Raw genomic sequence first — 112,938 nt, forward strand, 5'->3', positions numbered from 1 at the left:
CGCGGAAGAGGGGGGCGTACTCGCGCAGCAGGTCGTCCACCAGGCGTGCCGAGCGCGGGTCGGAGATGTCGATCGCGCCGGGCGCCGGGTCGCCGTCGGCGTCGCGCAGCCGGAGGCCGGGGTGGGCGTCGAGCACCGCGCCGAGGTGGCCGGGCGAGTCGATCTCGGGGATGACGGTGATGTGCCGGGAGTTGGCCAGCTCGACGATCCGGCGCAGTTCGTCCTTGGTCAGGTGGGGGTCGGAGACGACCTCGGGGTGGGAGTCGCTCTCGACGCGGAAGGCCTGGTCGTCGGAGAGGTGGAGCTGGAGCTGGTTGAGCTTGAGGTCGCCCATCTCGCGGATGCGGTCCTCGATCCACTCCGCGCTGAAGTGCTTGCGGGCGATGTCGAGCATGAGGCCGCGCTGCGGGCGGTCGGGCCAGTCGCGGACGGTCCCGCGGGGGATCGAGCCGCCCTCGCGGAGGGCCTGGAGGAGGGTGCGGGTGCCGTGGAAGACGCCGGCGTCGGTGCGGCCGGTGACGGTGACCCGGCCGGTGTCGGCCCTGAGCACATAGCCCTCGCGGCCTCCGTACCCCTTGTCGGAGGCGGTGGAGTCCAGTCTGAGCTCGATGTCGCCGGGCCCGGCCGGTCCGCCGGAGTGCTCCACGTCCAGCTCCCCGGCGAGCAGCTCGGCCTCGTCGGCGAGCGGTCCGCCGGGGTCGGCCACGACGCGGGTGCCGGGGGCGGGCTGCCAGCCGATGCCGGGCTCGGGCGTCCACCGGCGTACGGCGGGGACGGCGGCGGGGGCGGCGGGCAGGGTGACGGCCGGTACGCCGGGGGTCCTGCGGGGGCCCTCGCCCGGCTCCCCGCCGCCGTCCCCCGCGCCGTCCGGCAGCACGAGGAGGGTGACGGCCGTGACGGCGGCGGCCACTCCGGCCACGGCCGCGACGGCGGCGGTCTTCCTGCGGGGATTGCGTCTGCGCCTGCGTCCCATGGGGTGACCGTATTGCCCCTTTCCAGTCCTCGTCCGTCAACCATGCGCCCGGAACTCGTCTCGTCCGGGTGAAAAGAATCTGCCCACCAACCACCCTCTCCCACTTATCGTTACCGTGACGTCATCCTCCGTCACACGATCACTCCGGTCACCCTGGTCACTCCGGTCACCCGGACCACCCCGGCCACCACCGTCAACCGCACTCCCGTGTCCCGCGACGTCCCTGACGTCTCCCCGCGCCCGAGGAGCCCATGCGCCTGCCCCCTCAGCGAAGCGAGGCAACGCCGCTCCACCGCCTCAACACCGCCTCCCCCGCCGACCTCCGGGGCGCCCTGCTGGCCTGCTGCGGCAGCCGGCGGTGGGCGGAGAGCATCGCCGCCCACCGCCCCTACCCGGACGTGGAGGCGCTGCTCGCCGCCGCCGACGAGGCCAGCTACGACCTCACCGACGAGGACCTGTCCGAGGCCCTGACCGGGGAGTCCGCCGCCGGCGCCGGGTACGGCGGCCCGCTGTACGGCGGGCGGCACATCGCCATCACCGGCCCCGGCGCGCTCGCCGCGCACACCGCCCTGCGCGCCGCCCACGCCGCGTACGAGAGCCGCTTCGGCTACGCCTTCGTGCTGTGCGTGGACGGGGTGCGCGAGGAGGAGGCGCTCGACCACGTCCTCGCCGCGATCCGCACCCGGCTGGGCAACGAGGCCGAGCGGGAGCGCGCCGTGGCCGCCGAGGAGCTGCGCCGCATCGCGCGCGGCCGGCTGCTGCGGCTGGCCCGGGAGGGGACGCCCCCGTGGCGGACGCGGCGGCCGGGCCACCCCGCCGGGCCGGACGCCTCCGCGCAGGCCCCGGCCGCCACCACGGCCCCCGGCCGGGCTCCTAGCCCGTCCGTGCCTGATTGATCACATCTGGACCCCCGGGGGAACCGCGCCGACGGGACATCGTTACCATGGCCATCGGCCGGTGGACCGTACCCGGCCGGGCCAGACCGACACCGAAGCCGGCCGGCCCCGTAACCGCTCCCGGAGGGTATTTCCGTGCCGGCTGGAACGCTGTACCGCGGCCGGGAAGGCATGTGGTCCTGGGTGGCTCACCGAGTCACCGGCGTCCTCATCTTCTTCTTCCTGTTCGTGCACGTCCTGGACACGTCGCTCGTCCGCGTCTCCCCGGAGGCCTACGACGACACCGTGGCGGTCTACAAGACCCCCATCGTCGCGCTGCTGGAGTACGGCCTCGTGGCCGCCATCCTCTTCCACGCGCTCAACGGCCTTCGGGTCGTCGCCGTCGACTTCTGGTCGAAGGGCACCAAGTACCAGCGCCAGATGCTGTGGACCGTCATGGGCATCTGGATCGTGCTGATGATCGGGGCGCTGTACCCGGTCCTCGGGCACGCCGTGAGCGAGCTGTTCGGGAGCTGACGACATGGCCTACGACGTAGACAACCCCGCCCCCGTCATCGAGCCGCCCCGCGCCCGGACCAGCCGGACCCCCAGGAAGTTCACGCCCGGCAACTTCGAGATGCACGCCTGGCTGTTCATGCGGCTGTCCGGCATCGTGCTCGTCCTGCTGGTGATCGGCCACCTGCTGATCCAGCTCGTCCTGGACGGCGGCGTCAGCAAGATCAACTTCGCCTTCGTGGCCGGTCGCTGGGCCTCGCCCTTCTGGATGACCTGGGACCTGCTGATGCTGTGGCTGGCGATGCTCCACGGCGCCAACGGGCTGCGGACCGTCATCAACGACTACGCCGAGCGGGACGGCACCCGCTTCTGGCTGAAGATGCTGCTGTACACCGCCACGGTGTTCACCGTCCTGCTGGGCACGCTGGTGATCTTCACCTTCGACCCGAACATCCGCTAGAGCCGGGGCTGAGGCGCTTTCATCATGAAGATCCACAAGTACGACACCGTCATCGTCGGCGCCGGCGGCGCCGGGATGCGCGCCGCCATCGAGGCGACCAAGCGCAGCCGCACCGCGGTGCTGACCAAGCTCTACCCCACCCGCTCCCACACCGGCGCGGCCCAGGGCGGCATGGCCGCGGCCCTCGCGAACGTCGAGGAGGACAACTGGGAGTGGCACACCTTCGACACGGTCAAGGGCGGTGACTACCTGGTCGACCAGGACGCCGCCGAGATCCTGGCGAAGGAGGCCATCGACGCCGTCCTCGACCTGGAGAAGATGGGCCTGCCGTTCAACCGGACCCCGGACGGCACCATCGACCAGCGCCGCTTCGGCGGCCACTCCCGCAACCACGGCGAGGCCCCGGTGCGCCGGTCCTGCTACGCCGCGGACCGCACCGGCCACATGATCCTCCAGACGCTGTACCAGAACTGCGTCAAGGAGGGCGTGGAGTTCTACAACGAGTTCTACGTCCTGGACCTGCTGCTCAGCGAGGTCGACGGGGTCAAGCGCACCGCGGGCGTCGTCGCCTACGAGCTGGCCACCGGTGAGATCCACGTCTTCCAGGCCAAGGCCGTCGTCTTCGCCTCGGGCGGCAACGGCAAGTTCTTCAAGGTCTCCTCCAACGCGCACACCCTGACCGGCGACGGCCAGGCCGCCGCGTTCCGCCGGGGTCTGCCGCTGGAGGACATGGAGTTCTTCCAGTTCCACCCGACCGGCATCTGGCGCATGGGCATCCTGCTCACCGAGGGCGCCCGCGGCGAGGGCGGCATCCTGCGCAACAAGGACGGCGAGCGCTTCATGGAGAAGTACGCGCCCGTCATGAAGGATCTGGCCTCGCGAGACGTCGTCTCCCGCTCGATCTACACCGAGATCCGCGAGGGCCGCGGCTGCGGCCCCGAGGGCGACCACGTCTACCTGGACCTCACCCACCTGCCGCCGGAGCAGCTCGACGCCAAGCTGCCGGACATCACCGAGTTCGCGCGCACCTACCTGGGCATCGAGCCGTACACCGACCCGATCCCGATCCAGCCGACCGCGCACTACGCGATGGGCGGCATTCCGACCAACGTCATGGGCGAGGTGCTGGCCGACAACACCACGGTGGTGCCGGGCCTGTACGCGGCCGGCGAGGTCGCCTGCGTGTCCGTGCACGGCGCCAACCGCCTGGGCACCAACTCGCTGCTGGACATCAACGTCTTCGGCCGCCGGGCGGGCATCGCCGCCGCCGAGTACGCGGCGACCGCCGACTACGTGGACCTGCCGGAGGACCCGGCCGCGTTCGTCGTGAACCGGGTCGAGGCGCTGCGCTCCTCGGAGGGCAGCGAGCGGGTCACCGAGATCCGCAAGGCGCTCCAGGAGACCATGGACAAGAACGTCATGGTCTTCCGCACCGAGCAGACGCTCAAGGAGGCCGTCGAGGAGATCGCCTCCCTGCGCAAGCGCTACCTGAACGTGTCGGTCCAGGACAAGGGCAAGCGGTTCAACACCGACCTGCTGGAGGCCATCGAGCTGGGCAACCTGCTCGACCTGGCCGAGGTGACGGCCGTCTCCGCGCTGGCCCGCAAGGAGTCCCGCGGCGGCCACTACCGCGAGGACTACCCCAACCGCGACGACGTCAACTTCATGCGCCACACCATGGCGTACCGTGAGGTGGGCGACGACGGCACCGAGTCGATCCGGCTGGACTACAAGCCGGTCGTGCAGACCCGCTACCAGCCGATGGAGCGTAAGTACTGATGGCCACTCCCGTCATGGAGAAGTCCGGGGCCGGTGCCGACGGCACGGCGACGGACTCCCCCTACATCACCGCGACCTTCCGCATCCGCCGGTTCAACCCGGAGGTCTCCGACGAGGTCACCTGGCAGGACTTCCAGCTCGAGATCGACCCCAAGGAGCGCGTCCTGGACGCCCTCCACAAGATCAAGTGGGAGATCGACGGCACGCTGACCTTCCGGCGCTCCTGCGCGCACGGCATCTGCGGCTCCGACGCGATGCGCATCAACGGCCGCAACCGGCTGGCGTGCAAGACGCTGATCAAGGACATCAGCCCGGAGAAGCCGATCACGATCGAGCCGATAAAGGGGCTCACGGTCCAGAAGGACCTGGTGGTCGACATGGAGCCGTTCTTCCAGGCCTACCGGGACGTCATGCCCTTCCTGATCACCAAGGGCAACGAGCCGACCCGCGAGCGCCTGCAGTCCGCCGAGGACCGCGAGCGCTTCGACGACACCACCAAGTGCATCCTGTGCGCCGCGTGCACCTCCTCGTGCCCGGTGTTCTGGAACGACGGCCAGTACTTCGGCCCGGCGGCGATCGTCAACGCGCACCGCTTCATCTTCGACTCCCGCGACGAGGGCGGTGAGCAGCGTCTGGAGATCCTCAACGACCGCGAGGGCGTCTGGCGCTGCCGCACCACCTTCAACTGCACGGAGGCCTGCCCGCGCGGCATCGAGATCACCAAGGCCATCCAGGAGGTCAAGCGCGCGCTGATCACGCGCCGCTACTGAGACCCGGCTCCCGTCCCGCCCACCGCGGGCGGGCCGGGGCACGGATCGCGGTGAGGGCCCGCACCCTTGGGGTGCGGGCCCTCACGCATGCGTCGCTCCGGGGCCGGGAGGCGGGGTACGTCCGCGGCGCACCGGCGTGAACCGCCGGCGGGTCCGGGCTCCGCCGTGCCGCCGCCGGAGCCCGGCGGCGGCACCACTTCACGGGAACGCCGGTACTTCACGGGAACGCCGGTGACCACGTCGGCGGCCACGTCGGCGACCTCGTGCGCGGGGGTGTCAGGCCTGCTTGGAGACGAGTTCGACGACGGTGATGTCCGACTCCGCGCCCACCCGCACCGGCGGGCCCCAGGCGCCCGCGCCGCGGCTGACGTAGAGCTGGGTGTCGCCGTAGCGCTCCAGGCCGGCGAGGGTGGGGTTGACCAGGCCGGCGAGGTGGTTGCCGGGCCACATCTGGCCGCCGTGGGTGTGGCCGGAGAGCTGGAGGTCCACGCCGTGGTCCACGGCGTCGTGGATCATGACCGGCTGGTGGGCCATGAGGACCACCGCGCGGGAGGTGTCGCGGTCGCCGAGCGCCCGCTCGAAGTCCGGCCCCTGCCCCTCCTCCTCGCCCGCGAGGTCGTTGACTCCGGCCAGGTCGAAGTGGCGCAGCTCGCGGCGGGCGTTCTCCAGCGGCTCCAGGCCCAGCTCGCGGACGTGGTCGATCCACTCGGCCGCGTCGCCGAAGTACTCGTGGTTGCCGGTGACGAAGTAGGAGCCGTCGCGCGAGCGGAGCCGGGCCAGCGGCTCGGCGGCGCTGCCGAGCTCGGCGACGGTGCCGTCCACCAGGTCGCCGACGACGGCGACCATGTCGGCGTCGGCCCGGTTGATGGTGTCCACGATCCGCTGGGTGTGGGCGCGGCCCAGGACGGGGCCCAGGTGGACGTCGCTGACGACGGCGATGCGGTAGCCGTGGGCGGCCCGGGGCAGCTTGGCCAGGGGGACGGTGACGCGCTTGAGCTTCGGGCCGCGCAGCACGCCGTACGTGCCGTAGCCGACCGTCCCGGCCGCCGCGACGCCCGCGGCGGCGGCCACGGTGCGGGCCACGAACAGCCGCCGTGACGGACCGGCCGGCGGCTGCTCCCCGGGGGCGGATCCGGCCGCGGCCGCGGTCCCGGCACCGGAGCCGGGGCCGGAGCCGGGGCCGGAGCCGGGGCCGGAGCCGGGGCCCGCGCCGTCGCGGACGGCGACGGCCGTACGCGCCGTCCCGGCCCGCGTACCGCCGTCCGCGCCCTCCTCGGCGGATGCGGAAGCGGGCGCGGAGGCGGGGGCGCGGTGCGCACCGCGCCCCCGGCGGCCTCACCGCCGTTCTCTCCGGCGCCCTCCGCGACGCCCTCCCCGGCGGCGTTCCCGTGCGCCGCCCGCCTCGCGTCCCGCCGCTCCAGGAAGCGGCGCAGCAGCGGCCGCACCGCCTCCCCGGCGAGCAGGGCCAGCGTCAGGTACAGCACCATGGCGAGCCAGAGGAAGCCCGGCCAGGCGAGGGTCTGCTTCAGGACGAAGGGCACGTCCGCCCGTCCGGCGGTCTGCGCCGCGACGGCGGTCAGCGGCAGCAGGACGAGCAGGGGCGTGCCCACCCGTCTGTACCAGGTACCGCGCGCCGCCACGTCGCGCACCAGACGCCGCCACAGGTACCAGTGCACCGCCGCCAGGACGGCGACCACCAGCACCAGGACGCCCACGAACACCACGGCCATGCCCCGCTCCACTCCCCTGCCCGATTGCCTGTCCTCAGCCGAACGTACCGGCGGCCGTCATGTGTTCCTTCAGCCGTCGCGCGGGGCGCGCAGGGCCCGCAGACCGCGCAGCCCGATGATCCCGATGGCCGTGCCCAGCGCCAGCGAGACCACGGCCAGCACCAGATGGATCCAGAAGTACGCGGTCGGGTCGCCGGCGTCGTCGAACGCCAGGCCGCCGCTGTCCTTCCACAGGTTCCTGGTGAAGTTGGTCCACACGAACCAGCTCCACACCCCGAAGCCGAGCAGGAACCACGAGACGGGGCGAGAGAGTTTCACACCTACAAGTATGTCTATCGGCCCAATGGAATCACTGGCAGGGGCGTCTCCCGCCACCGCGATGGTCCTCTCGGAGGTTCCGTACGGGCGCGGAGCCGATACGTTCGCTCCGTGTCGAAGACCCACTGCGTAATCGCCCGCGCGCGCCGAGTGCGCAGCGCCCGCGGCCTCGCCGCCGCCACAGCCCTGCTCCTGCCGTGCTTCCTGCCCGGCCTGTCCGGCACTCCGGCCGCGGCGCGCGCCGTGGCGGACAAGCCCCGGGAGCCGTCCCCGCCCGCGCGGATGTCCGCCGTCGGCGGGGAACGCCTCGGCCTGCCCGGCGTCCAGATAGAACCGCGGGCCGGGGCCGGCACCCCCGAACTGCCCGACTCGATCACCTCGCGCGCTTGGATCGTCGCGGACGCCGAGACCGGTGACGTGCTGGCGGCCAAGAACGCGCACTGGCCGCTCGCCCCGGCCAGCACCATCAAGATGCTGTTCGCCGACACCCTGCTGCCGAAGTTCGACAAGGAGCGGGTCCACCGGGTCTCCCGGGAGGAACTGCTCCGGGTCGGTCCGGGCAGCAGCATGGTCGGCCTCAAGGAGGGCCTCACCTACACGGTCGACGACCTGTGGAAGGGCGTCTTCCTCCGCTCGGGCAACGACGCGGTGCACGCGCTGGCCGAGCTGAACGGCGGCGTGGACAAGACCGTCCGGGAGATGAACGAGCACGCCAGACGGCTCGGCGCGACGGACACCCACGTCGTCAGCCCCGACGGCTACGACGCCGAGGGGCACGTCTCCTCCGCCTACGACCTCACCCTGTTCGCCCGCTCGGGGATGCAGAAGCCGGACTTCCGCGCGTACGCGGCCACCGTCCGCGCGCAGTTCCCCGGGGACGTGGAGAAGGGGAAGGACGGGAAGAAGAAGCGCGGCACCTTCGAGATCCAGAACACCAACCGCCTGCTGACCGGCGCCCCCGGCCTGGAGCCGTACGAGGGCATCGCGGGCGTCAAGAACGGCTACACCACCAACGCCGGGTCCACCTTCACCGGCGTCGCCCAGCGCGGCGACCGGGTGCTGCTGGTGACCGCCATGCACCCCGAGGGGGGCGGCCTGAGCGTCTACGAGGAGACCGCCGACCTCCTGGACTGGGGCTTCGAGGCCGCCGGGAAGACCGAGCCCGTGGGCGAGCTGGTGCCGCCCGAGGGGGCCGCGTACGGGAGCGGCAAGAACGCCGACGACAGGCCCGGCAGCCAGGCGGGCGGGACCGACGCCCAGCCGGCCGGGCCCATCACGCCCAACGCGGCCAGGACGCACGGGCCGTCGGACGGCGCCGGTACGGCCCTGATGATCGTGGCGGCGGTCCTGGTCGCGCTCGGCGCGGGGGCGTACGGGGTACGCCGGCGCTGGCCGCTGCCGGGCGTGACCGGTCTGCCGCACCCGGGGCGCGGCCCGCAGGGCCCGGCGGTCCTGGGCGGCCCGGGGAACCCCGGTGCCCTGGAGAGGATCGTGACGAGGCCTCCGGCCCCCGGGAGGCCGGAGGGCGCCGCCTCCGCGCCCGGAAGCACCGGAAGGGCGGGCGGGGCGGGCGGGGCCGGAGTCCGGGCTCCGAAGGGCCCCGGGACGCCCGGGGCCCCGGAGGACGCGAGGAACCCGGAGGGCTCCGGGGAGGGGCCCGCCACCGGTTCCGGTGGGATCGAGCCCCCGGCGCCCCCGGCTGAGGGCGCCGGGACGCCCTGAGGCACCCGGGGCGCCTGAGGAACCCGAGGAGCCCCGCGGCCCCGAGCGGGCCGCGACCGGCCCCCTGGTCTGCGCGCGGGGGCGCGTCAGAGCGAGGGGGCCGGAGGCCTGGAGAAGTTCGGCTGCGGGGGCAGGGGCAGGTGCGCGGCACCGCCGAAGGAGAACTCCCTCTGGAGCCGCCACACGCAGTCCTCGCCCTGCTCGTACAGCGCGAAGCCCGTCGCCGTCCAGGCGGCCTCGAAGTCGGCCAGTTCCGCGTACGCCCGGTCCATCGCCTCCTCGGCGATGCCGTGGGCGACCGTGACGTGCGGGTGGTACGGGAACTGGAGCTCGCGGGCGAGCGGGCCGTCCTCCGCCCGGACCCACTCCTGGAGCCGTCCGCAGGCCGAGGAGCCCTCGACGACCCGGACGAAGACCACCGGCGACAGCGGGCGGAAGGTGCCCGTGCCCGACAGCCTCATCGGAAAGGCCCGTCCCGCCGCGGCGACCCCGGCGAGGTGCTCCTCGATCTCGGGGCGGCGCGCGGCGTCCACCTCGGTCGGCGGCAGAAGGGTCACGTGGGTGGGGATGCCGTGGGCCGCGCTGTCACCGAAGCCGGCACGCCGCTGCTGGAGCAGGCTGCCGTAGGGCTCCGGGACCGCGATCGATACGCCGAGCGTGACGGTCCCCACGTGCTTCTCCTTCCTCGTCCCTCTCGTTTCCGTTCCCCCTGGTCGTCCGGTGCCCTGTCAGTGCTTGGCGGGCACGAAGCCCACCTTCTCGTACGCGGCGGCCAGGGTCCGCGACGCGACCTCGCGCGCCTTCTCGGCCCCCCTGGCCAGCACCGAGTCCAGCGTCTCGGGGTCGTCCAGATATTCCTGGGTGCGCTCCCGGAACGGTGTCACCCAGGCGGCGACGACCTCGGCCAGGTCGGTCTTGAGGGCACCGTAGCCCTTGCCGGCGTACTGCTGCTCCAGTTCCGGGATTCCGGTGCCGGTGAGGGTGGAGTAGATCACCAGCAGGTTGCTGATGCCGGGCTTCTCCTTCTCGTCGTACCGGATCTCGGTCCCGGTGTCGGTCACCGCGCTCTTGATCTTCTTGGCGGAGGCCTTCGGCTCGTCGAGCAGGCTGACCACGCCCTTGGGGGAGGCCGCCGACTTGCTCATCTTGACCGTCGGGTCCTGGAGGTCGTAGATCTTCGCCGTCTCCTTGAGGATGAAGGCCGAGGGGACGGTGAAGGTGTGGCCGTAGCGGCTGTTGAAGCGTTCGGCGACGTCGCGGGTCAGCTCGATGTGCTGGCGCTGGTCCTCGCCCACGGGGACGCTGTCGGCCTGGTAGAGCAGGATGTCCGCGACCTGGAGGACGGGGTAGGTGAACAGGCCGACCGTCGTGGCCTCGGCGCCCTGCCGCGCACTCTTGTCCTTGAACTGGGTCATCCGGGAGGCCTCGCCGAAGCCGGTGAGGCAGTTCATCACCCAGGCGAGCTGCGTGTGCTCGGGCACATGGCTCTGGAGGAACAGGGTGCAGCGCTCCGGGTCGAGCCCCGCGGCCAGGAGCTGGGCGGCGGCCAGCCGGGTGGAGGCGCGCAGCTCCTTCGGGTCCTGCGGGATCGTGATGGCGTGCAGGTCCACGACGGCGTAGAACGCGTCGTGGGTGTCCTGCAGATCGACCCACTGGCGGACGGCACCGAGGTAGTTGCCGAGGTGGAAGGAGCCCGCGGTGGGCTGGATGCCGGAGAGTACACGGGGACGGTCAGTGGCCATGGCGTCATTCTCGCAGAGGGCCGCCGCCGGGATCACCCGTGTTCCGCCTCCCGTGCGAGGCCGGACACGGCCCCGGACATGGGCCGGACAGGCGTATCGGCGCACCGGAACGCGCCGCGCCGGAGGGTTTCGGTGCGAAGCGGGCGTACGACGATAGAGATAGGCATCACACGCGGCGACCGCCGCACGATCGCCGGTGCACAACGTCCACTCCGCCCACCCGACACGGAGCGTTCCCATGGCCACCTCGGCAGAATCGTCCGCCACCGCCGTTCCGGCAGCCGCCCGTACCGCCTCCGCCGAACTGATCGCCGCCGCCGACGCGCACAGCGCGCACAACTACCACCCGCTGCCGGTCGTCGTCTCCTCGGCCGAGGGTGCGTGGATGACCGACGTGGAGGGCCGGCGCTACCTGGACATGCTCGCCGGCTACTCGGCGCTCAACTTCGGCCACGGCCACCCCCGGCTGCTGGCCGCCGCCCACGCGCAACTGGACCGGCTCACCCTCACCTCCCGCGCCTTCCACCACGACCGCTTCGCCGCCTTCTGCACCGAACTGGCCGAGCTGTGCGGCATGGAGGCGGTGCTCCCGATGAACACCGGCGCGGAGGCGGTGGAGACGGCCGTGAAGACGGCCCGCAAGTGGGGCTACCGGGTCAAGGGCGTCCCCGACGGGCGGGCGCGGATCATCGTGGCGGAGAACAACTTCCACGGCCGCACCACCACGATCGTCAGCTTCTCCACCGACCCCGAGGCCCGCGCCGACTACGGCCCCTACACACCGGGCTTCGAGATCGTCCCCTACGGCGATCTGGAGGCGATGCGGGCCGCGCTCGACGAGGACCCGGACAACACCGTCGCCGTGCTGCTGGAGCCGATCCAGGGCGAGGCGGGCGTGCTGGTGCCGCCGCCGGGCTATCTGGCGGGCGTGCGCGAGCTGACCCGCGAGCGGAACGTGCTGTTCGTCGCGGACGAGATCCAGTCGGGCCTGGGCCGCACGGGCCGGACGTTCGCGTGCGAGCACGAGGGCGTGGTGCCGGACGTGTACGTGCTGGGCAAGGCGCTCGGCGGCGGCATCGTGCCGGTCTCGGCGGTGGTCTCCTCGGCGGACGTGCTGGGCGTCTTCCGGCCCGGCGAGCACGGTTCGACGTTCGGCGGCAACCCGCTGGCCTGCGCGGTCGCGCTGGAGGTGGTCGCGATGCTGCGCACCGGCGAGTTCCAGCAGCGGGCGGCCGAACTGGGCGAGCACCTCCACCACGAGCTGGGCCTGCTGGCGGGCGGCGGCGCGGTCGAGGCGGTGCGCGGGCGCGGGCTGTGGGCGGGCGTGGACGTCGTCCCGTCCCTGGGCACGGGCCGGGAGATCTCCGAGCGGCTGATGGAGCGGGGCGTCCTGGTCAAGGACACCCACGGCTCGACGATCCGCGTCGCCCCGCCGCTGGTGATCTCCAAGGAGGACCTGGACTGGGGGCTGGAGCGGCTGGGCGCGGTGCTGGGCGCCTGAGCGCCGGGCACCCGCCCAGCACCCGGCGCAGCACCGCGCACAGCGCCTCCACGGCGGAGGAGAAGCCGTGTTCGGGCGGGGTGCCGTAGCCGACGACGAGCGCGTCGCGCCCGGGGCCGGGCCGCCCGGCCCCGGGCTCCGGGGCGGCCGGGTGGCGGAAGCGCGCCAGCCCCTCCACGGCCACCCCCGCACGCCCCGCCTCCTCCAGCACCGGCCCCTCGGTGCCCGGCGGCAGTTCCAGCACGGCGTGCAGTCCGGCCGCGATGCCCGTGACGCGTACCGCGGGGACGTGCTCGGCGAGCGCTGCCACCAGCTGGTCGCGGCGGCGCCGGTAGCGCAGCCGCATGGCGCGCACATGCCGGTCGTACGCCCCCGAGTCCACGAAGTCCGCGAGAGTGAGCTGGTCGAGGGCGCCGCAGGTCTCGGCCGTCTCGCGGCGGACGGCCAGGACGGGGCCGAGCAGCGCCTCGGGCACCACCATCCAGCCCAGCCGCAGCCCCGGCGCCAGGCTCTTGCTGGCGGTGCCGAGGTAGACCACCCGCTCCGGGTCGAGGTCCTGGAGCGCGCCGACGGGCTGGCGGTCGTAGCGGAACTCGCCGTCGTAGTCGTCCTCCAGGACCAGTCCGCCGGTGGCCCGCGCCCAGTCGACGGCCGCCGTGCGCCGGTCGGGGTGGAGGGGCGCACCGGTGGGGTACTGGTGGGCGGGGGTGAGGAGGACGGCACGGGCCCCCGAGGTGTACAGGGCGGACACGTCGGCGCCGCGGTCGTCCACCGGCAGCGGTACGGTGCGCACCCCGACGCGGGCCAGCAGGTCGCGGTGGATCCACAGGCCGTACGTCTCCACCGCCACCGTGGTGCCCAGCACCTCCCCCAGCAGCGCCAGCCCGCGCACGAACCCGGCGCAGACCACGATCCGTTCGGGGTCGGCGCGCACGCCCCGCGCGCGGGAGAGGTATCCGGCCAGCGCGCGGCGCAGTTCGGGCCGGCCGCGCGGGTCGTCGTAGCCGAGGGCGGCGCTGGGCGCGGCGGCCAGGGCGCGGCGGGCGGAGGTGAGCCAGGCGGCGCGGGGGAAGGCGGAGACGTCCGGCCGCCCGGAGCGCAGGTCGTGGAGGATCCGCGGAGGCGTACGGGCGGGCGCGGCGGGGTGCGGGGACTGGCGCGGCACGGCGGGGAGAGCGCCCGGCCGGCCGCCCGGCGCGGCCGGTTCGGCGCGCGACGCGACACGGGTGCCCGATCCCTGGCGGGCCGTCAGCCAGCCCTCGGCGACGAGTTCGGCGTACGCGTCGGCCACGGTGTTGCGGGCCACGCCCAGGTCGGCGGCGAGCGAGCGGGAGGAGGGCAGCCGGGTGCCGGGGGCGAGGCGGCCGGTGCGGACGGCGTCGCGCAGGGCGCGCATCAGCGAGGCGCGCAGCCCGCCCGGCCCGCCGAGGTCCAGATGGAGGTCGCCGCCGGCACCGCCGGCCGAACCGCCCCGCGCGCCTCCGTCCGGACCGCCGTCCGGACCGCCGCCTGAACTCCCGTCCGGGCTCCCACCTGAATTGGCCCAGGAATCCCGCATGGAAGTGGACCATACCCCTGGGCTACCGCCTGCCTAGGGTCGTCACCATGACGACAGTGCACGAACACGGTCCGCGCATGAACCTGTGGAAGCTCGTCCCCGAGGTGTACAAGGGGATGGCCGCCTTCGAGGCCGCGGCGTCGAAGGGGCTGGACCCGGTCATCGCCGAACTGGTCAAGATCCGCGCCTCGCAGCTCAACAAGTGCGCCTTCTGCCTCGACATGCACTTCGCCGACGCCCGCAAGCTGGGCATCTCCCAGCTCAGGCTGGACCTGCTCGACGCCTGGGAGGAGGCCCACGGCCTCTACACCGACAAGGAGCAGGCCGCGCTCGCCCTCACCGAGGCGGTCACCAGACTGGACGGCGGCACACCGCAGGGGCACTACGTGCCGGACGAGGTCTACGAGCGGGCGGCGAAGAACTTCGAGGAGACCGAACTGGCCCACCTGATCTCGCAGATCGTCTCCATCAACGCCTGGAACCGCTTCCAGGTGGCCACCCGCGCCGTCCCGGCCTCCCTGAAGGAGAACAAGGAGAGCGGAGCGGGGTGACCGGCCGTGCCGCGGGCGCGGCGGACGCCTTCCGCGCGCTCCACCGCGGCGACGCGCCCCCGGTACTGCCCAGCGTGTGGGACGCGGTGAGCGCCCGCGCCTTCGCCGGCGCGGGCTTCCCCGCGCCGCCCGCGTCACCTTCGGCGGCTCGCTCCACGACCGCGTCGCCGCCGCCGTCGCGGAACCGGCCACCGGACCGCACGGCGGACGGGGGCGTCTTTGAGCCAACCTGACGGCGGCCCCGGCGCGATCGCGGTGAGAGGTTGCGCACAGCCCGGCAGTTGGTGACGATCTCTCAGGAGGCGCCGAAAACCGACACCCGCCGACCGCCCCACGGCGCCGTCCCCTCCAGGACCCCGAAGGCGACGCGGTGCGGAGCCGGAAAGGACACACGGTGGCAGCGTCCCTCCTGCGTTTACCGGGCCGCCGCCGTGCCCGGTTCCGGGAGATGCAGCGCGCCTGCGAAAGACGCCTCGCCGAGATCGGCATCGCCCCCGGGCAGGACGGCGCCGCGGGCGCCGCGGACACCGCTGACCTCACCGGCGCCGCGGGCATCACGGCCGTCTGCGAACAGGTGGGCCGGCGGCGCGGGCGCACCATCCGCCTCGTCCCCATGGAGTTGGACGAGCCACTGCTCCACGGCCTGTGGATCGCCCTGCCGGACACGGACGTCATCGTCTACCGGGCGAACACCAGCAGGCCCCACCAGGAGCACATCATCGCCCACGAGCTCTCCCACATCATCTGCGAACACGACTTCGGCGCGCTCCCCGGGCCGGCCGTCCCGGCGCACCTCTTCCCGGAGGCCGATCCGGACCTCGTCCGCAGGTCGCTGAAGCGCTCCGCCTACGACGACCGGGCCGAGCAGGAGGCCGAGATGATGGCGTCGCTCATCCTGGCGCACGCCCGCCGCAAGGCCGCCCCGGACCCGGAGGACGCCGACGCCCTGCCTCCCGAGGACGCCACCGTGATGGCCCGCGTGGAAAGCGTCGTCGGCCGCGGATGATCTACGACGCCCTGTCCCACCTGTGCGCCCTCGTCGGGCTCGCCGCGTTCTGCTACAAGCTCCCCGAACTCCTGCGGCGCAGAGGCGATCCGGCCCTGTGGGCCCTGGAGACCTACTTCCTGTGCTCCGGGCTCAGCTTCCTCATCGACCTCAACTGGCTGCGCGACGACGTCTCCCGCCTGTTCGGCTATCCGAACCTCACCACGCTCATGACGCAGGCCGCCGTGGTCGTGCTGACGGCCGCCCAGCAGGTCGTACTGGTCCACTGGTCGCGTCCGCCCGAGCGGGCGGCGGTCCTGGCCAGGCGGCGCGTGCTGGCGTTCTCCGCCGCGCTGGCGGTCCTGGTCGTGCTGTTCTTCGTCGTGGAGCCCTACCGGCAGACCGCCTCCGCCGAGGGCACCCTGCTGCGCAACATGCAGGACCCCGGCTACGCGGGATACCTGCTCCTCTACATCACCGTCTGCGCGGTGGGACAGGTCGGAGCCGTACGGCTGTCCTACCGCTACGCGCGCATCGCCCGCCGCACCTGGCTGCGCGCGGGCATGTGGACGGTCACCGCGGGCGCCTCGCTCATCCTGGTCTACTGCGCCATCCGCTACACCCAGATCGCCGGCACCCAGCTCGGCCACGACATGAGCGCCTGGGAGCCCGCGTACTGGCTGGCCGGGAGCGTGGGGGCGCTGCTGCAGGTGTTCGGCTGGACGGTGCCGTCCTGGGGGCCCGCCCTCTCCGGCCGGCTGCGCGGCTACCGCTCCTACCTGCGGCTGCGCCCACTGTGGTGGGCCCTGTACGAGGCGGTGCCGGCGATCGCGCTCGAACCGCCGCCCAGGCGGCCGCTGGACCTGCTCCCGCCGGCCGACCTCGACTACCGGCTCCACCGGCGCGTCATCGAGATCCTCGACGGCTACCACGCCCTGGGCCCGCACCTGCCCCGCGGTGCGGAGCAGGGCTCCCCCGCCGACGAGGCCCGTCTGCTGAGGGCCGCTCTCGACGCGCGGGCCGGGGAACCGGCTGCCGCCCCGCCCTCCTTACCCGCCGCGCCGCCCCCGCCGGCCGAACGCCGTGGCGACTCCGGCGACTTCGCCCAGGAGGTGGCGTGGCTGTCCGAGGTGGCGAGGGCCTTCGCCCGGCTCCCCGCCACCCTCCCGGCCGCCTCGCGGACCGCCGCCGCACAGGCCGCCGCACCGCAGGGAAGCGATCACTCCTGATCCCCTGACTCCCGATCCCTGACTCCGCCAGGACCGATCCCGCCAGGAAACCGATGGAACCCCGCACACCCCCTCCCCCGAACGTCCGCGCCATGACGGCCGAACTCCTCGCGCTCGACCGGACGCTGGGAGCGCGCCACGCGGCCCCCGTGGCGATGCGGTCGGTGCGGGCGGTCGAGGCCGCCGAGGCGCTGGGGGCCGTCGGCACGGCGGGGACGGCCGTCGCGGACCTCGCGGAGTTCTTCGAGGTCGCCGCGTGGATCCTGTTCGACGCCGAACGGCACGGGCTGTCCCGCCGCCTCAACCGGCGGGCGCTCGCCCTGGTCCGCCGCCTGCCCGAGGAGGATCGCTCCATCGAGCTGCTGGTGCTGTCCGTGCTGAGCATGCAGCAGGCCCACCTCATGCGCCCCCGCGCGTCCCTGCTCACCTCCTCCTCCGTCCTGGCCCGCAAGGGCCTGCCGCCGCGGGTGGCCGCACTGTTCCATGTGCGCGAGGCGCGGGCGTACGCCCAGCTCGGCAGGAGGGCGCAGGCGCTGCGCTCCCTGGACGCCGCCCGGGAGATGTCCGCGGACGGCCCCTCGGACCGGGATCCCGCCTGGAGCTGGTGGTTCGACCGCGCGGAACTCGACGGCCACCACGGGCTCGTCCTGGCCGACCTGGGAGACGCGGAGGGGGCCGCGACCCTGCTCCACGCGGCCGTGTCGTCCGACGGCGGCCCCGCCTACCGCGCCCTGTTCGCCGCCGACCTCGCCCGCGTCCTGGCGCGCGCGGGCGCGTGGCGGGACACGGACGCCTGGCTGTCCGCCCTGGCCGAGAGCGCTCCCGGCATGGGCTCCGTACGGGCCCTGAACTCCCTGCGGCAGGCGGTCGCCGCCGTCGGGGAGGGCCGCCGTGTGCCCCGCGCACTGCGCGGCACCACCAGAGACCTGGCCGGGCTGCTCGCGCGGGAACTTCCCGCGCGAGCGGTCCGGTGAAGGAGAAGTCCACCCCCCGCCCGCCCAACCACCGGAGTCCCGATGACACCGCACACCTCCCGTCCCGCCCGCCCCGGCCGCCGCATCCGTCTCGCCGTCCTCCTGACCGCCCTGCTCTGCGCGGCCGGCGCCTCCACCGCCTTCGCCACCACGCTCCAGGAGCGGGACGCCAGACCCGCGGCCGTCCGCGCCGAGGCATCCGGGATGTATCACTCCCCCCACACCAAGCCGTACGTGCGCACCCAGCTCTTCTTCGGCACCGGCCGCCACGGCGGCGAGCCGCCGATCACCGAGGAGCAGTTCATGGACTTCCTGGACGAGTACGTCACCCCGCGCTTCCCCGACGGCCTCACCCTCCAGGAGGGCTACGGCCAGTGGCGTGACAAGACCGGCTCCATCAACGGCGAGCGCTCCTACGAGCTGATCCTGCTCTACCCCCGCGAGAAGGCCGAGGCCCGCGACGCCGACATCGAGTACCTCCGCGACCGGTACACCGAGATGTACGACCTGGAGTCCGTCGGCCGGGTGGACGAGCAGGTGCGCGCCGACTTCTGAGCCTCCTCTGCCTCCCCGCCCGTGTCCCGCCCCCCGCCGGGTCGTTGCCCCGGCGGGGGGCGGGTTCCGGCATCGGCGCCCTTGGCTGACGCATGATGGTGGCGTCCCCCGTGAGGCAGGCAGACCGGCACGAGCGTGCACAGCCGCAGAAGGGGATCAGCCCTGAAAGGCACGGTGACGACGCAGTCACCAACGCACCCGTCCTTATTCGATGTCGGGCGGCGAAATCCCCTGTTACGGTGAGCCGATGGCATCGGTCAGACAGGTCCAGGTCACCTTCGACTGCGCGGCACCGGAGCGCCTCGCCCGCTTCTGGTGCGAGGTGCTGGGGTACGTCGTACCGCCGCCCCCGGAGGGGTTCGCCACCTGGGACGACTACAGCGGCTCGCTGCCGCCCGAGGAGCGGGACTCGTGGTTCGCCTGCGTCGATCCCTCCGGTGTGGGCCCGCGGCTGTTCTTCCAGCGCGTCCCCGAGGGCAAGACCGCCAAGAACCGGGTGCACCTCGACGTGCGGGTCGGCACCGGTCTCGTGGGCGAGGAGCGCCTGGCCGCGCTCGAGGCCGAATGCGCACGGCTGGTCCCGCTCGGCGCGGTACGCGTACAGCTCCTGTACGACGGCCACGACTCGTGCATCGTGATGCAGGACATCGAGGGCAACGAGTTCTGCCTCGACTGACCGTCCCGTCCGGGACGGCGCTCAGGCGCCCTCCGGTTCGAGCCGCGTCAGGCAGACGAACCGCAGGGTGCCGTCGGACAGGGCCTCCGCCGGGAGGACGGTGTCGGAGCCGAACTGCTTCCACCGCAGGCGCACCCGTCCGCCGGAGTCCTCGGTGAGAACGAAATCGCGGAAGAACGGCGCGACGGAACGGACCGTGCGCACGATCTTCCGGTACTCCGCCGAGTGCCCCTCCCTCAATCTCATCAGGAAGGCCGCGAGGTTGCCGGCGTCCGGGCGCAGGGCCTCGGAGTCGGAGGCGTAACCCGCCTGCTTCACCGGTGCGTTGCGGGTCGTGTCGTGGAAGTGGTGGACGCGGCAGCCGCGCAGGCCGACCTCCATCCGCAGGTCCCCGTCGGCAATGCGTCCGAGCAGTTCGACCGCGTCGATGAAGTTGCTCTTGCCCGCGCCGTTGGGGCCGACGAGGACGGTGATCGGTCCCAGGGTCAGCCCGGTCGCCCTGATCGACTTGTGACCGGTGACGGCGATGCTCTCGACCCTGCGTGACATGTGCTCAATCTATCGGCGTACGACTGCTCCGACGGCTCGGACATGCGTCCTCGCCCCCCGCTCCGCACCGGGTGGGGAGGGCATTCCCTCACCACCCGGCGGTCGGCGGTCGGCGGTGCGCCGCGTACCGCCGAACACGTCCTGAGTGGTGGGCGGCGTGCGCTCCGGTGATATTGAACCGGCCGATTCAAAACTGGTACGGTCCCGCCATGGCCCGACCGAGGACCTTCGACGAGGAACGGGCCCTGGACGCGGCGATGCGCACCTTCTGGGAGAAGGGCTACGAGGCCACCTCCACTCAGGACCTGTGCGAAGCCACCGGCCTGGGCCGCAGCAGCGTCTACAACACGTTCAGGAGCAAGCACGACCTGTTCGAACGCGCCCTGGCCCGCTACATCGACACCATGACGAGCGCTCAGGTGGCGATTCTGGAGAACCCCGGGCGGACTGCGGCCGACCGCGTCCGCGACCTGCTCGCCAGGATCGTCGAGAACGAGACGGAGTACCGGACCGAGGGTCGCAGCATGGGGTGCCTGACGGTGAACACCACCGTCGAACTGGCAGCCCGCGACGCCCGGGTGGCCGGGATCCTGGAGCGCCACACCGCCCGGCGACTGGCCGCCCTCCAAGCCGCTATGGAGGCCGGCCGACGCGACGGGAGCATCACCTCCGCACGGACTCCGGAAGCACTGGCCCGCTTCGTCGACGCCGCGATCGGCGGCATGCGGGTCTCCGGTCAGGGCGGGGCCGACCGCGCCGCCCTGGAGTCCGTCGCCGAGGTCGTCATGGACGCCCTGACACCCTGATCCCCGGCAGGGGCGCGATCGCCGCGATCCGGCGCGTTCGCATGTCCGGGTTTTGAACTGACCAATCCATAACGCTCCCCGGAGCGTCTGTCCGAAGGAGTCGGACCGTGCCACGTGCCGTGTACGTACTGGCGCTCGGCATCTTCGCCATGGTGACCAGCGAGTTCGCGGTCGCCGGGCTGATGCCGCAGCTGGCCGAAGGGCTGGACGCCACCGTCCCGCAGGTCGGGTACCTGATCACCGCCTTCGCGGCGGCCATGGCGGTCGGCGGGCCCTTACTGACCGTCGCGGTGCTGAGGGTTCCACCGCGCAGGGCGCTCATGGTGCTGTTCGCCGTCTTCCTGGCCGGCAACGTACTGGCCGCCACCGCGACCGGCTACTCCACCATGCTGGCCGCCCGGATCGTCACCGGCGTCGCCTCCCAGGCCTTCTTCGGTGTCGCCGTCTCGCTGTGCGCGCAGCTCACCCGTCCCGGTATCCGGGGCCGGGCGATCGCGGTGGTCATGAACGGCCTCATGCTCGGAACCCTGCTCGGTCTCCCCCTGTCCACCCTGGTCGGTGAGCGGTTCGGCTGGCGCGCCGCGTTCTGGGCCATCTCCGCGCTCGCCCTCGCCGCCGCCCTGGCCACACTGGCGGGCGTGCCCCGTGTGGGCCGCGCGGAGGGCGAAGGCGACCTCCGCCAGGAGATCCGCGTCTTCGGAAACCCACGGTTGTGGCTGGCCCTGAGCACCAGCACCCTGGTCATCGGCGCCACCTTCTCCGCCTTCAGCTACTTCAACCCCATCCTCACCGAGGTCACCGGCTTCCCCACCGCCGCCGTCCCCTACCTCCTGATCGCGTACGGGGCCGCCACCGTCGTCGGCAACACCGTCGTCGGCCGCCTCGCCGACCGTCACGCACTGCCGGTCCTGGTCTGGGGCCTGCTGCTCAACGCCCTCTTCCTCGCCGGCTTCGCGCTCCTCGCGGGCCTGCCCGTCCCCGCCGTCGCCTGCATGACGGGCATCGGCCTGGTGGGCGTCACCATGAACCCGGCCATGGTCACCCGCGTCCAGCGCACCGGAAACGCCCGTCCGCTGGTCAACACCGTCCACTCCTCCTTCATCACCCTCGGCGTCGTCCTCGGCTCCTCCCTCGGAGCCGTCGCCATCGACACCTGGGGTCTGCGCGCGCCCCTCTGGCTGGGCGCCGCCATGGCACTTACCGGCCTCGCCACCGTCCTGCCCGAACTGCTTCGCCGCCCCGCCCCCGGTCCCGCTCCCGCCCGCACCGGCGAACGGGAGCGGGCGGAACGGGTCTGAGCCGACCCGCTGTCCGAGGGGCCGCCCCGGGCGGGGATGTTGTTCCCACCCGGAGCGGTGTGCGTGGGAGCGTACGGGTCAGCCGCGGTGGGCGGCCTGGACGAGGAGGACCACGGCCACGGTGGAGACGGCCACCAGGAGGGTGGTCCAGGTGCACGACTCCAGGCGCCTGCGGCGCGTGCGGTGGGACATCACGTCCGGCACCCCCTCCGGTCCGGGCAGCCGAACAGAGCCACGCGGTCGGCGGGTCCGGCCGGTTCGGCGATGCGGCGGGCGTGGGCGGTGAGGGCGGCGGTCTCGTACGTCCAGCCGCGCCCGGTGTCCGCCTCGGCCCGGACGCGGGCCGGGTCGTGGAAGGCCGGCGGGGCCAGGCAGCCGCGCATCCCGCGCAGTATCGCGGGCACGTCCTGCCCGAGCAGTACGCCGTGGAGCACACGCGGCAGGAACCGGTGCGGGTCCTGCTCCGGCCGTACGGTCCAGCACAGCCGGTACCAGTGCCCGGCGCCGGGGGACGGCGCGACGGCGGGCTCCCACGCCTCCGGCGCGGGGTGGCACGGGCAGGCGCACACCAGGTGGCGGACGCCGGGGACGCCGCTGTCGCGCGGTTCGCCGTCGGCGCAGTGCCCGTGCCGGCCGATCACACAGGACGGGGAGCGGTACTCCGCCTCGTTCACCACCGGGCACCCCCGGCCGCCGCGTGGATGTTCCGGGTGTCCAGGTCCAGCCCCATCGTCGCCAGCCACAGCACCCGCCTCCGTCGCCGCGCCACCCGCTCATGGGCCGCCCAGTACGGCCGCACCAGCGCCGAGTCCGCCCCGTCCAACGGCCGGGCCTGCTCGCGGCTGTACGGCGAGCGCGGCGCCGGGATCCGGCCGACGGCCCTCGCGCCGGTCGGCGCGGGCCGGGCGGAGCCCGTCCGGCGCAGGCGCGCCGGGGCCGGGACGGGGGTCCTGCGGTGCCGGCCACTGGCCGGAAGCAGCCGGGCGAGCAGTGTTGCGAGGACAGGACGGCGTGCCCGTCCGAGGGCACGCGCGATAAGGTCGCGCACGTCATCAACTCCTGTGTAGTTGGTGGCCACGCCCCCGGGCCGGTTCCAGCGGTCGCGGGGGTCCTTCGTATGGCCGAGCATATCCCTAGCATGCTAGGGATGCCATACAGGTCTATAGCTCGCACTGATGTGCAGTGAGTGTCAATGTGGCTCCGTGATCGACTTCGCCTCCGACGTACCCCGGTGGATGCAGGTGGCCGACGTGATCCGGCAGCGGATCGCCGACGGCACCTACCCGCCGCGCACCCGCGTGCCCTCGGTGATCCAGTTGCAGGCCGAGTTCGGCATCGCACAGGCCACCGCGCAGAAGGTGCTCAGCCGGCTGCGCGCGGAGGGCGCCACGTACACCGTGCCGGGGCTCGGCAGCTTCGTGGCCGAGCCCAAGGAGTAGGTCCGCCGACAGAACGCCGGGCCCGGAACGCGTGTGCGTTCCGGGCCCGTGGCCGTACGGGACCACCCCTTGCGGGGCCGGTCCTTACGGGAGCCACTTCTCCCAGGTGGACTTGTTCTCCTTGGCCCACTTGGCCGCCGCGTCCTCCGCGGACATGCCGTCGCCGGCGATCCACTTGGCGACCTGGTTCTGCTGCTCGGTCGACCAGTTGAAGTTCTTCAGGAACTGCGCGGCGTCACCGCCGTCCTTCGCGAAGTCGGCGTTGAGGTACTTCTGCAGCGGGGTCTCGGGGTAGGCGCAGGCGACCTTCTCGGGGTCGGCGTCGCAGCCCTCGGTGTACTCCGGCAGCTTCACCTCGACGAAGTCGATCTCGGCGTTCAGCCACTGCGGCGTCCACCAGTACGTCAGGAAGGGCTTCTTCTCCTTGACGTACTTCTTGATCTGGGTGATCTGGGCGGCCTCGCTGCCCGCGTAGACCGTCTTCAGGTCCAGGTCGAGGTTCTTGATGATCGCGTCATCGTTGGTGGTGTACGACGGCGAGCCCTCCAGGAGCTGGCCCTTGCCGCCGCTCTCGGTGGTCTTCAGCTCGTCGGCGTACTTGTCGAGGTTCTTCCAGTCGGTGACGTCGGGGTTCTCGTCCGCGAAGTACTTGGGCACGAACCAGCCGATGTGGCCGGTCACTCCGAGGTCGCCGGCCTCCACGACCGTCTTGCGCTCCTCGATGTAGCGCTTCTCCTTCTTGGGGACGCCGCCCCAGTCCTCCAGGATCGCGTCGACCTTGCCGCTGTCGAGCGCGTCCCAGGCGACCGGCTCGTCCATCTGCTGGAGCTTGACCTTGACGTCCAGCTCCTCCTCCAGGATGTGCTTGGCGACGGCCGCGTTGGCCTCGGCCCCGACCCAGGAGGGGACGGCGATGGTGACGGTGTCGCCGCCGCCGGAGGAGGCGGAGGCGGAGGTGTCGGCGGCGCCGCAGGCGCTGAGCGCGGCCATGCCGAGGACGGCCGATCCGGCGGCCAGGGTGGTGCGCACGCGTCTGCTGTTCTTGCCGGTGTTCATGCCTGATCTCTCTTCCTGTGGTGTGTACCTGTGCGTGTGTGGGGGTGGTGGGGTGCCGGGGACCGGGTCAGCGCCGGTCGCGGGAGGCGGCGGGCTGGGTGATGCGGTCCAGGAGCACGCCGAGGCAGACGATCGCCGCGCCGGCGGTCAGGCCGATGCCCAGTTCGCTCTTCTGCAGGCCGTAGACGACGCCGTAACCGAGCGCGCCGCCGCCCACCAGGCCGCCGATGACGACGATGGCCAGGACGAGGACGACCCCCTGGTTGACGGCCAGCAGCAGGGCGGGCCGGGCCAGCGGGAGCTGGACGTGGCGCAGTTGCTGGCCGGTGGACGCGCCCATGGAGCGGGCGGCCTCCAGCGCGCCCGGGTCGGTCTCCCGGATGCCCTGGGCGGTGATGCGGACGACCGCGGGCAGCGCGTAGACCACCGCGGCGATGATCGCGGCGGTGCGGCCGACGTTGAACAGCGCCACCACCGGGATGAGGTAGATGAACTGCGGCATCGTCTGCATCACGTCGAGCACCGGCCGGATGGCCCGGTCCACCCAGGGCACTCGGGCGGCCAGGACGCCGATCGCGACGCCCAGCAGCAGGGTGACCACCAGTGCGGCGAGCACCTGGGAGAGGGTGTTGAGCGAGGTGGGCCACAGTCCCATCGCGCCGATCGCCGCCAGCGCGGCCACGGCGGTCAGGGCGGTGCGCCAGGTGCCCGTCAGCAGGGCGAGGGCGGCGGCGGCCAGGAGCAGCAGCCACCAGGGGGCGCCCTGGAGTCCGTCGCGCAGCGGGTTGAGCACCCAGCGGGCGAAGTTCTCCGACCAGGTGGCGGTGCCGCCGACCAGGGGGATGCCCGAGCCGAGGTTCTCGGTGATCCAGCCGACGGCGGTGTTGACCGGGCCGGAGATGCTCACGGTCCACCGCTCGGGCCACTCCCGGCCCAGGGCGGCCGAGCCGGCCGCGGAGGCCGCGGCGACGAACGCCGCGGCGGCCGCCCGTGCCGACCAGGCGCGCCTGCGGCTCGCGGGGGCGGAGGCGTCGTCCAGGCGCGCGCCGGCGGCGGCGGTGGTGCGGTCCAGCCAGATCGCGATGAGCACGATGGCGATGCCGGGGCCGAGCGCCTGGCCCACGTCCACCCGCGACAGGGCGGTGAAGACCTCGTCGCCCAGGCCGCCCGCGCCGATGACCGAGGCGAGGACGACCATCGACAGGCACATCATGATGGTCTGGTTCAGGCCGAGCAGCATCTGCCTGCGGGCCAGCGGCAGCCGGGCCGTGACCAGCCGCTGCCAGGCGTTCGCGCCCAGCGAGGCGGACGCCTCCAGCGCGGCCGGGTCGGCGCCGCGCAGGCCGAGCGAGGTGAGGCGGGCCATGGGCGGTGCCGCGTAGATGACGGTGGCGATCAGGGCCGAGGGCGTGCCGATGCCGAAGAGGAGCACGAACGGCAGCAGGTAGGCGAACGCCGGCATCACCTGCATGGTGTCGAACACCGGGCGCAGCAGCCGCTCGCAGCGGTCGGAGAGCCCGGCGGCCAGGCCGAGCGTCGCGCCGATCAGCGCGGCGGCGGCGACGGCCACGACCATCAGCGCCAGGGTCTCCATGGCGGGCGCCCACAGGTCCAGCAGGCCGATCACGGCGAAGGTGCCCAGGGCGGTCGCGGCGGTGCGCAGGGCGCGGCGGCCGAGGTCCGCGCCGCCCGCCAGCCAGGCGAGGACGGTGGCGGCGGCCGTCACGCCCGTCCAGCCGAGCCCCTGGAGGAGGGCGAGGACGCCGTCGACGGCGGAGACGGCGTTGTTGCTGATGTGCAGCAGGAAGTACAGGAACAGCCAGTGCGACTCGCGGTTGTCGACCAGCCAGGCGTCCAGTTCGTCCAGCGGCGCGCGGACGTCGTGGGTCAGGGCGTCCGGCCAGCTTCCGCTGCCCCACGCCGACGCCGCGGCGGGGACCGCCACGAGGGCGAGGAGGGCGAGGACGAGCAGTCTGCGGGCGGCCGGCCGGCCGGAGGCTCCGCCGGCCAGGCGGCGCAGGGCGCCGGGGCGGCCCGGGGGTCCCTCGTGTTCCGGGCCGGATCCGGGGGCGGTGGAGGCCGTCTTCCCGGGCTCCCCGGGCTCCTTCTGCCTGCCGATCTTCCCGGCCTTCCCGGTCTTGCCGGCCTTGTGCTGGTTCTCCGGCTTCTCCGGTTCCGGGGTCGGAGCGGAGGGGGCGGGGGTGGCGGTCGTCATACGGCGGCCACCTCCCCGCCGGTGGTATGGGAGTCGGCGGCGCCGGGGGCCGGTCCGGCGGCGTCCGGGTCCAGTCCGGCGACGACGGCCAGCAGCCGGGCGTGGTCGACGACGCCGAGGGTGCGGCCGTCCTCCACCACGCGGACGTGCCCGCCGCTGCGCGCCACGGCCTCGACGGCCTCGGCGACCACCGCGCCGGGGGCGAGGGCGACACCGGTGTCCGCCTCGCCGGCGAGCGCCGGACGCATCGCGCGGCGCACCGAGATGACCTGCTCGCGCGGCACGTCGCGGACGAAGTCGCGCACGTAGTCGTCGGCCGGGGCGGCGACGATCTCCTCGGGGGTGCCGAGCTGGACGATCTCGCCGTCGCGCATCAGCGCGATGCGGTCGCCGATGCGCAGCGCCTCGGCCAGGTCGTGGGTGATGAAGACCATCGTGCGGCCCTCCTCGCGGTGCAGGCGGATGACCTCCTCCTGCATGTCGCGGCGGATCAGCGGGTCCAGCGCGCTGAACGGCTCGTCGAACAGCAGGACTTCGGGGTCGACGGCGAGTGCGCGGGCCAGGCCGACGCGCTGCTGCTGGCCGCCGGAGAGCTGGCCGGGGCGGCGCTCCCCGAGTCCGGCCAGGCCGACCTTCTCGATCATCTCGGCGGCGCGGGCGCGGCGTTCGGCCCTGCCCACGCCCTGGATCTCCAGGCCGTAGGCGACGTTGTCGACGACGGTGCGGTGCGGCAGCAGGCCGAAGTGCTGGAAGACCATGGCGGCGCGGGTGCGGCGCAGTTCCCGCAGCCGGGACCGGTCCATGGCCAGCACGTCCTCGCCGTCGATGTGGAGGGTGCCGGCGGTGGGCTCGATCAGCCGGGTCAGACAGCGCACCAGGGTGGACTTGCCGGAGCCGGACAGGCCCATGACGACGAAGACCTCGCCGCGGGCGACATCGAAGGAGACGTCGCGGACGGCGGCGGTGCAGCCGGTGCGCTCGCGCACCTCGGCGGCGGACAGCCCGGTCAGGGACGTGTCGCCGGGGACGCGGTCGGCCTTGGGGCCGAAGACCTTCCACAGGTTCCGGACGGAGAACACCGGGTCGTCGGTCTCCGGCGTCACTGCGTCCGGCGCTGGGAAGGCTCCGGAGGGGGTGGCTGGGGCTGCGGTCACGCGGCACCTCCCGGTGTCGTGGTGTCGTCGGGCTCGTCCTGGGACTCGTCGCGGTCGTCGCGGTCGTCGCGGAGCAGGTCGGCGGCCTTCTCACCGACCATCAGCACGCCGATCATGGGGTTGACGGCGGGGATGGTGGGGAAGACCGAGGCGTCGGCGACACGGACGCCGTCCAGGCCCCGGATGCGCAACCGCGGGTCCACGACGGCCAGTTCGTCGTCGGCCGCGCCCATCCGGCAGGTGCCGGCGGGGTGGTAGACGGTGTGGGCGGCCTTGCGGGCGTACTCGCTCAGCTCCTCGTCGGAGGTGATGTCCGGGCCGGGGCAGACCTCCCGCTTGAGCCAGGAGGCCAGCGGCGCGGTCCCCGCTATCTCGCGGGCGATGCGGATGCCGTCGACGAGGGTGCGGGCGTCGTAGTCCTCGGCGTCGGTGAAGTAGCGGAAGTCCAGGGCCGGTTTGACCGAGGGGTCGGCGCTGGTGAGGTAGAGCCGGCCGCGGCTGCGGGGCTTGGGGATGTTGGGGGTCATCGACACCCCGTGGGCGGGGCGTTCGTAGCCCAGCCGCTCGGGGTTGTCGGTGAAGGGGATCTGGTAGAAGTGGAACATCAGGTCGGGGCCGGGCGAGTCCGGGTCCCGGCGGACGAACAGGCCCGCGTCGGAGTCCATCGCCGAGTTCTCGGGGATGGGGCCGTCGGTCTCCCAGACGATGACCGACTCGGGGTGGTCCAGCAGGTTCTCGCCGACGCCCGGCAGGTCGTGGACGACCGGGATGCCCAGGGCCTCCAGATCGGCGGCCGGTCCGACGCCGGAGTGCAGCAGCAGCCGCGGGGTGTCCACCGCGCCCGCGCACAGCACGACCTCGCGCCGGGCGCTCACCAGCGTCTCCTCGCCGTCGGCGGTGCGGACGTGGACGCCGGTGACGCGGCGGCCGTCGTCCCCGCCGAACTCCAGCCGGTACGCCCAGGTCTCCAGCCACAGCTCCAGGTTGGGCCGGTCGCCGGCCTCCATGTGGGGGTGGAGGTAGGCGACGGAGGCGGAGGAGCGCTTGTTGGTCTCCGGGTGGTAGGCGAGGTCGAAGAAGCCGACGCCCTCGGTGAACGGCCTGGCGTTGAAGCCCTCCACGCGCGGTACGCCGAGGGCCGCCTGCGCGGCGTCGACGAAGTCGCGGGCGATGGCGTTGCGGTCCTTCTCGTCCACGGCGACGATGTTGTTGCGCAGCCGGTGGTAGTAGGGCTCCATCGCGATGGCGTTCCAGCCGCTCGCCCCGGCGTCCTCCCACTCCTGCCAGTCCGAGGGCAGCGGCTTGAAGGAGATCAGGGTGTTGTGCGAGGAGCAGCCGCCGAGCACCCGCGCGCGGCTGTGCCGGATGTGGGAGTTGCCGCGTGGCTGCTCGGTGGTGGGGTAGTCGTAGTCGAGGTCGCCGCCGAGCAGGCCGAGCCAGCGGCGCAGGGTCAGTACGTCGGGGCGGTCGACGTCGGAGGGGCCTCCCTCGATGAGGGCGACGGTGGTGCCGGGGTCCTCGGCGAGCCGGGAGGCGATCACCGAGCCGGCCGTGCCGCCGCCGATCACCACGTAGTCGTAGGTGGTCTTGCTGGGCATGAAGGTGGTGCTCCTACAGGGGTGTCGCGTCAGGGGTGCGCGGGAGTGAGCGGGCGCGCGCGGGGGGCGTCCGGGCGCGGGCGGGGTCAGCCAGCGAACCAGCGCACCGGCGCGGGGCGCAGGTTCTCGTAGACGTGCTTGGTCTCGCGGTACTCGTCCAGCCCGGAGGGGCCGAGTTCGCGTCCCACGCCGGAGCGGCCGAAGCCGCCCCACTCCGCCTGCGGCAGGTAGGGGTGGTAGTCGTTGATCCACACGGTGCCGTGGCGCAGCCGGGCGGCGATCCGGCGGGCCCGGGCGGTGTCGGCGGAGAAGACGGCGCCGGCCAGGCCGTACTCGGTGTCGTTGGCCAGGGCCACGGCCTCTTCCTCGGTGCGGAAGGTCTCCACCGTCAGGACCGGGCCGAAGACCTCCTCGCGCACCACGCGCATCGTGCGGTCGCAGCGGTCCAGGACGGTCGGCGGGTAGAAGTAGCCGGTGGCCGGGAGGGTGTCGGAGGGCTCCGGGCGCTCTCCGCCGCAGCGCACGACGGCCCCCTCGGCGACCGCGGAGGCGACGTACTCCTCGGTCCTGTCGAGCTGCTGCTGGGAGACGAGCGGGCCGCACTCGACGCCGGGCTCGGTGCCCCGGCCGAGCCGGATGCGGCGGGCGCGGCGGACGAGTTCGGTGACGAAGCGGTCGTGGACGGACTCCTCCAGGATGAGGCGCCCGCCGGCCGAGCAGACCTGGCCGCTGTGGATGAAGGCGGCGTTGAGGGCCTGGTCGACGGCGGTGTCGAAGCCCTCCTCGGTGGCGCAGGCGTCGGCGAAGACGACGTTGGGGTTCTTGCCGCCCAGTTCCAGGGCGACCTTCTTGACCGTGGCGGCCGCGGCGGCGGCCACCTTGGTGCCGCTGGCCAGGCCGCCGGTGAAGGAGACCAGGTCCACGCCGGGGTGCTCCGAGAGCCGGGCGCCGACCGGGTCGCCCGCGCCGGTGACCAGGCCCGCCACGCCCGCGGGCAGGCCGGCCTCGGCCAGCAGCCGTATCAGGTGGACGGTGGACAGCGGAGTGATCTCGCTGGGCTTGACGACGAAGGTGTTGCCCGCCGCCAGCGCCGGGGCGATCTTCCAGCTCGCCTGGAGCAGCGGGTAGTTCCAGGGGGTGATCAGCGCGCAGACGCCGACCGGTTCGTGGACGACGACGCTGTGCACGTCCGGGCTGCCCGCGTCCACCACGCGTCCGCCGGAGGTGCCCACGGCCTGGTCGGCGAAGTATCGGAAGGCGGCGGTGACGTCGTCGACGTCGACGCGGCCCTCCTCGACGGTCTTGCCGGTGTCCATGGACTCGGTGAGCGCGAGCTGCTCGCGGTCCCGCTGGAGGAGGTCGGCGGTGCGCCGCAGCAGCGCCGCCCGCTCGGCGACGGGGGTGCGGGGCCAGACGCCGGTGTCGAAGGCGCGGCGGGCGGCCTCGACGGCGGCGTCGGCATCCTCGGCGCCGCCCTCGGAGACGACCGCGAGCACCGTCGCGTCGGCGGGATCGAGGACCTCCCTGGTTCTTCCGGAGAGGGAGGGGCGCCACTCCCCGTCGATGTGCATGGTCTCGATTGCCGACACGTTCCGTACTGCCTTCCTCGCATGGTGCTGTTGCCGCCCGGCGGCCCGAGCGACCCGGTCCCATGCCCCATACCGAGGAATTCATTCTTTTAATCCAAGTCAAGTGGCGCGCTTCACACAGGAAACCATGATCACTTGGTCTCTATTTAAATGGATTTAAGGTGATGGCGGGATATGGAGGGCATTGCGGGCACTACATGGCGCACCCGGGCGGGCACGGGGAGCGGCCCGGTGCGGGAACGCCGAAGGCCCCCGGCTGCGGGAGCCGGGGGCCTTCGGTGCGCAGGCGCTCCGGAGCGGGTCCGGAACGGGATCGATCGGGGCGGGGCCGGATCAGATGAGGCCGAGACCGCGGACGGCCTCGCGCTCCTCCTCCAGCTCCTTCACGGAGGCGTCGATGCGCGCCCGCGAGAACTCGTTGATCTCCAGACCCCGGACGATCTCGTACCTCCCGCCGGAGCAGGTGACCGGGAAGGAGGAGATCAGGCCCTCGGGGACGCCGTAGGAGCCGTCCGAGGGGATGCCCATGGAGGTCCAGTCGCCCTCCGGGGTGCCGTTGACCCAGGTGTGGATGTGGTCGATGGCGGCGTTGGCGGCCGAGGCGGCCGAGGAGGCGCCGCGGGCCTCGATGATGGCGGCGCCACGCTTGGCGACGGTCGGGATGAAGTCCTCGGCCAGCCACTTCTCGTCGTTCACGGCCTCGGCGGCGTTCTTGCCCGCGACCTCGGCGTGGAAGACGTCCGGGTACTGGGTGGCCGAGTGGTTGCCCCAGATGGTGAGGCGGCGGATCTCCGACACCGGGGTGCCGGTCTTCTTCGCGAGCTGCGACAGGGCCCGGTTGTGGTCCAGGCGGGTCATGGCGGTGAAGCGCTCGGCCGGTACGTCCGGAGCGGCGGCCTGGGCGATCAGGGCGTTGGTGTTGGCCGGGTTGCCCACGACCAGGACCTTGATGTCGTCCGCGGCGTGGTCGTTGATGGCCTTGCCCTGCGGCTTGAAGATACCGCCGTTGGCCTCCAGCAGGTCGCCGCGCTCCATGCCCTTGGTGCGCGGGCGGGCGCCGACCAGGAGGGCGACGTTGGCGCCGTCGAACGCCTTGTTCGGGTCGTCGGTGATCTCGATGCCGCTGAGCAGCGGGAAGGCGCAGTCGTCCAGCTCCATCGCGGTGCCCTCGGCGGCCTTGAGACCCTGCGGGATCTCCAGGAGGCGCAGCGCGACCGGCACGTCCGGGCCCAGCAGCTGGCCGGAGGCGATGCGGAACAGCAGCGCGTAGCCGATCTGGCCGGCGGCGCCGGTGACGGTGACATTGACGGGAGTGCGGGTCATGGCGGTCTCCGTTTACCTGACAGTGGCGGCTGGGTCTCCAACGTATCTCTACGTCAAGAGACCTGGCGTCAGGCTATCCGACGGCCCCACATCGGGGGGCAGCCGCCCGCCGGAGGGGGGAGCGGCGGGCGGCTGCGGGGGACGTACCGCACCCGTGGGGGGTACGGCATCCGCATGCCCCGGATTCCCGCCGTCATGCCGTCATGCCGTCCGGAACCGGCCGGATCACGCCGCGCGGCGGCGGGCGGTTTCCGGCCCGTTCAGCGGATCGTGAAGTGGACGATGTCCTCCAGGAAGGGGATCTCCAGCACGGGCGCGGGCTGCGCCATCAGCGCCAGCAGCACGATGGCGGTGCCCAGCACGCCGTACGTCACCACGTCCGTGAAGCGGGAGCGCACCGCGAGCATCCCCACCGACGGCACCGCCCAGCGCAGCACGGCGCCGGCGAGCACGGACAGGCCGACGGTCAGCAGGCCCGCACGGAAGTGGCCGAGCGTCACCAGCAGGCCGGCGGCCGTCCCGGTCAGCACGCACAGCAGCGGCCACTGCCGCGCGGGCGCGGGGGCGTCCCCGGGGGCCGCCCGCCCGCCCCCCTCGGGGCGGGCGGTGTCACGGGTGATCAGCGGGAACCGCCGGGAGGGACGCCGGCGGGCGCCGTCGGCCTGCCCGGCCTGCCCGGCCTGCCCGCTGCCCCCGGCCCCTCCGGCTTCCACGGCGCCTTCGGCCTCCCCTGCCTTCCCCGTCCCCGTCCCCGTCTCAGCCGACACGGTCCGCACCCGCGGCGCGCTCCGCCGCCTCCACCACGTTGGCCAGCAGCATCGCCCGCGTCATCGGGCCGACGCCGCCCGGGTTCGGCGAGAGCCACCCGGCGACCTGCGCGACGTCCGGGTGCACATCGCCGGCGATCTTCCCCGTCACCGGGTCCCGGCTGACGCCCACGTCCAGCACGGCCGCGCCCGGCCTGATGTGCTCGGGGCGGACCAGATGCGCCGCCCCGGCCGCCGCCACCACGATGTCCGCCCGGCGCAGGTGCTCCCCCAGGTCCCGGGTGCCGGTGTGGCACAGGGTCACCGTGGCGTTCTCCGAGCGGCGGGTGAGCAGCAGCCCGATGGAGCGGCCGACTGTGATGCCGCGGCCGACGACGGCCACGTCCGCCCCGTCGATCTCCACCTTGTGGCGGCGCAGCAGCTCGACGATGCCGTTGGGGGTGCACGGCAGCGGGGCCCGCTCGTTGAGCACCAGGCGGCCGAGGTTCGTCGGGTGGAGCCCGTCGGCGTCCTTGGCCGGGTCCATCAGCTCCAGGACGCGGTTGGTGTCGATCCCGCGCGGCAGCGGGAGCTGCACGATGTAGCCGGTGCAGGCCGGGTCCTCGTTGAGTTCGCGGACGACCGCCTCGATGTCCTCCTGGGAGGCGGTGCCGGGCAGCTCGCGCTGGATGGAGGCGATGCCCACCTGGGCGCAGTCGCGGTGCTTGCCCGCGACGTACTTCTGGCTGCCGACGTCGTCACCGACCAGGAGCGTTCCCAGGCCGGGCTGGATGCCGCGCGCCCTCAGGGCTTCTACGCGGGCGGCGAGTTCGGTCTTGATCGCGGCTGCGGTGGCCTTGCCGTCGAGAATCTGGGCGGTCATGGGGCCATCCTCCCGGATACGGAGGCCCGGTCTCCAATCGCGTCCGCACCGCGCGGCACCTCCGGCACGGAGAGCGACCGGAGCGTCGCGGAACGCCTCGCCCCCGGTGCGGCGGGGCCGGGCGTTGCGGATTCGCCACAGTCCCCTGCCTTGTCTGGACAGCGTCATCCTCGCCCACCAGCATGGTCGCGGGTGCCGTGCCCGCAGGGGCCGACGGGTGCGGCGCACGGGGGAGGCACGCTCATGTACGACCCGTTCCTCGCGCAGCGGAGCTGCGGGGGCGCCGCGGTGTTCCTCCGGACGCCCCCCTGGACATCCCCTCGGCCCCGACCCGTCCGCTCGTAAGGAAGACGCTCATGAGCTACCCGCAGCAGCCCGGCGGCCGGCCGCAGGACCCCTACGGCCAGCAGCCTCCGCAGCCCGGCTACGGCTACGGCTACCCGCAGCAGGGTGTGCCGCCGCAGGGCGCGTACCCCCAGCAGCCGCAGTACCCCCAGCAGCCCGGCGGGGCGTACGCCCCCTACCCCCAGCAGCCCGGATACGGCGGCACGCCGCCGTACGCGAGCTGGGGCGCCCGGGTCGGCGCGACCCTGCTGGACGGCCTGATCGCCGGCCTGGTGCCGATGATCCTGATCGGCATCGGCTACGCGCAGTTCCTCGGAGCGATCATCGACGCGGCCGACGGCTGCCCGATCGGTGACACGATCTGCGCGCAGAACGCGGCCGAGGTGCCCGGCAGCACCTGGCCGCTGATCGTCATCGGCATCCTGCTCTCCCTGGCCGGCCAGCTCTGGCTGACCCACCAGGAGGGCAAGACCGGGCAGACCCCGGGCAAGAAGGCCCTGAAGATCAGTGTGCTGCGGGAGGCCGACGGGCAGCCGCTCGGCTTCGGCATGGCCTTCGTGCGGAGGCTGGCGCACTTCCTGGACGGCGCGGCCTGCTACATCGGTTATCTGTGGCCGCTGTGGGACGACAAGAAGCAGACCTTCGCCGACAAGGTGATCAACAGCGTCGTCGTGAAGCAGCAGCGGTAGCCCCGGGCGATCCGGCCCGGTGGATCCCCACCCGTACCGGCGGTCCCCGCAACGGCCGGGGGATGCACGGGCCGGTACGGGGAAGGGTGGTCTTGAGGGAGTGGCGCGGCCCGCCCGGCGGGCGTCGCGCAAGGGCGCAGGCATCGGGGGCCGCACCGCGGGGGCCGCGGTGCGGCCCCTCGGCGTCCGGTCGCCGCACAGACCGTCCGGAGGAACCGGAGGAACCGGAGGAAAACGCCATGAGCAGCTCCGACCCGAACACCCCGAACGACCCCTACCGGAAGAACCCGTACGACCGGCCCCCAGGAGGACAGCCGGGCGGCCCGCCGGCCGGGCACTACGGCCCCTTCGGCGGCGCCGAGGAGCACCCGCTGGCTCCGCCGCCCGGCCCGTTGGGCTCCCCCGGCGGGCCGCCCGGGGCGATGCCGCGCAAGGTCGGCTCGTCCCGGATGATCTTCTTCATCACCGGCGGGATCCAGGCCCTCTTCTCACTGCTGGCGATCATCACCTTCGCCGCGGCCGAGGAGGACCTTGAGGAGACCTACGGCGACCTCGGCGTGAGCACCGGCATCTACTACGCGATGTTCGTCTTCTTCCTGCTCCACGCGATCGCCGGCATCGTGCTGGCCGTGAAGTTCCCGCAGGGAGGCAACGGACTGCGGATCGCGGGCATCGCCTGGTCGGCCGTCCTGGTGCTGATCGGCCTGGCCACGCTGCCGCTCGGACTGCTGTGGCTGGTGCTCGGCATCGTCTGCATCGTGCTGCTGTCCTCCGCCGAGTCGGCGGCCTGGTTCAACCGCCCGCGGGCCTGACCCGGCCCGCGCGCGCCGCAGGCCGCGCCCCCTCCGGGGCGCGGCCTGACGCGCGTCCACCTCAGTGGAAGAAGTGCCGGGTGCCCGTGAAGTACATCGTCACACCCGCCGCCTTCGCGGCCTCGACCACCTGCTCGTCGCGGACCGAGCCGCCGGGCTGGACGACCGCCCGCACGCCCGCGTCCGCCAGGACCTGGAAGCCGTCGGGGAAGGGGAAGAAGGCGTCGGAGGCCGCGTAGGAGCCGCGCGCCCGCTCCTCGCCGGCGCGCTGGACGGCGAGTTTGGCGGAGTCCACCCGGTTGACCTGGCCCATGCCGACGCCGACGGTGGCGCCGTCCCTGGCCAGCAGGATCGCGTTGGACTTCACCGCCCGGCAGGCGCGCCAGGCGAAGGCCAGCTCGGCCAGCTCCGCCGCGTCCAGCGCCTCGCCGGTGGCGAGCGTCCAGGCGGCGGGGTCGTCGCCGTCGGCCTGGAGGCGGTCGGCGACCTGGAGCAGCGCGCCGCCGTCGACCGGCTTGTGCTCCAGGCGGGCGGCCGGGGCCTCGGGGCAGCGCAGCACGCGGATGTTCTTCTTGCGGGCCAGCACCTCCACCGCGCCGTCCTCGTAGTCCGGGGCCACGATGACCTCGGTGAAGATCTCGGCGACCTGCTCGGCCATGGCGACGGAGACGGGGCGGTTGACCGCGATCACGCCGCCGAAGGCGGACAGCGGGTCGCAGGCGTGGGCCTTGCGGTGGGCCTCGGCGACATCCGCGCCGACGGCGATGCCGCAGGGGTTGGCGTGCTTGATGATCGCCACGCACGGCTCGGTGTGGTCGTGGGCGGCCCGGCGCGCGGCCTCGGTGTCCGTGTAGTTGTTGTAGGACATCTCCTTGCCGTGCAGCTGCTCGGCGTCGGCCAGGCCGCCGGTGCCGTCGCTGTAGAGGGCGGCGGCCTGGTGCGGGTTCTCGCCGTAGCGCAGCACGTTCGAACGCCGGTAGGCGGTGCCGAGGAACTCGGGGAAGCCGGAGTCGTCGGCCGGGGCGTAGTCGTCCGCGAACCAGGAGGCGACGGCCACGTCGTAGGCCGCGGTGTGCGCGAACGCCTCGGCGGCCAGGCGCCGGCGGGCGGCGAGGTCGAAGCCGCCGCCCGCGACGGCCTCCAGCACCTCGCCGTAGCGGCCGGGGTTGACGACGACGGCCACGGACGGGTGGTTCTTGGCGGCGGCGCGGACCATCGACGGACCGCCGATGTCGATCTGCTCCACGCACTCGTCCGGGGAGGCGCCGGAGGCGACGGTCTCCCGGAAGGGGTAGAGGTTGACGACGACGAGGTCGAAGGGCTCCACGTCCAGCTCGTCGAGCTGCCGGCGGTGGTCCTCCAGGCGCAGGTCGGCCAGGATGCCGGCGTGCACGCGCGGGTGGAGGGTCTTCACCCGGCCGTCCAGGCACTCGGGGAAGCCGGTCAGCTCCTCGACCCGGGTGACCTCCACGCCCGCGGCGGCGATCCGCGCGGCCGTCGAGCCGGTGGAGACGAGCTTGACGCCCGCCGCGTCCAGGCCGCGGGCCAGCTCCTCCAGGCCCGTCTTGTCGTAGACGCTGACCAGCGCGCGGCGGACGGGCCGCCTGGTGGCCTCGGTGGTCTCGGAGCCTTCAGTCATGACCGAGAATGACCTTTCTTGCCTCGATGCGGTAGCCGTGGCGGGCGATGCGTCGCACCGTGTCGACGAGCAGCCGCCGCTCGACTTCCTTGATCCGCTCGTGGAGCGTGGATTCGTCGTCCTCCTCCCGCACCTCGACCACGCCCTGGGCGATGATCGGGCCGGTGTCGACGCCGTCGTCGACGAAGTGGACGGTGCACCCGGTGACCTTCACGCCGTACGCGAGCGCGTCGCGCACACCGTGGGCGCCGGGAAAGCTGGGGAGCAGGGCGGGGTGGGTGTTGACGAAGCGCCCGCCGAACCGGGCGAGGAACTCCTTGCCCACGATCTTCATGAAGCCGGCGGAGACCACCAGATCGGGCTCGTACGCCGCCACCGCCTCGGTCAGCGCGCGGTCCCAGGCGTCCCGGGTGCCGTGGTCGCGCACGCGGCAGACGAAGGTGGGCAGCCCGGCGCGCTCGGCGCGCTCCAGCCCGGCGATGCCGCCGCGGTCGGCCCCGACGGCGACGATCTCGGCGCCGAAGGCGTCCGGCCGCTCCTCGGCGACGGCGTCGAGGAGGGCCTGGAGGTTCGTACCCGAACCCGATACGAGCACCACGACGCGGGCCGGGGAGTGGGCGGCGAAGGAACGGGAAGCGGAAGCCACGACGAGGCTCTTCTCGGATCTCTCGATGGGACGGTGCGGCTTTGTACGGTCGTACGAATCCATGGGGCGGACGAATCCGGGGAACCCTACGAAGCGGCCGACCGTCAGCAACGATACCGGCACACCGGGCAGCCCCCTCGGGACGGGGGGACGGCCGCCCGGTAGCGTCTGGGCCACACATCGGCGAACGGCCCGGGGCCGGGACGACATCTAGGGGAAGACACAGAGCACATGACGGACCGACGACGCCGCGCGGCCCCTGAGAACTCGACCGGGATCCCGACCGGTACCGCCCCGGGCCCGCTCCGGTGGCGGCCTCCCTCCGGTCCGTCCTCCTCTCCCGGCCGGCTCTCCCGCGGACTGCTCTCCGACGGACTGCTCTCCCGCGGCCGGGAGGACGACAACCCCTTCGCCGCGCCCCCCGAGGGACGCCCCGAGCAGCCCTGGAGCCCGCGCGGGTCCCAGGGAGCGGATTCGTCCGGCTCATCCGGCTCCTCCGGTTCGTCCGACTCGCCGGACTCCCCGCGGGGCGACGGGAACGGCGACCGGCCGGAGGGCTCCTCGCCCGACTGGGGCAGCCGGTGGAGCAGCCGCCAGCCGGGCCGCCAGAGCGGCGGCTTCGGCAGCGGCGGCCGTCCGGAGCAGGGCGGCGGACCCGGCGGCGGGCCCGGCGGCATGCGCTGGGACCCGACCGACCCGGTCCAGCGCCGGGCCCGGTACGCCCTGGTCATCGGCGGCTGGGGGCTGATCTTCGCCTTCTTCGGCTTCCCCTGGCTTGCGGTGCCGCTGGGCGCGCTGGCTGTTTACTGGGGCATCGGTGCCATCCGCGGCAAGCCGGGCACCGGCGGCGGCGCGGGCGGCGGCACCGGCTCCGGCGCGGAGACCGGCCGGGCGGCCGCACGGCCCGAGGACGTGGCCGGCGCCGACCGCTCCACCGCGCCCGAGCCCGGCGCGGGCCGGGCGCCCGGCCCCTCCCGCCCGGAGGCCGGCCGCTCGGGCCGGCCCCAGCTCGCGGCGGCGGTGACCGGGCTGGTCACGGGGATCCTCGCGCTGGTGATCATCGCGGCGCAGTTCACCGTCCAGCTCGTCTACCGCGACTACTTCGTCTGCGTCGAGGACGCCCTCACCACCTCCTCCCGCGAGGCGTGCGAACGGCATCTGCCCGAGGAGCTGCGCCCGCTGTTCGGCGACCCCGGGCAGGAGTGAGACCGGACAGGAGAGTGAGGCCGGGCGCGGCCGCCACGGCCGCGGGGCCGCGGGAGGCTTCGCGGCCGGCGCAGGTCAGCGCCCGCGGGCCGGGCGCAGCCGCCAGGACCGCAGGGCCATGGCCGCCGGCGCCCCCAGGGCGGCCGTCCAGCCCAGCGCCGCGGCCCCGGTGAGCCGCCAGTCCGGGCCGAGGTGGGCCAGTTCCCCCGTGCCCAGCGGGCCGCCCGCGCACGCGGCCAGCACCGCCATCGCCGCGCCGCAGCCGCAGGCGGCCAGCACCGCCGCGCAGGCGGTCGCCCGTCCGTCCAGCGCCGCGAGGCCTCCCTGGCGGGCACGGCCGCGCGCGCCACGCACCACGCGGCGAGCAGCCCGCCCGCCAGCGGGACCGGGGCCGCCGCGGCCCAGGCCGCGGCGGTGCCCGGCCCCTCGGCCGGTACGGCGGCCAGCAGCGGGAAGTCCGGCAGCGGCGGCAGGCCGGCCACGGCCGAGGGCCGCACCACGCTGTCCCCGCCGAGCGTGAACCCGGGGCCGAGGCCGTACGCCGCGCCCCAGACGGCCGCGTTGGGCGTCAGCGCCAGGGCGAGCAGCAGGACCGCCGCCAGCCCCGACGTGGTCGGGGCCGGCGGCTCCGGCGGCGGGAAGGCGGCCCGCTGGGCGGTGGCGACATGCCAGAGCAGGGCGCCCGCCGCCAGCAACGCGCCCCCGGCGCACAGCGCCGCGGTCGCCGCGGCGGCGCCGCGCAGGGCGGCCGACGCTCCGGCGCGGGTGAGCGCCGGCCGCTCCGTCCGCCGCCGCACCCGGCGCGGGAGCGGCGGCGGGGTCTCGGGCAGCGGCCGCCCGAGGCCCGTCCACGTTCCCGCGGCCGCCGCCGCGGCCACCACGACGGGCAGGCGCAGCGCGGCTCCCAGCGGATCGACCCGGATGGGGCCGGAGGCCGCGTAGACGGTGACGAGCGCCGCGACCAGCAGATACCCCGCGATGATCCAGCCCGTGGCACGCCATGCCGCGCCCGCGTCCCCCGCCCCGGAACTCCCGCCGGAACCCGCACCGGGACCGCCGGGTACACCGGCGGGGGCGTACGCGGGGACGCGGGCGGAGGCAGGCCCCCGGGCCGCGCCGCGGGCCGTGCGGTGGAGCAGCCACACCGGCACGGCGCACAGCAGCAGGGGCACCAGCCCGACCGGCGCGGGGGAACCGCTGAGGGTTTCGGTGCGGACGAGGGGGGCACCGTGTGCCACCAGCCAGAGGTCGGCGGCGATGCGCAGCGCGCCGTCGGGGCCGTCGTCGGGGTGGGGCGAGGTGATCCACAGCAGCATGACGAGGACGGCGATCCCGCCCAGGCCCAGGCCCGCTGCCATCACACCGTCGAGAAGACGGTCACGGGGAGGGACCGGCGCATGACGGACGAGCACGAGGGCATGCGGGGGCGGTGGGGAGGGCGACGCGTCGCGGCGGGTCATCGGATGCACGCCGACATGCTGCCAACAACGCCCGATTCGTCCGGGGAGCAGGGAAACAGTCGATGTGTCGCACACAGTACGCTATGCAGTTTTTTCATACAGTGCGGCGGTATGGCACCCATACCGCCGCAATCATGACGACCCGTAGGGGGCGGCCAGCATGACCGAGACACTCTCCGTTCCCGCACCCGCCGAGGGCGCGGCCCCGGAAACCGCCGCGGACGTGAAGCCCGCCGCCGGGCCGCCGTCCGGGCTCGCGGAGGCCGCGGACCACCCCCGCCCGGCGGCGGCGGACGGACCGGCCGAGGCGTTCGACCTGCTCTACGAGCGCCTGGCGCGGCCGCTGCTGCGCCAGGCGTATCTGCTCACCGGCGACCGGAAGCTGGCCGTACGGGCCGTGCGCCACGCCTTCCGGCAGGCGTGGGAGCGGTGGCCCGAGGTCGCCGTGGACCGGGACCCGGCCGGCTGGGTGCGGACGGCGGCGTACGACCACGCGCTCTCGCCCTGGCACCGGCTGGACCCCCGCCGCCGCGCGGCCCGGAGGGGCGGAACGGGAAAGGACGGGCCGGGGAGGGGCGGGCCAAACGGGAGCGGTGGAGGGCTGCCGCCGGAAGCCCTGCTGGACCTGCCGCCCTCCTACCGCCGCACGCTGCTCCTGCACGACGGTCTCGGGCTGGGGCTGTCGGAGACGGCCGCCGAGAGCGAGGCCAGCACCGCCGCCACGGCCGCACGGCTGATGCACGCGCGCGAGGCGCTGGCCGAGTACGTGCCGGTCCTGCGCCGTGTCGCACCGGCCCGGCGCAGGGAGATCATCCGCTCCCTGCTGGAGGAGCTGGCGGACGCCGAGCCCCTGCCGGAGCTCCCGTCCGCAGGCACGGCGCGCGACGGCAGCGAGCGGACGGTCCGGCTGCGGACGGGCGCGTCCTTCGGGGCCACCGCGCTGGTGGCCGCGGCGGCGCTGCTGGCCTCGCTGGGCGGACCCCAGGCGCACGACTCCGCGCGGCAGGCGCCGCAGAAGACCGGGACCCCGGCCGTGTCCGAGTCCTCCCCGGACGGGCGGGGGGACCGGGCGGCCGGCTGAGGACGGCCCGGGACCTGGCGGAGGTCGCGCGGACGGCGCGGGCCCGCGCCCCTTGGAGGGGTGCGGGCCCGCGCCGTCCGGCGTCGTGCGCCGTGTCAGCCGGCGAGCAGTTCGCGCGCCAGACGGGCGGTCTCGGACGGCGTCTTGCCGACCTTCACGCCCGCGGCCTCCAGGGCCTCCTTCTTCGCCTGGGCGGTGCCGGAGGAGCCGGAGACGATGGCGCCGGCGTGGCCCATGGTCTTGCCCTCGGGGGCGGTGAAGCCCGCGACGTAGCCGACGACCGGCTTGGTGACGTTGGCCTTGATGAAGTCCGCGGCCCGCTCCTCGGCGTCGCCGCCGATCTCGCCGATCATCACGATCAGGTCGGTGTCGGGGTCGGCCTCGAACGCCTTGAGGGCGTCGATGTGGGTGGTGCCGATGATCGGGTCGCCGCCGATGCCGACACAGGTCGAGAAGCCGAGGTCGCGCAGCTCGTACATCATCTGGTACGTCAGCGTGCCGGACTTCGAGACCAGGCCGATGCGGCCCGGCTTGGTGATGTCGGCCGGGATGATGCCCGCGTTGGACTGGCCGGGGGTGATCAGGCCGGGGCAGTTCGGGCCGATGATGCGGGTCTTGTTGCCCTTGGAGCCCGCGTAGGCCCAGAACTCGGCGGTGTCGTGGACGGCGATGCCCTCGGTGATCACCACGGCGAGCGGGATCTCGGCGTCGATCGCCTCGATGACCGCGCCCTTGGTGAACTTCTCCGGGACGAAGACGACGGTGACGTCGGCGCCGGTGGCCTCCATGGCCTCCTTGACCGTGCCGAAGACGGGCACCTCGGTGCCGTCGAAGTCGACGGTCGTGCCCGCCTTGCGCGGGTTGACGCCGCCGACGATGTTGGTGCCGGAGGCCAGCATGCGCCGGGTGTGCTTCTGGCCCTCGGAGCCGGTCATCCCCTGGACGATGACCTTGCTTTCCTTGGTGAGGAAGATAGCCATTGTTGTCGGTGTCCTCGTCCTTCGTTACTTCGCGGCCAGCTCGGCGGCACGCTCGGCCGCGCCGTCCATGGTGTCCACCTGCTGCACCAGCGGGTGGTTGGCGTCGGTCAGGATCTTGCGACCCAGCTCCGCGTTGTTGCCGTCGAGGCGCACCACCAGCGGCTTGGTGACGTCCTCGCCCTTGGACTTCAGCAGCTCCAGGGCCTGCACGATGCCGTTGGCGACGGCGTCGCAGGCGGTGATGCCGCCGAAGACGTTGACGAAGACGGACTTGACGTCCGGGTCGCCGAGGATGATCTCCAGGCCGTTGGCCATGACCTCGGCGGAGGCGCCGCCGCCGATGTCGAGGAAGTTGGCGGGCTTGACGCCGCCGTGGTTCTCACCGGCGTAGGCCACGACGTCCAGGGTGCTCATGACGAGGCCCGCGCCGTTGCCGATGATGCCGACCTGGCCGTCGAGCTTGACGTAGTTCAGGCCCTTGGCCTTGGCGGCGGCCTCCAGCGGGTTGGCCGCGGCCTTGTCCTCCAGGGCGGCGTGGTCCGGCTGGCGGAACTCGGCGTTGGCGTCCAGGGACACCTTGCCGTCCAGCGCGATGATCCGGCCGTCGCCGGTCTTGACCAGCGGGTTCACCTCGACGAGGAGGGCGTCCTCCTTGACGAAGACGGTCCACAGCTTCTGCACGGCGTCGACGATCGCGTCGGCGACCTCGGCCGGGAACTTCGCGGCCTCGACGATCTCGCGGGCCTTGGCCTCGGTGACGCCCTCGACGGCGTCCACCGGGATCTTGGCCAGGGCCTCGGGCTTGGTGGCCGCGACCTCCTCGATGTCCATACCGCCCTCGACGGACGCCATCGCGAGGAAGGTGCGGTTGGCGCGGTCCAGCAGGAAGGAGACGTAGTACTCCTCCGCGATGTCCGCGGTCTGGGCCAGCATCACCTTGTGGACGGTGTGGCCCTTGATGTCCATGCCCAGGATCTGGCGGGCCTTCTCGACGGCGTCGTCCGGGTCGGAGGCCAGCTTCACACCACCGGCCTTGCCCCGGCCACCGGTCTTGACCTGCGCCTTGACGACCGCGCGACCGCCGAGTCGCTCGGTCACCTCGCGCGCCGCCTCGGGCGTGTCGATGACTTCACCGGCCAGCACCGGTACGTCATGCTTGGCGAAGAGATCCCTCGCCTGGTACTCGAACAGGTCCACGCGCGTCCGTCCCTAGTTGTGGTGTCGCGGTTCGTTGTCAGCGTGGGCGTGCCGCGTGGCCGCGGCGTCTGCGGAGCGCGCGGCATGTCCGCCTTGCAGGTTAGTCCCGTCGGTGTGCCCGGCATAAATCGCAGCTCACACCCGTGCGGTGACAACCGTCACAGACACCGCCCTCCCCACCTGGGTAAGGGGCGCCGCGGCGGGACGGGATCCGGCCGTCGCCGGGCCGGGCCCGGTCACCCCAGCTGGCGGCGGACCAGCTCGTGGAAGAGGCCTCCGGTGTCGGCGAGCAGGTCCGCCGGAGCGCCCTCCTGCGCCACCCTGCCCTCCGACATGACGATCACCCGGTCGGCGTCCATGACCGTTGACAGCCGGTGGGCGATGACGACGCGGGTGCAGCGCAGGGCGCGGGTGGAGGCCATGACCACGCTCTGGGTCTCGTTGTCCAGCGCGCTGGTGGCCTCGTCGAGGAAGAGGATGCGCGGCCTGCGGATCAGCGCCTGGGCGATCATCAGCCGCTGGCGCTGGCCGCCGGAGATGGTGCCGCCGCCGTCCGACAGCATGGTGTGCATGCCCATGGGCATGGCCTTGATGTCCTCGGCCAGCCCGGCCATCGCGGCCGCCTCCCACGCCTCCTCCGGGGAGAACGCCTCGGCGCCGCAGATGCACTCCAGGATCGAGCCGGTCAGCGGCTGGGCGTTCTGCAGCACGACGCCGCACTGCCGGCGCACGGCCGTGCGGTCCAGGGCCGCCAGGTCCTGGCCGTCGTACAGAACGCTGCCGGAGAGCGGCCTGTCGAAGCCGATGAGCAGCCGCAGCAGCGTCGACTTGCCGCAGCCGCTGGCCCCGACGATCGCGACGAACTCGCCCGGCCGGATCCGGAAGCAGACGTCGTCCAGGACCAGCGGGCCGTCGTCGCCGTAGCGGTAGGAGAGCTGCCGGGCCTCGACGGCGCCGCTCAGCTCGCCCGGCGGCACACTGCCGCCGCCCACCTCCGGCAGCTCGTTCAGGATCGGCCTGACCTGCTCGAACATCGGCAGCACCGCGGCGGCCGAGATCAGCGCGCCGGTCAGCTGGGTGGCCGAGGACAGCATCATCGTCACGGCGGTGTTGAAGGTGAGGAACTCGGCGGCGGACATGCCGCCGCGGGCCGGTCCGGCCAGCAGCATGAACATCGTCAGCGTGCACAGCGGCAGGTAGACCGCGTTGAGCACGGCGACGGCGTTCCCGATCCGGCCGACGCGCCGCTGGAGTTCGCGGGTGCGGGCGAACTCCCGGGCCCAGGCTGCGTAGGCGAAGCTCTCGGCCGCGGCGACGCGCAGCTTGGGCAGTCCGCGCAGGGTCTGGAAGGCACGGTTGTTGATCTTGTGGCCGAGCCTGACCAGCCGCCGCTGGTAGCGCAGCTGCCACAGCCCCAGCGCCAGGAAGACCGCGGCGACGACCAGCAGCAGGGCGATCGCCGCCAGTGCCAGCGGCGCGCTGTGGACGAGCAGCAGGACGAGGTTGACCGCGCCCACGGTGGTCGCCTGGAGGGCCACCGTGCCGATGCCGGAGAGCACCCGGCGGATGGCGCCGATGCCCATGGCCGCTCCGGCCAGCTCGCCGGTGGAGCGGCCCGCGAAGAACGTCGTCGGCAGCCGCAGCAGCCGGTCCCACACGGCGGGCTGGAGCGTCGCCTCGACACGCCCCTCCAGCCGCAGGACGGCGGTGTTCTGCATCAGCATGAAGGCGGCCGAGACGACGCCGGCGGCGATGAGCGCCAGGGCCGTCTGCACGATGAGCCCGGTCTCGCCGCCGGGCACGTACTCGCCGAGCACCTTGCCGGTGGCGATGGGCACCAGTGCGCCCAGGCCGACGGCGACCAGGCCGCCCAGGGCCAGGTCGCGCAGTTCGGCGCGGGTGCCGCGCACGCTGAAGCGCAGCAGTCCGAGCAGGCCCAGCGGGCGGTCGGGCAGCGGGCGGTAGAACATCACGGCGCGCGGCTCGAAGCCGGCCTCGTTGGACCTGCCGACGCGTTCGCGCTCGCCGGTCGCGGGATCCACCGCCTCGTAGCCGCCGCGCCGCCACAGCAGCGCCACGGGCGCGCCCTCCCCGGACTCCGCCCCCGCGGCGCCCCGGACGCCCCGGACGCGCCGGCCGACCAGGGGGCCGCTGTCCTCCTGCCACCAGCGCCCGCCGAGCCGGACGGTGCGGGTGCGGACGCCTGAGGCGATCGCGATGCGCTCGACCGGATCCGTGCGCTCGGAGACGGTGCCCGCCCCGCCCGGCTCGGTCAGGGTGATGCCGGCCCGTCCGGCCACCAGCCGGCAGACGGCGAGGACCGCGTCGTCGCCCGCGCCGCGCCGGGGGGTGCGGCCGGAGCGGCCGATGGAGGCCAGCAGTGCCTGGTCCGCCTGGGTGCGGGCGGCCTCGCCGGCCTCGATGCCGGCCGCGGTGCGGTCCTCGTGGGTGCGCTCCAGCTCCTCGATCCGGCGGTCCAGGGCGTACAGCAGCCGGTACTGCTGGTCGACCATGCCCTGCCACATCGCCGTGTCGACCAGCAGCGTGCCGACGGCCTCCGCCTGGTAGGCGGCGCCGTACTGCACGCTGCCGGGGGCCAGCTGCATCCACAGGACGTCGTCGTCGGCCGGGTGCTCGCCGGTGACGGCGGGGCCGTCCAGCGGCGCCTGGTAGAGCACCCGCAGGCCGCGGCCGATGCCGAGCGCGAACGCCTGCTCCAGCGGGCTGAGCCGGCCGGCGGCCCCGTCCCACGAGCCGGCTCCGCCGCTCCCCCGGCCGTCGGCCGGCGCGGCCCCGTCCCACTGATCCGTGCCCCACCGGCCCGCCGTCCACTGCCCGGTGCCCCATCCGTCCGTGCCCCATCCGTCCGTGCCCCGGGAGGGAGCGGTCCGGGCGGGGTGGGGCAGCTCGCGCAGTTCGACGCGGTGCAGCCGGCAGCCCTCCAGCGGGCGGCCGACCAGGGTGTGCTCGGGGCCCTCGACCGGGCCCAGCAGCAGCGTGCCCGCCTCCAGCCGGCCCAGGAAGTGCCAGTGGCCCGAGCTCGCGGAGCCGACGGCGAACAGGTCCAGGGCCCCGTCCACGACGAGCCACAGCACGTGCGGCCCCTCCAGGGGGAGGCTGCGCACACCGGTGCAGTCGACCGCCGTGCCCAGCCCGCCCAGGGCCGCGACGACGGGGTCGGTGCGCGGGGCGCGCGGGGGATGCGGGACGTGGGGGGTGTACGGGGCCTGGGCCGCGCGGGGGGCGTACGGGATGTGCGGGGACGTCAACTCAGTGCTCCCTGACCAGTTCGGCGTACGGCCCCCGCGCGGCGACCAGGTCCTCGTGGCGGCCGCGCTCCACGACCGCGCCCCGGTCGAGTACGACGATCTCGTCGCTGTCGCGCACCGTGCTCAGCCGGTGGGCGATCACCACGCAGGCGCAGCCGCGCCGCCGCAGGTTGTCGATGATGGTCTGCTCGGTCACCGCGTCCAGCGCGCTGGTCACCTCGTCCAGGACCAGGACGCTGGGGCGGCGCACCAGTGCCCGGGCGATCTCCAGCCGCTGGCGCTGGCCGCCGGAGAGGTTGCGGCCGCCCTGCTCGACCCGGCTGTGGATGCCGCCGGGGCGGCGGGCGACCACGTCGTACACGGCGGCGTCCTTCAGGGCCGCGACGACGGCCTCGTCCGGGATGGAGGGGTCCCACAGCGCGACGTTGTCGCGGACGGTGCCCTCGAAGAGGAAGACGTCCTGGTCGACGAAGGACACCGACGCCGCCAGCGCGCCGCGCGGGATGTCCTCCAGCCGCATCCCGTCGATGCGGACGGTCCCCTCCCAGGGGGTGTGCAGGCCCGAGATCAGCCGGGAGACGGTGGACTTGCCGCTGCCGGAGCCGCCGACGAGCGCGACCTGCCGGCCGGGGCCGACGGTGAGCGAGAAGCCCTTCAGCAGCGGCGGGTCCAGGGGGCTGTAGCCGAAGGTGACGTCCTCCAGCTCCACATGGCCCGTCAGGCGGCGGGTGCTGGGGACGGGTTCGCGCCGTGTGTAGAGCGGGTCGACGGGGAAGTCCTCAACGTCCCGCAGACGGGCGACGTCGGCCGCGAAGTCCTGGATCCGCCCCGCCACCCCGTTGAGGCGGGTGATCGGCGCGGTGAAGCTGGTCATCAGGGTCTGGAAGGCGACGAGCAGGCCGACCGTCAGATGCCCCTCGACCGCCCGCAGGCCGCCGATCATCAGGATCAGCGCGCTGTTGAGCGTGGCCAGCACGGGCGCGACGACCGCCAGCCACGCGCTGGGCACGCCGAGCCGCTGCTGCACGTCGAGGGTGGCCGCGTGCTGTCCGGCCCAGCGGCGGAAGAAGCCCTGCTCGCCGCCGGTGGCCTTCATCGTCTCGATGAGCTGGAGGCCGCTGTAGGAGGTGTTGGTCAGCCGGGCCACGTCGGCGCGCAGCTTCTGGGTGCCGGTGGACCGCAGATGGAGGACGACGCGCATGGCCACCACGTTGAGCAGTGCCACGCCGATCCCGACGACGGTCAGCTGCGGGTCGTAGGTCCACAGCAGCACCGCGTAGAGCACGACCACCACGGCGTCCACGCCCGCGGCGGCCAGGTCGCGGGCGAGGGTCTCGGCGACCGTGTCGTTGGACTGCAGCCGCTGGACGAGGTCGGCGGGGTTGCGCTGGGTGAAGAAGGAGACCGGCAGGCGCAGCAGGTGCCGGAAGAAGCGGGCGCCGGCCAGGGTGGAGGAGATGATGTGGCCGCGCAGCAGATTGGCCTGCTGGAGCCCGGTGAGGACGGCGGTGAGCACCAGGGCGGCCGCCATCGACGCGAAGAGCACGCCCAGCGGGGAGGACTGCCCCCCGATGAGGAACACGTCGATGTAGGTGCGGCTCAGCGCGGGCACCGTCGCGCCGACGGCCACCAGCAGCAGGCTGGCGAGCACGGCCGCCAGCAGGGTGCCGCGGGTGCCGCGCAACCGGGCGGGCATGGCGCGCATGACACCGGGTCTGCGGCCGCCGCCGCGGAAGCCCGCGTCGGGCTCGAAGGTGAGGACGACTCCGGTGAAGCTGGTGTCGAAGTCCTCCAGGGGCACGAACCGCCGCCCCTTGCCCGGGTCGTTGACGTACACGCCGCGGCGGCCGAGGCGGCGGCCCATGCCGTCGTAGACGACGTAGTGGTTGAACTCCCAGAAGAGGATGGCCGGGGCGCGCACCTCGGCGAGCGCCGCGAGGTCCATCTGCATGCCCTTGGCCCGCAGTCCGTAGCCGCGGGCGGCCTTGAGGATGTTGCCGGCGCGGGAGCCGTCGCGGGAGACGCCGCAGGCGATGCGCAGTTCCTCCAGGGGGACGAAGCGGCCGTGGTGGCCGAGCACCATGGCCAGCGCGGCGGCACCGCACTCGACCGCCTCCATCTGGAGCACGGTGGGGGTGCGTACGGCCCTGGGGGTCCTGCCGCGTACGGCCGCCCCCCGTGCGGCGGCCCGGCCGCGCGGGGCTCGGCGGGAACCGCCTCCGCCGCCGCTCCTGCGGCGGCGGCCGGGAGGCGGGAGCCGGTCGGGCCGGGGGCGGGCGGGCTGCTGTGCCACGGGTTCCTGCGGGGCCGGTTCGTAAGGGGCCGGTTCGTAAGGGGCCGGTTCGTAAGGGGCGTTCACGGGAGGAGCCATTCGACGGGGCGCTGGGCCGGTAGGTGGATGGCGCCGGTGACCGGTGTCCTGGACTCGAGGGCGTGCGGGGGGCCGTCCTCCGAGGACCAGAGGTAGCCGGACTCGGTGGCGGAGGAGCGCTCCAGCTCCACCAGCACCGCCACGGGGCTGCCCTGCCGGGCGAACTCGGCGGCGAGCCGGGCGTCGCCCAGGAAGGCGGCGATCCGCCGCTCCGTCTGGGGCGCCCGCCCGACCTGTCCGACGCGGCCGCGCAGCACGCCGAACTCCTCCTGAGGCGCGGACCGGACCTCCAGATCCACCCGGGCGCCCTCGGTGATCGCCGCGCCGCTGTCGCCGGGGACGTACAGCACGGCCACCAGCGGGTCGTCCGGGTCGTCCACCCGTTCCACGGTCGCCACGTCCGCGCCGGTCCTGACGACCGAGCCCGTTCCGGCGACCAGGGCCGTCAGCCGGCCGCCGGCCACCGCGCGGACGGCCCGGTCGCCCTGTGCCGTGCGGACCTTCAGCAGGGGCGCGTCCGGGCGCAGCAGCTCGCCCTCCTCGGCGAAGACCTCGGTGACCTGGCCGGAGATCGGGCTCTGCAGCGTGTAGCTGCCCCCGGGGCGGGCGAGGAGGCCGGGGGCGTCCAGCTTGGCGGACACCGAGCCGTTGACCGCCCACAGGCCGGCGACGGCCATGACGACGACCGTGACGGCCAGGGCGAGCAGGCCCTGGGGGCGCGCGAAGCGCACGGGGAGGTCGAGTTCCTCCGGCGACTGCAGTTTGGAGAGCGCCTTCTTCCGGAACTGCACGGGCTACTCCTTCGACTGCGTTCCCCCGGGTTGCTCCGGAGGCGGCATCGCGGCGGGCCGAGGCGTACGGCGACGGTCCCGGCGCCGGCACCCGGGCGGGCGGCGGCGCGGGGGCGACTCCGGGCGGCGCGCGGGGCGGTGCGGGTGGTGCGGGACGAGGTGGGGCGGGGCGGGCGGGATGGGGCGGGGCGGGGCGCCCCGGCGGGGTCCGGGCGGACAGCCGTGAACCCCGGAACCAGGGGGAGCTCCGGGGTTCGGGGTGGCCCAGCGGCGCGCACGCGCACCTGCGGGGCCGTACGGCGCACGGGGCCGGCGGGTCCGTGCGGGCGCCGCTGTCAGAGACCGGCGATGCCGGCGTCGGCCTGGACGCCGGTGACACCGGAGACGCTGCCCGGGAGCGTGCCGGCGATGCCGGTCGCGGCCTGGACGGTGTTGAGGGAGGACACGGCGCCCACGACGCCGGAGGCGTCGCTGAGGGCGGCGCCGGCCACGCCGCCGGAGATGCTGACGATGCCGCCGGAGACGGCGTCCAGCTCGGCGTCGTCGATCTCGCGGGTCTCGAGGTGCTCACGCATGGCGCGTTTCCCTTCGTCGGTGGAGGAGTTTCTCGATGGCGTGGAACGGGCCGACGGGAAGGGCGGCCCGGCCACTCACGACGGCCTGGTGACCGAAAACCGGCCACCTTTCGCAGAGCCGCCGTGGTGCGGACGATGAAAACACGCACCCGACTGACCTGGCCAACTCACCGGCGACCGCCACCGGCGGATTGCGGAAAACAGGTTGACGCATATCCACTTTCGGCCACCGAAGAGTTTCAGGATCTGCACAGGATTGAGCGACGGACCGGATGGGAGCGTGTTTTCCGCCAGGCATAACCGGACACTCCCTCCCCCGCACACGGCCCGGCATACCGGACATGGCGGGCGACGGCGATATGGGGGAATCGGCGTCCGCGCACCGTGTGAAAGTTCTACGAGCACGGCGCCCGGTTCCCTTCGGGCGGCACCGGCCGCCGTCCGGGAAACGGTCCGGCGCCTTCCGGGCGGACCGGTCCGCGAAGCGCCCCGCCATGGCTCCCGGCCTTCGCCCGGGAGGACGGCCCGGAGGCGGCAGATGATTTCCGCTTTCCCGGCGCGTGGAATTCCCCGTGCATCGCGGTGTGTGCGCGAATTCCCCTCTTCCCCGTCACCGGTGGCCCACGACTCCCCCCGTTCGGTCACTCCCCGGGGATCGGCAGGGGGCGCTTCTCGATGGCCGCCGCCATCACCTCCGGGAAGTGGTCGGGGGTGCAGGCGAAGGCGGGCGCGCCGAGCGCGGCCAGCGCCGCGGCGTGCTCCCGGTCGTAGGCGGGGGCGCCCTCGTCCGAGAGGGCCAGGAGTGCCACGACCCGCACGCCCGCGTTCCTCATCGCGGCGACCCGCTTGAGCATCTCGCCGCGTATGCCGCCCTCGTGGAGGTCGCTGACGAGGACGAGGACGGTCTCGGCGGGCCGGGTGATGCGCGACTGGCAGTAGGCGAGCGCGCGGTTGATGTCGGTGCCGCCGCCGAGCCTGGTCCCGAACAGGACGTCGACGGGGTCGTCGAGCAGGTCGGTGAGGTCCACGACGGAGGTGTCGAAGACGACCAGACGGGTGGAGAGCGACCGCAACGAGGCGAGCACGGCCGCGAAGACGGAGGCGTGGACGACCGAGGCGGCCATCGAGCCGGACTGGTCGACGCACAGGACGATGTCCTTCCGCACCGACCGGGAGGCGCGGCCGTGGCCGACGAGCCGTTCGGGCACGACCGTGCGGTACTCGGGCAGGTAGTTCCCCAGGTTGGCCCGGACGGTGCGGTTCCAGTCGATGTCCCGGTGGCGGGGGCGGCGTACCTTCGCCGACCGGTCCAGGGCGCCCGTCAGCGTCGCCCTGGTGCGGGCCGCGAGCCGGCGCTCCAGCTCCCCGACGACCTCGCGGACGACCGCGCGGGCGGCCTCCCGGCTCTCCTCGGGCATCGCCTTGCCCAGGGAGAGCAGTGCGCCGGCGAGGTGGACGTCCGCTTCGACGGCCTCCAGCATCTCCGGCTCCGCCAGCAGGGCCGACAGGCCGATCCGGTCGATGGCGTCCCGCTGCATCACCTGGACGACGGAGGCCGGGAAGCAGTCGCGGACGTCGCCCAGCCAGCGGGCCACGCCCGGCGCCGAGGCGCCCAGCCCGGCGGAGCGCGGCCCCGGCCGGGCACCGGCGGCCTCACCGTCCCCGTAGAGGGCGGCGAGGGTGCGGTCCATGGCCGCGTCCCGGCCGGTCAGAGCCCGTCCGGTGCCGTCGGCCCCCTCCCCGCCGCCCAGGACCAGCCGCCAGCGCCGCAGCCGCTCGTCGGCGTCCCGTTCGCCCGTACCGGCGGCCGTGTCCGTGTTCATGGCCGTGTGCGCAGTCGTGTGCGCGGCCGTGTGCGCGGTCGTGTCCGTGTGCGCGGTCGTGTCCGTGGTCGGGTCGTTCACCGTGCGGTCACCCTCTCCCCCGCCGTGCCGTCTCGTCCGCCGCCGGCCCCGCGCTCCCCCAGCAGCAGCCGCAGGGTGGGCAGTACGGCGTCGGCCCGCTCCGGATCCGGTTCCTCCCCGAAACCGGGGGCGGCCTCCCACGCAGCCGCCGGACCGCCCGGCGCCCGCGCACCGCGCCGTACCAGTTCGCCGACGGTGCGCCGCACCCCCGGCTCGTACGCGGCGAACGTCCGCCGCAGCAGCGGCAGTACGCCGGTGAACGCCTCCTCCGGTATCCCCGCGAGCCAGCCGTCCACCAGGGCCAGCAGCCGCTCGTCGTGGACGAGCAGCATCCCGCCGTCCGCCACGAACCCCTCGATCCACCCCGCCGCGTCCTCCGGCGGGGCCCCCGGGGAGAGCGCCAGGCCCATCAGCCGGGCCGCCTCGTCCTCGGGGAGCCGCCCGTCGTCCAGCAGCAGCCGGGCGCAGCGGCCCCGGAGCAGCCCCGGGACCGCGGGGGGCCGGTCGCGGCCGGCCAGGGTGCGCAGCACCGACCGCCAGCGTGTGAGCGGCTCCTCCCTCCCCAGCAGGACGACCGCCCGGTGGGCGGCCTCCACATGGCCGCGCATCTCGGCCGCCCCGGCGGCGCCGAGGCCGGCGCAGGCGGGCGGCAGCCCGACGCACACCCGCTCGGCGATCCCCTCGGCGACCTCGCGCAGCGCGGCGGCGTCCGTGCCGCGCACGTCGCCGTAGCGGACGGAGCGCACCAGCGCGGGCAGGGCCCGGGCCAGATGGCCGACGTCGGCGTCCAGGGCCGCGCGGTCGGCGAGGGCGCGCATCACCGCGGGCAGCGCCTCGCCGAGCCCGGCGAGCAGGCAGCGTTCGGCCAGCTCGGTGGTCTCGGCCAGCGAGGCCGCGTCGCGGGCCAGCGCCTCGGCCCTGGCGCGGGACGCGGCGGCCACGGTGGTGCCCCACACCCCGGCCTCGGCGATCCGCACCGACAGCTCAGGCCGCCAGCGCAGCCGCCAGGTCTCGCGGAAGGTGCCCGTGCCCCCGGTGCGGGTGCGCACCGGCTCGCCCCAGTCGACGCCGAGCAGCCGCAGCCGGTGCAGCAGCCTGCTGCGCGCCGCGGCGTTCGCCTCGCGCAGGTCGAGGCCGAGTTCGCGCTCGCGCGCCTCGGGCCTGAGGCGCAGCGACCTCTGCAGACGGGCGAGGTCGCGCTGGAGCGGGACGGCGGGGGCGTCCGGCGGCACCGTGCCGAGGGCGTCCCCGACGACCAGCCGGTCGTGTACGAGGGCGAGCGGCAGGTCCGAGCCGTCGCACATCACGGCCCGCACCGCGTCGACCGTCTCGCCGAGCCCCGGCAGCGGGCGTCCGCGCAGGGCCGCCAGGGCACCGGCGAGCCGTACCGCCTCGATGACGTGCGCCGGGGACACCGAGAACGCCGAGGACGCAGCGCGGCCCTCCTCGCGCAGCAGCCGGGCGGCCTCGGCCATCCACCGCTCCACGGGCCGGTCGGGCACGGCGAACAGATGGCCGTACCAGCCAGGCGAGGTGATCCCGGCGCCGTAGCCGCTGCGCCGTGCCAGCCGCTCGTTGGTCCACGGCACCCAGGTGATCTCCACCCTCGCCTTCGGCAGGCCCCTGAGGAGCCGCCGGTCGGCGGTGGCGGTCGTCCGCGCGGTGAGGGCCGGTACGTGCCAGGCGCCGCAGACCACGGCGACCCGGTCGTCGCCGAACTCCCTGCACGCCTCCCGCAGCCGCAGCCGCATGTGGGCCTCGCGCACCGCGTCGCGCCACCGGCCCGCGCCGTCGGACGCAGTGCCGGGTGGGGTGCCGGGTGCGGTGCCGGGTGGGGTGCCCTCGTGCGCCTCGCGCAGCGCGGTCATGGCGTCGGCGAGGGCGGCGAAGGGCGCGTACGGATCGGCGGGGCGGCCCCCGGCGGCACGGGCCGGCGTGCCGCGGTGCTCGACGACGTCCTCCCACCAGCGCTCGGGATCGTCGTGGCCGGCCGTCTCCGCGAGCACCCGCAGCGGGTCGAGGCGCGGTTCCCCGGCCTCCTCCTCCCATCCCTCCTCCCGGGCGCCGCCCGCCGCACCCGGGGCCAGCGTGTGGGCCGCGGGCAGGTCGAAGAACCGCACCGGCACCCCGCGCTCCAGCGCCCAGCGGATGGCGACCCACTCCGGGGAGAACCCGGCCAGCGGCCAGAACACGGCACGGCCCGGGTCGTCCGCCGCGTGCGCCAGCAGCGCGACCGGCGGGCGCATCTCCTCGTGCGCCGCGAGGTCCACCACCGCGTCGGCCTCCGGCGGCCCCTCCACCAGCAGCACCGCCGGCCTGTGGGCCTCCAGCGCCGCCAGGACGGCCCGTGCCGAGCCGGGGCCGTGGTGGCGCACGCCCATCAGCAGCGGCCCCGGTGGCGGCGCGGCCACCGCGGCGGTGCCGGCGGCGGCTTCAGCGGTGGTGCCGGCGGCGGCCGCGCCGCGCACGCTCATGCGCCCGCCTCGCGGCAGGCCCGGTAGAAGTCCTTCCAGCCCTCCCTCTCCCGGACGACCGCCTCCAGGTACTCCTGCCACACCACCCGGTCGGCGGCCGGGTCGCGGACGACCGCGCCGAGGATGCCGGCGGCCACGTCGTCCGCGCGCAGCACCCCGTCGCCGAAGTGGGCGGCCAGGGCCAGTCCTCCGGTGACCACCGAGATGGCCTCGGCCGTCGACAGGGTGCCCGAGGGCGACTTGACCCTGGTGCGGCCGTCGAGGGTGACGCCGTCGCGCAGCTCGCGGAAGACGGTGACCACCCGCCGGATCTCGTCGGCGCCGTCGGGGACGCCCGGCAGGTCCAGGGAGCGGCCGATCTGCTCCACGCGCCGGGCCACGATGTCCACCTCCTCCTCGGGTGTCCCGGGCAGCGGCAGGACGACGGTGTTGAAACGGCGGCGCAGCGCGCCGGACAGTTCGTTGACGCCCCTGTCGCGGTCGTTGGCCGTGGCGATCAGGTTGAAGCCGCGGACTGCCTGGACCTCCTCGCCCAGCTCCGGTATCGGCAGCGTCTTCTCCGACAGGATCGTGATCAGGGTGTCCTGCACATCGGCCGGGATGCGGGTCAGCTCCTCGACCCGCGCGACCGCGCCGCCGGACATGGCACGCATGACGGGGCTGGGGACCAGGGCCCCGCGGCTGGGCCCCTCGGCCAGCAGCCGCGCGTAGTTCCAGCCGTAGCGGACCGCCTCCTCGGCGGTGCCCGCCGTGCCCTGGACCAGCAGTGTGGAGTCGCCGCTGACGGCCGCCGCCAGATGCTCCGACATCCAGGTCTTGGCGGTGCCGGGCACCCCGAGCAGCAGCAGGGCCCGGTCGGTGGCCAGTGTGGCGACGGCCACCTCCACGATCCGGCGCGGGCCGACGTACTTGGGGCCGATGACCGTGCCGTCCGGCAGGGTGCCGCCGAGCAGGTAGGTGGCGACGGCCCACGGCGACAGCCTCCACCGCTCCGGGCGCGGCCGGTCGTCCGCCGCGGCCAGGGCGTCCAGCTCCTCGGCGAAGGCCTCCTCGGCGTGGGGCCGCAGAGCGGCCGGTGCGCTGGTGGTGGCGGTCACGTTTCCCCCTCGCAGGCGGCTTTCGCGTGTCGGTCCCACGATGCACGGGGCCACTGACAATCCCCGCGGCGGTCCCGTGGCGGCCCTTCCCACCTGCGCGGACACCTTTGGGAGGGGGATTGTCAGTGGCGGCTCGTACGGTCGATCGCATGGTTCACCGCACAGAGAGCGAGCTTGTGTTTCCGGTCGGTGAGGGCTGCGGCATCGGTGGCGACGACAACCACGCGTCCGTACGGGGAGAGCGAGGGGCACATGAGCACAGGGGGATCGCGGCGGCCCGCGGAGCGGGGTCAGGCTCCGGCGCCTGACGCCGAGTGCACGGGAGCGGGGGCGGGCCGGCCGTGTGCCGGAGGGGCCGGGGGAGCCGGGGAGCCGGGAGGGACCGGAGAGTCCGGAGGAGCCGGGGGGAGGGATGCCGCTGCCCGCGCCGGGGAGCGGGCGGAGGCCCCGGCCGGCCCGGAGGCGGCGCGGCGGCGGGCCGAGCGGCGGGCCGAACGGATCTCGGCGGGCGCCACCGAACTGGAGCAGCGGCTGGCGGACCTGCTGCGCGCCGGTCTGGCGGACATGGAGGGGTCGGCGGGGGAGGCGGGCCGCGGTGTCTGGGAGGAGACGGCCGCCCGCATGGTGGACGCCCAGGCTCCGGGGCTGGCCGCCCGGGTGCGGGAGCTGGGGACCGTCCCCGGCTCCGGCCCCGGCTGGCCGTCCCGTCTGCTGGAGGAGTGCGCCCTGCTGCATCTGCTGGACCGGGGGTTCCTGAACATCGGCGGGCTGCCGGAGCCGCTGGCGGCGACCGTGCGGACCCGGGTGGGGATCACCACGGAGGCGGCCGGGGTCCTGGCCGACCGCGACGCGCTGGTGCGCGACCACTGGCTGGTGCTGGGCCGGCACGACACCGAGGAGGGGAGGGTGACGGCGCGCCGCGTCTGGCTGCACGGGCGGCGGACCGGGCGCACGGCGCTGGTGCTGTCGTTCACCGCCGGCCCGCCACCGGAGCCGTCCCTCCCGGTGGGGGCCTCGGTGGCCGCCGACCTCGCCTACTACCCCGGCGCCCCCGCGCTGCGCGCCGCTCTCGGCGAGCGGCACGCGGAGCCCGGGCCGGGCGGGCGACCGCCGGGGGGCGGCGTGCACGACGCACTGGCCTCCTACGGCGCCGCGCTGTGCGGCGACCCCTGGCTGGAGGGCTGGCCGGCGATCCTGGCCGGCGTGGTGCCCGTGCCGGTCGGGGAGGGCTGGCAACTGGCCGACGAGAGCGGTTTCGCGCTGCCGGTGGCGGGGACGGCGGGGGTGCGCTCCCGGATGTGGCGGCTCGCCGCCGTCTCGGGCGGTGAGCCGGTCACCGTGTTCGGCGAGTGCGGCCACCGGGGCTTCACCCCGTACACCGTCTGGCCGGGCCCGGGGGCGGCCTCGGGGACGGGTCCTTCGGCGCGGGCTCCGGCGGTTCCGCTCACCTCGGCCGACACGCCGGGCGGTGCGCGGTGAGCTGGGGCGAGCTGGTGGGCGCCGCGCTGCTGGGCGCGGAGCGGCGCACACCGCCCGGCGGCTCGGTCGAGGCGCTGCTGGACGCCGCCGCGGTGGAGACGGTGCGGCGGCGGGCCGGGCTGCGGCCCGCCGCCGCGGCCCCCGGCCGGAGCCCGCGTCCGGGGATCCGCGTCCGCCGCTGCCGCCGGCCGCGGCCCGGCGGCTGTCCGTACTGCTCGCCGACCGCCCCGGCGCGGGCGGCGGGCGCCGCGGTACCGCGCCCGACCTCGCCGAACTGCTGCCGCAGTGGCTGGCCGCCGCGTGCGCCCACGGCTACCGCGCCCCGGCCGAGCTGCTGCCCGCCCTGCTGGACGCGGCCCGCGCCCGCACGGATCTGCGCGCCCGGGCGCTCGACCTGGGCGGGTCGCGGGCCCTGTGGCTGGCGCGGTTCAACCCGGACTGGCGGTTCGCGCTGCGCGGCCGCTCCGGGTACGGGTCCGGCCTGCCCGCCGGGGGCGCGGGCGGGCCGGACGGCACACCGCGGGCGGACGACGGCGCCGTACGGCGGCTGTGGGAGGAGGGCCTGTTCGCCGAGCGGTCGGCACTGCTGCTGTCCCTGCGGCGCCGTGATCCGTCGGCGGCCCGCGAGCTGCTGGCCGGCACCTGGGCCGCGGAGCGGGCCGAGGACCGGCTGATGTTCCTGGACTCGCTGCGCGAGGGCCTGTCGCCGGAGGACGAGGAGTTCCTGGAGCGCGCGCTGGCCGACCGCAGCCGCAACGTACGGGCCACCGCCGCCGAGCTGCTGTCGGCCCTGCCCTCCTCCGCGCTCGCGGCGCGGATGGCGGCCCGGGCCCGCTCCTGCGTCGCGCTGGACCGCACCGGCCGGCCGGACCGGCTGGTGGTCGAGGCGCCGTACGAGTGCGACCCGGGCATGCGGCGCGACGGCGTGGTGCCCGGGGCGCCCCCGGGCCGCGGCGAGCGGTCGTGGTGGCTGGTCCAGGTGGTGGAGGCCGCGCCGCTCGACACCTGGCCGGCGCATCTGGGCGGCCGTACACCCGCCCAGATCACGGCGCTGCCGGTCGCCGACGACTGGGAGGCGGACCTGCACGCCGCCTGGGCGCAGGCCGCCGTGCGCCAGCGGAACGCCGCATGGGCGCGGGCGCTGCTGAGGAAGCCGTGCGCCCCGATGGCCGCGGCCCCGGGCGATCCGGCGAGACTGCTGGCGGTGCTGCCGGCCCGGGAGCGGGCGGAGTGGGCGGCGGAGTTCATAGCCGCCCACGGCCTGTCCGAGGCGTTCCGGGTGCTGGGCGTCTGCGCGGTCCCCTGGGCCGAGCCACTGGGGCGGGCCGTGGTGGACGCGCTGGAGATCGCCCGGGACGCGGGCAGTTATCCGTGGAGCTTCAGCGGGGTGCTGGGCCTGGCCGAACGCTGCCTTGATCCGGGCGGAGCCGACCGCCTCGCCCCGCTGGCCGCGGTCCCGGACGAACCGGAGGACGGCTCACCGGGCGCGGGCGGCTACTGGGCGGAGGCGTTCCAGCGGCTGGTGGCCACGCTCCGCCTCCGCGCCACGATGCTCGCGGAGCTCGAGCCGCCGGGGGGCGGCGGGCCCGCGGAGGGCCGGGCCGCCGCGGACGGCGGATGAGGCGCACCCGCCCCACCGCCCCGACGGCGGGCGTGCCCGGCCCGTACGGCGACCGGCGTCAGGCCGCCACGGAACGCACGTGGGAGCGCACCCACTCCACCACCTCGCCGGTGGGCGCGCCCGGGGTGAAGATCGCCGCGACGCCCTGCTCCTTGAGCGGGGGGATGTCGTCCTCGGGGATGATGCCGCCGCCGAAGACCTTGATGTCCTCGGCGTCGCGCTCCCGCAGCAGCTCCAGGACCTTGGCGAAGAGCGTGTTGTGGGCGCCGGAGAGGATGGACAGCCCGATCGCGTCGGCGTCCTCCTGGATCGCGGTGTCCACGATCTGCTCGGGCGTCTGGTGCAGGCCGGTGTAGATGACCTCCATACCGGCGTCGCGCAGCGCCCGTGCGATCACCTTGGCGCCGCGGTCGTGGCCGTCGAGACCCGGCTTGGCGATCACCACGCGGATCGGACCCGACACACCCATCACTGCCTCCCATAACGACTGCGGCCGGCTGGTCCGCCCGACCTTCTGTCAGCGGGCGGTTACCCGGTGAACGAACGTTATCGCCAGCATCCCCCACCCGGCAGTTCCGCGGTAAGGAGGGAGGGGGAAATCACACGGAAAACCGGCCGTCGCGGCCGGGTCCCGGGGAGGAGCCGGCAGTGGGCCCAGGGTGGTCCGCGACCCCGCGGCCCAGCGATCCGCGTCCACTCTGCATCAGGCCCCCAATCGGGGGGCATACGACCATATATGTCCGGCGCGTGCCACCGGGGAGGAGGTCATCGGCCATGCGGGTCACCAGGGCGCTGCCCTTCTCCTCCGACTCGTTCCTCGGCGCCCTGCCGTTGTCCCTGATCCCCTTCGCCCCGCGTGAGCTGCGGGCAGCCGCGCTGGAGGCGGCGTCCCTGGCGAGCCGCACCCTGCTCTACCCCGCGGGCATGGCGCAGGAACGCTACGCACCGGCTCCGCCGGCGGGCGGGGGCGGGGAGGACGAGCGGGTGCGCCCCGGCTCCCCGCCCGGAGGGAGGCAGGGGAAGGGGCGCGCCGGCGACACGGAAAGCCGCGAGGGGGAGAACTGCCCGCCCGTACTGCTGCTGCACGGCTTCGTCGACAACCGCTCCGTGTTCACGCTGCTGCGCCGCTCACTGGTGCGCAACGGCTGGCGCGACATCCGCGCCTTCAACTACTCCCCTCTCACCTGCGACGTCCGCTGCGCCGCGGAGCGCCTGGCGGAGTGCGTCGAGGAGGTCTGCGGGAGCACCGGCCGCCGCATCGACGTGGTCGGCCACAGCCTGGGCGGCCTGATCGCCCGCCACTACGTCCAGCGGATGGGCGGTGACGCCCGCGTCCGCACCCTGGTGACCCTGGGCACCCCGCACTCCGGGACCCGGGTGGCACCGCTGATGTCGGCCCATCCGATCGTGCGTCAGCTCCGGCCGGACTCCGATGTGATCGAGGAGCTGGCGGGCCCGGCACCGGGCTGCCGCACCCGCTTCGTGGCCTTCTGGAGCGATCTGGACCAGCTCATGGTCCCCGTCGAGACCGCCCGGCTCGACCACCCCGACCTGGACTCCCGCAACGTGCGCGTGAGCGGCCTGGGACATCTGACGCTTCCCGCGCACTGGGAGGTCGCCGCCGGGATCCGGCGTGAGCTGGCCGCGGGGGCGCCGCGCCGGGGGGAACGGGCGGAGCGGACGGACCGGGGATCCGCCGGGGCCGCCTGACCGGCCCCGGCCGGCGGCCCTGTCCGCCGCCGCATCCCGGGACACTCCCCCTCACCGGTCTCCCCGGCGCCCCCGCGTCCGCGCATCCCCGTATCCGTGCATCTCCGTATCCCCGCACGGGAATTCCCGGGCCTCCGGCGCCGGTTCGGCACTTTCCCGCACTCGCTTTATTCGAACTCATTTCGAACGCGCGGCCAAGTACTGATCCGTAGTCCACCGAAAGACGACCGAATGCCCGTTTCCCGGCCGTCCGAAACCTGCCGAAGATTGTCGCCGTCGCGTACCGCCGGGTACAGTCGCCGCACTGCTCCGCCCCTGTCGTCGAGGCGAAAGAGAAGTTGGTGGTGAACGACCGTCACCTGTCGGGAGTCTCGGCCCCCGCCGATTCCCCCGCCGACTCCTCGTACGGCTCCTACAGCTCCCCGTACGACCAGTCCGCCTACGGCCACCAGGGTTCGCAGGACACCCCGTACGGCTACGTCACCGGCACCTCCGACGCATTCGGCGCCGCGTACGGCGACGGCGACCCCCTCTTCGGGGCGTTGCCGGGCGACACCTCCCAGGCCCCCGCCGACCAGCGGTTCCCCTCGGGCGACGGCTGGGCCGGGGACACCGGGCAGCACGCCGCGTACGACGGCTACCCGGCCGCCTCCTGGACGCACGCCCCGGCGCAGCCCGCCGAGTCCCCGGACGGCGGCGGCCACGGCTGGACGGAGACCGGCTACGGCACGGGCGCCCACACCGGCCAGGCGGCCTCCCCCGAGGCCATCTGGACAGGGGACACCGGGCAGCACGCCGCGTACGACGGCTACCCGGCCGCCTCCTGGGACGACTCCGGCTCCTACCCCGCGGTGGGGCCCGAGCCCGAGGCCGGCGACGGACAGCCCTACGGCGAGTACGGCCAGTACGGCCAGTACTCCGAACACTCCGAGTACGGCGCCCACTCCTCCGCCGACACGGACGGATCCGGCGCCTTTCCCGCGCCCGAACCCGAACCCGGTCCCGGACCCGCCGAGTCCGCCGATTCCACAGAGCGGCCCGGTGCCTCCGAACCCTTCGACCTCCCCGGCCCGGCCCGGCCGGAGGAGCACGAGGAGGATCCGCGGAGGTCCGGGCCGCCGGCACGTCCGGCCGGTTCGCGCCGCCGCCGCTCTGCACGGCCGAAGCGCTCGGCGCTGCTCACCGTCGCCGTGCCGTCCGTCTGCGTCATGGGCGTGACCGCCGTGGCCGCCGCCTCCGTCAGCGGCGTCGGCGACGAGGCCGAGGACACCGCCGCCCAGGCCGCCCCCGACGCCGCCTCCGCGGTCAAGTCCGAAGCGGCCAACAGCAAGCTCGACACCCAGCTCGCCGGGCTCTCCGACGAGGTCGAGGGCTTCGCCGACCGGGCCAGCCGCACCCAGGAGCGCATCGACCTCAAGGAGCGCCAGGAGGCCGAGCGCAAGCGCAAGGCGGCCGAGGCGGCGCGCAAGGAGGCGATGCGCCCCAAGTTCGCGCTCCCGGTGGCCCAGCATGGGCTCAGCGCGTACTACGGGCAGGCCGGCATCAACTGGATGTCGCTGCACACGGGCCTGGACTTCCCCGTCAGCTACGGCACCCCGGTCATGGCCGCCACCGACGGCACGGTCAGGACCCAGTGGAACAGCGCCTACGGCAACATGGCGATAGTGACCGCGCCCGACGGCACCGAGACCTGGTACTGCCATCTGAGCAGCACCCGGATCCGCTCCGGCTACGTCAAGGCCGGCGACACCATCGCCTACTCCGGCAACTCCGGGAACTCCACGGGTCCCCATCTGCACTTCGAGGTGCGGCCGGCCGGCGGCGCGGCCATCGACCCGCTGCCCTGGTTCCGCGCCCAGGGTCTCGACCCCACCTGATCCCGCCTCCGGCCCGGTCCTGGACTTCCGGCCCCGGGCCGGCCGGGGCCGGTCGCAGGGAGCCCGGGGCGCGGAAAGCCCCGGCCCCCGACTCGCGCCGGCCGCGGGGTCAGGGCCTCCTCAGAGCTTCTCCACCGGGGCGTAGCGCAGCAGCAGCCGCTTCGGCTTGTCGCCGCCGAAGTCGATCGTCGCCTCCGCGTTGTCCCCGCTGCCCTTCACGGCCACGACCCTGCCCAGCCCGAAGCTGTCGTGCGTCACCCGGTCCCCCACCTCCAGTGCGACGACCGGGCGGTCCTTGGCCCGTCCCGTGGCGAAGCCGCTCGGACCGCGCCGCCGCGACGCCGCCGGTCCCGACGGGAACGACGGGAACGACGAGGACAGCGACGACGACAGGGAGGACGCCGTCGGCGACAGCCCTCCGGCGCCGCTCCCCCGGCCTCCGCCCGGCGCGGCCGTCGGCCCCGTGCGCTTCCACTCCAGGTACTGCTCCGGGATCTCCTCCAGGAAGCGGGAGGGCGGGTTGTAGGCGGGCTGCCCCCACGCGCTGCGCATCGCCGAGCGCGTGAGGTAGAGCCGCTCGCGCGCCCGCGTGATGCCGACGTACGCCAGCCGCCGCTCCTCCTCCAGTTCCTTGGTCTTGCCCAGGGTCCGCATGTGCGGGAAGACGCCGTCCTCCATCCCCGTCAGGAAGACGACCGGGAACTCCAGGCCCTTGGCGGTGTGCAGCGTCATCAGCGTCACCACGCCCGAGCCCTCGGCGTCCTCGTCCGGGATCTGGTCGGAGTCGGCGACGAGGGCCACCTGCTCCAGGAACTCCGCGAGCGTTCCCGGGTTCTCGCCGCGCTCCTGCTCGAACTCCAGCGCCACGGCGGCAAGTTCCTGGAGGTTCTCCACGCGGGTCTCGTCCTGCGGATCGGTGGAGGCCTGAAGCTCCGCCAGGTAGCCGGTGCGCTCCAGCACCGCCTCCAGTACGGTCGCCGGCCCGGCGCCGGACTCCACGACCGTCCGCAGGTCGTCCATCAGCGCGTTGAAGCGCTTGACGGCGTTGGCCGAGCGGGCCGCCATGCCGTACGCCTCGTCGACGCGGCGCAGCGCCTGCGGGAAGGTGATCCGCTCGCGCAGCGCCAGCGCCTCGATCATCGCCTCGGCCCGGTCGCCGATGCCCCGCTTGGGGACGTTGAGGATGCGGCGCAGCGGTACGGCGTCCTCGGGGTTGGCCAGCACCCGCAGGTACGCCAGGACGTCGCGGACCTCCTTGCGCTCGTAGAAGCGCACTCCGCCGACGACCTTGTACGGCAGGCCGACCCGGATGAAGACCTCCTCGAAGACGCGGGACTGGGCGTTGGTGCGGTAGAAGACGGCGACGTCGCCCGCCTTCGCCTCGCCCGCGTCCGTCAGCCGGTCGATCTCCTCGGCGACGAACTGCGCCTCGTCGTGCTCGGTGTCGGCCACGTAGCCCGTGATGCGGGCCCCGGACCCGGCGTCGGTCCACAGGTTCTTCGGGCGGCGGTTCTCGTTCCGCTCGATGACGGCGTTGGCGGCCGAGAGGATGGTCTGGGTGGAGCGGTAGTTCTGCTCCAGCAGGATGGTGGTCGCGTCCGGGTAGTCCTCCTCGAACTGGAGGATGTTGCGGATGGTGGCGCCGCGGAAGGCGTAGATCGACTGGTCGGCGTCGCCCACCACGCACAGCTCGGCACGCCCGCCCGCGGCCGCGCCCTCCTCGCTGCCGTCCACGCCCACCAGCTCCCTGATCAGGGTGTACTGGGCGTGGTTGGTGTCCTGGTACTCGTCGACCAGCACATGGCGGAAGCGGCGGCGGTAGTGCTCGGCGACGTCGGGGAACGCCTGGAGCAGGTGGACCGTCGTCATGATGATGTCGTCGAAGTCCAGGGCGTTGGCCTCCCGCAGCCGCGCCTGGTACATCGCGTACGCCTGGGCCAGCGTCTTCTCGAAACCGTCGGACGCCCTGGCCGCGAAGTCCTCCTCGTCGACCAGTTCGTTCTTCAGGTTCGACACCTGCGCGCTGAACGACTTGGGCGGGAATCGCTTGGGATCCAGGTCCAGGTCCCGGCAGACCAGTGCCATCAGACGGCGGGAGTCGGCGGCGTCGTAGATCGAGAAGCTGGAGGTGAAGCCGAGCTTCTTGCTCTCGCGCCGCAGGATGCGCACGCACGCGCTGTGGAAGGTGGAGACCCACATCGACTGGGCGCGCGGGCCGACCAGCTCCGCCACGCGCTCCTTCATCTCGCCCGCGGCCTTGTTGGTGAAGGTGATCGCGAGGATCTCCCCGGGGTGGACGCCGCGCGCGCCCAGCAGGTGCGCGATGCGGTGGGTGAGCACCCGCGTCTTGCCGGACCCGGCGCCCGCGACGATCAGCAGGGGCGAGCCGGTGTGCACCACGGCCGCGCGCTGCTGGTCGTTGAGCCCCTCCAGCAGGGCGGCCGGATCGACGACGGGACGGGCCGCGCCGTTGCCGTAGTAGGCGTCGCGCGCCCCGCCTCCGCCGAAGGCGCCCGCGAAGAGGTCGTCGGGGACGTCGTCCTCCGGCGGCGCGGACGCCTCCTCCGGCGGGGGCGGCGGCTCCTCGTCCCCGGAGGGCTCGAGGTCGGCCAGGAAGCTGTCGTCGAAGAGGCTGCTCATCGCCGTCGAGTCTAGGACGCCGCGCCCGCGGCCGGGGCGGCCCTCCTAAGATGGCGGGCATGACCGACGCCCCCGCGCCCCGCCCCCGTCCCGGCTCGGAGCTGCGCGCCGGGCACACCGACCGTGAGGCGGTGGCCGAGCGACTGCGCGAGGCCGCCGGCGACGGCCGCATCGACCTGGAGGAGCTGGACGAGCGGCTGGAGAGGGCGTTCGCCGCCAAGACCTACGGCGAACTGGAGGCACTGGTCGCGGACCTGCCCGGCCAGGACGCGGCGGGCCTGGCCCCGAGCGCCCAGGAGCCGCTGGCGCTGAGGACGGTCGCCGGCGACATCCGGCAGGACGGCCACTGGATGGTGCCGGAGCGGATCACCGCCAAGACCACGCTGGGGCGGATCGTGATCGACTTCACGCGGGCGGAGTGCCGCCACCGGGAGGTCCGCCTGGAGCTCGACGCGGGAATGGGCGAGATCAAGGTCGTCGTGCCGCGCGGCTGGACGGTGCGGGCCGAGGGGGTGACCTCCGGAATGGGGTCCGTCCGGAACCGGGCCACCGAACCGCCCGTGCCCGGGATGCCGGTGCTGCGGATCAGCGGCGGCTCCAAGGTGGGGACGATCGTCGTGCGCCACCCGTACCGCTGGCCCGGGCGCCGCTCCCGCGACTGAGCGCCGCCGCCCCCGGAGCGGCAGGTCCCGGCGGCGGGCCCCCGAAACGGACGATAACCGACCGATAACGAATCGGTTTCGGGATATACCGAACACCGGCCTTCACAGGAGCCCCACCAGTGCTCTACGGTCCAGCGTCAGGCGGCCCGGACCCCTCGCCGGCGACAGCGTCGGCACGGGCGGCCTCCGCCGAGCCCGGCCGTGCGGCCGGGGCCGGGGACCCACTCCCCACCGGGGTGAATCGGGCCCGCGGGCCCGTAGGGCGGACTTCCGACGCCCGAACCCGTCAGCTAACCCGGTAGGCGGTGTTCCACGGAAGGAGCGCCCGCCTTGGCGTCGCACCGCAGACCGCGCACCCCCCTGCTGTCCCCCGCCTCCCGTCGCGGAGCGGTCGGACTCACCACCGCGGCCATCGCCTCCGCGACCCTTCTCTCCCAAGGTCCCGCCCAGGCCGCGCCCGAGGACGGCAGGCCCTCGATCGAGGAGGTCCGCAAGCGGGTGGACGCGCTGTACCGGGAGGCGGGCAGCGCGACGCAGAAGTACAACGCGGCCAAGGAGAAGGCGGACGAGCAGCGCGAGGAGGTCGACCGGCTCCTCGACGAGGCCGCCGAGCGCGCGGACAGGCTCAACGACGCCCGCCGGAAGCTGGGCGGCTACGCCACCGCGCAGTACCGCAGCGGAGGGGTCTCCGACACCGCGGTGCTGCTCCTGTCCGACGACCCCCAGGACTTCTTCGGCCGCAAGCACCTGATGGACCGGATCACCGACCGCCAGCGGCAGGCCGTCGACGACTACCGGGACGAGCAGCGCGCGGCTCGGAAGAAGCGCTCGGAGGCGTCGGCGAGCCTGGCCGAACTCACCGACGCCCAGAAGGAGCTGGCGGACAGCAGGAAGACCGTCCAGGGCAAGCTGGCGCAGGCCCGGAAGCTGCTGTCGGAGCTGACCGCCGAGGAGAAGGCGCGCCTGGCCGCTCAGGAGCGCAGGCGGCAGGAGGAGGCCCGCCGCAAGGCCGCCGCCGCCGCTGCCGAGCGCGAGAGGCGGCAGGCCGAGGCCGAGGCGGCCGCCGAGCGCGAGAAGCGGGACGAGACGCCGGCGGACAGCGGCACGGACACCGGCGGCGGCAGCACGGGCACGGGCGGCACGGACACCGGAACCGGCGGCGCCGCGGACGACTCGTACGCCGCGAAGGCACAGAAGGTGCTCGCCTTCGCCGAGGCCCAGCTCGGCAAGCCGTACGTCTGGGGCGCCACCGGCCCCAACTCCTACGACTGCTCGGGGCTGACCCGGGCCGCCTGGCTCAGCGCGGGCGTCTCACTGCCGCGCACCACCTACGACCAGGTGAACGCGGGCGCCCGGATCGCCAAGGCCGACATGCGGCCCGGAGATCTGGTCTTCTTCTACGACGACATCAGCCACGTCGGCGTCTACGCGGGCGGCGGCCAGATGATCCACGCGCCGAAGCCGGGCGCCGAGGTGCGCTACGAGTCCGTCGACCACATGCCCTTCCACAGCGCGGTCCGGCCGGCCTGAGACGGGACGGCGGGCGGCCGTGCCTCCGCACCGCCGCCCGCCCGACGGCCGCCGCCCGCCGTCGGCCGTCGGCACAGCCGCCTACGTCCACATGACGGCGATGAAGATGTTGGCGACGGTGAGCAGGCCGATGGTGCCGAACAGCGGCGCGGGCAGCCGCTCCTCGTCCCGCTTGACGTAGACCAGGCCGAGGATCACCACCAGCAGGGCGAGCTTCACACCGATCTTGATGTGGTTGACGGTCTGGCCGTCCGCCTCGTTCAGGCCCACCAGGGCCACGCCCGTCACCAGCATGGTGAGGGCTCCGTGCAGCATCGCGGGGACGATGCGGGCCTCGCCGGCGCCCATGGCCTTCATCTGTGTCATGAAGCCGCCGAGCAGGGCGCCGATGCCGACTATGTGCAGGCCGACGAAGAAGTGGGTGAGTGCCTCCATGGCACGCGAGCGTATCCGGGGGCCTCCCCACCCCCGCCGGCCAGGGCGCTCTTCCGCCCCTCCGTCCGGTTCCCGCAGCCTCCCTCCCTCGCCGCCTTGTTGCCGGTGCACTCAAATATGTAGTACTTCTTATACATGAGCGAGCAGGTGCACAACAGGCTGGCCATGGTGCGGGCGGAGCGGAAGGTCTCCCGCCGACGCCTGGCGGAAGCGGTCGGCGCCCACTACCAGACCATCGGCTACATCGAACGCGGCGACTACAACCCGAGTCTCGACCTGGCTCTGCGGATCGCCGCCTTCTTCGGGCTGCCCGTCGAGGCGCTGTTCTCCCTGGAGCCCTTCCGCCCGCTCACCGACGAGGTCTACGGGAGGAAACCGGTATGAGGACCACCACGCGCCACGACCGGCGCATGCTGCGGTTGATGAACGACCCGCGCCACCGGCGCCTCCACGCCACCCGTGCGCGCCGGCGCGGCCTCGTCGCCGCGCACGTCGCCCTGACCGCCGCCGTACTCGCCGTCCTGGCGCCGGTGGCGGCCCCTTCGGCGGACACCGGCCCGCGCTGGGCCGCGCTCGCCGCCCTCCTCCTGCTGACGGCGGCGTGGTGCGTCGTCACCGGGGCGCTCAACCTCGCCACCCACGGCCTGATGGAGCTGCGCGCCCGGATGCTGGACGAGCGCCAGCGCGCAGAGCGCGGGCGGGCCTTCGTCCTGGCCCACCGGACCTCCCTCGTCCTGCACCTGGCCGCGCTGCTGTGGCTGCTCCTGGCGTTCGGCGGCGAGGAGGCGGTATCCGTCCGGACCCTGGCCGGGACCGTGCTCGTCCTGCTGGTCGCGCACTGGCTGCTGCCGCTGTGGGCGGCCGCGCTGACCGCACGCGACGAACCGGCCGACGAACCGGCCGAGGAGGACTGAACGGCCCCTTCACCCTCGGGGGCGCACCGCCCGCCGGGGCGGCTCACTCGTCCGGGTGGTGAACGCACGGCGCCCCTGGAGGCGTCCCCCTCCGCGCCACTGCCGCGAACCGGCTCCCGCGCCCGGGAGGACGGGCCGGGGACGGGCCGGGGAACATGCCCCGAACACCGCCCCGGCCCCCTCCCCGTAGGGCACAATTCCCTCCCGTTGCCGGAGAGTCGGCGGCTCGGGGAGAGCCGGGGAGAGGTGGGTCGACAGTGGCCGTGGACACGGCGCGGGGCGGCGGTACGGCGGGCGCGCCCCCGGGAGGGACGGCGAGACCGTCCGGCGCGGCGGGCGGCGCTCCGCCGGCCGGGCACGGCGGCGGCTGCGCCTGTACGGACTGCCCGCACGGGGTGCGGGAGGGCCGCCGCCGCGCGCTCGCCGAGTTCCGGCGGCGGCGCGACGAACTCGCGGCGGGCGGCGGAGTGCCCGCCGCCCTCGCCCACTCGCCCGGCGCGTCCCGCCAGTGGGTCTCCGACGAGCTGACCCAGGCGGCCCGCACCGTCGCCGAGCGCACCCGCGCCGAGGCCGGTTTCCGGCTGGGCAGGCTGTGGCGGCACACCGCCGCCGCCGTCTGGGGCGCGGTCGCGCTGCTGCTGGCCGCCCAGGCCGCCACGGCGGTGCTCGGCGCGGGCTGGACGGCCGGACGCACCGCCGCACTGGCCGCCGCGCTGGTGTGCGCGGCCGCGCTGACCGCCGCCGCCCGGCTGCACCGGGCGCGCGGCGGGGTGCTGGCGCCGGTGACCGGCGAGGACGGACGGCTGTCCACCTCGCGTACGGTCGCCGCCGTCTGGGTGCTGCTGGCCTCGTACTCCGTGCTGGCCGTCGCCGCCGGACTGGCCCTCGCGCCCGGCGCGGACGCGCGTGCCCGGCTGCTCGCCGGACTGGACCTGGGGCGCGGCGCCGGGCTGCTGACCGTCCTCGCCCTGTGCTGCGCGGTCGCCGTCACCGTGCGGCGGACCGTCGTGCTGCGGGTGCGGGCGCAGCGGCTGCAGAAGGTGCGCGCCGACCGGCCGCGCGCCGCCGACCTGCTCACCGACGACAGCGGGCGCGGCTCCTTCACGGACGTGCAGTACGTGGCGGTGTGCTCGGTGGCGGCGGTCTTCGCGGCGGTACGGCTGGCCCGCCGGCCCGGCGAACTGCCGGACCTGCCCTGGGGCCTGGCGCTGCTGGTGGCGATCTCGGCGCTGACGTACCTGGCCGGGAAGTACTCCGAGGGCGGCCGGCCCGTCATCCTGTCCGTCGTCCGCTCCCGCGAGGTGGGCGACCTGGACGCGCCCATCCGCACCGGCGACGACATCGAGATCCGCGGCTCGGGCTTCGTGCCGCCCGGCGCGGAGGCGCCGGACCTGCTGGCCCGGACGACGGTGCGCATCGGCACCGTCCACGTCCACGTGCCGCTGGTCCCGGTGGCCGGGGGCTTCGCCAACCCGGCCGACACCGTGCTGACCGTCCCCGTGCCGGTGGATGTCGAGCCCGGCCGGGTCGAGGTGCAGGTGATCACCGCGGCGGGTGTGGAGACCAACCGCTACTCCATCGACGTCCTGGACTGAACCGGGCCGGACCGGACCGGAAACCGCATCCGCGCCCGCCGGGAGGGGAACCGGCGGACGCGGACGGGCGGAGGGGGCCGCTTCAGCGGCTGTTCAGCGGCGGCTCACTCGTAGGTGATGTCGGAGGCCGAGTAGAGGCAGTGCCTGCCGTCCGGGCCGCTGCCGATCCTGGAGGGCTCCTTGCCGCTGCTGTTGCCCTGGTAGCGCTCGCACGGCGTGATCTTCTTCTTGGGGTCGCCGGTGATCGTGACGTTCCGCAGGGTGGCGGTGTCCCCGTAGTTGCTGTTGATGCCGACCAGGGACTTGCCGGGCGCGGTGACCGTCACACCGTCGACGACGACGTGCCGGGTGTACTGCTTCTTGCAGTTGCCGCAGGCGCGCACCAGCTTGCCGAAGTCGGCCACGTCGAAGTTCCTCACCGTCAGCGTGCCCGCGCCGTTGAACTGGAAGACCTTGTCCGAGGCCTTGCGGGCGCCGCCGCCGGTGACGGTGTACTTCGCCGAGGACGAGGTGCCCTTGAAGGTGGCGGCGTCCTCGCCGACGTCCTCCCACCACACGTTCTGCAGGGTGCAGCTGCCCGTGCAGTGCACGCCGTCGGCGGCGGGGGCTCCGAGGATCACGTTCTTCAGGACGGCCCCGTCCTTCAGCTTGAAGACCGGGTCCTGGCCCTCGTCCTGGCCGTCGCCGCCGAGCTCGCCGCTGCCGTGGTAGCGCTTCATGCCGCCGTCGAGGGTGCCCGACACCTCGATGGTGGAGGAGACCGCCTGGGTGCCCTTGGCGGTCGGCCAGGTGGCGGCGGCGCCCGCCGGCGAGGTCAGCACGGCGCCGGTGGCGACCGCCGCTCCCGTCGCCACGGCGGCGGTCAGGGCCGCGACGGTACGGCGGCGGGTGAACCGCCTGCGGTGGCCGCCGCGTTGATGGGTTCTCTGGTTCATAGGGGGTTTCCGACTCTCGTGGGGGTCTGCTTTCAGCCTCCTGTCGCCGCCGGGGCCCGGGAGGTTGCCGCCCGAAGGGGAATTCCCCGCACCGGTGCGACAAGGACCCGCGGACTTACGCAACAAGGTTTCGCAAGCGGTTACTATGCTCAGCGCCCCACGTCGGGCATGAGCACACCAAACGGAGGCTCGCCATGGTCCTGGACGACGCGTCGGCCGAGTTCCATGACTTCTTCGAGCACCACCACGCCGAACTCGCCCGCCTCGCCTACATGCTGACGGGCGAGCCGGACACGGCCGAGGACCTGGCGGCCGACGCGCTGGTCGAACTCTGGCACCGCTGGGACCGCGTACGCCGCGCCGACCACCCGGTCGCCTACGCCCGCGGCGTCGTCGCCAACAAGGCCCGCTCCCGCATCCGCAGCGCGGTGCGCGAGCGGCGCCGCATCGCCCTGTTCCGCCTCCACCGCTCCGAGCGGGTGGACGATCCGGACGTGGCGGCCGTCGTGGACGTGCGGACGGCCCTGGCGAGGCTGTCCTTCGGCAAACGCGCCTGCGTGGTGCTCCGTCACGCCCTCGACCTCTCCGAGAAGGAGACCGCGCTCGCCCTCGGGGTGTCGGTGGGTACCGTCAAGAGCCAGACCTCCAAGGGCATGGCGGAACTGCGCCGGCTGCTGGGCACACGGACCGCCGGCGAGCTGGTGGGAAGAGAGCACTGAATCGATGGACCCCCTGCACGAACTGCTGCGGGAAGAGGCCGGCTCCTACCGGCCGGACCGGGCGCGCATGTACGCGCGGGTGAGCCACGCCGTCTCCGCCGGGCCGGACGGCGGTCCCGGCCGCCTCCGCGTCCGGGTGCGCGGCATGTCGCGGCCCCGGGTCGCCCTCGTCGCCGTGGCCTCGACCGCGGCGCTCCTGGCCGGCGCCCACACCCTCACCTCCCTGGTCCGCGAGGACGGCCCGGCGCGGGAGGTGGCCACCGCCCCGCTCCCGGCGCCGCCGGACCCGGACGCCGCGCAGTCCTCCCCCGCCGGACGGGTCCCGGACGCGCCGAGCAGCGGGCCCCTGCGCTCCGAGGGCGCCGTCGACCCCCACAGCAACGCCTACTGGGCGCAGAGCAACGTCACACTCACCACCCGCGAGCCCCTCACCTCGCTCGTGCTGGAGGTGCGGATCGCCCAGACCGGCGGCGTACGGCACACCGGGAGCTGGCGGACCCTGCCCGAGGCCGACTTCACCGTCACCGCCCGCGAGGCCGGCGGCGCGCTGGTCTACCGCTGGGCGCTGAAGGAGGGCCGGACCGTCCCCGCCGGGCGGCACGTCTTCGCCGCCCAGTACGACCATGCGGCCGGTGCGCGGGAGGCGGCGGGCGACGGCTACACCGCGACCGCCGCGGCGGCGGACGGCGAGTACACGGTCCGGGGTTCGTTCCGGAGCCCGTCCGGCTGACGGCCGGCCGGCGGCCGGGCGCGCGCCGCCTCGCCGCCCGCGCTCCCGGTCGGCTCCTGCACCGTCCCCTTCCCCGGCTCCTCCGGCTCCTCCGGCTCCTCCGGCCCCTTGGAGCCGTCCCCCTCCCCGGCCGCCCCGTCCGGCCGGTGCTGCACGATCACGACCTCGCCCACCCCGACGCGGACGGTCAGCCGCAGCGTGCCCCCCGGGCGGCCGTCCTCGGCCGGGGGCAGTGTGCGCCGCTCGGCGATTCCGATCCCGCCGCCCTGCGCGCTCCCCCAGCCGCCGGCCCCGGGCAGTCCGGCGAGCCGGTAGCCGCCGACGCCCACGTCGACGGTCAGCTCCACCTCGACGTCGTGGGGGACCGTGATCCGCGCCTCGCCCGCGCCCAGGTCCAGCACCGTGCTCAGCGTCCGCCCCTCGCCCGGACTCGCTTCCGACAGGTCGAGCAGGGCCGAACCGGTGCCCAGCTCGTACCGCTCCTCGACCGCGGCGGCGCTCACCGGGCTCCACGCCCGGTCGGCCCAGTCGGTGGTGATGTCCCTCGGCAGCAGCATCGAACCCGCCAGCAGCAGGCCGGTGCACATGATCGCGAAGAACGTCCCCCCGCCGATCCGCCCGTAGAAGACGCTGACCAGCGCGCCCAGGACGAAGACGCCCAGCGCCGAGCCGAGGCCCACGGAGAGCGCCACGCCCAGCGGCTGCGTGTGCCAGACGGCGGCGGCGCCGATCACCGCGGCGGCCAGCGCGAGCAGGAAGACCGGGCCGCCGATCGGTCTGCGCCCGCGCGGCGTACCGGACCGCTCCGGGCCGCCACCGTCCCCGCTCCCGCCCGGCGCCTCCTTCGCGTACGGAGGCGCGCCCGCGTCCGGGCCGACGGACGGCTCGTCCTCCGGCCCCCACAGGTACCCGGTGTCCCGCGGCGTCTGCGGCGGCCCGTCCTTCGTCAGCGGCTCGCGCCACCACGACGGCCCGGCCGGTGCGGGCGGGGCCTGCGCCTCGGGGGGCGCGTCGGCGACGGCGTGCGCCGTCACCGGATCGGCCGGGCTCCCCTGCTCCTCCGCGGCCGCGGCGCGGCGCCGGTGCCGGGACCAGTAGGCCGCGCCCGCGACGGATCCGGCCAGCAGCACGGAGAACGTCTGCGTCCCGCCGTCGCCGCCGCCGCCCAGCGAGTTCAGGAACAGCCCGCTGCCGACGAGCGCGCACAGCACCGCGCTCAGCGTGGTGCCCTCCACCCGGCCCGACAGCAGCCGCCGCCCCTCGTTCTCGTCCTCGCCCTCCAGCGGGACGAGCAGCCAGGCGAAGCCGTAGAAGAGCAGGCCGAGACCGCCGACGACCGACAGCACGGCCAGCGGCACGCGGAAGATCACCGGATCGAGTTCGTAGTGGCGGCCCAGGCCGCCGCACACCCCGGCGACGACCTTGTGCCGGCGGCTGCGGGTGAGCCGCGCTCCGGCCTCCGGATTCTCCGGCGCGTCCGTCTGGGGCTCGCCGGCGGGCGGCTGGGCGTCCTTCATGGGGACCATGGTGGCGTGCCGCCCGCTCCCGGACATCAGGGGGCGTCCCGGAGGCGACCCTGAGTTCTCCGGGCCGGATCAGGGACCGACCCTGATGCCCCGCGCCGCACACCCGTGTGACGATCGTGGCATGACCACCACCGCCCCGCCTCCCGCTGCCGAGTCCCCGCCGCTGCGCAGGCTCTACCGCAGCTCCGAGGGACGGCTGCTCGGCGGTGTCACACGCGGCCTGGCCGGACACCTGGGCGTTCCGGTCTCCTGGGTGCGGATCGTCTTCCTCGTGCTGTTCATGACCAACGGCCTGGGCGCCCTGCTGTACGCCGCCTTCTGGTTCTTCGTGCCGCTGGGCGCGGGCGGCGTCGAGGCCGCGCCGAGGAGGGCGGACGGGCCCCGGCACGTCCGCAGGCCCGACAAGGGCCAGCTCCTGGCGGTGCTGGCGCTGGTCGTGGCGCTGGGAGCCCTGGGCTCCAACCTCCAGTTCGGCGCGGCGAACGCCTACGTCTGGCCGCTGCTGCTGGCCGGGATCGGCGTGGCCGTCGTCTGGCGGCAGGCGGACAACTCCCGGCGGGCCCACTGGGCGGAGGTCAGCCGCCGCAGGCGGCTGCTGCCCATCGCCCGCAGCGCGGCCGGCGCCCTCCTGGTCGGTGTGGGCATCACCGGCTTCGCCGTCACCCGGGGTCTGGGCCCGCATCTGGGCACTGTGCTCCAGGCGTCTCTGGCACTGCTGGTCGGCACGGCGCTGCTGGCCGGCCCGTATCTGATCCGCCTCACCCAGGACCTGTCCCAGGAGCGGCTGATGCGCATCCGGGCGCAGGAGCGGGCCGAGGTGGCCGCCCACGTCCACGACTCCGTCCTGCACACCCTCACCCTGATCCAGCGCAACGCGGACAACCCCCGCGAGGTGGCCCGCCTCGCCCGCGCCCAGGAGCGCGAGCTGCGGGCCTGGCTCTACAAGCCGACCGGCACGGGCAGGGACGAGGAGGAGGAGCCGGACACCCTGGCCGACGCGGTGCGGGCGGCCGCCGCCGAGGTGGAGGACCACCACGGGGTGCCGGTGGAGGTGGTCTGCGTCGGCGACTGCCCGCTGGACGAGAGGCTGGGCGCGCAGCTCCAGGCCGCCAGGGAGGCGATGGTCAACGCCGCCAAGTACGGTGGCGAGGGCGGCCCGGTGCAGGTCTTCGCGGAGGTCGAGGGGCGTACGGTCTTCGTCTCCGTGCGCGACCACGGCCCCGGCTTCGACCTGGACTCGGTGCCGCCGGACCGGATGGGCGTACGGGAGTCGATCATCGGCCGGATGCGGCGCAACGGCGGTACGGCGGTGCTGCGTTCCGCCCCCGAGGGCGGCACGGTGGTGGAGCTGGAGATGGAGAGGGCGGAAACATGAACGAGGAGCAGCACCGGGAGCAGCGCCGGGCCCGGGTGGTCCTGGTGGACGACCACCGGATGTTCCGCACGGGCGTCCAGGCGGAGATCGGGAACACCGCCGAGACCGGGGTCGAGGTCGTCGGCGAGGCCGCCGACGTGGACCAGGCCGTCACCGTCATCACCGCGACCCGTCCCGACGTCGTCCTGCTCGACGTCCACCTGCCCGGCGGCGGCGGGGTGGAGGTGCTGCGCCGCAGCGCGGCGCTGATGGCCGACCCCGAGCGCCCGGTGCGCTTCCTGGCCCTGTCGGTCTCGGACGCGGCCGAGGACGTCATCGGCGTCATCCGCGGCGGCGCCCGCGGCTACGTCACCAAGACGATCACCGGCGCGGACCTGGTCAGGGCCGTCTTCCGGGTCGCCGAGGGCGACGCGGTGTTCTCCCCGCGCCTGGCGGGCTTCGTCCTGGACGCCTTCGCCTCCACCGACGCCCCGCCGGTGGACGAGGACATGGACCGCCTCACCCAGCGCGAGCGCGAGGTGCTGCGCCTGATCGCGCGCGGCTACGCCTACAAGGAGATCGCCAAGCAGCTGTTCATCTCGGTCAAGACCGTCGAGAGCCATGTCTCGGCGGTGCTGCGCAAGCTCCAGCTCTCCAACCGCCACGAACTCACCCGCTGGGCCACGGCCCGCCGCCTGGTGTGAGGTCCCCCGGGCCCGCGATCCGGCCCGGAAACCGCCGCGGCACGGCACCGCCCTCGCCGGCTACGCCGGTGAGCACGGTGAGCACTCGGCGCCGGCACGGTCGGCGCCCGGGCGGCAGGCCCTGCGGTACTCGCTGGGGCTCGCCCCGTGGAACCGTTTGAAGGCGGCGCTGAAGCCGAACGCGTCCGCGTAGCCGACCCGGCGTGCCACCGCGGCGACCGTCGCGGTGGGCTCCGCGGTCAGCAGGTCGGCGGCCAGGGACATCCGCCGGTCCGTCAGGTACGTCAGCGGCGGCTCGCCCACCAGCCTGGTGAACCGGCCGACCAGCGTCGTGCGCGACACCCCCGCTTCGGCGGCCAGGGCGGCGAGCGTCCAGGGCCGGTCCGGTGCGGCGTGCATCACCCGCAGCGCCGGACCGGCGACCTCGTCGCCCAGCGCCCGGAACCAGCCGTCGGGCATGGTCTCCGGCCGGTCGAACCAGCCCCGCAGCGTGCACACCAGCAGCCAGTCCAGCAGCCGGTCCTGCACGACCCGCCGGCCCGGCGGGCAGGCCGCTGCGACCTGCGCCTCCAGCGCTTCCAGAAGGGCGAGGCACTCCTCGCCGCCGGGCACCACCAGCACGGGCGGCAGCACTCCGAGCAGCCGCTGCACCATCGCGCCCCGCGCGCGGTACGTCCCGGTCACAAGCACCGTGCGGCCGGGCGGCTCCGCGTCCACCGCCGTTCCGGCCGCCGCCGTCCCGGGCGGCGAGGGCCGGTCGGTGAGGACGAACGGTTCCGGCCCGCGCACGACCGCGGCGTCACCGGCCCGCACCCGCCGTGGTTCCCCGCGGCCTTCCCCCGCCTCCGCCCCGGTCCCGGTGCCGGAGACCCAGACCTCGCCCCGCAACGGCGCGCACAGGGTCAGAGGCGCCCCGCCGGTGAACCGCAGCGCCCACGGCGGCGACAGCTCCACCCGTCGGAAGTCGGCGCCGTCCGCGCGGACACCCCGTAACAGGTCGTCGAACGGATCCATGCGGTTCACGGTAGCGCGCCGGACGATCGGACATGGTCCGCGTACGACGGGCCATGTCCCCTCCACTGCCGCGCCGGTTGACTGGCGGTTATGACGACACACACGGACGCGATCCTGGTCCTGGGATCGACGGGCAAGACCGGGCGCCGCCTGGTGAGCATACTGCGGGCGGCGGACCGCCCCGTGCGGGCCGCCTCCCGCTCCGGCGAGGTGCGGTTCGACTGGTTCGACCGGGAGACCTGGGCCACCGCCCTGGACGGGGCGGCGGCCGTCTATCTGGTGGCTCCCGGAGACCCGGCACCGGTCCGGCCCTTCGTCGGGCAGGCGGTCGAAGCGGGTGTCCGACGCTTCGTGGTGCTGTCCGGGCGCGGAATCGACCAGGTCCCCGCGGGCGTCTTCCGGGGCATGGCCGCCGCCGAGCGGGCCGTACGCGACTCCGGCGCGGAGTGGACGGTCATCCGCCCGAACAACTTCAGCCAGAACTTCGACGAGGACCTGTGGCACGCCCCGCTGCGGGCCGGGCGGCTGGCCCTGCCGATCGGCTCCGTGCCGGAGCCGTTCGTCGACGCCCAGGACATCGCCGACGTCGCCGCGGTGCTGCTGACCTCGGAGGGCCACCACGGCCGGGTGTACGACCTCTCGGGCCCGCGTGCCCTCACCTTCGGCGCGGCCGTGGAGACGATCGCCGAGGCCGCGGGCCGGGCCATCCGCTACGAGGAGCTCACGCCGCGGGAGTACCGGGCCGGACTCCTGGCCGAGGGCGTGCCGGAGGAGGCCGTCGGGGAACTCGACGCGATGTTCGCCATGATGCGCGCCGGACACCTCGCCGAGCCCGGCGACGGGGTGCAGCGGGTGCTCGGACGGGAACCGTCCGACTTCGGCGCCTACGCATCCCGGGCCGCGGCTGCCGGCGCGTGGTCGTGACCGGGAGGCGGACTCTCCGCCGGGCTCCGCGCCCGTTCCCGGTGTGACCAGTGCGACCGCGGTGGCCGCCGTACGGCCCTCGTCCTCTGCGGCGACCCCGGCGGCACTCCGCCCCCGCCGGGGTCAGGACCGCTCCGGCTCGTAGTGCAGCGCGGTGATCCCGCAGTCGAACGGCCGGGCGGTGACGAGGCGGAGCCGCCGGTGCGCGCCGGTGTCGGGGAAGACGGGCATCCCGGCGCCGAGCGCGACGGGGTTGACGAAAAGGTGGAGTTCGTCGAGCAGGCCCCGGGCGATCAGGTTCCGCACGAGGGTGCCGCCCCCGTAGGTGATGATGTCCCCGCCCGGCTGCGCCTTCAGCCGGTTGACGGCCTCGGCGAGATCGCCGCCGGCGACCGTGGCGTTCTCCCAGGGCGACTCGGTCAGGGAGTCGGAGATCACGGTCTTGGGCGTGTCGTTCATCCAGGCGATGGTCTCCTCGGACTCGCCCTCGGGCCCGGCGGCCCACGCCGGGATGAACCCCTCGGCGAGGCGGCGGCCCAGCACGATGTGGTCGACCGGCTTGGTGAGTGCGTCGATGTAGGTGTTGATGTCGTCGGTCCAGGGGAACGTCATCCAGTCCATCTCGCCGTTCGGCCCGGCCATGCAGCCGTCGACGCTCACCTGGACCTGGAGCTTGAACCTGCGCATGGCTGCTTCCCTCCGGAACCGCTCGGGCTGATCTCGTGTCGGGGGAGAAGCTAGCGGCGGCCACTGACAACGGCCCCGGGACAGCCCGCGACCAGGCCGTACGCGGATCACATCCGGTCGATCGCGGTGAGGTCGATGTCGATGCCGAACGGCTCGGAGAGCGTCAGCCGCCCCTCGTGGACGCCGGTGAGGACGTACGCCCCCGCCCCCGGGTCGAGCCGGTGGACGTGGACCACCGGGCGGCGGCCCGTACCCTCCTCCACCAGCCAGAAGTGCGGGATGCCCGCCCGCGCGTAGAGCTGGGGTTTGCGTTCGCGGTCGCGGATCGCCGAGTCGGGGGCGACGGTCTCCACGGCCAGCACGACGTCCCTGGCATCGTAGCGGTTGGCCTCCAGTCCCTGTACGGCCTCGGCGCGGAGCACGGACACGTCCGGCTCGGGCGCCTGCCCGGGGCCGAGCACCACGATCATCTCCCGCCGCACCCGCAGATGTGCCGGGCAGGTACGGCGCAAGCCCTCCACCAGCAGGGAGTTGGCCAGCGAGTGGTACGCGCTCTGCCGGGCGCGGAAGACCAGGGCGCCGTCGACGAGCTGGGTGTGGGACGGGAGGTCGGTCAGGCGGAAGAGGTCGTCGACGGCGAAGCCCCGGTGCGGGGGCCGCAGCCACTCGGGGAACGGCTCGTCGTCGACTCCGTTTGCGGTCGCCACATCGTCCATGCCGCCATGGTGATCACCCCTCCGGTACGACTTGCCGCAAACTCCCGTGCCGCCGCCCGAAGGGGTGAGCGGCGGCGCGGGCGTTGACGGGAGGGCTTCGTTTACCGCCGCCGGGGCGGAACCCGCGGTGCGGCGCACGCGCAGCGCTCCGACCGGCCGATTACTTTTTCCCGCCCCTCCGGTCATACGGGCGGCCCCACGGAAGCGCGGAAGCTCCGGGACGCACCGGAGGAAGGGAACGGGCATGACTGAGCACACGGAGAGCACCGGCGGCGCCCCGGCCCCCCGGCCCGACGAGGGGATCAGGGGACTGGACCGGCTGACCGGCTCCTGGCGGGTGACCGGCGGTGCGGAGGGCACCGTCGTCTACCGCTGGATGGAGGGCGGGTTCTTCCTCCTCCAGGAGGTCGAACTGGAGCAGTACGGGCAGCGCGTCACCGGGCTGGAGGTGATCGGCCGGGAGAAGCCCTTCGGCGCCGAGGAGCCGGGCGAGGACATCCGCTCCCGCTTCTACGACGGCCAGGGCAACACCTTCGACTACGTCTACGAACTCGACGGCGACACCCTGACCATCTGGGCCGGCGAGAAGGGCTCCCCCGCGTACTTCCGGGGCACCTTCGACGCCGCGGGCGACGTCCTGACCGGCGCCTGGGTCTACCCCGGCGGCGGTGGCTACGACTCGGTGATGACCAGGGTCGGCTGACCGGCCGGGCTACAGCCGGTCGATCGCGGTGAGGTCGATGTCGATGCCGAAGGGGACGGTGAGCTTCAGCCGGTCGTGGTGGATGCCGGTGGGCACGTAGCCGCGCGTCGCGGGCTCCAGCTCGAAGACGTAGACGACCGGGCGGCGTCCCGTCCCCTTCTCGATCCGCCAGAAGTGCGGGATGCCCGCCTCCGCGTAGAGCTGCGGCTTGCGCTTGCGGTCCCGCTCCTCCGAGTCCGGCGAGACGACCTCCGCGGCGAGTACGACGTCCTCGGCCCGGAAGCCGGTCTCCTCGGCCTCCTCGGTGACCGCCTCAGCCCGGATGATCATGACGTCCGGCTCCGGCCGGTTCCGTCCGTTCAGTACGACGCTCATCTCCCGGCAGGCCCGCAGCTCGTCCGGAACCTGCTGCCGCAGGCTCATCACCAGCAGGTCCACTGCCATCGAGTGGAAGTACTTCTGCGGGCTCACGAAGACCAGGCTCCCGTCGATCAACTCCGTGTGGGGCGGGAGGTCCGGGATACGGTCGAGATCGTCCGCGGTGTAGCCGTCCGGCGGCGGCACGGGCCACGAAGAGGTGGGCAGCGGCTCGGCGGTCATGGTTCCTCCCATGCACGGGATTCTCGGCCTCGCCCCAGCGTATCGACCCGGGAACGCCCGCGCCGCCGCTCGAAGGGGTGAGCGGCGGCGCGGGCGTTGACGTTCAGGAGGGCGCGGGGGGCGTCACTCCCACTCGATGGTCCCCGGCGGCTTGCTGGTGACGTCCAGCACCACGCGGTTGACCTCGGCGACCTCGTTGGTGATGCGGGTCGAGATGCGGGCCAGCGTCTCGTAGGGCAGACGCGTCCAGTCGGCCGTCATCGCGTCCTCCGAGGAGACCGGACGCAGCACGATCGGGTGGCCGTAGGTGCGGCCGTCGCCCTGGACGCCGACGGAGCGGACATCGGCGAGCAGCACCACCGGGCACTGCCAGATGTCGCGGTCCAGCCCGGCCGCCGTCAGCTCCTCGCGGGCGATGGCATCGGCCTCGCGCAGCAGGTCCAGGCGCTCCTTCGTCACCTCGCCGACGATGCGGATGCCCAGGCCGGGACCGGGGAACGGCTGGCGGTGGACGATCTCCTCGGGCAGGCCCAGTTCCTGGCCGACCATCCGGACCTCGTCCTTGAACAGCTTGCGCAGCGGCTCCACGAGCTGGAACTGGAGGTCCTCGGGCAGTCCGCCGACGTTGTGGTGGGACTTGATGTTGGCGGTGCCGGTGCCGCCGCCGGACTCCACCACGTCCGGGTAGAGGGTGCCCTGCACCAGGAACTCCACGGCCTCCTCGCCGGAGCCGGCCTCGGCGACGATCTCGCTCGCGGCCTGTTCGAAGACGCGGATGAACTCCCGGCCGATGATCTTGCGCTTCTCCTCCGGATCGGAGACGCCCGCCAGCGCGTCCAGGAAGCGCTTCTCGGCGTCCACCACCTTGAGCTGGACGCCGGTGGCGGCCACGAAGTCCTTCTCGACCTGCTCGGACTCACCCTTGCGCATCAGCCCGTGGTCCACGTACACGCAGGTCAGACGCTCGCCGATGGCCTTGTTGACCAGGGCGGCGGCCACCGCCGAGTCCACTCCGCCGGACAGTCCGCAGATGGCGCGCTTGGTGCCGACCTGGGCGCGGATGGCCGCGACCTGCTCCTCGACGACGCCTGCCGCCGTCCAGGTCGGCCTCAGGCCCGCGCCCCGGTACAGGAAGTGCTCCAGCACCTGCTGGCCGTACGTGGAGTGCATCACCTCGGGGTGGTACTGCACGCCGTAGAGCCTGCGCTCGTCGTCCTCGAAGGCCGCCACGGGGACGCCGTCGGTGGAGGCGGTGACGGCGAAGCCCTCGGGGGCGGCCGAGCAGGCGTCGCCGTGCGACATCCACACCGACTGCTCGACGGGGGTGCCCTCGAAGAGGGTGGAGCCGGGCCGGGTGACGGTCAGGGCCGTGCCGCCGTACTCGCGGCGGCCGGTGTTGTCGACGGTGCCGCCCAGCGTCTGGGCCATCAGCTGGAAGCCGTAGCACATGCCGAAGACGGGCACCCCGGCCTCGAACAGCGCGCGGTCGATGCCGGGCGCGTCCTCGGCGTAGACGGACGAGGGGCCGCCGGAGAGGATGATCGCCTTCGGGTCCCTGGCGAGCATCTCCTCCACCGGCATGGTGGAGGGGACGACTTCGCTGTAGACCCGGGCCTCGCGTACGCGGCGGGCGATGAGCTGGGCGTACTGCGCGCCGAAGTCGACGACGAGGACGGTGTCCGGTGCGTCGGGAGCGGCCGTGGACTCGGCGGGCGCGGTGGGCTCGGTGGGCTCTGATGCCACGGGGCTGGCTGCCTTTCGGCGTGGATCTGGGCTGGGAAAGCCCAGTCTACCGGGGGGGTGCACCCGATCGGCCGTCTCACCATCCGGCCATCCGCCCACCCCGTTCCGCCTCCGAGTGCATACTGGACCGCATGTTCGCGCAGAGCTTCTGGTTTACCTATGGCACCGGCCCGGCCGGCCGCCATGGGATCCCGCGCGCTGCGTGAACGACTGACGAGCGACTTCCCAGGCGCCCCGGGCCGGTCAAGGCCCGGGGCGCCTGCCGTGTCCCCGGGCGCGACCGGCACTGGGCGCGACGACCCCAGGAGGGACGTACGGCCATGGCCACCACCACCCCCACCCCCGCCGCCACCGGAGCCGGAGCCGGAGCCGATGAGCGGATCGCGGAGGACCGCGAGCGGATCGACGAACTGGACCGCCGGATCATCCGTCTGGTGCGAGAGCGCATGGAGGTCTCCGCCCGCATCCAGCAGGCCCGGATCGGCGCGGGCGGACGCCGGGTGAACCTCTCGCGCGAGATGGAGATCCTCACCCGCTACCGCGAGCGGCTGGGCCGGCCGGGCACCTCCCTGGCCATGACCCTGCTGGAGCTGTGCCGCGGACGCGTCTGAGCCCGCCGGGCCCGCGCGCCGCCGGCTTCCCCTCCCGCGCCTCCCTTCCGCGTCACCGGGACGACCACCCGTACGGCGCATTACTGCCGCGGGGCACGGTCGTTGGACCTGACGACCCCAGAGCCGGCCGGGCGCCCGGAGGCGTGGGGAGCGCATCGGAGCGATGAGACGCCGTCCTCCCTCGGGAGGTGAGGACCGGGCGTCGTGGGACCTCGCTCCGGTGCAGTGGCCGGACGGCAGGGGACAGCGGTCCGGTCACGACCAAGCGGTCGGTTCCCGGGACGCCGGGGACCGACCGCTCCGCGGTTCCGCCTTCACCGCTTCCACCTGCGGGAACACCCCGGACCAATGAGGGTTCGGAAGGGTTGTACGGCCTTCCGTTGCGGATTGGTCACACAAACAACACGCCCTCTTGTGATATACGGCACACCGAAACCTGGGTGAGAGTGGGCAACTGCTCGCTTCCGCCCCTTATGCCGCGCCGGTCCGGATGCGGCGCCGGTCACGGGCCCGGAAACACCTCCGCGGAAAACCCCGCTCCGCCCGTACTCTGCTGCCAGCCCGACGCGCCGTCTGCGCGAAGGCCCCTTACTCTCCCTTTCGCCTCAAAGCAGATGAGGTACCCATGAAGCTTCGCCGTGCCCTTGCGGCCGCCGCCGCCACGGCCGTCATCGCCCCCGTCGCGCTGATCGCGGCGCCCGCCGCGTACGCCGACGACCACGAGACCACCTCCGTGGAGAACACCGAGACCCCCGCCCCGGAGGAGACCGACAGCGGGGAGACCGGGACCCCGGTCCTGGAGGAGACCGAGAAGGAGACCGAGACCCCCGCCCCGGACGAGACCGAGGAGAAGGAGGCCGAAGCCCCCGCCCCGGACGAGACCGAGGAGAAGGAGACCGAGACCCCCGCCCCGGACGAGACCGAGGAGAAGGAGACCGAGACCCCCGCCCCCGGCGACGACGAGGGCAAGGACGAGGACGAGGCTCCCTTCCAGTGCGCCGTCGACGAGGACGGCGAGGAGATCTACGACATCAGCGAGGACCTCAAGACCTCCCTGGCCGGTCTCCCCGACACCGTCGTGGCGGGCACCGGCTGGAAGAACTTCGAGTTCCGGATGCACAACAGCGGCAAGGGCGCCATCAAGGACGTCGCGCCGTACATCACCGTCTTCTCCGGTGACGAGAACAACGACTACTCCGCCGGCTTCACCCTCGAGGTCCACAAGGCCGAGACCGGCACCTGGCAGGTCGTGGCCGACGAGCTCGGCGCGGGCGGCTACTTCGAGCCGGTCACGCTGAACGCCGGGGAGACGCGCACCCTCAAGCTGCGCATGAAGATCGACGGCGGTGTGCCCGACTCCCTGGGCATCGCCATCGGCGCCGGCGAGTACTCCGACGAGCGCGGCTGCTGGGTCTCCGACGACGACAACGGCTGGGTCTACTTCTTCGAGGTCCTGGGGAAGGGCGCGGCCGCTCCCAAGCCCGGCGAGTCCAAGCCCAAGCCGCAGACCGGCGGCACGAAGCCGATCAGCTCGGACAAGGTCACCAAGGTCGACACCGCCGGCCAGCTCGCCGAGACCGGTTCGTCCTCCGCGCTGCCGATGTTCGGTCTCGCGGGCGCCGCGGCCGTGGCGCTGGGCGCCGGTGCGATGTACGTCGTGCGCCGCCGCAACGGCGCCGGGGTGGACACCTCCGCCGCCGCGTGACGGCTGTGACGGTGTGAACGCCGCGAACGGCGTGATCGTCTGAACGTGCGGGCGCGCCACACGCGCCGAGAGGGGGAGCGGCCCGGCCGCTCCCCCTCTCGCGTGGTCGCTCAGGCCTCGGCCGCCCCGGTGACCTCCGCCGCGCCCGCCGTCTCCGCCTCCGGCGCCGTCCGCCTCGGCGGAACGGCCGGGACCGGCAGCACCGGCAGCCTCAGCGCCGCGAACGCCTCCTCGGGCACCGCCGGGGCCCGGGGAGGCACCACGGGCACCCGTACGTAGTCGGCGCCCTGCTCGGGGCGGGGGTCGGCCTCGCCCTTGTTGGGCCACAGGGACATCGCCCGCTCCGCCTGGGCGGTGATGGTCAGCGACGGGTTGACGCCGAGGTTGGCGGAGACGGCCGAGCCGTCCACGACCGAGATGCCCGGGTGGCCGTAGAGCCGGTGGTAGGGGTCGATGACGCCCTCCTCGGGCGAGGCGCCGATCGGGCAGCCGCCCAGGAAGTGCGCGGTCAGCGGAGTGCCCATCAGCTCGCCGACGTTCGTGCCCGGGAAGCCGTTGATCTCCTCGGCGACGAGCCGCGCGGCCTCGGCGCCCTCGGGGATGTGGTCCGGGTTGGGCGCGCCGTGGCCCTGCTTCGCCGTCAGCAGGCCCTTGCCCAGCCCCTTGGGCTTGCGGTAGGTGGTCAGGGAGTTGTCCAGGGACTGCATCACCAGACCGATGATCGTCCGCTCCGACCACCGGTAGTTGGACAGCGTCCGCGCGGCCTGCACGGGGTGGCGCAGGCAGTGCGCGAGGAAGGCCAGCAGCCTCGGCGCGCGGCCGTACGGCACCTGGAGGACGGAGAGGGCGCCCATGGCGTTGGAGCCCTTGCCGTAGCGCACCGGCTCGATGTGGGTGTTGTCGTTCGGGTGGATGGAGGAGGTGATGGCCACCCCCCTGGTGAAGTCCGGCTCCGCGTCCGGCCCGTGCTTCTTCCGGTAGCGGCGCGGAGAGGTCATCGCGCCGACCAGGGCCTCGGAGTTGGTGCGGGTCAGCTCGCCCAGCCTCGGGGAGATGCGCGGCAGGACGCCCTCGTCGCGCATCCGGTGCAGCAGCGTCTGGGTGCCGTAGGTGCCGGCGGCGATCACCACCTTCCCGGCACGCAGCACCGTGCGCCTCCCCCGGCGCTTCCCGGTGCGCACCGTGGTCACGGTGAAGCCCCCGGTGCCGTCCTCGGCCACCTCGGTGACGGTGGTCATCGGGTGGATGACCGCGCCCGCCTTCTCGGCGAGGTACAGGTAGTTCTCGGTGAGGGAGTTCTTGGCCCCGTGCCGGCAGCCGGTCATGCACTCGCCGCACTCGGTGCACGCCCGGCGGGAAGGACCCGCGCCGCCGAAGTAGGGGTCGGGCGCCTCCGCGCCCGGGGCGGCCGTCACCTCACCCCGCGCGTCCTCGCCGTCGCCGAAGAAGACGCCCACCGGCGCCAGGTGGAAGGTGTCGCCCACGCCCATCTTCTCGGCCGCGGCCCTCAGATGGACGTCCGACGGCGTCACCGTGGGGTTCAGCCGCACTCCCAGCATCCGCTTCGCCTGGTCGTAGTACGGCTTCAGCTCCTCCTGCCAGTCGGTGATGCGGCCCCACTGGCGGTCGGTGAAGAAGGCCGGCGGCGGCACGTAGAGGGTGTTGGCGTAGTTCAGCGAACCGCCGCCCACCCCCGCGCCGGCCAGGATCATCACCTTGTCCATCAGGTGGATGCGCTGGATGCCGTACAGGCCCAGCGCCGGGGCCCACAGGTAGTTCCGCAGGTCCCAGGAGTTCTTCGGCAGCGTCCGGCGGGTGAAGCGCCGCCCCGCCTCCAGCACCCCGACCCGGTAGCCCTTCTCGGTCAGCCGCAGCGCGGCCACCGAACCGCCGAAACCGGAACCGACCACGATCACGTCGTAGTCGTACGGCCGCGGCGGGCCGGACGGCTGCTGTGCTGCTTCGTCCTGCGGTCGGGACACGGGGACCTCCGGTGGTGCGTATCGGTTCGGGGAAAGGAGGCGGAAGGGGGCGGAAGGGAGCGGTGGGGACGGGGGCGGCGGACGGACGAGCGGGGGGACGAGCGGGGGGAGGGTGCGTCAGCGGAAGCGGAAGGCCTTCATCACGCGCAGGGAGGCGCTCATGAAGGCCGCGTACCTCGCGTCGTCCATGCCGAGCGACGGGGCCATGGGCAGCAGCCGCTGGGTGGCGACGGTCTGCGCCTCGGTGTACTTGAGGATGCCCTCCGAGCCGTGCCGGCGGCCCAGCCCGGAGTCGCCCATGCCGCCCATCGGCGACTGGACGCTGCCGTACGCGGCGGCGTAGCCCTCGTTGACGTTCACCGTGCCGGTGCGCAGCCGGGCGGCGATCTCGCGGCCCCGGCGGGCGTTCTTCGTCCAGACGCTGGAGTTGAGGCCGTAGGGGGTGGCGTTGGCCAGCGCGACCGCCTCGTCCTCGTCCGTGAAGCGGTAGACGGAGACGACGGGGCCGAAGGTCTCCTCGCCGCAGACGGCCATGGGGGCGGTGACGCCCTCCAGGACGGTCGGCTCGTAGAACAGCGGGCCGACGTCGGGGCGCGCTCTGCCGCCGGTCAGGACCTTCGCGCCCTTGGCGACGGCGTCGTCCACGTGCCGCACCACGTTCTCGAGCTGCCGCCGCGAGACGAGCGATCCCATGTCGGCGCCGTAGGCCAGGGCCGAGCCCAGGCGCAGCGCCCTGGTGCGGGCGGTGAACCGCTCCAGGAAGGCGTCGGCGACCGAGGCGTGGACGTAGAGCCGCTCGATGGAGATGCACAGCTGCCCGGCCGACGAGAACGCGGCGCGCACCGCGCCCTCGGCCGCCCTGTCGAGGTCGGCGTCCTCCAGCACCAGCATGGCGTTCTTGCCGCCCAGTTCCAGCGAGGCCCCCACCAGACGGAACGCCGCCCGCTGGGCGACCTCGCGGCCGGTGCGGGTGGAGCCGGTGAAGGAGACGTAGTCGGCGTGGTCGACGACGGCCGGGCCGACGACCGGCCCCTCTCCGATCACGACCTGCCAGACGTCGGCGGGCAGCCCGGCCTCGATCAGCAGGTCGCGCGCCCACAGGGCGGTCAGCGCGGTCTCGGTGTCGGGCTTCATGACGACGGCGTTGCCCGCGGCGAAGGCGGGCAGCGCGTCGCCGACCGACAGCTCCAGCGGGTAGTTCCACGGGGCGATCTGCCCGACCACGCCCTTGGGGTGGCGCAGCTCCCGCACCCGGGTGAGGACCGGGATGGCGCCGGTGTGGTTCGCGGGGCGCAGGTACGCCGGGGCCCTGCGGCCGTAGTGGCGGGCGGCGACGGCGACCGCCTGCACCTCCTCGTGGGCGTGCAGCCGCGCCTTGCCGGTCTCCAGCTGGACCAGGTCCAGCGCCTCCGACTGGCGGGCGAGCAGCAGGTCGTGGAAGCGCAGCAGCACGGCGGCGCGTTCGCGCACCGGCCGTGCCGCCCATGTCCGCTGCGCCTCGCGGGCCCGGGCGTAGGCCTCGGCGACGTCCGCGGGGCTGGACTCGGGCAGGTCGGCCAGCTTCTCACCGGTGAAGGGGGTGTGGCACGCGGTGCGGCCGCTGCCCGCCAGGCCCCGGGTCAGCCGGGCGACCAGCTCGCCGGTCACCACGTCGGCGGCGGTGCGGGCGTCGGCGGGGGCGGTGGCGACCGGGTTACCGCCGGCCGCCGCGGGGGCCGCGGGGGCGTCAGGGGCTGCGGGAGCGTCGGGGCCGGTGCCCGTCGTCTGCGCCGCCCTGGTGGCGGCGGTACCTGGCGAATCCGTCATACCGGGGAGGGTACGGCGTGGGAAACCTGCTGTGTACCCGTCGGTAACCACTTTTCACGGAATCCGCCAGTGATCACTGGCACAGATCGTACGCGCATACGGACGGCGGCCCGGAGGACGGCCGGAGCTTCTGGGACGTCCGGGGTCGTCCGGGCCGGGCGCGGCCTCAGCCGGTGGCGCGGTAGGTGTCGGCGATCGCGTCGAAGACGCGGTCGATGTCGTCCTTCCGGCTCTCCGGACCCCTGACCAGCACCGAGTGGTAGCGGCCGTCGACGATGACCGCCCGGTCGCACATGTAGGTGCTGTCCGCGCCCTCGCGCCAGCTGAACCGGCCCTCGGCCATCACCGTCCGGCCCACCTGTATCCGCCGCATCCCGGAGTTGGTCGCCCAGTCCGCGGCGCGGTAGGCGTCCAGCTCCCGCTGGTCGTCGGTGAGGTACGCCATCACGTCCGAGCCGTACTTCTCGGTGGTGTCCCGGCCGGGCACCACGACGATCTCGAGATCCCCGTGCGTGAAGACCGTCCGCCCCCGGCCGTCCGGCCCCGCCCGCCGAGCGCCCTCGGGGAGCGCGATCTGGAAGTCGGCCGCGTCCTTGTGCAGGACGTAGCCGTCGAGCCCCTCCACCGGGTCGCCGGCCTGCGGCCGCTCGCTGCCGGGCGCCTCCGAGGCCCCGGGCCCGCCGGACTCCCCGCCCTCGGACGCCTCCTCCCGCGGGGCTCCCTCTCGCGGGGCCTCCTCTCGCGGGGCTCCCTCTCGCTGCCGCTCCTCCTGCGGTCGCTCCGGCTGCGCGCCCACGCTGCCGGGCCGCTGGTCGGCGCTGTTCCCGGAGGAGCCCGAACCGCCCTCGGGCATGTACACGGCGGCGTACACCAGCGTCCCGGTCAGCAGCAGGAGGATCAGCCCGACCAGCACCACGCCCAGCCGGCGCGGAGACCCCTGCTTCCGGGCTCGCCGGTGCCGGGCGTGGGTGGCCACCGGGGAACGCTCCGCCCGCTTCCTGCGCACCAGCTCGCCCCGGCGCCTTATGATCGGCAGCCGCCTGGGGTCGGCGGGCGGGCCGGCCTCCAGCGAGAGCGGCGCGGTGACCGTGTGCAGCCCGACCTCGGGCTCGGGCGCGGAGCGGACCAGGGAGCGCAGCCAGCCGCCCAGCTCCTCGAAGTCCGGCCGCTCGGTCGGGTCCTGGCGCAGCAGCGACTCCACGACGGGCCGCAGCGCACCGCACTCCTCGGCGAACGCGGGCGGCTCGGCGCACACCATCTGAACCAGCTCGGCCACCGACTCCTCGGGGTAGGGAGCGTGCCCCTGGACGGCCCGGAACAGCAGCGCGCCCAGACCCCACAGATCGGCCGCCGGGCCGACCGGCGGGGCCAGCCGCCAGTTCTCGTAGACGGGCCCGGCCTGCTCGGGGGCCCAGCGCTCGGTGACGGCGCCGACGATCGCCATCCTGGTCTGGCGGGCGCGTTCGGCGGCGAGCGCGGTGGTGGGACCGCGGTAGCGGTCGCCGTCCTCCCCGCCCCAGCTCCGCGCGGGCGGCCTCTGCCCGCCGTACGGCTCACCGCCGTACGGGTGCGAGGCACCGGGAGCGACCGGGCGCAGGTCCCCGGCCTGCCGGCCGGCCTCGTCCCTGCGCGCCTCGACCTCGGCCCGCGCGGCGGCGGCGCGCGTCCCGGCCCGGTACGCGGCGATGGCGCCGCTGCGCGCGGCGCGTTCGGCGGCCGGGCCGCCCTGCCCGGGCTGCCCGCCGCGGTCGTGGGGGGCGTAGTGGCCGTGCGCCTCGTACTCCCCCGCCCCCCGGTCCTCGTCGGTGCCGGGACCGGCCAGTTGGCGGGGCACACCGCCCGCCGGACCCTGGTCCGCCCCCTGGTAGCCGGGCGGCAGCCCGGGGACGCCGCCGTCCTCGCCCCGCCGGGCCGCGGGCGCGTCGTCCGCACGGCCGTCCGCGTGCCCGTCCGCATGCCCGTCCGCAGAGCCCTCCACGTGGCCGCGCGGCAGCACGCTCGGCGGTGCCGGGAGGGGGTCGTACCCGCACAGCGCCTCCTCCGCCGCGCCGGCGGCCAGCCCGGTGAGCACGGCGCGGCCGTCGTCGCAGACGAGGACGGTGCGGGGGGTGATGTTGCGGTGGACCCAGCCGTGCGCGTGGACCGCGCGCAGGGCGGTGAGCAGGTCGGCGGCCAGTTCGGCCGCCCGGTGGGGGCTCAGCGGGCGCTCGGCGAGCACGGCGGCCAGCGGCCGGGCCGCGACCAGCTCGCTGACGATCCACAGCCCGTCGCCCTCGACGAAGACGTCGAAGACCTGGTCGAGCCGCGGGTGGTCGGGTATCCGGGAGGCGGCCAGCGCGGCCTCCACCGCGCGCCGCACGGCGGGATCGGCCGGGCGCCGCGTGGCACGGCCGGTGCGGTCGTGCCCGTAGCCGTCCCCGCCGACGAACTCGGCCTCGACGACCTCGGGCAGCGGCACCTGGCGGACCAGCACCTCCTGCCCGCTGGCGGTGTCGTACGCGCGGGACTCCACCAGCTCGTACTCGTCGGAAGGCGGACGCGGCAAGCGGTACCGCTCGGCCAGCAGCCGACCCGAGTACTCGTCCACGGCGCCCTCCCCACACGGCCTGATGCCCTACGGTCCGTCAAGACCCGTTCCCACCGGCCGGATCGCGGAAGCGCAGGGTCTGCGTACTATCACGATACGTGCCGGAGCGGCTTCGCGTCGCCCGTCGACCCGGTTGCCCGTCTCAGTCCCGGGGACGGAACGTCCGGAAAGCGGTCTCCCGCACCGTGCGGCACTCCTCGCCGTCCCACTCGTCCGCCTCGCAGGTGATCATGATGGCGTAGCCGTGGGTGCCGTCCACCCGGAAGCCGCGGTTGAGGACGCGCACCCGCTTCCCGCTCTCCACGCGCTCGAACGTCCAGTCCGCGACGGTCGGGTAGCCGCGCCACTCCACGGGTTTGATGGCGATCAGGGAGTAGCCGGTGCTGCTGCCGCGCACGGCGGGTTCCAGGGAGCGCCAGGCGCCCGCCGCGCTGTCCCCGGGGCTGCCGTTGAAGTCGACCTGGACCTTGGGGTAGCCGCCGCCGCGCGGCGCGTACTTGCCGCCGGAGTTGCGGCCCGCTATCCCGGCGCGCTCGTAGCCCTCGGGCATGGCCATCGAGAAGTGGAAGCGGTCGTCGGTGACCGTCTCGTAGCCCTCGGGCAGCCCCTCGCCGCCCTGTCCGCCCTTGCCGCTGCCCTTGCCGCCTTCCTCCTCGCGGCCGTCCTCGCCGGACGGCTCCGCGGAGGGTTCGGCGGACGGCCCGCCGGATCCGCCGTCGCTTCCTCCGCCGTCCTTGCCGTCCTGCTCGTCGCCGCCGCCGTCCTGCCCGGCGGTCGGGGCCGCCGACCGCCCGGATCCGGCCCGCTCGCCGCCGCCCTCGTCGCCCCCGGCGAACGCGACGGCCAGGACGGTGCCGAGCAGGGCCAGCACCACGACGGCGACCACCGCGAGCCCGGCGGGCTGCCGGGCCATACGCGCCGCGCGGGCCACCCGGGCGGGGGCCGCGGTGGTGGCCGCGGCCCCGCCGCCGGCCGCCCCGGGGCCGCCCGCGGCACCCTTCCGGCCCGCCTCGTCCCCGGCCTTCCCCTCCGCGCCGCGCCCGGCCGAGGCGGCGGCCGCGGCGGCGCGTACGGACCGCAGCGCCTCGCGCAGCCGCTCACCGCCCGTGCCGGAGGTGCCGGGCGAGTCGCCCGTGCCGGCCGCACCGGACGCGCCGGTGCCGGCCACCGGGAGCACGGCCGTACGGGTGCCCTCCGGTTCCTTCGCCTCCGCGGCCCCGGCCTGCGGCCCGCGGGCCGCGCGCTCCAGCAGCGCCCGCGCGCCGGGCTCGTCCAGCCGCTTGTCCGGGTCCTTGTCCAGCAGGCCGTGGATGACCGCCTCCAGTGCCCCGGCGCGCTTCGGGGGCTCCAGCGGCTCGGTCATCACCGCGGTCAGGGTGGCGATCGCCGACCCCTTGTCGTACGGCGGGTGGCCCTCCACCGCCGCGTACAGCAGCCCGCCCAGCGACCACAGGTCGGACGGCGGGCCGGGACGCTGACCGCGCGCCCGCTCCGGCGCTATGTAGGAGGGCGCGCCGACCAGCATGCCGGTGGAGGTGAGGGAGGGGTCGCCCTCGATCTGGGCGATGCCGAAGTCGGTGAGGACGACCCGGCCGTCCTCGTCGCCGATCAGGACGTTGGAGGGCTTCACGTCGCGGTGCAGGATGCCCTCGCGGTGGGCGGCGCGCAGCACGTCGAGGATCGCCAGACCCACCTCGGCGGCCCGCCGCGGCTCCAGCGGGCCGTCCTCGCGCAGCACGTCGGCCAGGGAGCGGCCGTCGATCAGCTCCATGACGATCCAGGGGCGGTCGTCCTCGTCGACCACGTCGTAGACGGTGACGGCGCTGCTGCTGCGGATGCGCGCGATGGCCTTGGCCTCGCGCAGTGTGCGGGTGACCAGCCGGCGCTTCTCCTCCTCGTCGATGCTGGAGGGGAAGCGCAGCTCCTTCACCGCGACGGTGCGGCCCAGGACCTCGTCCTCGGCCCGCCACACGGTGCCCATTCCGCCGCGGCCCAGGACGTCGCCCAGCCGGTAACGCCCGCCCAGCAGCCGTCCGGCCTTCTTGCCGCGGCCGTCCACGTCGCTCATGCGTCCCCTCACACTCAGCCCGCCCCAGCAGTGGCCCCATTCTCCCCCACGGGGCGGACCGCGGTGCACTCGGCCGGGGACACACAACCGGAACGGCGGTGCGCGGGCCCGGGGCTGACGCCCCGGCACCCGCGGCGCGGCCGGCGCGCCCGCGCGACGGGCGCGTACCGGCCGCGCGGCGAAGGACGGTGACGGACCGTCACTTCCGCCGGAGCGTCACAGCGGCTGGAGCGGCACGATGTCCGGCGCGCCCAGGCGTGCGGCGTCGGCGGTCTGGTCGTCGGGCTGGAGCTGGGACTCCCGCTCGGCCTCGACCCGCTTCTCGTAGTGCTCCACCTCGCGGTCGATCTGGCCGGCGTCCCAGCCGAGCACCGGCGCCATCAGCTCGGCGCACTCCCGCGCACTGCGCGTGCCGCGGTCGAAGGTCTCGATGGAGATGCGGGTACGGCGGGTGAGGACGTCGTCCAGGTGGCGCGCGCCCTCGTGCGTGCAGGCGTACACCACCTCCGCCCTGAGGTAGTCGTCCGCCCACGGCAGCGGCTCGCCCAGGCTCGGGTCCTCGGCGATCAGCTCCAGCACCTCGTCGGTCAGCGAGCCGTACCGGCCCAGCAGGTGCTCCACGCGCGCCACGTGCAGCCCGGTGCGGGCGGCGATGCGGGCGCGGGCGTTCCACATCGCGTGGTAGCCCTCGGCACCGACCAGCGGCACCTCCTCCGTGGTGCACTCGGCGACGCGGTGGTCGAGCCCGTGGACGGCCTCGTCGACCGCGTCCTTGGCCATCACCCGGTACGTCGTGTACTTGCCGCCCGCGACGACCACCAGGCCCGGCACCGGGTGGGCGACGGTGTGCTCGCGCGAGAGCTTGCTGGTGGCGTCCGACTCCCCGGCCAGCAGCGGGCGCAGCCCGGCGTACACGCCCTCCACGTCGTCGCGCGTGAGCGGCACGGCCAGCACCGAGTTGACGTGGTCGAGCAGGTAGTCGATGTCGGCGCTGGAGGCCGCCGGGTGGGCCTTGTCCAGGTCCCAGTCGGTGTCGGTGGTGCCGATGATCCAGTGCCGGCCCCAGGGGATGACGAACAGCACGCTCTTCTCGGTGCGCAGGATCAGCCCGGTGGTGGAGTGGATGCGGTCGCGGGGCACCACCAGGTGGATGCCCTTGGAGGCGCGGACGTGGAACTGGCCGCGCTCGGCGGTCAGCCGCTGGGTGTCGTCGGTCCACACACCGGTGGCGTTGACGACCTGTTTGGCCCGGATCTCGTACTCGCCGCCCTGCTCCAGGTCCTGCACCCGGGCGCCGACCACCCGCTCGCCCTCGCGCAGGAAGCCCACCACGCGGGCCCGGTTGGCGGCGTGGGCCCCGTAGGCGGCGGCGGTGCGCACCAGGGCGGCGACGTAGCGGGCGTCGTCCATCTGCGCGTCGTAGTACTGCAGGGCTCCCACCAGCGCGTCCTTGCGCAGGGCGGGCGCCACCCGCAGGGCCTGGCGGCGCGTCAGGTGCCGGTGGTGGGGCAGGCCGCGGCCGCGTCCGGAGGCCGTGGCGAGCACGTCGTACAGCGCCACGCCGGAGCCCGCGTACAGCCGCTCCCAGCCCCGGTGCCGCAGCGGATAGAGGAAGGGGACGGGCTTGACCAGGTGGGGGGCGATCCGCTGGAGCAGCAGCCCGCGCTCCTTGAGCGCCTCGCGCACCAGCGCGAAGTCCAGCATCTCCAGATAGCGCAGCCCGCCGTGGATGAGCTTGCTGGAGCGGCTGGAGGTGCCCGATGCCCAGTCCCGCGCCTCGACGATGCCCGTCGACAGGCCGCGGGTCACCGCGTCCAGGACGGTGCCGGCGCCGACCACCCCGCCGCCGACGACCAGTATGTCCAGCTCGCGCTCCGACATGCGGGCGAGCGCCTCGGCCCGCTCGGCCGGTCCCAGTGCCGCTGTCCTCACCACTGCCTCCCTGATATGCCGATGCCCCGGTCGATTGCCCGTCCGTACCTGCCCTGGCCCCTACCCGTTCGTCCGCCGATCGCACGACTTCGACCCGGGCGGACACCGCTCCGCACGCAATCCACCATATCTGTCATATATGCGCTTAACCTGACATCGCCCCACAAGCCAGCCAGCCCCACGAGTCCGTCGACAGGGGAAGGGACGCCGCCTCATGCCCGCAGATCTCGCCGTCCTCGGTCTGGGTCATCTGGGTCTTCCCGCGGCCCAGGCCGCCACGGCCGCCGGTATCCGCACCATCGGCTACGACCCCGACGAGAACGCCGTGCGCGAGCTGGGCGCGGGGCGCCCGCCGGCGGACGGCGGGCTGTCGGCGGCCGAGGTGCGCCGGATGGCCTCGGCCGGCTTCCGCGCCACCTCGGACCCCTCCGTGCTGGGCCGGGTCCGCACCGCCCTGATCTGCGCCCCCACCCCGCAGGGCGAGGGCCGCGCCCCGGACCTGGGCGCGGTACGGGCGGCGGCGCTCACCCTCGGCGAGCGGCTGCGCCCGCGGACCACGGTCGTGGTGGAGTCCGCCGTCCACCCCGGCGGCACCGAGGAGTACGTCGCCCCGCTGCTGGAGAAGGCCTCGGGGCTGCGGGCCGGACACGACTTCCACCTCGCCTGCGCCCCCTCCCGCCTCGACCCCGGCAACCGCTCCCACGGCTACTCCAACACCCCGCGGGTGATCGGCGGACTGACCCCGGCCTGCACGGAGGCCGCCGCCGCCTTCTACGGGCGGCTGGTCGAGAAGGTGGTGCGGGCCCGCGGCCTGCGCGAGGCCGAGACGACGGCGGTCCTGGAGACCAACTTCCGGCACGTGAACATCGCCCTGGTCAACGAGATGGCCGTGCTCTGCCACGACCTCGGCGTGGACCTGTGGGACGTGATCCGCTGCGCGGAGACCAAGCCGTTCGGCTTCCACGCCTTCCGGCCGGGTCCGGGCGTGGGCGGCCACGGCATCCCCGTCGACCCCGCCTGCCTGGACCGCGGCGGGCGCACCCCGGGCTATCCGCTGCGCCTGGTCGAGGTCGCCCAGGAGGCCAACGCCCGGATGCCGCGCTACGTGGCCCAGCGCGCGGCGACCCTGCTCAACGAGCACGGCAAGTCGGCCCGCGGCGCCCGCGTCCTGCTGCTGGGCGTCACCTACAAGCCCGACCTCGCCGACCGGACCGGCTCCCCCGCCCCCGAGATCGCCCTGCGGCTGATGGAGCTGGGCGCGCAGATCGGCTACCACGACCCGCACGTGCCGCAGTGGCGGGTGGCGGGCCGCCCCGTCCCGCGCGCCGACTCCCTCTACGAGGCCGCCGCCGCGGCCGACCTCACCCTGCTCCTCCAGCACCACCGCGTCTACGACCTGCAGAGCCTGTCGGCCAAGGCCCAGCTCCTGCTCGACACCCGCGGCGCCAGCCCCACGGGGGCGGCCCACCGGCTGTGACGCGGGCGCCCGCCGCGTCCGGTGCGCCCGTGTGCCGCAAGGGGCCGGGCCCGGCGGACTGTCCGTCCGCCGGGCCCGGCCCCTTGCCGCCGTGCGGCTTCCGCCGTACGGGCGCCCGCGCTCAGCGGGAGACCGTGACCTCCACCCGCTGGAACTCCTTGAGCTCCGAGTAGCCCGTGGTGGCCATGGCCCGGCGCAGGGCGCCGAAGAAGTTCATGTGGCCCTCGGGGCTGTGCGAGGGGCCGAGCAGGATCTCCTCGGTGGTGCCGACCGTGCCGAGGTTGACGCGCCTGCCGCGCGGCACGTCCTCGTGGACGGCCTCCATGCCCCAGTGGTGCCCGTGGCCGGGCGCGTCGGTGGCGCGGGCCAGCGGGGAGCCCATCATCACCGCGTCCGCGCCGCAGGCGATGGCCTTGGGCAGGTCGCCGGACCAGCCCACGCCGCCGTCGGCGATGACGTGGACGTACCGGCCGCCGGACTCGTCCAGGTAGTCGCGGCGGGCCGCCGCCACGTCGGCGACGGCGGTGGCCATCGGCACCTGGATGCCCAGCACGTTGCGGGTGGTGTGCGCGGCGCCGCCGCCGAAGCCGACGAGCACGCCGGCCGCACCGGTGCGCATCAGGTGCAGCGCGGCGGTGTACGTGGCGCAGCCGCCGACGATGACGGGGACGTCGAGCTCGTAGATGAACTGCTTGAGGTTGAGCGGCTCGGCCGCCGAGGAGACGTGCTCGGCGGAGACGGTGGTGCCGCGGATGACGAAGATGTCCACGCCCGCGTCCACGACCGCCTTGGAGAACTGCGCGGTGCGCTGCGGCGACAGCGCGGCGGCCGTCACCACGCCGGAGTCGCGCACCTCCTTGATCCGCCGCCCGATCAGCTCCTCCCTGATGGGGGCGGAGTAGATCTCCTGGAGCCGGCGGGTGGCCGCGGCGTCCTCCATCTCGGCGATCTCGTGGAGCAGCGGCTCGGGGTCCTCGTAACGCGTCCACAGGCCTTCGAGGTTGAGCACCCCCAGGCCGCCCAGCTCGCCGATGCGGATCGCGGTGCGCGGCGAGACGACCGAATCCATCGGGGCGGCCAGGAACGGCAGCTCGAAGCGGTAGGCGTCGATCTGCCAGGCGATCGAGACCTCCTTCGGGTCCCGCGTGCGGCGGCTGGGCACCACCGCGATGTCGTCGAAGGCGTACGCCCGCCTCCCGCGCTTGCCGCGGCCGATCTCGATCTCAGTCACGTGCTGTGCCCTTCCTACGGTCTACGCCCCCAGTATCCCCGAGCGGGACACCGGGGGCGCGCACCGGGGGCGCCTGCCGTCTCAGCGCCGGGAGTAGTTCGGCGCCTCGGTCGTCATCTGGACGTCGTGCGGGTGGCTCTCCTTGAGCCCGGCCGCGGTGATGCGCACGAAGCGGCCCCTGGCCTTCAGCTCCGGCACCGTCCGGCCGCCGACGTAGAACATCGACTGCCGCAGGCCGCCGACGAGCTGGTGCACCACCGCGCCCAGCGGGCCGCGGTAGGGGACCTGGCCCTCGACGCCCTCGGGGACGAGCTTGTCGTCGGCGGCGACCGCCTCCTGGAAGTAGCGGTCCTTGGAGTAGGACTTGGCCTGGCCGCGCGACTGCATCGCGCCCAGCGAGCCCATGCCGCGGTAGGACTTGAACTGCTTGCCGTTGATGAACAGCAGCTCGCCCGGCGACTCCTCGCAGCCCGCCAGCAGGCTGCCGAGCATCACGGTGTCGGCGCCGGCGACCAGGGCCTTGGCGATGTCGCCGCTGTACTGCAGCCCGCCGTCGCCGATGACCGGGACACCGCTCTCCCTCGCGGCGAGCGCGGCCTCGTAGATCGCGGTGACCTGCGGGACGCCGATGCCGGCGACGACGCGGGTGGTGCAGATCGAGCCCGGTCCGACACCGACCTTGACGCCGTCGGCGCCGGAGTCGATCAGCGCCCGGGCCCCGTCGCGGGTGGCGACGTTGCCGCCGACCACGTCGACCGAGGAGTTGGACTTGATCTTGGCGACCATCTCGCCGACCAGCTTCGAGTGGCCGTGCGCGGTGTCCACGACGATGAAGTCGGCGCCCGCCTCGATCAGCGCCTGGGCCCGCTCGAAGGCGTCGCCGGCCACGCCGACCGCCGCGCCGACGATGAGGCGGCCCTCGGAGTCCTTGGCGGCGTTGGGGTACTTCTCCGCCTTGACGAAGTCCTTGACGGTGATCAGGCCCTTGAGCACGCCCTCGTCGTCGACCAGCGGCAGCTTCTCGATCTTGTGGCGGCGCAGCAGCTCCATGGCGTCCGCGCGCGAGATGCCCACCTTGCCGGTGACCAGCGGCATCGGCGTCATCACCTCGCGGACCTCGCGGCTGCGGTCGGTCTCGAAGGCCATGTCGCGGTTGGTGACGATGCCCAGCAGCTTGCCGGAGGCGTCGGTGACCGGCACGCCGCTGATGCGGAAGCGGCCGCACAGCTCGTCGGCCTCGCGCAGCGTGGCGTCGGGGCGGATGGTGATCGGGTCGGTGACCATGCCGGACTCCGACCGCTTGACCTGGTCGACCTGGTCGGCCTGGTCCTCGATCGACAGGTTGCGGTGCAGCACGCCGACGCCGCCCTGCCGGGCCATGGCGATCGCCATGCGGGCCTCGGTGACCTTGTCCATCGCCGCGGAGATCAGCGGGATGTTCACCCTGACGTTGCGCGAGACGTACGAGGAGGTGTCGATGTCCTGCGGGGCCATGTCCGACTCGCCCGGCAGCAGCAGCACGTCGTCGTAGGTCAGCCCGAGTGCGGCGAACTTCGCGGGAACCCCGTCAGCACTGCCGGCGCTGCCCGCACTGCCGACGTTGTCCGTCATGACGCCTTCCATGGCACCTTCCCCAATACTCTTGCCCGGCGCGGACGTCCATGCTAACGGGCCCGGAAGGGGCGCCGTACCGCCCGCGGGTCCGCCGGCGGGATCGCCGCCGGACCGCTCGCCGGATGGCCGTGAACGGCCCCGGATCACTGCTCCGCGAGAGCGCGCAGCCGCGACAGGGCTCGATGCTGGGCAACGCGTACGGCCCCCGGGGACATTCCGAGCATCTGCCCGGTCTCCTCGGCGGTGAGCCCGACCGCCACCCGCAGCAGCACCAGTTCGCGCTGGTGCTCGGGAAGGTTGGCCAGCAGCTTCCTGGCCCACTCCGCGTCGCTGCTCAGCAGGGCCCGCTCCTCCGGCCCGAGCGAGTCGTCGGGCCGCTCGGGCATCTCGTCCGAGGGCACCGCCGTACTGCCCGGTCCGCGCATGGCGGCCCGCTGGAGATCGGCGACCTTGTGCTGGGCGATGGCGACCACGAACGCCTCGAAGGGCTTGCCGGTGTCGCGGTAGCGCGGCAGTGCGCACAGCACCGCCAGGCAGACCTCCTGGGCCAGGTCGTCCACGAAGTGCCGGGCGTCCCCGGGCAGCCGGGTCAGCCGGGTCCTGCAGTAGCGCAGGGCGAGGGGGTGGACGCGGGCGAGGAGGTCGTGGGTGGCGCGCTCGTCGCCCTCCACCGCGCGCTGGACGAGGGCACCGATCTCGCCGCGGCCGTCGGCCGCGGATGGCGTCTCGTCGTCACGCATCGGTCCATGGTGCACCCGGCCCGCCCGTTCGGCCGCACCCCGTCCGTGGTTGTGCACTGAAGCGTTATGGGCAGGGGCACTCGCTGTCACGTCCCGCGCCCTCCCCTCACGCCTGGCCGTCACGTCCCCGAGGAACTCCATACATCCAGGATGCGGCACACCGGAGATTACGGCACCGGACCGTCTCCGGAAGGCCCCGCCTCCCGGTGCTCCGGGACCGGCGGGACCCTTCCGGGCACACGGCACACGGCACACGGCACGCGGCGCGGCGCGCTCGGCACGTACGGCCGGCCGCGGACGGGGGAGCGCGCCGGCTCACCGCGCCGGCGCCGTCGGGTGTCCGCGGTCCGGTCGGACGCCGGACCGGCGGACGGACCGGCGGCGAAGCCGCCCCCGCCGGGGCTAGCGGACGAGGCCCCAGCGGAAGCCGAGCGCCACGGCGTGCGCGCGGTCGGAGGCGCCGAGCTTCTTGAACAGCCGCCGCGCATGGGTCTTCACCGTGTCCTCGGACAGGAACAGCTCGCGTCCGATCTCGGCGTTGGAGCGGCCGTGGCTCATGCCCTCCAGTACCTGGATCTCACGGGCCGTGAGCGTCGGCGCGGCGCCCATCTCGGCCGAGCGCAGCCGCCGCGGCGCGAGCCGCCAGGTGGGGTCGGCCAGTGCCTGGGTGACCGTGGCCCGCAGCTCGGCGCGCGAGGCGTCCTTGTGCAGATAGCCGCGGGCGCCGGCGGCGACGGCGAGCGCGACGCCGTCCAGGTCCTCCGCCACGGTCAGCATGATGATGCGGGCGCCGGGGTCGGCCGACAGCAGGCGCCGTACGGTCTCGACACCGCCCAGGCCGGGCATCCGGACGTCCATGAGGATGAGGTCGGATCGGTCGGCGCCCCAGCGGCGGAGGACTTCCTCGCCGTTGGCAGCCGTCGTCACACGTTCCACGCCGGGCACGGTCGCGACCGCGCGGCGCAGCGCCTCTCGGGCAAGCGGGGAGTCGTCGCAGACGAGGACGGAAGTCATGATCGCCCTCCGCAGCTCATGCGCATCACCTTAGGCCTCCAGGGCTGGTACGAATCGTCACCTGTGCGGTTGACCGCCCCGGACATCCGTCCGGCACTTGTCTGTGTCAACCGCCTCCGCACACTCAACGACGGTCACCCGAAAGAGTTACGGTCTTCGGCGCCCGCTTTCAACACCCTACGTGATGGGGTCGACACGGAGGGGGTATCCCGCGCAGATCAGCAGCCGTGTCGTCATTTGCCCTGTTTGGCGGGTTTTCTTTTTATTACTCGCGTATGTCCCGAAAATCTCGAAGATGCATATTTACATCTACTCATACCGTGGATGTACGGTCGTGACTGTTCTCGACTGGTTCACCAGCATCAGTTCGCTTCGAGAGGACAAGCCATGGCAGATTTCTCCCGCCTTCCGGGTCCCAACGCCGATCTGTGGGACTGGCAGCTGCTGGCCGCCTGTCGAGGAGTCGACAGCTCGCTGTTCTTCCACCCCGAAGGGGAGCGCGGAGCGGCCCGCAGCGCACGCGAGGCGTCCGCCAAGGAGGTGTGCATGCGCTGCCCGGTCCGGGCGGAGTGCGCCGCACACGCGCTCACCGTGCGTGAGCCGTACGGGGTGTGGGGCGGGCTGACCGAGGACGAGCGCGAGGAGCTCATGGGCCGGGCCCGCACCAGGCTGGTCGGCGCGGCCGGGGCGTAGGGCCGCTCTCCGCGCGCCCTTCGGCCGCTCCCCCGGCGCCCCGTGGGCCCGGACGCCGGACGCGCCGGGTGCCGGACGCGGCCCGCGTCAGCGGCGGGCCGCGTCCGACAGCCGGTCGAGCATGGCGGCGACCGCAGGCACCCGGGCGAGGTCCGGCAGGGTCAGCGCCGCCACCTCGCGCCGTACCTCCGGGCTGATGCCCACCGTCCGCACGCCCCGGGGGCGTACCGACTCCACCGCCAGCCCCGGCAGCACGGCCACGCCCAGACCCGCCCCCACCAGCCCCACCACGGCCGGGTAGTCGTCGGTGGCGAAGTCGATCCGCGGCGTGAAGCCCGCGCTCTCGCACACCTCCACCAGATGGCCGCGGCAGCGCGGGCAGCCCGCGATCCAGGGCTCCCGGGCCAGCTCCGCGAGCCCCACTTCCTCCCCCGCCTCCGCCGCCCGCGCCAGGCGGTGGTCCTGCGGGACCAGGACCACCAGCCGCTCGGTCAGCAGCGGCCGCACCACCAGGTCGTCCCACTCCGGATCGCCCTCCACCGGCCCGGCGGCGTCCGGGTAGCGGTAGGCGAGGGCGATGTCGCACTCGCCCTCGCGGAGCGCCTCCACCGAACGCGGCGGCTGCGCCTCGACCAGCGACACCCGGGCGCCGGGGTGCTGCGCGCGCATCGCGGCGACGGCCGCGGGCACGATCGCGGAGCTGGCGCTGGGGAAGGACACCAACCGGACCCGGCCCGCCCGCAGCCCGGCGATGGCGGCCACCTCCTCCTCGGCGGCGGCCAGCCCGGCCAGGATGCCCGCCGCGTGCCGGACCAGCGCCTCACCGGCCTCGGTGAGCCGCGTCTCGCGGCCGGCGCGCACCAGCAGCGGGGTGCCCGCGGTCTGCTCCAGGGCCTTCATCTGCTGGCTGACGGCGGGCTGTGTGCAGCCCAGCGCGCGGGCGGCGGCCGAGAGCGAACCGGTGCGGGCCACCGCGCGCAGCACACGGAGATGGCGTGCCTCGATCACTCCCCCACCATAAGCGCCCCCGGCGCGGGACCGCGGTGTCCGTTCGCGCCCCTTGAAGGCGCCCTTCTAGTCTGCGCGGCATGCGGCTTCTCTCCGTGAACCTCGCCCGCCCCCGCTCCGTCGGCTACACCAACGCCCCGGGCGGCCTCACCGGCATCGACAAGCGCCCGGCCGACGGCCCGGTCGCCGTGACCGCCCCCGGCTCCGGCGGCGGCAGCGGACTCGCCGGGGACGTCATCGGCGACCCGCTCTTCCACGGCGGCGACGACCAGGCGGTGTACGCCTACGCCCGGGAGGACCTGGACGGCTGGGAGGAGGTCCTCGGCCGCGAACTGCCCAACGGGGTCTTCGGCGAGAACCTCACCACCGCCGGCGCCGACGTCAGCGGAGCGCTGATCGGCGAGCGCTGGCGGATCGGGCCGGACACGGTGCTGGAGGTCTCCTGCGCGCGCACCCCCTGCCGCACCTTCGCCGGCCGGCTGGGGGAGATGGGCGTCCTGCCGTCGGAGCGGGGGGCGGGGTGGATGAAGGCTTTCACTCGGGCCGCCGCGCCGGGGGCGTACCTGCGGGTGGCCGAGCCCGGCGAGATCCGCGCCGGGGACCGGATCGAGATCCTGCACCGGCCGGACCACGAGGTGACCGTCTCCCTCCTCTTCCGCGCCCTGACCACCGAGCGGTCACTGCTGCCCCGCGTCCTGGACGCCGGCGACGCGCTGGCCGCCGCCGCCCGCGAGGAGGCGCTGGAGTACACCGCGAAGTACGCCTCCTGACGCATCCGGCACGCGGCCCGTCGGCCCCGGCCGGATAGCGTGCCCGTATGACGACTGCACTGATCACAGGGGCCACGGCCGGGATCGGCGCCGCCTTCGCCCGGCGGCTGGCACGCGACGGGCACAACGTGGTGCTGGTCGCCCGGGACACCGAGCGGCTGCGGCGGCACGCCACCGAACTGCACGACCGGCACGGCGTCGAGGCGTCCATAATCACCGCCGACCTGGCCACCGACGAGGGCATCGAGGCGGTCGAGGAGCGGCTCGGCGACCGGAAGCACCCGGTGGACCTGCTGGTCAACAACGCCGGCTTCGGCAACAGGGGCCGCTATCTGGAGGTGCCGATGGCGGACGAGCTGCGCATGCTCAAGGTGCACTGCGAGGCCGTGCTGCGGCTGACCTCGGCCGCCGCGGAGAGCATGCGCGAGCGGGGCCGCGGCGGCATCGTCAACGTGGCCTCGGTGGCGGCCTTCGTGCCGCGCGGCACCTACGGCGCGTCCAAGGCGTGGGTCGTGCAGTTCACCCAGGGGGCGGCACGGGACCTGGGACCGACGGGGGTGCGGCTGATGGCGCTGTGCCCGGGTTTCGTGCGCACCGAGTTCCACCGGCGCGCGGGGATGTCGGCGGAGAGCGTGCCGGGCTGGATGTGGCTGAACGCCGACCGGGTGGTGGACGCGGCCCTGGACGACCTGGCCAGGGGGAAGACGCTGTCCGTCCCGGACCCGCGCTACAAGGCGCTGCTGGGCCTGGCCCGGCTGGCGCCGCGCGGCCTGGTCTCGCGTGCCTCCTCCACCACCGGGCGCTTCAGCCCGAGGTGACGGACGCACCGCCGCTCTTACGGCCCCTCCCCTCCGTCCCGTCCGTCCTGTCCGTCCCGTTCCCCCTCCCCCTCCTTCCCCGCTTCCGCGCGGGGACGCGACGAGGCCCGGCCCCCCTGTGCCGGGGAGCCGGGCCTCGTCGTGTCGGCGGGACGTACCGCGGTGGCCCGTGCCTCAGTGGGCGTGGCCGTGACCGCCCGCGGCGGCCTCCGGCTCCTCCTCGGCCGGCTTCTCGACGACCAGGGTCTCGGTCGTCAGCAGCAGCGACGCGATGGAGGCGGCGTTCTCCAGGGCGGAACGGGTGACCTTGACCGGGTCGATGACGCCGGCCTTGACCAGGTCGACGTACTCGCCGGTCGCGGCGTTGAAGCCGTGGCCCTTCTCCATCTCGGCGACCTTGGAGGTGATGACGTAGCCCTCCAGGCCGGCGTTCTCGGCGATCCAGCGCATCGGCTCGACCAGGGCCCGGCGGACGACCGCGACACCGGTGGCCTCGTCGCCGTCCTTGTCCAGACCGCCCTCCAGCACCTTGGAGGCGTGGACCAGCGCGGAGCCGCCACCGGAGACGATGCCCTCCTCGACCGCGGCGCGGGTCGCGGAGATGGCGTCCTCCAGACGGTGCTTCTTCTCCTTGAGCTCGACCTCGGTGGCCGCGCCCACGCGGATCACGCACACGCCGCCGGCCAGCTTCGCGAGGCGCTCCTGGAGCTTCTCGCGGTCCCAGTCGGAGTCGGTGGTCTCGATCTCGGCCTTGATCTGCGCGACGCGGGCCTGCACGCCCTCGGCCTTGCCGCCGCCGTCGACGATGGTGGTGTCGTCCTTGGTGACGGTCACGCGGCGGGCGGTGCCCAGCACGTCCAGACCGGCCTGGTCGAGCTTGAGGCCGACCTCCTCGGCGATGACGGTGGCGCCGGTCAGCGTCGCCATGTCTCCGAGCATCGCCTTGCGGCGGTCGCCGAAGCCCGGGGCCTTGACGGCCACGGCGTTGAAGGTGCCGCGGATCTTGTTGACCACCAGGGTCGACAGGGCCTCGCCCTCGACGTCCTCGGCGATGATCAGCAGCGGCTTGGAGCTGTTGGACTGGATGATCTTCTCCAGCAGGGGCAGCAGGTCCGCGATGGCGGAGATCTTGCCCTGGTGGATCAGGATGTAGGGGTCGTCGAGGACGGCCTCCATGCGCTCCTGGTCGGTGACCATGTAGGGCGACAGGTAGCCCTTGTCGAAGGCCATGCCCTCGGTGAAGTCCAGCTCCAGACCGAAGGTGTTGGACTCCTCGACGGTGATGACGCCGTCCTTGCCGACCTTGTCCATCGCCTCGGCGATCAGCTCGCCGACCTGCTTGTCCTGGGCGGACAGCGCGGCCACGGCGGCGATGTCGGACTTCTCGTCGATCGGGCGGGCGGTGGCCAGCAGGTCGTCGGAGACGGCCTTGACCGCGGCGTCGATGCCCTTCTTCAGGGCGGCCGGGGAGGCGCCGGCGGCGACGTTGCGCAGGCCCTCGCGGACCAGCGCCTGGGCCAGCACGGTGGCGGTGGTGGTGCCGTCACCCGCGATGTCGTTGGTCTTGGTCGCCACCTCCTTGACGAGCTGGGCGCCCAGGTTCTCGTACGGGTCCTCGACCTCGACCTCGCGGGCGATGGTGACACCGTCGTTGGTGATGGTCGGGGCGCCGAACTTCTTGTCGATGACGACGTTGCGGCCCTTGGGGCCGATCGTCACCTTCACGGTGTCGGCGAGCTTGTTGACACCGCGCTCGAGGGCGCGACGGGCGTCCTCGTCGAACTTCAGGATCTTCGCCATGGTTGCTTGGGTCCTCTCGGAATCCTCGTCAAAGGAGCCGCGCCCCGGCCCCGGACGTCTCGGACGCGGGTACCAGGGCGCGGATCACAGGCAGTCTTCGCGGTGGCTTACTTCTCGATGATCGCGAGAACGTCGCGCGCCGAGAGGACGAGGTACTCCTCGTTGTTGTACTTCACCTCGGTGCCGCCGTACTTGCTGTACAGCACGATGTCGCCGACCTTGACGTCGAGCGGCAGACGGTTGCCGTCCTCGAAGCGACCCGGGCCGACGGCGAGGACGGTGCCCTCCTGGGGCTTCTCCTTCGCCGTGTCCGGGATGACCAGGCCGGAGGCCGTGGTCTGCTCGGCGTCGAGCGGCTGGACCACGATGCGGTCCTCGAGCGGCTTGATGGCAACCTTGGAGCTAGTGGCGGTCGTCACGATCCGACCTCCCCCTTCGGAGATCTCAGCGGGGTTTGGATGTCTGGGGTGGCGACCTGGTAGATCCGTCGTCGCGGGTGCCGGATCTGCCCGTCGCTTGGATTGGCACTCTCCATGGGGGAGTGCCAATGCCGAGACTATGCGGGCGTTAGCACTCAGTCAACCGGAGTGCCAGCGCACGGCGCGTTGCGCGCCGGTGCGCCGGTTCGCTGACCCCGTACCGCGTCACAGGTGCCCGCCCGTCAAGGAGTACCGCCGATGACCGCAGAGCCCCTGCCCGACTGGTTCTGCCCGGCGGCTGGACCGGCTGCCGCCGGACGCACCGCGTTTCGAACTGATCGACGGAGCCCTTGTGATGGTGTCCCCGCGGACCTCGTTCCACAGCCGAGTGATGCGGAGGCCGGCCACCGGCATCCACCGCGGCAAGCTCGTCGTCCCCGTGCCCTTCCCCATGGAGATCGACCTCACCACGCTGTTCACCCGCTGAGGACGGCCGCTGCGATGATGGGCCGGTGCACGCTCCGACCGACGACGATCTCGGCGACCCCGTCTCCGTCTTCCACCGCCTGCTGACCGACGAGGGGCAGGCCCTGCTGGCGGAGCTGCGGTCCTACGACCCCGGGCGGGAGTTGGCCGTCGCCACCAGGCTGCGCCGCCGCCACCCGGCCGAGCTGGTCTCGGCGGCCATCGCCCAGGCCCGGCTGCGGCAGCGGGCGGCCGCGAAGTTCGGGGCCGGGGACGCGGCACGGATGTACTTCACCCCCGACGGCGTGGAGCAGGCCACCCGCGCCAGTGTGGCCGCGTACCGCGCCGGGCGCTTCGCCGCCCTCGGGGCGCGGCGCCTGGCCGACCTGTGCTGCGGCAACGGCGGCGACGCCATCGCGCTGGCCCGCGCCGGGATCGAGGTCCTGGCCGTCGACCGCTCCCCGCTGGCCTGCGCCGTCGCCCGCGCCAACGCCGGGGCGCTGGGCCTGTCCGACCGCATCGAGGTGCGCTGCGCGGACGTGACGGAGGTGGATACGTCCGGCTTCGACGCCGTCTTCGCCGATCCGGCCCGCCGCGGCGGGCGCGGCCGGATCTTCGACCCCGAGGCGTACTCGCCGCCGCTGTCCTGGGCGGTGGAGGCCGCCCGGCGCGCCCCGCTCGCCGCGCTGAAGGTGGCTCCCGGCATTCCGCACGAGGCGGTACCGCCGGACGCGGCGGCCGAGTGGATCTCCGACGGCGGGGACGTGAAGGAGGCCGTGCTGTGGTTCGGCGCCGCCTCGCGCGGGGCGCCCCGGGTGCGCGCCACCCTGCTGCCCGGTCCCCGCACCCTGGACTCCGGCGGCCCGGCGGGCGCCCCCGGCACCGGCCCGGTCGGCCGCTACCTCTACGAACCGGACGGCGCGGTGATCCGCGCGCACCTGGTCGCGGAGGTGGCCGCGCGGGTCGGCGGACGCCTGATCGACCCGACCATCGCCTACGTCACCTCCGACGAGCACCGTCCGACGCCGTACGCGGCCGCGTACGAGATCACCGACACCCTCCCCTTCAACGTCAAGCGGCTGAAGGCGCTGCTGCGCGAGCGCGGTGTCGGGACGCTGACGGTCAAGAAGCGCGGCTCGGCGGTCGAACCGGAGGAGCTGCGCCGGAAGGTGAAGCCGTCCGGCCCGAACGCGGCCACGGTCTTCCTCACCCGCGTCGCGGGCGCCCCGACGATGCTCCTGGGCCACCCGATCCGCTGAGAGAGCACCCGTACGGGTGACGGTCACGCGTTCCCGGGGCTCCGCCGCGATGCCGGAAGCCGCCACGTCGAGCACCGGATGCGGACGGCGCTCCCGTGCCTCCGCGGCGGCCCGCGCGATCAGCAGCGCGCCGATCCCGTGGCCGCGGGCCCGCGGGGCGGCGAGCGACGGCGGCGTGAGCCATGCCTCCGGGTGATCGGGCCGGTCGAGCGGACAGCCGTCGCGCTCATGAACCTCCCGCGGCGTCCGCGCTCTCGAAGCGCCAGCGGTGGACCGGGCGGTGGAGCAACTCCTCGGGAGGCGAGGGCAGTTCGGGGAGCTCGGCGTCGTACGGGGCGTCCCACCAGGTGATGACCAGGACCCGGTCGGCCGGGGCGGTGAACGTCTCACGGCGTAGGGGGACGGGGTCGAGGCGCCGGGCGCGGACCCACTCCAGCAGCTCGGCTCCCCGGCCGTCCGCCGCGCGGGCCTCCCACATCAGCGCGACGGTCATGAGTAGAGGTTCTCCGCGCTCGTCTCGTGCACACGGTCGTGCGTGTGGCCGTGCGCGTGCGAGGCGCCCGGTACGTGCGGTTCGGTGACCGGCAGGGAGGAGTCGGCCGGCAGGTCCCAGTCGGAGGGCGCCCGGTCGCGGGAGACCATCTCGGCGCCCAGGGCCGCGACCATCGCGCCGTTGTCGGTGCACAGCTTCGGGCGCGGCACCCGCAGGGTGATCCCGGCCGCCTCGCAGCGCGCCTCGGCCATCGCGCGCAGCCGCGAGTTGGCCGCGACGCCGCCGCCGATCATCAGGTGGTCCACACCCTCGTCCCGGCAGGCGCGTACGGCCTTGCGGGTCAGCACGTCGACGACCGCCTCCTGGAAGGACGCGGCGACATCGGCGACCGGCACCTCCTCGCCCGCGTTCCGCTTCGCCTCGATCCAGCGGGCGACGGCGGTCTTCAGACCGGAGAAGGAGAAGTCGTAGGGCGCGTCGCGCGGGCCGGTCAGCCCGCGCGGGAAGGCGATGGCGTCCGGATCGCCCTCGCGGGCGTAGCGGTCGATGACCGGTCCGCCGGGGAAGCCGAGGTTCAGCACCCGGGCGACCTTGTCGAACGCCTCGCCCGCCGCGTCGTCGATGGTGGCGCCCAGCGGGCGCACGTCGGAGGTGATGTCGGACGACAGCAGCAGCGAGGAGTGGCCGCCGGAGACCAGCAGCGCCATGGTCGGCTCGGGCAGCGCGCCGTGTTCGAGCTGGTCGACGCAGATGTGCGAGGCGAGGTGGTTGACGCCGTACAGCGGCTTGCCCAGAGCGTACGCGTACGCCTTGGCCGCGGAGACGCCCACCAGCAGCGCGCCGGCCAGGCCGGGGCCGGCGGTGACGGCGATGCCGTCCAGGTCGCCCGCGGCGACGCCGGCGTCCTTCAGGGCGCGCTCGATGGTGGGGACCATCGCCTCCAGATGGGCGCGGCTGGCGACCTCGGGCACCACCCCGCCGTACCGGGCGTGCTCGTCCACGCTGGAGGCCACCGCGTCGGCGAGCAGCGTGTGCCCGCGCACGATGCCCACGCCGGTCTCGTCGCAGGAGGTCTCGATGCCGAGGACCAGGGGTTCGTCAGCCATGGGTCGTCGTTCCTTGGTGTTCCGGTGCGGGATCCGTCGCGGGGTCGTGTGCGGGGCCGGGTGCCGGGTCCGGCGCGGGGTCGGCGGGGCGGCGCATCACGAGGGCGTCCGCGTTCCCGGGCTGGTAGTAGCCGCGGCGCAGGCCGACGGCCTCGAAGCCGAAGCGCTCGTACAGGCGCCGGGCGCGGTCGTTGTCCACCCGGACCTCCAGCAGGACCTCGCGGCACTCGAAGTCGGTCGCGGCGGTGAGCAGCGCGGTGAGCAGCCGGGCGCCCAGTCCGGTGCCCCAGTGGTCGCGGGCGGCGGCGATGGTCTGGACGTCCCCGGTGCCGCCCGCGGCGGCGAGTCCGCCGTAGCCGACGACGCGGCCCTCGCCGTTCTCGGCGACGAGGTAGCGGCGGGTGGCGTGCGGGCCGCGCGCACGGGCGAGTTCGGACCAGAACAGGGCGGGCGACCAGGCGTCGTACGGGAACAGCTCCCGTTCCAGCTCCAGCACCGCTTCGATGTCCCACCAGCGCATCTCGCGCAGGGCGACCTGCTCGCGGGCCTGCTCGGCGGGCGCGGTCACCGGGGTGTGACCACCTTGTAGTTGGCGGGCACCCTCGCGTCCGGGCGCCGCAGGTAGAGCGGAAGCGGCGGCAGGAAGCCCCCGGCCCCTCCCGCGGCCCCCCCGTCGGCCTCCTCGCCCCCGCCGGAGCCGAGCCGTTCGGCGGCCAGTGCCGCCAGCGCGGCCGCCGAGACGTGTTCGGGCAGGTCGTCGCGCACGCCGGTGAAGGTGTCCGGGTACAGCCGGGCCCCCATGCCGGCCGCGGGTACGCCGGCGACCAGCTCGGCGATGTCGGCCGGGCGGTCCACGGCCGGGTCCCCGAGGCGGGTGCGGGCGTCGGCGTAGCGCGCCCAGTACACCTCCTTGCGGCGGGCGTCGGTGGCGACGACGAAGGGGCCCTCCACTCCGGCCGCCCCGGCGGCGTAGGCGATGCCGTCCAGCGTGCACAGGCCGTGGACGGGGATGCCGCGGGCGGCCCCGAAGGTCGTCGCCGTCATCAGGCCGACCCGCAGGCCGGTGTACGGGCCGGGGCCGACGCCGACGACGATGCCGGTCACGTCGCCGAGCGAGGCGCCCGCCTCGGCCAGGACGCGGTCGACGGCCGGGAGCAGCAGTTCGCCGTGGCGGCGGGCGTCCACCTCGTCGGCGGCTGCGAGGGTCCTCGTCCCGTCGTGCAGGGCGACGGTGACGGCGGGGGTTGCGGTATCCAGAGCGAGCAGGAGCACGCTCTCAGCCTACGGCGCGCCGCGGACCGCCGGTGCCCGCCCGCAGCACGGCGCCCACTACCGACTGCTACCGTCGGGCTTACGATCACACCGGTCTTCCAGGGCTCCGAGGACCGGCGGGGAAGCGGCGAGTACCGGAGGCGGGCGAGACGGTGGCACGGAACAGCGCGGGTACGTTCGTGGCCGGGCTGACCGCGGCGGCACTGGCCGCCGTCGGCTTCCTGGCCTACCAGGCCTCCGCCGCGCAGGACCGGCGCGGCCCCGCCGACGACCGCGGGGCCGCCGCGTCGGCCTCCCCGTCCTCCGGCGCCGCGGAGAAGGGCCGTGAGGACCGCGAGAAGCCCGAGGACCGGGAAGAGGCCGCGCTGCCGGCCGGCTCCGGTGCCGGCGAGCGCGTCGTGTACTCCCTGCGCGGCGACCGGGTCTGGCTGGTGGGCGCGAACGAGCAGGTCACCCGGACCTACCGAGTCGTCCCCGGTGCGGTGGACCCGCTGCCGGGCGAGTACACCGTGAGCGAGAGCGGCCGTACCGAGCGCGTCACCGGTTCCGACGGGGTGCCCGTCGCCCATGTGGTGCTGTTCACACAGGTGGAGGGGGTCGTGGTGGGCTTCAGCGCCGCCGTGGACGGCTCGCTGCCCGAGGGGCCGCCGAAGGAGGGCACGGGCGGCATCCGCTCCAGGGCCGCGGACGGCGAGGCGATGTGGCGGTTCGCCACGGCGGGCACGAAGGTCGTCGTCGTTCCCTGAGTCCTGCGCCCATGGCCCCGGGCCCCGGGCCCGCGCCCCCCTGATCCCGGGAACCCCCGGCTCCGGGGGAGCTCCGAGGGGCTCCGGAGGGCGGAGGCCCGCACCGGCCCGCCGAAGCCCCGCCCACGTTTGCCCCCTCCTCTTTCGAACAGATGGTGAACAAGCGGACGGGCACCGGAGAGACCGCAGAAGGGGGCGGCGGGATGGCGCTGGGAACGGACATGGCACCGGACAGGGACGGCGGCGGTCAGGTGGTCCGGGAGGAGTACCGGGAGACCGAGAAGGAGCGGGCCGACCGGCGGTGGACGGAACTCCTGCAGGAGGTCAGGGTCGCCCAGATGGGCATCCAGATCCTGCTCGGTTTCCTGCTGAGCGTCGCCTTCACCGAGCGGTTCACC

At 74.1% G+C, this 112,938-nt stretch carries 96 protein-coding genes, 3 pseudogenes and 1 riboswitch (2 of these 100 cut by a window edge); of the genes and pseudogenes, 44 read left to right on the top strand and 55 right to left on the bottom strand.

The window, feature by feature from the left end:
- Positions 1-973, bottom strand: partial view of a beta-N-acetylhexosaminidase gene (locus QPK52_RS09590; protein WP_410536904.1) — the 5' portion only. Its footprint begins 656 nt before the window's first position; the window shows 973 of its 1,629 coding nt (coding positions 1-973); the start codon lies at positions 971-973; its stop codon lies off the left edge, out of view.
- A gap of 251 nt (positions 974-1,224) precedes the next feature.
- Here QPK52_RS09590 and QPK52_RS09595 point away from each other — a divergent pair, with 251 nt between their 5' ends.
- From QPK52_RS09595 to QPK52_RS09615, 5 genes are all read left to right on the top strand, one after another.
- Positions 1,225-1,869, top strand: a complete 645-nt coding sequence (locus tag QPK52_RS09595; RefSeq protein WP_410536906.1) for a 2-oxo-4-hydroxy-4-carboxy-5-ureidoimidazoline decarboxylase — start codon at positions 1,225-1,227, stop codon at positions 1,867-1,869.
- 135 nt (positions 1,870-2,004) lie between these two features.
- The gene (gene sdhC / locus QPK52_RS09600) at positions 2,005-2,385 is read left to right on the top strand and encodes a succinate dehydrogenase, cytochrome b556 subunit (RefSeq protein WP_093661581.1); all 381 of its coding nucleotides are present in this window, start codon (positions 2,005-2,007) and stop codon (positions 2,383-2,385) included.
- A 4-nt stretch (positions 2,386-2,389) separates the two neighbouring features.
- On the top strand, positions 2,390-2,824 hold the full coding sequence (locus QPK52_RS09605; protein ID WP_410536909.1) for a succinate dehydrogenase hydrophobic membrane anchor subunit: 435 nt from the start codon (positions 2,390-2,392) through the stop codon (positions 2,822-2,824).
- 24 nt (positions 2,825-2,848) lie between these two features.
- A complete protein-coding gene (sdhA, locus tag QPK52_RS09610; protein ID WP_410536911.1) occupies positions 2,849-4,603 on the top strand; it encodes a succinate dehydrogenase flavoprotein subunit in 1,755 nt (584 codons plus the stop codon).
- Positions 4,603-5,373: a succinate dehydrogenase iron-sulfur subunit gene (locus tag QPK52_RS09615; RefSeq protein ID WP_410536912.1), complete on the top strand. Its 771-nt coding sequence runs from the start codon at positions 4,603-4,605 to the stop codon at positions 5,371-5,373. Before sdhA ends, QPK52_RS09615 begins: the two co-directional genes overlap by 1 nt.
- Positions 5,374-5,649: 276 nt before the next feature.
- Here the strand turns inward: QPK52_RS09615 and QPK52_RS09620 are convergent.
- Both QPK52_RS09620 and QPK52_RS09625 read right to left on the bottom strand, forming a co-directional pair.
- A pseudogene (locus QPK52_RS09620) lies at positions 5,650-7,103 on the bottom strand (metallophosphoesterase).
- A 69-nt stretch (positions 7,104-7,172) separates the two neighbouring features.
- Positions 7,173-7,421 carry an SCO4848 family membrane protein gene (locus QPK52_RS09625; RefSeq protein ID WP_410536914.1) on the bottom strand — a complete coding sequence of 83 codons (249 nt, stop codon included), beginning with the start codon at positions 7,419-7,421 and terminating at the stop codon, positions 7,173-7,175.
- Positions 7,422-7,532: 111 nt separating this feature from the next.
- Here QPK52_RS09625 and QPK52_RS09630 point away from each other — a divergent pair, with 111 nt between their 5' ends.
- A complete protein-coding gene (locus QPK52_RS09630) occupies positions 7,533-9,143 on the top strand; it encodes a D-alanyl-D-alanine carboxypeptidase (RefSeq protein ID WP_410536916.1) in 1,611 nt (536 codons plus the stop codon).
- 86 nt (positions 9,144-9,229) lie between these two features.
- Here the strand turns inward: QPK52_RS09630 and QPK52_RS09635 are convergent, their stop codons facing one another.
- Together QPK52_RS09635 and trpS are read right to left on the bottom strand one after the other, a co-directional pair.
- Positions 9,230-9,814, bottom strand: a complete 585-nt coding sequence (locus QPK52_RS09635; RefSeq protein ID WP_093661569.1) for a 2'-5' RNA ligase family protein — start codon at positions 9,812-9,814, stop codon at positions 9,230-9,232.
- A gap of 57 nt (positions 9,815-9,871) precedes the next feature.
- A complete protein-coding gene (gene trpS / locus QPK52_RS09640; protein ID WP_410536918.1) occupies positions 9,872-10,885 on the bottom strand; it encodes a tryptophan--tRNA ligase in 1,014 nt (337 codons plus the stop codon).
- Between the two features lie 238 nt (positions 10,886-11,123).
- Between trpS and rocD the strand changes: the two genes are divergently transcribed.
- Positions 11,124-12,386, top strand: coding sequence for an ornithine--oxo-acid transaminase (gene rocD, locus QPK52_RS09645; RefSeq protein WP_410536920.1), 1,263 nt, complete (start codon positions 11,124-11,126; stop codon positions 12,384-12,386).
- Here the strand turns inward: rocD and QPK52_RS09650 are convergent.
- Positions 12,280-13,944, bottom strand: a complete 1,665-nt coding sequence (locus tag QPK52_RS09650; protein ID WP_410536922.1) for a PLP-dependent aminotransferase family protein — start codon at positions 13,942-13,944, stop codon at positions 12,280-12,282. The genes rocD and QPK52_RS09650 overlap by 107 nt on opposite strands.
- A gap of 47 nt (positions 13,945-13,991) precedes the next feature.
- On the opposite strand from QPK52_RS09650, the gene QPK52_RS09655 reads away from it, so the two are divergent.
- From QPK52_RS09655 to QPK52_RS09680, 6 genes are all read left to right on the top strand, one after another.
- The gene (locus tag QPK52_RS09655; RefSeq protein WP_410536924.1) at positions 13,992-14,495 is read left to right on the top strand and encodes a carboxymuconolactone decarboxylase family protein; all 504 of its coding nucleotides are present in this window, start codon (positions 13,992-13,994) and stop codon (positions 14,493-14,495) included.
- Positions 14,496-14,889: 394 nt separating this feature from the next.
- A complete protein-coding gene (locus QPK52_RS09660; protein WP_410536925.1) occupies positions 14,890-15,501 on the top strand; it encodes a toxin in 612 nt (203 codons plus the stop codon).
- Positions 15,498-16,709: an MAB_1171c family putative transporter gene (locus tag QPK52_RS09665; protein WP_410536927.1), complete on the top strand. Its 1,212-nt coding sequence runs from the start codon at positions 15,498-15,500 to the stop codon at positions 16,707-16,709. Before QPK52_RS09660 ends, QPK52_RS09665 begins: the two co-directional genes overlap by 4 nt.
- A gap of 92 nt (positions 16,710-16,801) precedes the next feature.
- Positions 16,802-17,683, top strand: coding sequence for a DNA-binding protein (locus tag QPK52_RS09670; RefSeq protein WP_410536928.1), 882 nt, complete (start codon positions 16,802-16,804; stop codon positions 17,681-17,683).
- A gap of 42 nt (positions 17,684-17,725) precedes the next feature.
- Entirely contained in the window at positions 17,726-18,238 is a 513-nt protein-coding gene (locus tag QPK52_RS09675) for a DUF3574 domain-containing protein (protein WP_410536930.1), read from the top strand.
- Between the two features lie 247 nt (positions 18,239-18,485).
- Positions 18,486-18,914 (top strand): VOC family protein, encoded by a 429-nt coding sequence (locus tag QPK52_RS09680; RefSeq protein ID WP_410536932.1) that lies wholly within the window; start codon positions 18,486-18,488, stop codon positions 18,912-18,914.
- A gap of 21 nt (positions 18,915-18,935) precedes the next feature.
- Here QPK52_RS09680 and QPK52_RS09685 read toward each other — a convergent pair whose 3' ends face one another.
- Positions 18,936-19,463, bottom strand: coding sequence for an AAA family ATPase (locus tag QPK52_RS09685; RefSeq protein ID WP_410536934.1), 528 nt, complete (start codon positions 19,461-19,463; stop codon positions 18,936-18,938).
- A gap of 209 nt (positions 19,464-19,672) precedes the next feature.
- Here QPK52_RS09685 and QPK52_RS09690 point away from each other — a divergent pair, with 209 nt between their 5' ends.
- Positions 19,673-20,269, top strand: coding sequence for a TetR/AcrR family transcriptional regulator (locus tag QPK52_RS09690; RefSeq protein WP_410536935.1), 597 nt, complete (start codon positions 19,673-19,675; stop codon positions 20,267-20,269).
- 107 nt (positions 20,270-20,376) lie between these two features.
- Complete coding sequence (locus QPK52_RS09695) at positions 20,377-21,567, top strand: MFS transporter (RefSeq protein ID WP_410536936.1); 1,191 nt, start codon at positions 20,377-20,379, stop codon at positions 21,565-21,567.
- A 191-nt stretch (positions 21,568-21,758) separates the two neighbouring features.
- Here the strand turns inward: QPK52_RS09695 and QPK52_RS09700 are convergent, their stop codons facing one another.
- Together QPK52_RS09700 and QPK52_RS09705 are read right to left on the bottom strand one after the other, a co-directional pair.
- Positions 21,759-22,241 carry a hypothetical protein gene (locus tag QPK52_RS09700; protein ID WP_410536938.1) on the bottom strand — a complete coding sequence of 161 codons (483 nt, stop codon included), beginning with the start codon at positions 22,239-22,241 and terminating at the stop codon, positions 21,759-21,761.
- Positions 22,238-22,615, bottom strand: a complete 378-nt coding sequence (locus QPK52_RS09705; protein WP_410536939.1) for a hypothetical protein — start codon at positions 22,613-22,615, stop codon at positions 22,238-22,240. The genes QPK52_RS09700 and QPK52_RS09705 overlap by 4 nt, the downstream gene beginning before the upstream one ends.
- Before the next feature lie 154 nt (positions 22,616-22,769).
- On the opposite strand from QPK52_RS09705, the gene QPK52_RS09710 reads away from it, so the two are divergent.
- The gene (locus tag QPK52_RS09710) at positions 22,770-23,006 is read left to right on the top strand and encodes a GntR family transcriptional regulator (protein WP_410536940.1); all 237 of its coding nucleotides are present in this window, start codon (positions 22,770-22,772) and stop codon (positions 23,004-23,006) included.
- An 84-nt stretch (positions 23,007-23,090) separates the two neighbouring features.
- On the opposite strand, the gene QPK52_RS09715 is transcribed toward QPK52_RS09710, so the two are convergent.
- From QPK52_RS09715 to QPK52_RS09750, 8 genes are all read right to left on the bottom strand, one after another.
- A complete protein-coding gene (locus QPK52_RS09715; RefSeq protein ID WP_410536941.1) occupies positions 23,091-24,062 on the bottom strand; it encodes an ABC transporter substrate-binding protein in 972 nt (323 codons plus the stop codon).
- A 67-nt stretch (positions 24,063-24,129) separates the two neighbouring features.
- Positions 24,130-26,277 (bottom strand): ABC transporter permease subunit, encoded by a 2,148-nt coding sequence (locus QPK52_RS09720; protein ID WP_410536942.1) that lies wholly within the window; start codon positions 26,275-26,277, stop codon positions 24,130-24,132.
- Positions 26,274-27,380 (bottom strand): quaternary amine ABC transporter ATP-binding protein, encoded by a 1,107-nt coding sequence (locus tag QPK52_RS09725; protein WP_410540271.1) that lies wholly within the window; start codon positions 27,378-27,380, stop codon positions 26,274-26,276. Before QPK52_RS09725 ends, QPK52_RS09720 begins: the two co-directional genes overlap by 4 nt.
- 47 nt (positions 27,381-27,427) lie before the next feature.
- A complete protein-coding gene (locus tag QPK52_RS09730) occupies positions 27,428-29,029 on the bottom strand; it encodes a GMC family oxidoreductase (protein ID WP_410536943.1) in 1,602 nt (533 codons plus the stop codon).
- An 86-nt stretch (positions 29,030-29,115) separates the two neighbouring features.
- Entirely contained in the window at positions 29,116-30,600 is a 1,485-nt protein-coding gene (locus QPK52_RS09735) for an aldehyde dehydrogenase family protein (RefSeq protein WP_410540272.1), read from the bottom strand.
- 351 nt (positions 30,601-30,951) lie between these two features.
- Positions 30,952-31,941: a malate dehydrogenase gene (locus tag QPK52_RS09740; protein ID WP_410536945.1), complete on the bottom strand. Its 990-nt coding sequence runs from the start codon at positions 31,939-31,941 to the stop codon at positions 30,952-30,954.
- 260 nt (positions 31,942-32,201) lie between these two features.
- Positions 32,202-32,708, bottom strand: a complete 507-nt coding sequence (locus QPK52_RS09745; RefSeq protein WP_410536946.1) for a DUF3017 domain-containing protein — start codon at positions 32,706-32,708, stop codon at positions 32,202-32,204.
- Positions 32,698-33,570, bottom strand: a complete 873-nt coding sequence (locus QPK52_RS09750; protein WP_410536948.1) for a bifunctional methylenetetrahydrofolate dehydrogenase/methenyltetrahydrofolate cyclohydrolase — start codon at positions 33,568-33,570, stop codon at positions 32,698-32,700. Before QPK52_RS09750 ends, QPK52_RS09745 begins: the two co-directional genes overlap by 11 nt.
- Positions 33,571-33,926: 356 nt before the next feature.
- On the opposite strand from QPK52_RS09750, the gene QPK52_RS09755 reads away from it, so the two are divergent.
- Positions 33,927-34,604, top strand: a complete 678-nt coding sequence (locus tag QPK52_RS09755) for an RDD family protein (RefSeq protein WP_410536950.1) — start codon at positions 33,927-33,929, stop codon at positions 34,602-34,604.
- A 239-nt stretch (positions 34,605-34,843) separates the two neighbouring features.
- Positions 34,844-35,416 carry a hypothetical protein gene (locus QPK52_RS09760; RefSeq protein ID WP_410536952.1) on the top strand — a complete coding sequence of 191 codons (573 nt, stop codon included), beginning with the start codon at positions 34,844-34,846 and terminating at the stop codon, positions 35,414-35,416.
- A gap of 61 nt (positions 35,417-35,477) precedes the next feature.
- Here QPK52_RS09760 and purH read toward each other — a convergent pair whose 3' ends face one another.
- Positions 35,478-37,055: a bifunctional phosphoribosylaminoimidazolecarboxamide formyltransferase/IMP cyclohydrolase gene (gene purH, locus QPK52_RS09765; RefSeq protein ID WP_410536954.1), complete on the bottom strand. Its 1,578-nt coding sequence runs from the start codon at positions 37,053-37,055 to the stop codon at positions 35,478-35,480.
- On the bottom strand, positions 37,048-37,701 hold the full coding sequence (purN, locus tag QPK52_RS09770; RefSeq protein ID WP_410536955.1) for a phosphoribosylglycinamide formyltransferase: 654 nt from the start codon (positions 37,699-37,701) through the stop codon (positions 37,048-37,050). The genes purH and purN overlap by 8 nt, the downstream gene beginning before the upstream one ends.
- 231 nt (positions 37,702-37,932) lie before the next feature.
- On the opposite strand from purN, the gene QPK52_RS09775 reads away from it, so the two are divergent.
- Positions 37,933-38,907, top strand: a complete 975-nt coding sequence (locus QPK52_RS09775) for a hypothetical protein (protein WP_410536957.1) — start codon at positions 37,933-37,935, stop codon at positions 38,905-38,907.
- A 75-nt stretch (positions 38,908-38,982) separates the two neighbouring features.
- On the opposite strand, the pseudogene QPK52_RS09780 reads toward QPK52_RS09775, so the two are convergent.
- Positions 38,983-40,367 (bottom strand): annotated as a pseudogene (locus QPK52_RS09780) (DUF6350 family protein).
- A gap of 160 nt (positions 40,368-40,527) precedes the next feature.
- Between QPK52_RS09780 and QPK52_RS09785 the strand changes: the two are divergent.
- Positions 40,528-41,448: a hypothetical protein gene (locus QPK52_RS09785; protein WP_410536959.1), complete on the top strand. Its 921-nt coding sequence runs from the start codon at positions 40,528-40,530 to the stop codon at positions 41,446-41,448.
- 95 nt (positions 41,449-41,543) lie between these two features.
- Here the strand turns inward: QPK52_RS09785 and sucD are convergent, their stop codons facing one another.
- From sucD to QPK52_RS09830, 9 genes are all read right to left on the bottom strand, one after another.
- Positions 41,544-42,428 (bottom strand): succinate--CoA ligase subunit alpha, encoded by an 885-nt coding sequence (sucD, locus tag QPK52_RS09790; protein WP_410536961.1) that lies wholly within the window; start codon positions 42,426-42,428, stop codon positions 41,544-41,546.
- A 24-nt stretch (positions 42,429-42,452) separates the two neighbouring features.
- Positions 42,453-43,625 (bottom strand): ADP-forming succinate--CoA ligase subunit beta, encoded by a 1,173-nt coding sequence (sucC, locus tag QPK52_RS09795; protein ID WP_093661512.1) that lies wholly within the window; start codon positions 43,623-43,625, stop codon positions 42,453-42,455.
- Between the two features lie 236 nt (positions 43,626-43,861).
- A complete protein-coding gene (locus QPK52_RS09800) occupies positions 43,862-46,894 on the bottom strand; it encodes an NHLP bacteriocin export ABC transporter permease/ATPase subunit (protein ID WP_410536963.1) in 3,033 nt (1,010 codons plus the stop codon).
- 1 nt (position 46,895) lies between these two features.
- Positions 46,896-49,187 (bottom strand): NHLP family bacteriocin export ABC transporter peptidase/permease/ATPase subunit, encoded by a 2,292-nt coding sequence (locus tag QPK52_RS09805; protein WP_410536965.1) that lies wholly within the window; start codon positions 49,185-49,187, stop codon positions 46,896-46,898.
- A gap of 62 nt (positions 49,188-49,249) precedes the next feature.
- Positions 49,250-50,056 (bottom strand): HlyD family efflux transporter periplasmic adaptor subunit, encoded by an 807-nt coding sequence (locus tag QPK52_RS09810; RefSeq protein WP_410536967.1) that lies wholly within the window; start codon positions 50,054-50,056, stop codon positions 49,250-49,252.
- Positions 50,057-50,391: 335 nt separating this feature from the next.
- Positions 50,392-50,631 (bottom strand): hypothetical protein, encoded by a 240-nt coding sequence (locus QPK52_RS09815; protein WP_410536969.1) that lies wholly within the window; start codon positions 50,629-50,631, stop codon positions 50,392-50,394.
- A gap of 641 nt (positions 50,632-51,272) precedes the next feature.
- Entirely contained in the window at positions 51,273-52,454 is a 1,182-nt protein-coding gene (locus QPK52_RS09820; RefSeq protein ID WP_410536971.1) for a VWA domain-containing protein, read from the bottom strand.
- A 77-nt stretch (positions 52,455-52,531) separates the two neighbouring features.
- Positions 52,532-55,009 carry a DUF5682 family protein gene (locus QPK52_RS09825; protein WP_410536973.1) on the bottom strand — a complete coding sequence of 826 codons (2,478 nt, stop codon included), beginning with the start codon at positions 55,007-55,009 and terminating at the stop codon, positions 52,532-52,534.
- Positions 55,006-56,106: an ATP-binding protein gene (locus QPK52_RS09830; RefSeq protein ID WP_410536975.1), complete on the bottom strand. Its 1,101-nt coding sequence runs from the start codon at positions 56,104-56,106 to the stop codon at positions 55,006-55,008. Before QPK52_RS09830 ends, QPK52_RS09825 begins: the two co-directional genes overlap by 4 nt.
- 252 nt (positions 56,107-56,358) lie before the next feature.
- On the opposite strand from QPK52_RS09830, the gene QPK52_RS09835 reads away from it, so the two are divergent.
- Positions 56,359-57,585, top strand: coding sequence for a hypothetical protein (locus QPK52_RS09835; protein ID WP_410536977.1), 1,227 nt, complete (start codon positions 56,359-56,361; stop codon positions 57,583-57,585).
- A pseudogene (locus tag QPK52_RS09840) lies at positions 57,582-59,206 on the top strand (DUF5691 domain-containing protein). The gene QPK52_RS09835 and the pseudogene QPK52_RS09840 overlap by 4 nt, the downstream one beginning before the upstream one ends.
- A gap of 58 nt (positions 59,207-59,264) precedes the next feature.
- Here QPK52_RS09840 and QPK52_RS09845 read toward each other — a convergent pair.
- On the bottom strand, positions 59,265-59,675 hold the full coding sequence (locus tag QPK52_RS09845) for a cobalamin B12-binding domain-containing protein (protein WP_093661496.1): 411 nt from the start codon (positions 59,673-59,675) through the stop codon (positions 59,265-59,267).
- Between the two features lie 305 nt (positions 59,676-59,980).
- Between QPK52_RS09845 and QPK52_RS09850 the strand changes: the two genes are divergently transcribed.
- Both QPK52_RS09850 and QPK52_RS09855 read left to right on the top strand, forming a co-directional pair.
- The gene (locus QPK52_RS09850; RefSeq protein ID WP_410536979.1) at positions 59,981-60,916 is read left to right on the top strand and encodes an esterase/lipase family protein; all 936 of its coding nucleotides are present in this window, start codon (positions 59,981-59,983) and stop codon (positions 60,914-60,916) included.
- A gap of 344 nt (positions 60,917-61,260) precedes the next feature.
- Positions 61,261-62,793 (top strand): peptidoglycan DD-metalloendopeptidase family protein, encoded by a 1,533-nt coding sequence (locus tag QPK52_RS09855; RefSeq protein WP_410536981.1) that lies wholly within the window; start codon positions 61,261-61,263, stop codon positions 62,791-62,793.
- Positions 62,794-62,913: 120 nt separating this feature from the next.
- Here QPK52_RS09855 and pcrA read toward each other — a convergent pair whose 3' ends face one another.
- Positions 62,914-65,433, bottom strand: a complete 2,520-nt coding sequence (gene pcrA / locus QPK52_RS09860; RefSeq protein ID WP_410536983.1) for a DNA helicase PcrA — start codon at positions 65,431-65,433, stop codon at positions 62,914-62,916.
- Between the two features lie 59 nt (positions 65,434-65,492).
- On the opposite strand from pcrA, the gene QPK52_RS09865 reads away from it, so the two are divergent.
- Both QPK52_RS09865 and QPK52_RS09870 read left to right on the top strand, forming a co-directional pair.
- Positions 65,493-66,095, top strand: coding sequence for a DUF1707 domain-containing protein (locus QPK52_RS09865; RefSeq protein ID WP_410536985.1), 603 nt, complete (start codon positions 65,493-65,495; stop codon positions 66,093-66,095).
- 177 nt (positions 66,096-66,272) lie between these two features.
- Positions 66,273-66,415, top strand: a riboswitch (cyclic di-AMP (ydaO/yuaA leader).
- A 10-nt stretch (positions 66,416-66,425) separates the two neighbouring features.
- Entirely contained in the window at positions 66,426-67,625 is a 1,200-nt protein-coding gene (locus tag QPK52_RS09870; RefSeq protein WP_410536987.1) for an NlpC/P60 family protein, read from the top strand.
- Between the two features lie 81 nt (positions 67,626-67,706).
- On the opposite strand, the gene QPK52_RS09875 is transcribed toward QPK52_RS09870, so the two are convergent.
- Positions 67,707-68,060 carry a hypothetical protein gene (locus tag QPK52_RS09875; RefSeq protein ID WP_410536989.1) on the bottom strand — a complete coding sequence of 118 codons (354 nt, stop codon included), beginning with the start codon at positions 68,058-68,060 and terminating at the stop codon, positions 67,707-67,709.
- Positions 68,061-68,195: 135 nt separating this feature from the next.
- On the opposite strand from QPK52_RS09875, the gene QPK52_RS09880 reads away from it, so the two are divergent.
- The 3 genes from QPK52_RS09880 to QPK52_RS09890 all read left to right on the top strand — a co-directional run bounded on the left by QPK52_RS09880 (position 68,196) and on the right by QPK52_RS09890 (position 70,569).
- Complete coding sequence (locus QPK52_RS09880) at positions 68,196-68,444, top strand: helix-turn-helix transcriptional regulator (RefSeq protein WP_410536991.1); 249 nt, start codon at positions 68,196-68,198, stop codon at positions 68,442-68,444.
- Positions 68,441-68,974: a hypothetical protein gene (locus tag QPK52_RS09885; protein WP_410536993.1), complete on the top strand. Its 534-nt coding sequence runs from the start codon at positions 68,441-68,443 to the stop codon at positions 68,972-68,974. Before QPK52_RS09880 ends, QPK52_RS09885 begins: the two co-directional genes overlap by 4 nt.
- Before the next feature lie 257 nt (positions 68,975-69,231).
- The gene (locus QPK52_RS09890) at positions 69,232-70,569 is read left to right on the top strand and encodes a hypothetical protein (RefSeq protein ID WP_410536995.1); all 1,338 of its coding nucleotides are present in this window, start codon (positions 69,232-69,234) and stop codon (positions 70,567-70,569) included.
- A gap of 104 nt (positions 70,570-70,673) precedes the next feature.
- Here the strand turns inward: QPK52_RS09890 and QPK52_RS09895 are convergent, their stop codons facing one another.
- Complete coding sequence (locus tag QPK52_RS09895) at positions 70,674-71,504, bottom strand: pectate lyase (protein WP_410536997.1); 831 nt, start codon at positions 71,502-71,504, stop codon at positions 70,674-70,676.
- A 194-nt stretch (positions 71,505-71,698) separates the two neighbouring features.
- Between QPK52_RS09895 and QPK52_RS09900 the strand changes: the two genes are divergently transcribed.
- Together QPK52_RS09900 and QPK52_RS09905 are read left to right on the top strand one after the other, a co-directional pair.
- Positions 71,699-72,223 (top strand): SigE family RNA polymerase sigma factor, encoded by a 525-nt coding sequence (locus QPK52_RS09900; RefSeq protein ID WP_410536999.1) that lies wholly within the window; start codon positions 71,699-71,701, stop codon positions 72,221-72,223.
- 4 nt (positions 72,224-72,227) lie between these two features.
- Positions 72,228-72,953, top strand: coding sequence for a hypothetical protein (locus QPK52_RS09905; protein ID WP_410537001.1), 726 nt, complete (start codon positions 72,228-72,230; stop codon positions 72,951-72,953).
- Here QPK52_RS09905 and QPK52_RS09910 read toward each other — a convergent pair.
- Complete coding sequence (locus QPK52_RS09910) at positions 72,881-74,470, bottom strand: PspC domain-containing protein (protein ID WP_410537003.1); 1,590 nt, start codon at positions 74,468-74,470, stop codon at positions 72,881-72,883. The genes QPK52_RS09905 and QPK52_RS09910 overlap by 73 nt on opposite strands.
- 130 nt (positions 74,471-74,600) lie before the next feature.
- Between QPK52_RS09910 and QPK52_RS09915 the strand changes: the two genes are divergently transcribed.
- Positions 74,601-75,854 carry a PspC domain-containing protein gene (locus tag QPK52_RS09915; RefSeq protein ID WP_410537005.1) on the top strand — a complete coding sequence of 418 codons (1,254 nt, stop codon included), beginning with the start codon at positions 74,601-74,603 and terminating at the stop codon, positions 75,852-75,854.
- Positions 75,851-76,537, top strand: coding sequence for a LuxR C-terminal-related transcriptional regulator (locus QPK52_RS09920; protein WP_410537007.1), 687 nt, complete (start codon positions 75,851-75,853; stop codon positions 76,535-76,537). Before QPK52_RS09915 ends, QPK52_RS09920 begins: the two co-directional genes overlap by 4 nt.
- Before the next feature lie 60 nt (positions 76,538-76,597).
- Here the strand turns inward: QPK52_RS09920 and QPK52_RS09925 are convergent, their stop codons facing one another.
- Positions 76,598-77,551 carry an AraC family transcriptional regulator gene (locus QPK52_RS09925; protein WP_410537009.1) on the bottom strand — a complete coding sequence of 318 codons (954 nt, stop codon included), beginning with the start codon at positions 77,549-77,551 and terminating at the stop codon, positions 76,598-76,600.
- Between the two features lie 90 nt (positions 77,552-77,641).
- Here QPK52_RS09925 and QPK52_RS09930 point away from each other — a divergent pair, with 90 nt between their 5' ends.
- A complete protein-coding gene (locus tag QPK52_RS09930; RefSeq protein WP_410537011.1) occupies positions 77,642-78,475 on the top strand; it encodes an NAD(P)H-binding protein in 834 nt (277 codons plus the stop codon).
- 123 nt (positions 78,476-78,598) lie between these two features.
- On the opposite strand, the gene QPK52_RS09935 is transcribed toward QPK52_RS09930, so the two are convergent.
- Together QPK52_RS09935 and QPK52_RS09940 are read right to left on the bottom strand one after the other, a co-directional pair.
- Positions 78,599-79,162: a dihydrofolate reductase family protein gene (locus QPK52_RS09935; RefSeq protein ID WP_410537013.1), complete on the bottom strand. Its 564-nt coding sequence runs from the start codon at positions 79,160-79,162 to the stop codon at positions 78,599-78,601.
- A 107-nt stretch (positions 79,163-79,269) separates the two neighbouring features.
- Positions 79,270-79,878, bottom strand: coding sequence for a Uma2 family endonuclease (locus tag QPK52_RS09940; RefSeq protein ID WP_410537015.1), 609 nt, complete (start codon positions 79,876-79,878; stop codon positions 79,270-79,272).
- Between the two features lie 244 nt (positions 79,879-80,122).
- On the opposite strand from QPK52_RS09940, the gene QPK52_RS09945 reads away from it, so the two are divergent.
- Positions 80,123-80,581 carry a hypothetical protein gene (locus QPK52_RS09945; protein WP_410537017.1) on the top strand — a complete coding sequence of 153 codons (459 nt, stop codon included), beginning with the start codon at positions 80,123-80,125 and terminating at the stop codon, positions 80,579-80,581.
- Positions 80,582-80,590: 9 nt separating this feature from the next.
- Here QPK52_RS09945 and QPK52_RS09950 read toward each other — a convergent pair whose 3' ends face one another.
- Both QPK52_RS09950 and guaA read right to left on the bottom strand, forming a co-directional pair.
- Positions 80,591-81,181 carry a Uma2 family endonuclease gene (locus QPK52_RS09950; RefSeq protein ID WP_410540273.1) on the bottom strand — a complete coding sequence of 197 codons (591 nt, stop codon included), beginning with the start codon at positions 81,179-81,181 and terminating at the stop codon, positions 80,591-80,593.
- Between the two features lie 123 nt (positions 81,182-81,304).
- Entirely contained in the window at positions 81,305-82,924 is a 1,620-nt protein-coding gene (gene guaA, locus QPK52_RS09955; protein ID WP_410537018.1) for a glutamine-hydrolyzing GMP synthase, read from the bottom strand.
- Positions 82,925-83,244: 320 nt separating this feature from the next.
- Here guaA and QPK52_RS09960 point away from each other — a divergent pair, with 320 nt between their 5' ends.
- Positions 83,245-83,535, top strand: a complete 291-nt coding sequence (locus QPK52_RS09960) for a chorismate mutase (protein ID WP_093661462.1) — start codon at positions 83,245-83,247, stop codon at positions 83,533-83,535.
- Between the two features lie 625 nt (positions 83,536-84,160).
- Positions 84,161-85,240 (top strand): LAETG motif-containing sortase-dependent surface protein, encoded by a 1,080-nt coding sequence (locus tag QPK52_RS09965; RefSeq protein ID WP_410537020.1) that lies wholly within the window; start codon positions 84,161-84,163, stop codon positions 85,238-85,240.
- A 110-nt stretch (positions 85,241-85,350) separates the two neighbouring features.
- Here QPK52_RS09965 and QPK52_RS09970 read toward each other — a convergent pair whose 3' ends face one another.
- The 5 genes from QPK52_RS09970 to QPK52_RS09990 all read right to left on the bottom strand — a co-directional run bounded on the left by QPK52_RS09970 (position 85,351) and on the right by QPK52_RS09990 (position 95,615).
- On the bottom strand, positions 85,351-87,222 hold the full coding sequence (locus tag QPK52_RS09970) for an FAD-dependent oxidoreductase (protein WP_410537022.1): 1,872 nt from the start codon (positions 87,220-87,222) through the stop codon (positions 85,351-85,353).
- Positions 87,223-87,339: 117 nt separating this feature from the next.
- Entirely contained in the window at positions 87,340-89,028 is a 1,689-nt protein-coding gene (locus tag QPK52_RS09975) for a succinic semialdehyde dehydrogenase (RefSeq protein ID WP_410537024.1), read from the bottom strand.
- A 166-nt stretch (positions 89,029-89,194) separates the two neighbouring features.
- Positions 89,195-91,615, bottom strand: coding sequence for a serine/threonine protein kinase (locus tag QPK52_RS09980; protein WP_410537026.1), 2,421 nt, complete (start codon positions 91,613-91,615; stop codon positions 89,195-89,197).
- Between the two features lie 142 nt (positions 91,616-91,757).
- On the bottom strand, positions 91,758-93,683 hold the full coding sequence (locus QPK52_RS09985) for a serine/threonine-protein kinase (protein WP_410537028.1): 1,926 nt from the start codon (positions 93,681-93,683) through the stop codon (positions 91,758-91,760).
- Between the two features lie 216 nt (positions 93,684-93,899).
- Positions 93,900-95,615 (bottom strand): glycerol-3-phosphate dehydrogenase/oxidase, encoded by a 1,716-nt coding sequence (locus tag QPK52_RS09990; RefSeq protein ID WP_410537030.1) that lies wholly within the window; start codon positions 95,613-95,615, stop codon positions 93,900-93,902.
- Between the two features lie 214 nt (positions 95,616-95,829).
- Between QPK52_RS09990 and QPK52_RS09995 the strand changes: the two genes are divergently transcribed.
- On the top strand, positions 95,830-97,092 hold the full coding sequence (locus QPK52_RS09995; RefSeq protein ID WP_093660699.1) for a nucleotide sugar dehydrogenase: 1,263 nt from the start codon (positions 95,830-95,832) through the stop codon (positions 97,090-97,092).
- A 121-nt stretch (positions 97,093-97,213) separates the two neighbouring features.
- Here the strand turns inward: QPK52_RS09995 and QPK52_RS10000 are convergent, their stop codons facing one another.
- The 4 genes from QPK52_RS10000 to QPK52_RS10015 form a co-directional block, all read right to left on the bottom strand.
- On the bottom strand, positions 97,214-98,323 hold the full coding sequence (locus QPK52_RS10000; RefSeq protein WP_410537032.1) for a GuaB3 family IMP dehydrogenase-related protein: 1,110 nt from the start codon (positions 98,321-98,323) through the stop codon (positions 97,214-97,216).
- Positions 98,324-98,404: 81 nt separating this feature from the next.
- A complete protein-coding gene (gene guaB / locus QPK52_RS10005; protein ID WP_410537034.1) occupies positions 98,405-99,934 on the bottom strand; it encodes an IMP dehydrogenase in 1,530 nt (509 codons plus the stop codon).
- A gap of 146 nt (positions 99,935-100,080) precedes the next feature.
- Positions 100,081-100,677, bottom strand: coding sequence for a sigma-70 family RNA polymerase sigma factor (locus tag QPK52_RS10010; RefSeq protein WP_281250789.1), 597 nt, complete (start codon positions 100,675-100,677; stop codon positions 100,081-100,083).
- A gap of 402 nt (positions 100,678-101,079) precedes the next feature.
- Complete coding sequence (locus tag QPK52_RS10015; RefSeq protein ID WP_003948568.1) at positions 101,080-101,691, bottom strand: response regulator transcription factor; 612 nt, start codon at positions 101,689-101,691, stop codon at positions 101,080-101,082.
- A gap of 387 nt (positions 101,692-102,078) precedes the next feature.
- Here QPK52_RS10015 and QPK52_RS10020 point away from each other — a divergent pair, with 387 nt between their 5' ends.
- Positions 102,079-102,384: a WhiB family transcriptional regulator gene (locus tag QPK52_RS10020; RefSeq protein WP_093660691.1), complete on the top strand. Its 306-nt coding sequence runs from the start codon at positions 102,079-102,081 to the stop codon at positions 102,382-102,384.
- Positions 102,385-102,471: 87 nt separating this feature from the next.
- On the opposite strand, the gene QPK52_RS10025 is transcribed toward QPK52_RS10020, so the two are convergent.
- Positions 102,472-103,392 (bottom strand): LysR family transcriptional regulator, encoded by a 921-nt coding sequence (locus tag QPK52_RS10025; RefSeq protein ID WP_410537065.1) that lies wholly within the window; start codon positions 103,390-103,392, stop codon positions 102,472-102,474.
- Between the two features lie 80 nt (positions 103,393-103,472).
- Here QPK52_RS10025 and QPK52_RS10030 point away from each other — a divergent pair, with 80 nt between their 5' ends.
- Together QPK52_RS10030 and QPK52_RS10035 are read left to right on the top strand one after the other, a co-directional pair.
- Positions 103,473-104,162: an MOSC domain-containing protein gene (locus tag QPK52_RS10030; RefSeq protein ID WP_410537067.1), complete on the top strand. Its 690-nt coding sequence runs from the start codon at positions 103,473-103,475 to the stop codon at positions 104,160-104,162.
- A gap of 47 nt (positions 104,163-104,209) precedes the next feature.
- The gene (locus QPK52_RS10035) at positions 104,210-104,980 is read left to right on the top strand and encodes an SDR family NAD(P)-dependent oxidoreductase (RefSeq protein WP_410537069.1); all 771 of its coding nucleotides are present in this window, start codon (positions 104,210-104,212) and stop codon (positions 104,978-104,980) included.
- 174 nt (positions 104,981-105,154) lie between these two features.
- Here the strand turns inward: QPK52_RS10035 and groL are convergent, their stop codons facing one another.
- Complete coding sequence (gene groL / locus QPK52_RS10040; protein WP_410537070.1) at positions 105,155-106,780, bottom strand: chaperonin GroEL; 1,626 nt, start codon at positions 106,778-106,780, stop codon at positions 105,155-105,157.
- Between the two features lie 107 nt (positions 106,781-106,887).
- A complete protein-coding gene (groES, locus tag QPK52_RS10045) occupies positions 106,888-107,199 on the bottom strand; it encodes a co-chaperone GroES (RefSeq protein ID WP_093660681.1) in 312 nt (103 codons plus the stop codon).
- Positions 107,200-107,711: 512 nt separating this feature from the next.
- Between groES and QPK52_RS10050 the strand changes: the two genes are divergently transcribed.
- On the top strand, positions 107,712-108,923 hold the full coding sequence (locus tag QPK52_RS10050; protein WP_410537072.1) for a THUMP-like domain-containing protein: 1,212 nt from the start codon (positions 107,712-107,714) through the stop codon (positions 108,921-108,923).
- Positions 108,924-109,149: 226 nt separating this feature from the next.
- Here QPK52_RS10050 and QPK52_RS10055 read toward each other — a convergent pair whose 3' ends face one another.
- Genes QPK52_RS10055 through tsaB form a run of 4 tightly spaced genes read right to left on the bottom strand, consistent with a single transcriptional unit; the run spans position 109,150 to position 111,794 of the window.
- Positions 109,150-109,416, bottom strand: coding sequence for a hypothetical protein (locus tag QPK52_RS10055; protein WP_410537073.1), 267 nt, complete (start codon positions 109,414-109,416; stop codon positions 109,150-109,152).
- The gene (gene tsaD / locus QPK52_RS10060) at positions 109,413-110,522 is read right to left on the bottom strand and encodes a tRNA (adenosine(37)-N6)-threonylcarbamoyltransferase complex transferase subunit TsaD (RefSeq protein ID WP_410537074.1); all 1,110 of its coding nucleotides are present in this window, start codon (positions 110,520-110,522) and stop codon (positions 109,413-109,415) included. The genes QPK52_RS10055 and tsaD overlap by 4 nt, the downstream gene beginning before the upstream one ends.
- Positions 110,515-111,042 (bottom strand): ribosomal protein S18-alanine N-acetyltransferase, encoded by a 528-nt coding sequence (gene rimI / locus QPK52_RS10065; RefSeq protein ID WP_410540274.1) that lies wholly within the window; start codon positions 111,040-111,042, stop codon positions 110,515-110,517. Before rimI ends, tsaD begins: the two co-directional genes overlap by 8 nt.
- 44 nt (positions 111,043-111,086) lie before the next feature.
- On the bottom strand, positions 111,087-111,794 hold the full coding sequence (tsaB, locus tag QPK52_RS10070; protein WP_410537076.1) for a tRNA (adenosine(37)-N6)-threonylcarbamoyltransferase complex dimerization subunit type 1 TsaB: 708 nt from the start codon (positions 111,792-111,794) through the stop codon (positions 111,087-111,089).
- 152 nt (positions 111,795-111,946) lie between these two features.
- Between tsaB and QPK52_RS10075 the strand changes: the two genes are divergently transcribed.
- Positions 111,947-112,540 carry a hypothetical protein gene (locus QPK52_RS10075; protein ID WP_410537078.1) on the top strand — a complete coding sequence of 198 codons (594 nt, stop codon included), beginning with the start codon at positions 111,947-111,949 and terminating at the stop codon, positions 112,538-112,540.
- 221 nt (positions 112,541-112,761) lie between these two features.
- Positions 112,762-112,938 carry the start of a DUF6328 family protein gene (locus tag QPK52_RS10080; RefSeq protein ID WP_410537080.1) on the top strand. It continues 348 nt past the right edge of the window, so 177 of the gene's 525 nt are visible here — the first part of the coding sequence; it begins with the start codon at positions 112,762-112,764; its stop codon lies beyond the right edge, outside the window.

This window comes from Streptomyces sp. KL2, assembly GCF_046529545.1.
Taxonomy (GTDB): domain Bacteria; phylum Actinomycetota; class Actinomycetes; order Streptomycetales; family Streptomycetaceae; genus Streptomyces; species Streptomyces radiopugnans.

What these genes read in the sequence shown, in the direction of transcription:
- QPK52_RS09615 (WP_410536912.1), top strand. Translation starts at nt 4,603, where the DNA reads ATGGCCACTCCCGTCATGGAGAAGTCCGGGGCCGGTGCCGACGGCACG.
- QPK52_RS09785 (WP_410536959.1), top strand. Translation starts at nt 40,528, where the DNA reads ATGACCGAGACACTCTCCGTTCCCGCACCCGCCGAGGGCGCGGCCCCG.
- QPK52_RS09650 (WP_410536922.1), bottom strand. Translation starts at nt 13,944, where the DNA reads ATGCGGGATTCCTGGGCCAATTCAGGTGGGAGCCCGGACGGGAGTTCA.
- sdhA (WP_410536911.1), top strand. Translation starts at nt 2,849, where the DNA reads ATGAAGATCCACAAGTACGACACCGTCATCGTCGGCGCCGGCGGCGCC.
- QPK52_RS09715 (WP_410536941.1), bottom strand. Translation starts at nt 24,062, where the DNA reads ATGAACACCGGCAAGAACAGCAGACGCGTGCGCACCACCCTGGCCGCC.
- rocD (WP_410536920.1), top strand. Translation starts at nt 11,124, where the DNA reads ATGGCCACCTCGGCAGAATCGTCCGCCACCGCCGTTCCGGCAGCCGCC.
- QPK52_RS09665 (WP_410536927.1), top strand. Translation starts at nt 15,498, where the DNA reads ATGATCTACGACGCCCTGTCCCACCTGTGCGCCCTCGTCGGGCTCGCC.
- QPK52_RS09935 (WP_410537013.1), bottom strand. Translation starts at nt 79,162, where the DNA reads ATGCGCAGGTTCAAGCTCCAGGTCCAGGTGAGCGTCGACGGCTGCATG.
- QPK52_RS09740 (WP_410536945.1), bottom strand. Translation starts at nt 31,941, where the DNA reads ATGACCCGCACTCCCGTCAATGTCACCGTCACCGGCGCCGCCGGCCAG.
- sucD (WP_410536961.1), bottom strand. Translation starts at nt 42,428, where the DNA reads ATGGCTATCTTCCTCACCAAGGAAAGCAAGGTCATCGTCCAGGGGATG.
- QPK52_RS09680 (WP_410536932.1), top strand. Translation starts at nt 18,486, where the DNA reads ATGGCATCGGTCAGACAGGTCCAGGTCACCTTCGACTGCGCGGCACCG.
- QPK52_RS09985 (WP_410537028.1), bottom strand. Translation starts at nt 93,683, where the DNA reads ATGAGCGACGTGGACGGCCGCGGCAAGAAGGCCGGACGGCTGCTGGGC.
- QPK52_RS10030 (WP_410537067.1), top strand. Translation starts at nt 103,473, where the DNA reads ATGCGGCTTCTCTCCGTGAACCTCGCCCGCCCCCGCTCCGTCGGCTAC.
- QPK52_RS09750 (WP_410536948.1), bottom strand. Translation starts at nt 33,570, where the DNA reads ATGACCGCCCAGATTCTCGACGGCAAGGCCACCGCAGCCGCGATCAAG.
- QPK52_RS09865 (WP_410536985.1), top strand. Translation starts at nt 65,493, where the DNA reads ATGACCGACGCCCCCGCGCCCCGCCCCCGTCCCGGCTCGGAGCTGCGC.
- QPK52_RS09730 (WP_410536943.1), bottom strand. Translation starts at nt 29,029, where the DNA reads ATGCCCAGCAAGACCACCTACGACTACGTGGTGATCGGCGGCGGCACG.
- QPK52_RS09675 (WP_410536930.1), top strand. Translation starts at nt 17,726, where the DNA reads ATGACACCGCACACCTCCCGTCCCGCCCGCCCCGGCCGCCGCATCCGT.
- QPK52_RS10055 (WP_410537073.1), bottom strand. Translation starts at nt 109,416, where the DNA reads ATGACCGTCGCGCTGATGTGGGAGGCCCGCGCGGCGGACGGCCGGGGA.
- groL (WP_410537070.1), bottom strand. Translation starts at nt 106,780, where the DNA reads ATGGCGAAGATCCTGAAGTTCGACGAGGACGCCCGTCGCGCCCTCGAG.
- QPK52_RS09820 (WP_410536971.1), bottom strand. Translation starts at nt 52,454, where the DNA reads ATGAACACGGACACGGCCGCCGGTACGGGCGAACGGGACGCCGACGAG.
- QPK52_RS09850 (WP_410536979.1), top strand. Translation starts at nt 59,981, where the DNA reads ATGCGGGTCACCAGGGCGCTGCCCTTCTCCTCCGACTCGTTCCTCGGC.
- guaB (WP_410537034.1), bottom strand. Translation starts at nt 99,934, where the DNA reads ATGACGGACAACGTCGGCAGTGCGGGCAGCGCCGGCAGTGCTGACGGG.
- QPK52_RS09885 (WP_410536993.1), top strand. Translation starts at nt 68,441, where the DNA reads ATGAGGACCACCACGCGCCACGACCGGCGCATGCTGCGGTTGATGAAC.
- QPK52_RS09775 (WP_410536957.1), top strand. Translation starts at nt 37,933, where the DNA reads ATGACGGACCGACGACGCCGCGCGGCCCCTGAGAACTCGACCGGGATC.
- QPK52_RS09690 (WP_410536935.1), top strand. Translation starts at nt 19,673, where the DNA reads ATGGCCCGACCGAGGACCTTCGACGAGGAACGGGCCCTGGACGCGGCG.
- QPK52_RS09875 (WP_410536989.1), bottom strand. Translation starts at nt 68,060, where the DNA reads ATGGAGGCACTCACCCACTTCTTCGTCGGCCTGCACATAGTCGGCATC.
- QPK52_RS09595 (WP_410536906.1), top strand. Translation starts at nt 1,225, where the DNA reads ATGCGCCTGCCCCCTCAGCGAAGCGAGGCAACGCCGCTCCACCGCCTC.
- QPK52_RS09925 (WP_410537009.1), bottom strand. Translation starts at nt 77,551, where the DNA reads ATGGATCCGTTCGACGACCTGTTACGGGGTGTCCGCGCGGACGGCGCC.
- QPK52_RS09920 (WP_410537007.1), top strand. Translation starts at nt 75,851, where the DNA reads ATGAACGAGGAGCAGCACCGGGAGCAGCGCCGGGCCCGGGTGGTCCTG.
- QPK52_RS09815 (WP_410536969.1), bottom strand. Translation starts at nt 50,631, where the DNA reads ATGCGTGAGCACCTCGAGACCCGCGAGATCGACGACGCCGAGCTGGAC.
- QPK52_RS09835 (WP_410536977.1), top strand. Translation starts at nt 56,359, where the DNA reads ATGAGCACAGGGGGATCGCGGCGGCCCGCGGAGCGGGGTCAGGCTCCG.
- QPK52_RS09915 (WP_410537005.1), top strand. Translation starts at nt 74,601, where the DNA reads ATGACCACCACCGCCCCGCCTCCCGCTGCCGAGTCCCCGCCGCTGCGC.
- QPK52_RS10010 (WP_281250789.1), bottom strand. Translation starts at nt 100,677, where the DNA reads ATGCGTGACGACGAGACGCCATCCGCGGCCGACGGCCGCGGCGAGATC.
- QPK52_RS09900 (WP_410536999.1), top strand. Translation starts at nt 71,699, where the DNA reads ATGGTCCTGGACGACGCGTCGGCCGAGTTCCATGACTTCTTCGAGCAC.
- QPK52_RS09995 (WP_093660699.1), top strand. Translation starts at nt 95,830, where the DNA reads ATGCCCGCAGATCTCGCCGTCCTCGGTCTGGGTCATCTGGGTCTTCCC.
- QPK52_RS09880 (WP_410536991.1), top strand. Translation starts at nt 68,196, where the DNA reads ATGAGCGAGCAGGTGCACAACAGGCTGGCCATGGTGCGGGCGGAGCGG.
- QPK52_RS09755 (WP_410536950.1), top strand. Translation starts at nt 33,927, where the DNA reads ATGAGCTACCCGCAGCAGCCCGGCGGCCGGCCGCAGGACCCCTACGGC.
- QPK52_RS09845 (WP_093661496.1), bottom strand. Translation starts at nt 59,675, where the DNA reads ATGGGTGTGTCGGGTCCGATCCGCGTGGTGATCGCCAAGCCGGGTCTC.
- QPK52_RS09905 (WP_410537001.1), top strand. Translation starts at nt 72,228, where the DNA reads ATGGACCCCCTGCACGAACTGCTGCGGGAAGAGGCCGGCTCCTACCGG.
- QPK52_RS10035 (WP_410537069.1), top strand. Translation starts at nt 104,210, where the DNA reads ATGACGACTGCACTGATCACAGGGGCCACGGCCGGGATCGGCGCCGCC.
- QPK52_RS09685 (WP_410536934.1), bottom strand. Translation starts at nt 19,463, where the DNA reads ATGTCACGCAGGGTCGAGAGCATCGCCGTCACCGGTCACAAGTCGATC.
- QPK52_RS09940 (WP_410537015.1), bottom strand. Translation starts at nt 79,878, where the DNA reads ATGGACGATGTGGCGACCGCAAACGGAGTCGACGACGAGCCGTTCCCC.
- QPK52_RS09720 (WP_410536942.1), bottom strand. Translation starts at nt 26,277, where the DNA reads ATGACGACCGCCACCCCCGCCCCCTCCGCTCCGACCCCGGAACCGGAG.
- purH (WP_410536954.1), bottom strand. Translation starts at nt 37,055, where the DNA reads ATGACTGAAGGCTCCGAGACCACCGAGGCCACCAGGCGGCCCGTCCGC.
- QPK52_RS09605 (WP_410536909.1), top strand. Translation starts at nt 2,390, where the DNA reads ATGGCCTACGACGTAGACAACCCCGCCCCCGTCATCGAGCCGCCCCGC.
- QPK52_RS09950 (WP_410540273.1), bottom strand. Translation starts at nt 81,181, where the DNA reads ATGACCGCCGAGCCGCTGCCCACCTCTTCGTGGCCCGTGCCGCCGCCG.
- QPK52_RS09930 (WP_410537011.1), top strand. Translation starts at nt 77,642, where the DNA reads ATGACGACACACACGGACGCGATCCTGGTCCTGGGATCGACGGGCAAG.
- QPK52_RS09945 (WP_410537017.1), top strand. Translation starts at nt 80,123, where the DNA reads ATGACTGAGCACACGGAGAGCACCGGCGGCGCCCCGGCCCCCCGGCCC.
- QPK52_RS09670 (WP_410536928.1), top strand. Translation starts at nt 16,802, where the DNA reads ATGACGGCCGAACTCCTCGCGCTCGACCGGACGCTGGGAGCGCGCCAC.
- QPK52_RS09760 (WP_410536952.1), top strand. Translation starts at nt 34,844, where the DNA reads ATGAGCAGCTCCGACCCGAACACCCCGAACGACCCCTACCGGAAGAAC.
- QPK52_RS10020 (WP_093660691.1), top strand. Translation starts at nt 102,079, where the DNA reads ATGGCAGATTTCTCCCGCCTTCCGGGTCCCAACGCCGATCTGTGGGAC.
- QPK52_RS09975 (WP_410537024.1), bottom strand. Translation starts at nt 89,028, where the DNA reads ATGACGGATTCGCCAGGTACCGCCGCCACCAGGGCGGCGCAGACGACG.
- QPK52_RS09960 (WP_093661462.1), top strand. Translation starts at nt 83,245, where the DNA reads ATGGCCACCACCACCCCCACCCCCGCCGCCACCGGAGCCGGAGCCGGA.
- QPK52_RS10015 (WP_003948568.1), bottom strand. Translation starts at nt 101,691, where the DNA reads ATGACTTCCGTCCTCGTCTGCGACGACTCCCCGCTTGCCCGAGAGGCG.
- QPK52_RS09910 (WP_410537003.1), bottom strand. Translation starts at nt 74,470, where the DNA reads ATGAAGGACGCCCAGCCGCCCGCCGGCGAGCCCCAGACGGACGCGCCG.
- pcrA (WP_410536983.1), bottom strand. Translation starts at nt 65,433, where the DNA reads ATGAGCAGCCTCTTCGACGACAGCTTCCTGGCCGACCTCGAGCCCTCC.
- QPK52_RS09655 (WP_410536924.1), top strand. Translation starts at nt 13,992, where the DNA reads ATGACGACAGTGCACGAACACGGTCCGCGCATGAACCTGTGGAAGCTC.
- QPK52_RS09965 (WP_410537020.1), top strand. Translation starts at nt 84,161, where the DNA reads ATGAAGCTTCGCCGTGCCCTTGCGGCCGCCGCCGCCACGGCCGTCATC.
- QPK52_RS09825 (WP_410536973.1), bottom strand. Translation starts at nt 55,009, where the DNA reads ATGAGCGTGCGCGGCGCGGCCGCCGCCGGCACCACCGCTGAAGCCGCC.
- QPK52_RS09895 (WP_410536997.1), bottom strand. Translation starts at nt 71,504, where the DNA reads ATGAACCAGAGAACCCATCAACGCGGCGGCCACCGCAGGCGGTTCACC.
- tsaD (WP_410537074.1), bottom strand. Translation starts at nt 110,522, where the DNA reads ATGGCTGACGAACCCCTGGTCCTCGGCATCGAGACCTCCTGCGACGAG.
- trpS (WP_410536918.1), bottom strand. Translation starts at nt 10,885, where the DNA reads ATGGCCACTGACCGTCCCCGTGTACTCTCCGGCATCCAGCCCACCGCG.
- rimI (WP_410540274.1), bottom strand. Translation starts at nt 111,042, where the DNA reads ATGCGCTGGTGGGACATCGAAGCGGTGCTGGAGCTGGAACGGGAGCTG.
- QPK52_RS09735 (WP_410540272.1), bottom strand. Translation starts at nt 30,600, where the DNA reads ATGCACATCGACGGGGAGTGGCGCCCCTCCCTCTCCGGAAGAACCAGG.